Raw genomic sequence first — 115,343 nt, 5'->3', positions numbered from 1 at the left:
GGAGCAGTAACTTCTCCGAACGAAAGAAAATGACGCAAAAGCGAGAGGTCGTTATCGGCAAGCGGCAGCGGATTTTGATTATTCGGCAAAAAATGATAAAAATTCGGCGTCTTACGCAGCTGCCAGCAAAGCGGAAGCGATAAGTCATCGATTTCCAAAAAGATATAGCCGGGAAAAACCGGTGCATCAACTTTATGCCGTATACCTTTCTTTTTAATATACAGTACGCGGCGCGGAAAATAAGCTTCTATTTCATGGTTTTTTTCATTTAATTTCCGTATTTCCTTTAACAGCTCCGGTTCTTTGCCCGTTCTTACCTGCACTGCGTAATAATCCATAGAGCTTTTAATGTAACATAAAAAGAAAAAAAACGCCACCGGCCAAGTCAGGGTAAACACATCAGATTGTATGAGGTGCGCTCTATAGCTATAAAAAAGAAAATACGGTATACTTACTATACACTCATTTTTTTCTAGCTATGCGGGAGAGTATATGAAAATACGGACATCAGTTAATTTGTTTTTGGTAACGACGCTTATTATTGCTGTCTGCGGAGCACTCGCTTTTAGCGTTATGCAAGCAAGGGCATATATCGAAGGTAATTTTTACAAAACCGTACCGTTTATGTTGGATGCTTCGTCTTCCGAGCTACAGACAAATCTTGCGGTTGGCTTAGCGCTTTCACAAGATTTAGCGGAAGAGCCTTATTTGATAGATTGGTTTGAAGCGTATGAAAAAGATGAAAAAACCGGTGCTCATGTTATCGAAAAAATGTTGAAACTCAGTAAAGACGAGCAATTTTCTACCTGCTTTGCTGCCTCGAAATTAACGGGTGGTTACTATGTTGTTGATAATAATAAACAGATAAAAAAAGATGTGCTTACCGAAGCCGATGATTCATGGTTTTTTACCATGCTGAAAAATCCGCAAACGTTATTTTGTAGTGTCGATTACAATAGAACACTCAATGAAATAAATTTTTGGTTTGATATAAAAATATTTAATTCGGCAGGAGAAGCAATCGGATTCGCCGGTATGGCGGTTGATTTGCAAAAAGCCGTTGCTAAAATAAATAAATCACTGCCCAGTCCGCAATCTTGGATCGGCGTTATCGATAATACCGATACAATATCGCTTTGTTCAAATGTTGACTTTACAAATAAAAAAATCAATACGGTAACAGGTACTCTTTCAGACTTAACGGGCTATAGCAATCTTCAATACTATGATGACGATTTGCTCGGTAGAGTTATTATTGTAAAAAAACAGCTCTCCGATTTGCCATATTATACTATCATGGCAGTTCCTGTAAAAGATTTTATACCGCCTATTCTTTCGATTTTAGGATATTCTCTTTTATGGACAGCTGTTCTATTGATACTTATGATCATAATTAATCAGTTTATGCTCAGCTATTTATTCGGACGGTTTATTAAGCTCCATACTATTTTTGATAAAGTTGCGGAAGGAGATTTTACCGTTCAAGCTGCAGTGCATTCCGACGAGCTCGGTTCTATCGCATTATCGATGAATAATGCAATAGAAAAAATCCGCGCTTCTTTTTCGGTCATAACCGATACGGCAAAAAACATGCAGTCGGTCAGCCAAACATTGTCTACGCGGATGCTGGATTCTGCTGCAGCGCTTAATCAAATAACAGGAAATATTGAAAACGTGAAAGATAGAGTAATGGTACAGCATACGGAGGTTAATGAAACCGCTGCAAAGATAGATGCTATTACTGAAACCATTTCAAATCTTGATTCTCGTATCGACAGTCAAGCTGAAAGTATTTCCGGTTCATCCCTTTCAATCGAAGAGATCATAAAAAACATTCAGACTTTACAGGAACGGGCTGAAAAGAATCTTCAATCGATTAAAACCCTTGAAAAAACAACGCACACCGGTAAAGAGACCGTTGCTATGGTTGTTGAGGTTACAAAAGTAGTAACGGAGCAATCCGAGGGGCTTCTCGATGCTATTACGGTTATTCAGAATACGGCAAGTCAAACAAACCTTCTCGCGATGAATGCGGCAATTGAGGCAGCTCATGCCGGAGAAGCTGGAAAAGGGTTTGCAGTTGTCGCCGATGAAATACGGAAATTGGCAGAGGAATCGGGAGCTCAAGGAACAAGTATTACAAAGGTCTTGGAAGAACTCAAACATAAAATCGAAAGCCTTAACGGTGCAGGACCGTTGGTAGCGGAGCAGTTTGAAAAAATCAGCGCTATGATGGACTTTATCTATCGGCAGGAAGACGGCATGATCCGTACTATGAAGGAGCAAATGCAGGGTGGTGAAGAAGTTTTGAATGTGATTAATGGAATGAATGCAATAACGGCAAAGGTCAAAGCGGATTCGGATGAGATTCTAACCGGAGCTGCCGATATTTCTTCCGGTATCAAAAAACTTGCCAATCTGTCGGAGGTTATTACACAAAGTATGGCGGAAATGGCGACTGGAATAGCGGAAGTCAACAACGCGATGAAAGAAGTAAATACTATCGCGATAAATAATCAGAAAAATGCAGCGAGCGTTACCGGAGAAATCGGAAAGTTCAAGGTGTAAAAAGCTCGTGCCTTTAAGTGCCCGTTTACCTAAAACGGGTACTCGAATAATTTACAAACCGGTAGAGTAAGGAGCATACATGGAAAGTTTCTTTGTAGCATTTAATGCAGTTATGCCGGTCGTTCTCTTAGTTGTTTTCGGCTATTTTCTTAAACAACAAGGGTATTTTAGCAAAGAAACGATAGCCCAATTAAATAAGTTATGCTTTGACTTACTCTTACCGATCGTAACCTTTAATAATATCAGAAAAACAAATTTAAATGAAGTTTTCGATTTGAAGTTCGTTCTGTATGCCGCAGGAAGTATTTTAGCTGCTATCTTCTTGCTTGTTTTCATCGTACCGCTTTTTGAAAAAGATAAAAAAAAGCAAGGCGTTATGATACAGGGAACATTCAGAAGTAATTTTGTAATGCTCGGGATTCCGCTTTCTTCTTATATTGCAGGAGAAAACAGCGCGGTGTTGGCATCGATGCTTATTATGATTATTATCCCTATTTTTAATGCTGCAGCCGTTGTTCTGCTCTCAATTTATGGTGGCTGTGCTGTCAACAAAAAGAAGTTGATAATAGATGTATTAAAAAATCACATGGTGATTGCCTCTATTGTAGGGATTATGATGTCCTTGCTGCACCCTCCTATTCCGCATTTTTTAGATAAGTCGTTGATGGATATCGGTAAAGTAGGCAGTGTATTCCCTATTATCGTACTGGGTGCGATGCTCGATTTTTCAAAAGTTTCGGCAAATTTTAAAAATCTGTTGTTCACCGTTGCAGGCAAGCTCATCGGTATGCCGTTGATCTTTATTACGCTGGCTGTTTATCTTGGATTTCGAGCCAATGAGATTGTGGCGCTCATTGCTCTGTACGGTTCTCCTACAGCCGTTATTTCAGCAGTTATGGCTGAACAACTCGGTTGCGATTATGAACTTGCTGCTCAAGTCGTTATTTTCTCAACAGTAATGTCGTGTATAACTATTTTTGGGATTGTTTTTGTACTGAGCTTTTTGAAGGTAATATAAAACTATTATCATCAGCTGTCGCATGATCTGCAGGTACTGCACGGACTGCCGGTAAGCGGTGAGCGCGTACCGAATACCTGCCGTTCAAAGGCTTGTCCTGTCGGTGTTATTGCTAAACCTCCTTGGGCGGTTTCGCGAAGCGATGCCGGAAGTCCGTCACCGACTCGCTTGAGAGCTTCTATTGTTTCGTCAACGGGAATTGCGCTTTTAATACCTGCAAGTGCCAGTTCCGCAGCGGTAAAGGCAAGTGTAACGCCGGAGGCATTCCGTTTAATACAAGGAATTTCTACCAAACCGGCGACGGGATCACACACCAATCCCAAAATGCACTTGAGCGCTATTGCCACGGCATGTGCTGCCATCTCCGGTGTGCCGCCTAGGAGTTCCACAATGCACGCTGCCGCCATCGCGGAAGCGGTGCCGCACTCAGCTTGGCAGCCTCCTGACGCACCCGCAATCGACGCCTTGTTTGCTACCACCATACCGATAGCGCCGGCGGTAAACAACGACAGCACTACATCTTCCCGCGGAACGCCGCGTATCTTCAATAAGGCGCCTAATGCGCCGGGAAGAATCCCGCAAGAACCGGCAGTAGGGGCAGCTACAATCTTCCCCATGGCGGCGTTTATCTCGGAAACAGCCATCGCCATCTGAATAGCGTTTGACATAAGGTCTCCGCAAAGGTGCTTACCTTCCGTAATCGTCTGTTTTAGCCGGTATGCATCTCCGCCGGTTAATCCACTGGTCGATTTAACTCCCTGTTTACTGCCGTTCTCAATTGCTTCCAGCATAACAGTCAAGTTTTCTTCCATCCGCTTGATTAGTGCTGCTTCCGGCTGTTCAAGCTGCGCTGCTTGATCTTCTAATACAATCTCCCTGATAGGTTTATGCTGTGCTTCTGCTGTTTTATATAATTCGCTGATTGATTCATAACTAAGCATATATGTCTCCCTGCTCCGGGTAAACGCATCAGACTATTTTTGACGTCCCCTGCAGAATCAGTGAGGCTGTTCAACCAGAATTTCGCCGCTTCGCGTCTCAAATGGTTGCCCTGCCTCACTGATTCTGCGGCATTTTGTCTACACGTCTGATGTGTTTACCCTCCTTTTAAAATAAACTGCGAGAAATTTTTTCGAAATTTCTCGCAAAAGGAAAGCAACCGCGTCAGATAGTATTAGCGCGGTTGCCATGAATTCCTTTATAGGTTGCCGTTTTTTAGAACGGTCTGACAAAAATCACTTTAATAACGCCGGGTATTTTCTCGATAGCAGCCTGCAAGTTTTCTCCAAGGGAGCGCCCGTCAATCTGTAAAGTCATGATTGCGGTTCCGCCTTTTTTATCCCGTGCAAGGTTGAATTTGTAGACATTGAGTTTATATTGAGCCATCAATGCGGTTACGGCGGCGATCATTCCCGGTATGTCATTGTGCACGACGATAATCGTCGGGGATTGACCGGTGATTTTCACCTCTCTACCGTCTATTTTGGTGATGATAATGTTTCCGCCGCCGACGGATGCTCCCTGTACGCACACCGTTTTTCCGGCTGCATCGGTTAACGTAATTTCAGCCGTATTCGGATGAGCATCGGGAATTACCGTCGGCTCAAAGGTAATGGCAAGCCCTGTTTCTTTGGCAATTTGCAAGCTCCTTCTGATGCGTTCATCATCGGTTTGCATACCCATAATCCCGGCTGCAAGTGCACGGTCGGTTCCGTGTCCCTTGTATGTTTGTGCAAAGGAACCGTGCAGTCTGATATATGCCTTTACAGCAGGGGCGCCCAGCAGTAGTCTACTCATTAAACCGATTCGTACCGCCCCTGCTGTATGGGAACTGGACGGGCCGATCATGATGGGACCAATTATATCAAATACATTCATCGCATCATCCTTCTTTTGTTTATTAAACCTGTTCGGAAACTTCCGTTTCGGGACAGGTTACCTTGAAATGCGATGTTCTAAATCGTACCATTTGTGCGATTTAGAACTCGGCGACCTGTTCGACAACGCAGTTATCGAACAGGTCTATTATAACCGAGAATATGTAATAAAAAAAGTCCTGATTCCGTTTACGCTGTAGGATAGAACACGGCAGATAGAACGGACCCCTTTAAAAACCGGTAAAGGTACGGTATAATGAAACATCTGAAAACTTGTGTCGGATGTTGATTCGCAGTCTGCTTAAGCGGACAAGTTAATGAATTTCTTTACAGAACAGAGCCGAAGGCTCTGAAACATCCTACAAAAGTTTTTATAGGAGCTATGATAAAAAGCATCGCCTAAAATTGCGTCGATGCTTTTTATCGCAAGTTTGCGGTGCAAACTTGATTATTTATATGTGCGCGCAATGCGCGCACGGCTAAAAACTTTTTCGGAAATTGATATTTCCTACAAAAGTTTTTATAGGAGAAGGTATGCGTAGATATTTTATTGCAGGTAACTGGAAAATGCACAAAACAAAGGGAGAAGCCGTAGATTTGGCAAAAGGTGTGGTGGAGGCTGTCAAAGGCGGAAAGCACAAATACATGATTGCTCCTTCCTTTACTGCTCTTGATGCCGTTTCTCAGGTAGTAAAAGGGACGAATGTTTTACTTGGTGCGCAGAATATGAGCACCGATGAGCAAGGCGCTCATACCGGAGAAGTGTCAGTATTGCAGCTCAAGGATATCGGTGTACAGGTTGTTATTCTCGGCCATTCGGAACGGCGCCATATTTACGGGGAAACCGATGCAATGATCAACAAAAAGGTGCGGCTTGCATTGCGGCACGGGCTTGAAGTGATTCTTTGTGTCGGCGAATTGCTGGAGGAACGCGAAGCAGGTCGGGCGGAAGCTGTCTGCGCAGCACAGACCGAAAAAGGATTGGAAGGCGTAACCGCGCAAGAACTGGCACGGGTAACCATTGCGTATGAGCCGGTCTGGGCAATCGGTACCGGAAAAACGGCAACTCCTGAAGATGCCGATGCGATTCATGCGCATATCAGATCCGTTATCGCGAAGCTATACGGGAAAACTGCTGCCGATGCAATGGTCATTCAATACGGCGGTTCGATGAAGGCGGAAAATGCTAAGGCCTTGCTTGCCAAAGAGAATATCGACGGTGGTTTAATCGGTGGCGCTGCCCTTAAAGCCGAAACCTTTGCTCCAATCGCTCTATGTGAATAACGCGGAACAAGGCAACCGTACCGCTACTATTTTCAAACGATTGCTTTCTTTTTCATTCGAAATTTTGTTAAAAATTTCGAATGTTTTTTTAGAAGGGGGCAACCGCATCAGGTAGGATAGATAAAAATCGCGGAAAAATTGAGACTATGAGACCATTTGAACCATCTTCAACTGCCGTACATCCGTGTACAGCAGTTGAAGGCGAGTTTTGTGCGTGCACAAAACACCGCTGCTGTATGGAACCACTGCCATCCATAGCAGTTCCGGTTGAAATGCCTCATTTATTCTGCGGGATTGTTAAAAAAATGCCTGATGCGGTTGCCCTGACAGTCGATATTGCCAAGAACGGTTTTTCCGTATATACTGAATTCGATTATTACTTTATAGGAGGATCTATAATGAACAAGAAAATACTTGCGCTGTGCGCATTTATGCTGCTTGCTGTTGTCCTGTCTGCACAGACTGTACAGCCTAAAAAGCAAAAAATTAAGGTTGAAGGGCGTGCCAATGCCTCTCTTTATCTAACTGAAATTTATAAAACCGATAACTGGGCGGAATACTATTGCGTATACGAAGAAGATAAGAACACGTTTAACGAAGATGAAGCTGAAAAGGTTATGTATGAATTCTTTTCAAATTACAAACGAGATAAAGGTTTTTCTTCCGTCGAAGTTGAGGATTTGAAAGGCGCTACCACCGGTAAGACAATGACAACGATGGAAAAACGTGTTATTTTCCGTCATGTAAACAAACGGTAAAGATACGAAAACCTCTAAAAACTTGAGTTTTTAGGGGTTACTGTTAATTTTATGTGCATTTAAAGTGCTTTTATAGTGTGATTAATGAACTTTTAAAACGCTGATTGATCCTCAAACGGGTTAATCGGCGTTTTCTTTGAAGTGTTGAATATATGAAAGTTAAGTATTTGGAGGCAAGATAGAATGAAACCTACATTGTTGGTCTTAGCAGGAGGAATGGGAAGCCGTTACGGCGGCGTTAAGCAAATAGATGCGGTGGGGATGCATAATGAAACATTGCTGGATTATGCAATCTACGATGCGGTTCATAACGGTTTCGGAAAAGTAGTATTCGTTATTCGAAAAGATATTGAAGCCGATTTCCGCGAGCGTTTATTTGATAGAGTTGCCCGCAATTGCGATGCCGAATATCTGTTTCAATCTATTGATTCACTGCTTGACCCCAAAGAAATTCCGCAAACGGTAAACCGTAAAAAACCGTGGGGTACTATTCACGCCGTCCTTTGCGCGGAGAATTCCGTTAAAACACCCTTTGCCATTATCAATGCAGACGACTATTATGGACGCAAAGCCTATAAAACGATGGCAGGACACCTGTCAACTTTAGACAATTATTCTCCGAATCATGCGATGGTCGGCTATATTTTGGAAAATACGATGAGCGAATCCGGTTCCGTCTCACGGGGAGTATGCAACGTTGAAAATGGAATGCTCGTTTCTATGAAAGAGCATACCAAGATTTCTTACGGTGAAGAGAACGGTAAACGGGTAATTCTCTCTCAGCTTGAAAACGGAGTAACCCACTTAACCGGTAAAGAAACCGTGTCTATGAATCTCTTCGGCTTTAGCCTTAAAGCGTTTGAAGGTTTTCACGTATTCTTTGAAGAGTTTATTAAAAAGAACATCGCAAGCGAAAAAGCCGAATGTTTGCTACCGGAAGGCGCCAGTATGCTGGTTACCAAAGGGCTCGGCACAATCAAATGTTATACCACCGATGAACGCTGGTTCGGTATGACCTATCCCGAAGACCGCGAAATTGTAAAAAAAGAAATAGCGCAAAAAATTAAAGAAAACTATTATCCTGAATTTTTGTGGAAATAATCGGTGACTCAGAGAAACCGATTTGGGCGTCTTTAAAATCGATTGTTAGCGGAGAGTTTAATACCCCGTCACGATACTTTGCGTCGGGGTGTTGATTGTATTATTGAACATTCTGCTTCATAAGCATCATCTGTTCCCGCTCGATTTGCTCCATCTCCGCCGCATATACGCTATTCAGTTCGCGGTATTCATCGGCAAGAGAACCGCTGATCAACCGCAATAAAGTCATACGATGTGATACTTGCTCATTCAAAAAGCTGTTAAATTCCTCCAGCTTGCTTTCCGTATCAATGGTGGCAAGATTTTCGCAGCCGGTAAGAAAGGTATGCGTCATATACAGAATACGGGCAACGGGTTCGGCAAATTGATAGCATTTGCGACGGTTTTTCCCCGCGGCCTTTTTCAGTGCATCTTCGGCTTCCACCATTTCACGGAAGAGTTTTACCGCTTTAGTATTTCCTGCTCGTTTAATGATGTCACGCATTTCTTTCGTTTGTTCTTCGGGTTGGAGCGGTTTGATTCCGCCGGATTCCGTCTTTTCCGTCAGCAATGAGCTTGCGGGTTTTTGTGGCGCAATATAGTTTGAAAGTTTAACGAACGGAATAGCAAAGGCATCGGCAAACGTCCGAAGTTGTTTGATTTCTTTTTTTGATAATACAAAGGTAAAAATAGCACCGATTATCATAACGGCAAAAGCGAGATGTACCGGATTGAATTGCAGCATAACTCCTCCATATCTTTTGTACCGCAGTTCCGTTGACTCGTCAATAGAAACCTGCTAGGCTGACGGTGTAAACGCATCAGGTACTTTTTTGAATATCCCCGCAGAATAAGAGATGTTATTCGACCAGAGTTGAACCTCTGCGCGGTTCAAATGGTCTCATAACCTCTTTATTCTGCGCTTTTCATCTAATCTGCCTGATGTGTTTGCCGTCTGCTAGAAAAAAATGTGCGAAGTTTTAAATCAATAAAACTTCGCACAGAGATGGCAATTCACGAGGGGATATATATAAAATGAAACAAAATAAAACAAATACCCGTGCGCGGGGCGGGGTGACGGTTATCTGTTTTCTTGTCATTCTTATTGGCCAGTTCTATCTGTTACGCAATGTAATTCATACAGAGTCTTTTTCTTTTCTTATGCTGCCTTGGAGTGCCGAACTTTTTTTTGCATTGGTTTTGATTGTAGCGATTATCTATTTGTTTATTCAGCCGATGGGATGGTACACAAAAAGACGGCTTGCTGCGGCGTTTATACTCCTTATCGCATATAGTGCGCTTACTATTCTCTATTATGAGGTGTTTAAAACCGGTTATCTTACCGGCGCTTCTTTTGAATATGTAAGCAGTGCCGGTGGACTTGTCGGACTTAAATTGGTACTTGCGGTTATCGGAGTTACGGCAGGTATTCCTGTTGCACAACCTATCGACGGACGCGAATATGCAAAACGGCTCCGCGAAAAGGTGGAAAAAAACAATGCTCAACTGACAAAAGAAACAGCGAGCGGTGCGCAGCAAGATTTAATTCGTACAATCAATACATTAAAAGAGACAATGTCTCCGGAGGAATTAGCCGCTTTCTTACAGGAATTAAAGACTGCTGATATCGAAAACATCTGCAATACCGGTACTTCCGCTAAAATTTCTTCTGCCCCAGCGGATTCCGATGCAACTTCTTTGTATTCCACATCGGAAGCAACCCCGCTTGCAGAAAAATGGCGTGGATGGGGCGGGGGAGTGTAAGCGGATTGTTTTTCTACAGATTAGGTGGTACTCTGATAAGCTAAAACCACCCATGGATTCCGCATCATAATGGCCTAAATCATTGTATGATAATGACTTGCTATAAAATATAATAAAAAATGAGACGCATAAGTTATTATAATATATAGCTTTATAATTTAAATGCGGAAGCCCTGTAAAACCACCTTCAATCCTTTGACAAAAGCTTCTTTTTCCGCTATCGTTTTTGCCAACTATGAATACATTGACGATAAAAGAATGTACCGATATGACGGTGAAAACTCCTGCGCAGCATTTTTTGCAGAGCCGCTTTTGGGCGGAATTTAAAAAGGAGCAAGGCTGGACATATCGGCAATATGAGGTACATAGTCCGGGTACCCGTTCTTTTTTACTCACGGTTTTATTGCGGCAACTGAATCCCTTCGGCTTTCTTGCCTATATTCCGATGGGTCCGTCTATCCTCATTACGAATGATTCACACCTCCCCGAAACGGCGCAACAGCGGGGTATTTTTCTTGCGAACCTTGCAGAAAAGCTTGTTCCCTTGCTGCCTTCTTACGTTTTTTTGATTCGCTTTGATCCGCCGTGGGAATGTTCGATTAAAAACGGAAAAGCACAGGCATTCTCTTCCCAAGACTTCCCGCTTATTCCCTGTACCGGCGGAAAAACACCATGCCGCCTCATTAAGGCGGTTTCCGATATTCAGCCCCCCGATACGGTGCAGCTCGATTTAGGGCAGTCGCTCGATGCCTTGCTCGCCGATTGTAAACCTAAATGGCGCTATAATATCCGGCTTGCTGAAAAAAAAGGCGTGCAGGTTCGCTGTTTTTCCGGAAGTCAAGCCGAAAATGTAGTACCGGTCTTTTATGAGCTCTATCGTGAAACTGCTGCAAGGGACGGTATCGCCATTCATAGCGAAAACTATTACCGCTCGCTTTGTCGGCTTGCCATCGATCCTGTATTCGACGCCGAACATATTCTTATTTCGGTTTATATTGCTTATTTTGAAGAGAAGCCGCTTGCTGCGATTATCACGCTTTTTTCTCCGAGCGGAGCAGTCTATCTGTACGGCGCTTCTTCAAATGAACACCGCAATCTTATGCCTGCATACCTGCTGCAATGGCAGGCAATTCAGGATGCTCAAAAGTACGGTTGTCTCTCCTATGATTTTTACGGGATACCCCCCACCGATGATCCCAAACACCCCATGTATGGACTGTATCGATTTAAAACAGGATTCGGCGGAACGATTATCCATCGGGTGGGAACTCTTGATATTCCGGTACGAGGTTTCCGCTATCGCCTCTACTCATGTGCCGAGCGGCTACGGGCATTCTGGTTTAAAAACCTCAAAAAGAAGCTTCGCGTTCACAGCCGAAAATCGTAGTGCTCCGGTTTGCAAGTGAGACAAATGTTTGTCATTGCGAGACGAGCTATATAAAAACTAAATTTTATGATAAACTATCAGCTGAGGTAAAGAGATGATAAATGTTTTTATCGATACAATTACACCTTGTCTCAGTGATGCTAAAACAGGAGAGCTCGTTCAGACAGAAGTTATACAAATTACGCGAAAATCTTTTTTGAAAAAGTATAATAAGAAAAATGGATGGTATACAAACTGGGATCAACTTATCGATGATAACGAAGTTTATGCTCTCGTTGTAGAAGGCTCGGTTGATATACAAGGACTTGTTTCTGTTGTAAAAGATGATGATGCAAAAGCTTGTTATATTTCATGGATGTGTGCGAGCCCTGAAAATAATCATCAAATTACGGAATCGATTAGATATAAAGGTGTTGGCGGACATTTGTTTGCAATTGCTGCAAACAAATCAATCGACTTCGGTTTTGAGGGCATGATGTACGGATTTGCAGCGAACAAAATGTTACTTGATCATTATATCGAAAAATTTAATGCTGAATTTATCGGAATTCTTCATCCGTTTCAATTTGCAATCGATGAAGACAATGCAAAAAATATCATGGAGGTTTACACTTATGACTGGACTGATGAAAAATTATAAAGAAAGTTTAAAAGATACACCGCAACCAATATTGCTGTCTCAAATGAAAAATACTATAGATTTGAAAGCATTATTTTCTTATGCAAAAGCAAATAATATGAAGGTTTCTGAATTATCAGAAAGTGATAAGAAAAAATTTGTCAGGGCAAGGGGCTCATTATAGTTAAAATGTAATGTAAGTAAAATAAAATTTGAAGAGTAAATATAAAACCTGTTCGGAAACTTCCGTTTCTGAACAGGTTACCTTGAAATGCGATGTTCTAAATCGTGCCATTTGTACGATTTAGAACTCGTCGACCTATTCGAAAACGCAGTTACCGAATAGGTCTATACATAACACTCAGTCTAAACTTACATTGTCCAGCAGCATTGGAGGAAGTATGCCGGTACGTGTTATAACATCGGATGACTTTGGGGTCAATTTTGTCAATAAATCTTTTCTTACTTCAGGACGGGATGAATATACTGTTCGTTTTATGCAGAATCCCGCTGAAAAGCACCGATGGCGGCCGCTCACCTTTAACGAAGTGGAAACGCTCATCAAGAACGGAAACACCTGTACTAACTGGAATACCTTTTTGGTGGAAGATCCCTTTACGCCGTCGCTCATTAAAAACTCGCTTTTTGCCGGATTGGTGCGGATTTCCTCTTTAACCGAATGCTATCTGCGCTACCATGATTTTATTGTTCCCGCGGGGATTACCAACAGCAAAATTATCTCCTGCGATATCGGAGCGAACTGCGCCGTGCATGACTGCGCCTATCTTGCGCACTATATTGTCGGGAATACCGTCATTTTAAGCAGAATAGATGAGATGGCGGCAACCGATCATGCCAAGTTCGGCGAAGGGGTCATTAAAGACGGGGAAGATGAAGCAGTCCGCGTTACAATCGATGTGATGAACGAAGCGGGCGGACGAGAAATTCTTCCCTTTGCGGATATGATTTGCGCCGATGCGTTTATGTGGGCGCGGTACCGCGATGATGCAAAGCTGATGGCACAGCTGAAAAAGATGACGCAAGGCTCTTGCGATTCCGCCCGTGGTTATTACGGTACCGTCGGCGATAACGCAGTGATTAAAAGCTGTAAGATTATCAAGGATGTCCGGTTCGGCGAGGCGGTTTATATTAAGGGCGCCAATAAGTTAAAAAATCTGACCATCCGGTCTTCTGCAGCAGAAGCGACCCAGATCGGGGAAGGGGTTGAGCTGGTTAACGGGATTATCGGATACGGCTGCCGCGTGTTCTACGGCGTTAAGGCAGTGCGCTTTGTGCTCGGAAATAACTGTACGCTCAAATACGGCGCCCGCCTCATTCACTCCGTGATGGGAGATAATTCAACTATCTCCTGCTGCGAAGTATTAAATGCGCTGATCTTTCCCTACCATGAGCAGCATCACAACAACTCATTCCTTATCGCCGCGATGATTCAGGGGCAGTCCAATATGGCAGCCGCCGCTACGGTAGGTTCAAACCACAATACCCGCGGCAATGATGGAGAGATTATCGCCGGTCGGGGATTTTGGCCGGGACTTTCCGCGACGCTCAAGCATAACTGCCGGTTTGCGTCCTTTGTGCTGTTAAATAAGGGTAATTATCCCGCCGAACTGGATATTCCTTTTCCGTTCAGCTTGGTCAGCGATAATCTGCGGGAAAATTGCCTCGATATTATGCCCGCTTATTTTTGGATGTATAATATGTATGCGCTTGCCCGCAATAACGATAAATTCAAAAAACGGGATAAACGGAAAACAAAGACGCAAAAGATTGAAACCGAGGTACTTGCCTGCGATACCGCCGGGGAAATTATGCACGCGATGATGCTGCTGGAACACATTTTTGAAACGGCATGGACGGCGGCAGGAAATCAAGCCGAAAGCGCTCAATATCTTTTGACTCATAAACGGGACGAACTGAAAAAACTGCCCCTCACTGCCGAAAACATCGAACATTCCGCCCGCCCGGTGAAGATTCTGCACGGCGTGGATGCATGGTATGCGTACCGCAATATGCTCGTTTGGTACGGGGTAACCGTTTTAGCACACTATTTAGCACAATATATGGATGAAACCGGTACCGGCGGTGAGGTATTTAGCGGCAGTGGGGCATGCAGCCGATTCAATCTCCAAAACGGAACAATTCCGTGGGTCAATGCGGGCGGGCAGCTGATACGCGAGGATGAATATGACCGGCTTCGCAGCAGGGTTGGGGCAGGGGAACTCAATTCGTGGAAAGTAATCCACGCCGAATACGACCGGCTCTGGGGACGGTATCCCTTTGACCGCGCAGAACATGCCTATAGTGTGCTCTGCCGACTTGCCGGAGTTTCCGCTCTTACCGGATCGCACTGGCAAACCTACCTTGATGAAGCGCTCTGCCTGAACCGGTATATCGAGGAGCAAGTCCTTATCACCAAGAAAAAAGACTACACCAATCACTTCCGCGACATTACCTACCGGAATCGGGCGGAGCGGGATGCCGTACTCGGTCATGTGGAAGACAACGCCTTTGTGCAGCAGTCCAAGCAGGATGCACAGCACTATGCTGAGCTTTTTGCTCCGCGAAGAGGTTCAACTCTGGTCGAATAGTCTCAATTTTTTCGCGGGGATATTAAAAAAGCGGCCTGATGCGTTTATCCTGTCTCGTTTGCTCTTTATCCTTTTTTTATTTTGCCGATATTGATTACGGAGAATAACTATGAAAAAGCGGATACCGATAGTGCTCTTATGCTGCACTATGCTCTATGGTGCGGTATATGCGAAAACAATCGGTTTTGCTTGTATCTATAATGCCGATGCACCGGCCGAAGCAGCCGAACTGACTATGGCACTCGAAACCGAGCTTTTTGAATTTTGTTTTGACCGAGGGATAATAGCAACCAGTATCGAATATATAGTGGAAAACTATGAACGGTACAAGGATAATCCTTCTCTGCTTAAACGCTTCGATTCATCGATTGACTATTTAGTTGCGTTGTATTGTGAATATAAGCAAGCGTTTGAGGATACTGCAAATAGGCAGAGACCGGTCATTGAATGGAAGAACCTCGAATGGAAGTTCATCGATTTTTCCTCTCAAAATATCATTTTTGAAGAGAAAATCAATCCGAAAACAATACCGGAAATTGAACTGAGACGGAAAATAAAAAGCGCCGGTCAAGCTATCGGTACGAGCATATTAGACCTGTTCGATAACTTCGTTTTGGAAACTTTATAGGGTAAAAAGGGGATACAGATGATCAAAAGAACAATAACTGTCCTAAGTATGTTGATGCTAAGCGCTGCACTGACGTGGGCAATATGGGAAGGCAATGCGGCTGCGGGATCACAGGAAGATTTTCCTACAGGGCTCTTTGCCTCCAGCGATTTATTCCCTAAGTATACACTTATCGAAATCACTAATTTGGAACAAAATACAACATCCCGCGCCGTGGTTATTGGCGATATGGGATCTGACGGCTTACTGGTAAAAGTGTCTCCCGATTTAGCGCAGGCTTTATCAATCAAAGAGGGAAGCATCGCGCGTGTGCGAGTATCCGTGCCGCCGCTTGTAGCCGAGGAAGGCGCCGATCCGGTATTGTTAGGTAAAGTTGAAGAGAAGCAACCTACCCCAGCGGCGGCTCCTACAAAAGCGGCTGGCGAGGTGTCTCCGAAAGCGCTCGAACCGGTACAACCGGAAGTAGAAAAAGCCGAAGCGGAAAAACCGGTAGCGCCAATAGCTGAAGTTGAAGAACCTATCCAGCCCGAACCTGCGTCAGAGGAACCGATGGCTCCGATAGCCGAAGTTGAAGAACCCGTGGAGATTTCTACATCATCCGAATATTCTGCAGAGGCTGAAAAACCGGTACCGGATGCTCCCCCTATTCAAGAGCCGCCGATGCAAGAAGGAAGCGAATCTTCAAAACCGGTACTGCAGGTTGCGGAAATAACCGTTCCGGAAACAGCACCGGAGTTAAATGAGTTTCTGTCACCGGTTCCGGAAGTGCCAACTCCAATCGAACCGGAACCGGTAATTGCCGATGAAGCTAAACCGGTAAAAGATACGGAAGAGCCGGTAGCCGAACCGGAATCTCTTGCTGAAGAACAGACAGAAGAGACGGAGGAGCTGAAAGACGAACCGGAGCTTGTTATCGCTGAGGAAGCTGCTGCGGAAGATGATGTGATTATGGAAAATCATGTTGTGCTCGTGCCGTCGGAGCCGCGGGCGCCGATGAAAGAATATATTCCTGTTCCCAAAGAACACGAAAAACCGGCAGTGCCTGTTGAACCGATTGTTACACAGCCTGCCGAAGAACTCTATACTGCGAATGTCCTTACAAGGGGAGCCTTTTATGTACAGATCGGTTGGTTTAAGGATATGCTCAATGTAGACAGTTTTGTACAGCTGTACGGTAAACAGTATCCCATTGCCATAGAAAAATCTTCTACAGCGAAAGATGTCTTTTACAAGGTCTATATCGGACCGCTGAAAAAAGATGAACGAGGCGCAGCCTTGGAAACCTTTCAAAAATTAGGCTTTAAAGATGCTTTCTTAAAAAAGGCGCCATAAGATACAACAGGGCGCTGCGTTGCTAAAGATAACCGAGTGTTGAGCAGTGTCCTAACATAAAAGGGGTGGGAATGGATTTTCAGCGAAAAAAGGATTTTTTAGTCTGTATCGATAGCGACGGTTGTGCGATGGATACGATGAACCTCAAGCATTACCGTGCTTTCGGGCCGGAGCTGGTAAAAATATTTAATTTACAGGAACATGCGGAACCGGTTCTGCACTATTGGAATAAGGTAAACCTGTTCAGCAAAAAGCGGGCAATCAATCGCTTTAAGGGCTTTTTTGAGGTATGCCGGTATATCGATAAGCATTTTATTCCCGTCGATGGATTGGAAGCGTATGAACACTTTCTCAATTCGGGCGGGCGATTGTCGAACGAAGGTGTCAGACAGGCATATCAAACTATCGGTCATCCTATCTTCGCAGTTGCGGAGCAATGGTCTATCAATGTAAATAAGACTATTGCTTCAATACCGTTGGAAGACCGAATCCCTTTCCCCCATGTTTACGAAAGCATCGAAACCATTTATGCCGTTGCGGATATAGCTGTTGTCAGTTCTGCCAATAATGCTGCCGTGACTGCCGAATGGGAGCAAGCCGGTTTAACAAAATTTGTGAACGGTATTTTTACGCAAGAAAACGGCAGTAAAAAGCAAGTGCTTGCCTCATTGAAACAGACCGGCGGATATAAAGACGGATGTATATTAAAAATCGGTGATGCTCCCGGAGATTTACAGGCAGCGCAAAGTAATATCGTGTTCTTTTATCCGATTATTCCTGAAAAAGAAGCAGAGAGTTGGCTTCAGTTAAAAAACACCTACTTGCACCTCTTTATCAATGGACAATATGCCGACTGTGAACAACAGCTCATTGACCGATTTTATTCCGAACTTGAAGATTAACTTTTGAGGATTAACCGTGAATCAGTATAGAAAAAATATATCGAAATTATTAGTAATATTCTGTTTTTTCATTTCTGTAACAGCTCCGGCGTTTACAGAACAGCTTCAGTCTGTCAAAACCAAGTATTTTGAAATTATCTATAAGGAAGCATCGGCTCCTTCTGCAGCGCTGCTGACGGAATATGCCGATGGTTATGCCGATGAGATATGTGCTGCTCTACAGCAAAAAATCAAAGGGCGCATACCGGTGTATCTTGTATCCGATATGGAAGAACTCAACGGATATTTTACACGAAGACCGCATCGCCGTATTGTTATCTATGATGCCGGTAGTACGGATGGAACACTCGGTAATTTGCCCGACACACTCTTGCAAGTTTTTTACCATGAACTTACTCACGCCCTTACGCTTGACGTTCCTTTTTCTCTTTTAAATATTTTACCGATGTCTTTTGTAGAAGGAGCGGCTGTTTCGTTTGAAAGTTTACAGGGATATGGGCGTTTGAATGATCCGTTGATTAGGCAGTATTTAATTCAGAATAAAATCGATGGTACAACTCCAACGTGGACGGAAGCTGCAAGTGCACGGGATATGTATCCAACCGGATTATGGCCGTATATCTATGGCGGTTATTTTGCCGACTATTTGCAAAAACTGTATGGCATGGAGACATATTCAAAACTGTGGAAACTGGGATGGAGACTTTTTATACCGGGAAAATTTAAGTCTATTTATGATAAAGAAGTAAGCGCCGCATGGAATCAATTTATCAATACTATTCCGATGCCGGAAAAACTGAATGAACCGGTTCCCTTTGCCCCTCAGACAAAAAAATCGGGATATAGCGCTCTTGCAGCTTCCCATGACGGTTTTGCCTATTATGATTTTGACAATCAAGCAGTATATTTTACGCACGTAAACATCGATAATGCAGATAATACCATTGAAGTCTCCGCCCCTATTAAGCTTTTTACGGCGGATTTTTCGTTAAATCAACTGTCTTTTTCGGAGGACGGCTCCCTTCTTGCTGTCTCGGATTCTGTTGAAACAAGTAGTAAGACATGGCAAAAACGCTCACGTATTTTTGATATGAAAAAACGTCGGTTTATCGGTAAACCGATACTATCAAGTATGGCGGCGTGTTTTGTTGACAATCAGACACTCTGTTCAATAATGTTAAAAAATCAATCGTTTTCTGCAGTGTTGATTGACCGCACTACACAGGAAGTTAAAAAAGTTTTATATACGGCCGGTCCCGGCCAATCCTTTGCCTCATTATATAGCCCCTGTTATATCGGAGAAGGGCAGGTTGCCCTTATTGCAGCAAATGGGGTAAAACGTACTATTTTACGTATCGATACCGAAACAGGCATGCTATCATCATTGCCCGAACAAGACATCCCGTATGCAATCCGCTACTTACAATCGGTAAAAAGCGGTAATGAGTATGTCCTTGCTTTCTCTTGGGCTGAGATGAATATGCTCTATCGGCTCGGCCTTTATTACCCTAAAAGCGGCACTGTAAAAACACAGCAAACCGATATTTCAGGCGGTGTGTTCTTTCCCATTCTACTGCCGGAGAAACAACAGCCCTCGAATGAGGTCGACAATCATTCCATCATTTACGTAGGGCAGCACGGTACCTATCACCGTTTATATACTATCAAGGAAGCGGATCTTACGGTAAAAACTATCCAACCGGCAGCTATGACTATTCAGCCGGATATACCGGCATCAACCAAGCATCCTAACCTTGAGCTTCTCAATCCGAGCAGGTATCAGCCGCTCACATGGCTGTGGCGGGCAAAGGTACGGCCGACAGCCAATATTCCTGCCGATATACGGCGTTACGGGGGATACGGTATCGGGATAAAACTGGCTATGCTTGATCCTACGGAGACAATCGAAGTTAATTCTTCATTGCTATTTCTGCTAAAGCCCTTTTTTACACAAATAAAAGCCGATGCAGCCTATCACTTTAAGCCTATTTCGTTAAATATGAATGTCTTTGATCAACTTGATACAAAGACGTTTACCTACCGTAAAACCGGATTTGGCGTCGGTGCAAGCAGCGTTATTCCGCTTTCCTATTCATGGGAAATGTTTAAACTCTCTTATATGGCAACAGCAGCATGGATAGCGCCTTTATCCGATAGCGGTAAAACCTACTATCCGCTTCCATACAAGTATACGGTACTTGCACATGAAGGGCAGCTTTATTACCGAAATGTCCGCAGTTCCCGCATAATACGCTCTCCTTTTTTTGCAAAGGATTTACAGGGCGTCACCGTATCAAGCTCTCTTGCTCATGCATACTGCGTTGAACAAAAAGCCAATGCTGCCGTTTTTCAGGCATCGTTTGACGGCTATATCCCTGTAGTACCGCTTCGCTTTACTTTAAGCGGTTATCTTGGGTTCAACGCACGGTTTAATCCTTTAAACGGAACATATTCGCATATCGCTGCTCATTACCCTGTTACGGAAACCAATTATTTTCCCTCTTTTGCAGCATATAATACCGATGCAATGCGGCAGAAATTTGCTTCGCTTGGAACCGGTAAAGTGTCGGGAGGAATATCAGGCGTTTGTGATCTTACATTTTTTAGCTATGACGTGCAAAACGGCATCTCTTTCTTACCGCTGTTTATAAACCGTATATCCTTTCATACCGGCTATGCATGGATACTGACAGGGAATTTTGCTACAAAAGCGCATACCGGTAGCTTTCTCTATTTGGATACCCTCTATGTAAACTGCCTTGTGGCATTAAACAGATCGGTGGAGATTGGGGGAGAGTACATGCATCCGGTTCGAACATTTTTACGGCCGGGAGTTTTCCGATTTGTTGTCGGTGTAAACCTGTAAGAGCTTTGTTTTCAATGTTGTCTGCCGGTTTACTAGACCTGTTCGATAACTTCGTTGTCGAACAGGTAGACGAGTTCAAAATTGCACAGATAGCATGATGCGTGAACATCGCATTTCAAGGTACCCTGTTCCGAACCGACAGTCTCCGAACAGGGTTACTCCGCACCCGAACCGGCGGCATCGGTAGTATGTGCGGCAAATTCATCCAGTTTTCTATGCAGGGTTTTGCGCCCGATGCCGAGTATATCGGCGGTTTTCGATTTATTCCCGTTATAGGCGGCAAGAGTTTCCATAATGATATGCCGTTCCGCTTCGGCGAGGGGAGTTCCGATTTGGATGCGGATGGAAGACGTTTGCTCCGCTTCGCGTATCGGCTCGGGTAAATCGGATAGGCGAATGGTATTGTCAGAACTCATCACGACAGCGCTTTCCAGACAGTTCCGCAGCTGCCGGATATTGCCGGGCCAATCGTAAGCGTAGAGCGCCGCGCGGGCTTTCGGCTCGATGGCGGTAATCTGTTTTGCGTTTTCTTCCGTAAATTCCTTGATAAAGGCGGCAATCAGCAGCGGAATATCCTCTTTCCGTTCCCGAAGCGGAGGCACGTGGATATGCACCACATTCAGGCGGTAATACAGATCGCTGCGGAACGTACCGGCGGCCACTTCCTTTTCAAGATCGCGGTTAGTCGCAGTGATCAGGCGAGTATCAACGGTGATGGACTTTTCGCCGCCAACCCGCTCAAACTGCTTTTCTTGCAGCACGCGCAGTATTTTGATCTGCAAACTCTGATTGATTTCTCCGATTTCATCCAAAAAGATCGTGCCGCCGTCAGCGAGCTCAAAGCGTCCCCGTTTCTGACTGACCGCACCGGTATAGGCGCCCTTTTCATGCCCGAACAGCTCGCTTTCCAGTAAGCTTTCCGCAAGCGCGGCGCAGTGTACTTTGATATAACTGTTGTTTTTCCGCGGGGAAAGGTTGTGGATTGCGCTGGCAATCAGTTCCTTGCCGACGCCGCTTTCGCCGGTGATAAGCACGGATGCGCGGGAGGGCGCTACCTTCCTAATCATCTCAAACACGTGCTCCATCGCCGCGCTTTTCCCGATGATATGCTCGAATGTTTTATTCGACTGCACCTGTTCGACAAGTTCACGGTGCTGCAATACCAGTTCGCGGTTCTGGAGAGCGCGTTTTACCAGCAGGGAAAGCCGGTCAAGGTCGAGCGGCTTGGTTAAAAAGTCATACGCCCCCATACGCATCGCTTCGACGGCGGTTTCGACGGTGCCGTGCCCTGTAAGTACGATAACCGGCACGCCCGGCGTTTCCGAAGTTACCCTGCGGAGAATTTCCTGTCCGCCGACGCCCGGCATCCGCAAGTCGGTGATAACGAGGTCTACCACCTCAGAAAGCGCTTTTTGCAGGCCGTCAGTTCCGTCTTCCGCAGTCAGTACCTCGTACCCTTCGTCCTCAAGCGCCATCTGGAGTCCTTCGCGGATATTTTTTTCGTCATCGATAACTAAAATTTTAAACTTCATGCCTTATACTCCTGTGCTGCGTGTACTGTCGGTGCTTTGTACGGTGTGTGCCTCAAGCAAAAGCGGTTTTTCGCTGCGGGTAATGGGTAAAATAAATGTGAAGCGGGTGCCTTTGCCGATATCCGAATGTACCTGAATATCCCCGCCGTGCTCTTTAATCACCTTATACGTCATGGTGAGACCGAGTCCGCTGCCGTCAGGCTTTGTCGTAAAATACGGCTCAAAAATTTTATGCAGTATGTCGGGCGGAATGCCTTTTCCCGTATCGGTAATGGCGATATATACGTTTTCTTCGTCATACCGTGTGGTGATGCCAAGTTCTCCGCCTGCGGGCATCATCGCGGCTTTTGCATTCGTCAGGATATTCATCAGCGCTTGGCGTAAAAAACGTTCGTCCGCTTGAATAACCGGCAAGTCGCTATCGAGTTGGGAAACGAATACAATGCCTGCTGCGGAAAACTCATCCTGAAACGTTGCAAAAAGATTTTTGATAAGTTCATTGATGTTGACCGGTGCAAATTCGCATTCGAGCGGACGGACGGCAAACAGAAAATCCACCACAATCTTATTTAGCCGCTCGATTTCTTCTTCTACCACATCGAGGTGTTTTTGCGCTTTGGTATTAATTTCCAGATTGCATGCTTTAAAGTTTTTCCGCAGCAGTTGGACGTGGATACTGATTGCCGCAAGCGGATTTTTTATTTCGTGCGCAACCGCTGCCGCAAGGTTGGTAAGACTCGCAAGGTTTTCAAGCCGCCGATTATTGATTTCCTCGCGCTTTCGCTGCGTAATGTCCTCAACGGTAATAATCGTACCGCGCACCCGTTTTTCTTTTACGAGCGGCAGCACCGAAAGCTCAATATACTGATTTCCTTCGTCGGCAGCGATAACGAATTCTTCAGCGCTTCTAGCTTCTTCGTTTTGTATTACCATACAGATAAAATCCGCCAGCTTGGTATCGGAAATAGACGCCCACAGCGGCCGGTCGGGACTTTCCGAAAGCGGAATACCGAGAATACGTGAAGCTGCACGGTTGGTCTTTATAATCGTATGGTCGGAATCCAAAATGATAACGCCGTTTGTGAGCGAATCCATCATCGCGTCAAAGAGTGCGTAGTCATCGACGATTAATTGGATAAAAGAGCGGAGTTGCGAATCGTTCATGCGCGGTAGTTTCTGCAGTGCGCGGCTTATAAACTCTCTCATACGGCAAGTATAGCGTAAAATGATAAAAAGCGCAAATTTTAGCGCTTTCCTATCGAAATCAACAGCCCCGACGCAAGCATCGGGGTATTAAACCCTCGTATCATTCGGTGTTTTTTTAAAATTAACGCTTTTCTTTTGAGGATTTCAGTGTATAATATTCGATAATGAATAAGTTAAAAGCGGCATTAAACAAACAAAATCTCAGACGGTATTTGGGACTTATGGCAAGCTACACGGAAATTTTGCTTGCACTGGTAGTTATTGTTGGGATTTTGCTCCTCTGTATTCGGGTTCTTGTACAGCTGAAAGGCTTTATCATCAGTACGTTTGCCGGTACGGATGTTCCCTCATTTGCGGAATTCCTTTCGACGGTATTTGAGCTGGTTATCGGTATCGAGTTTGTAAAGATGCTTACAAAGCATACGCCGGGAAGCGCTATCGAGGTGCTTTTATATACGATTGCCCGCGCACTCATTATGGATCACAGCAGTATGCAGAGTTCTTTGCTCGGTGTTATCGCTATCGCAATTCTTTTTGCCGTCCGTAAATATTTCAATGATCCTGAAGTACACAATCATGAAACCGGCGGCGACTATATTGTAAACGGCGGTATTAGTATGAAAGAGGTTAATAAACGGCTTGATGCCGATTTTGACGAATCCTATGGGCACACCGTTGCAGGGTATCTGTTCAATTATTTACAGGCGATTGGAAAAAAGCCGACGGTCGGATGCGAAGCTCAAATCGGTGAATATATGTTCCAAGTATATGACATGGAAGGGGAACTCATCCGGCATATTAAAATAACTCCGTTAAAATCATAAAAATAGTTATAGGGAGAGCTGCATAATGTCTGAGTATAAATGTTCGCGAAAAGATTCTTGCCCCGTTCGTTTGGATGCGGAAAAACAGCTTGATTCCATCATTGAAGATATGTTTGACGGTATTTATATCACTGATGGTGAAGCTAATACATTGCGGGCAAATAAAGCTTATGAAGTAATTACCGGTATTTCTCGTGCCGATGTAATCGGCTGTAATATGAAAGAGCTTGAAGAGGGCGGGACTATCTCTCAGTCGGGGTCTTTAATTGCTATCAGAACAGGCAAGCCGGTAACGCTCCGGCAAAAGTTTAGCACGGGACGTCAAGCATTGATCACCAGTACGCCTGTATTCGGTCTCGACAATAAAATCGAAATGGTCATTACTAACGTTCGGGATATGACCGAAATTCATCATCTGAGGGAAGAAATCGAATCCCGAAATGAGGAACGGTTACGCCTGCATAAAGAATTGGAGCATATCAGAACTCAATTTCTCGATAAAACCGATTTTATTGCCGCCGATAAGGTAACGCTTTCGATTATCCGTATGGCGGATAAGGTTGCCCCGCTTGATACAACGGTGATGATTAGCGGCGAAACAGGCGTCGGTAAAGAGGTGTTTGCCCAATATGTCCACAGCCAAAGCCGCCGCAATAAAAAATCGTTTATCAGCGTAAACTGCGGCGCTATTCCGGCAAATTTGATAGAAAGTGAGCTGTTCGGTTATGAGCGGGGAGCTTTTACCGGCGCTGATAAGAACGGCAAAGCGGGGCTTTTCGAGGTTGCCGACCAAGGGACAATCTTCCTCGATGAAATCGGCGAGCTGCCGCTGAATATGCAGGTAAAGCTGTTGAGGGTTTTACAGGAGCATGAGGTAAAACGTATCGGCGGCACAAAACCGATTCCGGTAGACATACGTGTCATTGCGGCGACAAACCGTAATTTGGAAGAAATGGTTAAGAAAAAGAAATTCCGAAAAGACCTGTATTACCGGATGATGGTATTCCCGCTGCATATTCCGCCGCTTCGTGAACGCCGCAACGACATTATCCCGCTAGCGGAGCTTTTCCTTGAACAGCTCAACCGGAAATATGCGTTCCGTAAATACTTTTCAGATGCGGCGCTCCGGCTGATGGTCGGCTACGAGTGGCCCGGAAATATCCGCGAGCTGCGGAATATTGTAGAACGGGCGGTTATCGTTACCGATAGCGACGAAATTACGGCAATGAATACGTTTATTACTCCCTGTAAACAGCAGGCGGAACCCTTGTACATACCGGTAAAGCAGCCTGAAAGCGTTCACGACCTCAAGGCCGCACTCGCGGATATAGAAGCGGAATACATCGACTTTGCCTATAAAACCTACGGCAATGTGCGGCTTGCGGCGGAAAGTCTTGGGATGTCTCACGCAACCTTTGTCCGCAAGCGCCAACGGCATACCGCCTCCCGCGAAATAAACGAAAAGCCCTCAGCATAGTGCCAAATTAAAACCTTAATACTGCCGACTCCTTGATTTTATCAATCATTGCCTGTATGCTTCTATCAATATATGCAAGGAAATAATATAACAAACCTGTTCGGAAACTTCCGTTTCTGAACAGGTTACCTTGAGGAGTGCAGCATGATATGTCAGATATGTGGAAAGCATAGCGCCGCTATGCTCGTGCGGCAAATTATAGACGGAAAGGCAAAAGAACTGTATATTTGCAGAACTTGTGCTAAAAAGCATCATCTTTACTCTGATAACAAGGAAATGCATCTTTCACTTAAAGCTATTTTTGACGGGCTTGTATCCGCATTGGATGCTTCGGAAGGAGCAAGTGACAGTGTTCATCCTCTGGCGTGTCCCGATTGTGGAATGCCGCTGAGTCGTGTCAAAGAAAAGAAGATACTCGGCTGTCCCCGCTGTTTTTTTTATTTCCGTGATACCGTATTAGAACTTATGCAAGAAACGTCCGGAGAGGTCTTTTACGCAGGGAACCTGCCTTTAAAAACGGAAACGTTTTCGGATTCGGCGGCTTCATTACAGCATCTTGAAGAGGAACTGCAAAAGGCGGTAGAAAACGAAGAATATGAACTGGCGGCCTATCTCCGCGATAAGATAAGAGAGCAGGAGGTATCGTCCTAGTATGGTTGCCTCTTCGAATGCATGGTATACCTATTCCGGAAACGACAGCGATACGGTTCTTTCTTCGCGGGTACGTATTGTACGGAATTTAAAGAACTACCGCTTTCCTCCGACACTCGGAAAAGAAGATGCGGAAACGGTATACCGGACTGTAGTATCCGCATTCTACGACCTGCCGCCTTCCGACGGCTTTCATCCCATTAGGCTTGATACCTTGGACGCAATAGCAAAAAAGATTTTTGAAGAGCGGAATATCATTCCTGCCAATTTGGAGCAGAAGTTCGGTACGGGCGTCATTGTTCGTGACGACGGTATCCTTTCGGCAACGGTGAATGTCAAAGACCATATCAGACTTTCTGCCTTTTATGCGGGTTTTGAACTTCAAAAATGCTTTACGCTGGGAAAGAATATCATCGATACATTGGCTGAAACGCTGGAATTCAGTGCAGTGCAGGATTTCGGATATTTATCTTCCGATGTGATGAATATCGGCAGCGGGATTAAATGCTCGGTACTGTGTTCGCTCCCCGGACACTCACTGAATAATAAGATACAGGAAAGGATAGAGGCGCTGACCAAGCAAAATTTTGAAGTACACGCTTATTATGCGCAGAATACCAAACGACTACTGGGATATCTGTACCTCATTTCTACGAAAAGCGCTGCAGGCTATACCGATGAGGCACAAATCAGTATGATAACGTCCGCGATTAGAGAGCTCATCAATGAAGAGCGGGAGTTGCGGGATTCGTTGGTAAAAACGCAATTATGGCGTATCCAAGATGAGGTCATTAAGGCGTTCAGTATTGCGAAAAATGCCTATTTACTCGATGTAAAAGATACGATAGATCTTGTGTTCAAGATAAAACTCGGTATCAATCTCGGCTTTATCGAAGGTTTAAGTCAGGAAGCCTGCCTTGCGCTTCTGTATCAAACTCAGACCGCCCATATTGCCTTTTTGATGCTGAACGGTACGTTTCATCTTGAAGAACCCTTTCAGCTGGATGAACTCCGTATTGAGCGTATCCGCGCAATTTTAGTACAGGAGATCTTAAAACGGGCTGAACTGCGGATACAAAACTCCGCAAAAAGCAGACTGTAGAAACGGGAGACAACTATGCATACTCTTTCACAGAATCTTTATGAATTATTGACGGTTTTTAGCCAGCAAGAAGCTCGGCGGGTCAATGCCGACACGGTAGAACCGGAACATATACTGCTTGCGCTCATCACAAAAAAGCTGGGGCGCGGATATCGCTTATTGGAGAATCTCCATGTCAATTTTTTGACGCTGCAACTGCGATTGGAGCAAAGTACCCCGATACGGGAAGGCGAGCCGGTGAGGGGAGAAATTCCTTCGTCAAATAGGGTAAAACAGCTTGTCGATACCGCCGCCGCTCAAGCCCGGATTATGCAGCAGGAAGCAGCAGGGACGGAGCACCTTATTCTGGCCTTTGCTCAGATACAGGAGAGTATCCTTGCGCATTTCTTTTTACAGCAGGGAATTTTTCTGGATGACGTACAGCAAACCATGAAAAAGTTGAACGGTACGGATACGCGGCGCGATAAACAGCAGCAGGAAAAAAAGAAACATAGCGCATTATCCGAATTCAGTAGGGATCTTACACAGATAACTCGCCAAGGGCTTCTTGATCCCGTTATCGGCAGGGAGCGGGAGATGCGCCGCGTGATGCAGATTTTATCCCGCCGCAGCAAGAATAATCCCGTTTTAATAGGAGAACCCGGTGTCGGGAAAACTTCGATTGTCGAAGGACTCGCGGCGGCTATTGTGAATGAACAGGTGCCTCGGTCGCTGTTCGGGAAACGGGTTATATCGCTCGACCTTGCCTCCGTCATTGCCGGCACCAAGTACCGCGGACAGTTTGAGGAACGCATCAAGCGCATCATCAAAGAAGTCAGCGAGGCTAAAAATATCATTCTGTTTATCGACGAGCTGCATACCCTCATCGGTACCGGCGGCTCTCAGGGAGCGCTTGATGCGGCCAATATCTTAAAGCCGGCGCTTGCCCGCGGGGAAATACAGTGCATCGGTGCAACGACGCTTGACGAATACCGCAAGTATTTTGAAAAAGATTCCGCTCTTGAGCGGCGCTTTCAGTCCGTGCTGATTAAGGAGCCGACCAAAGAAGAAACCTGCGCGATTCTTGGGGGGCTTAAATCAAAATACGAGCAGCATCATCATGTTCATTATTCCGACGAAACCATTAAAAAGATTGTAGAGCTTTCTTCCCGCTACATCCCCGACCGTTTTTTCCCCGATAAGGCGATTGATGTGATGGATGAGGCCGGCGCTTTGAAGAAAATGGATACTACCGAGCTGCCGCAAAATATCACGACCATCGAACAGCGGATTGCGGAGCTTGCCGGCGAAAAGAAGGACTTGGTTGCAGTACAGGATTATGAACGGGCAGCTGTCGTGCGCGACGAAGTAAAGCTCTTAAAAGTTCAGCTGGAAAAAATTAAAATGCGGTGGTTGAACCAAGAAAACGAAACAATGCTTGAAGTAGACCCTGCCGACATTGCCGAAACCGTCTCTTTGATGACGGATATTCCGCTCAAGAGTGTCGGCTCCGACGAGGCAAAGCGCCTTGCCGAAACCGAAAAAGAGCTGCATAAAACTATTATCGGACAGGATGAGGCAATCGGTATTATCGCAAATGCGCTGCGCCGTTCCCGCGCAGGAATTGCCTCGGCTGACCGCCCTATCGGCTCGTTCCTCTTTTTAGGACCGACGGGGGTAGGGAAGACGCTGCTGGCAAAAGCGCTTGCCGAATTCCTCTTCGGCTCTGCGGAATCCCTTATTAGGGTCGATATGAGCGACTATATGGAAAAACATGCCGTTGCACGCTTGGTCGGAGCGCCTCCGGGCTATATCGGTTTTGAAAACGGCGGAATGCTGACGGAAAAAATCAGACGGAATCCGTATTCCGTTATCCTGTTTGATGAAATTGAAAAAGCGCACCCCGATGTCTTTAACCTGTTGCTGCAGGTGCTGGAAGAAGGTGAACTGCGGGACAGCCTCGGCCATACGGTGAGCTTTCGGAATACGGTGATCATCCTTACCGGCAATGTCGGCACGCGAAATTTGATGGACGAGCCGCTCGGCTTTGCACGGGTAGAAAACCGCACCATCGACTATCAAAGTATGAAGAAGTCCGCCGAACTGGAGGCAAAAAAAATCTTCAGTCCGGAGTTTTTAAACCGGCTCGATTCGCTGATTGTCTTTACTCCGCTTTCGGAAAAAGAAATAGAAGCTATTTTCGAGTTAGAGCTTTCTAAATTGACCGGCCGCCTCGCTGCAAAACAGCTGCAGCTTCAAATCACCGACGATGCCCGCTCCTATTGTATACGGCACGGCTATGATCCCTTGCTCGGCGCCCGTCCGATGCGCAGGCTGTTGCAAACCGAAATAGAAGATGTCCTCGCCGTCAAAATCATCACAGGGGACTTTACCCCCGGCACTATCGCGGTCGTCGATACTGACGGAAACGCACTTACGATAAGCATTCAAACCGACAGACCGGCGATTCCGGCAACAACCATCACCTTACTTCCTGCCGTCTCCACGGAACCGCAGGAAGGGTAGTTCAAACAGCGCTTCCGGCATTATCGGAAGCGCTGAAAATGCCGGAATTATGATACACCCGCGAAGAGGAGTATTCCGCGTATGATCATTGTAAGCGCCTGTCTTGCAGGATTCCCCTGTAGGTATGACGGAAAGAAAGCAATAACTCCTGCCGTGCAGCAGCTTGTAAAAGAAGGAAAAGCAATACCTGTCTGTCCGGAGCAGCTTGGAGGCTTACCGACACCGCGTTCGGCAGCAGAAATGAAAGCAGGAAAAGTCATCAACACTGACGGCGATGACGTAACCGAAGCATTTGAAAAAGGTGCTGCTGTAGTTTTAGAAATAGCACAGCAGTATGGTTGTAAAGATGCACTGCTTAAAGCCCGTTCCCCTTCATGCGGAAAAGGTTTGGTGTATGATGGGACTTTTTCCGGAATACTCACTGCAGGAAACGGGAAAACGGCAGATTTGCTCATGAGGAATGGGATAACCGTAATGACCGAAGAAGAATGGAGTGATATCGATTTTCCTTTGCGCTTTTTGAAGCACTAAGCGAGTCCTAAGCGAGCGCTAAACGTGCTTTCCGCGCTGCCCGACGGTGTGCCAGCATACCGTATTTAGGCGCAAACACCATCGCGCAGGCAAAAAAGAACGACTCCGTTAAAATGATACAGGCGCCGGTTGCTCCGTTCAGGTAATAACTCACATAAGTACCAATCAAGGAACTCATCACCGCGGAGCAAGCGGAAATAAGGAGCATCCGGTTCAGCCTGTCCGTCAACAGATATGCAATACAGCCGGGGATAATCAGCATCGCAACTGTCAGCAAAATCCCCGCCGCCTGCAGCGACGCAACAATGGTCAGCGCCGTCAGCGAAAGAAACAGGTAATGAATCAACTGGACATTCAAGCCCACCGCTTGCGCATGGTTTTTATCAAACAAGTACAGCAGAATATCCTTCCGTTTGGCAATCAGTACAACCAGCGTCACTACCGAACACACAACCGCCTGTATCATATCGCCCTTTTCAATCCCCAAAAGGCTCCCGAACAAAATATGCATAAAATGAATATTTGAACTCACCTTCGTCACCAAAATCAGTCCGACTGCCATCAGCCCCGTAAAAACCACCCCCATCACCGAATCTTCATGGATACGGCTCCGGTCTTTTATCCACCCCGTCGCAGCCGCATTCAATAGCCCCGCCGCAAACGCCCCAAACCCAAGCGGAATATGCAAAAGATACGCCCCCACAATTCCCGGCAACACCGCATGAGAAATCGCATCCCCCATCAGCGACCAGCCCTTTAAGATCAGATAACACGAAATAAGGGCGCAAACACCCCCAACCAACGCCGCTATTACGAGCGCCTTTATCATAAATCCATACGTAAACGGCTCTAGAACCGACATTAACCACATAAACCTCTCCTCAGTTTTGTTTTTTATATTCTTTTGGGCGGCTTTTTGCTTCGCAAAAATCAGGCTTTTCGGGGTTCCGCCTCTCGGCTCCATTCCTTCGGAACGGCTTCGCCGCCCCTACAATCCTTGCCGCTGTCCACAAACTAGGCAGCTCAAAAATACACTCTTCTTCTCAGGTCTGCCCCAAAAAGGCTTTCAGCGAACGTGCTGCCGTCCGCCGCGCGGAGATGATGCCGTGATGCGGCGCAAAGAACAAAATGGTCAAAAATAAAAAGAATTGCAGCGCAACAATACACCCGCCTGCCGAGCCGTTTAGATAATAGCTGATATAGGCTCCTGCAGAAGCGGTGACTGTTCCGATTACTGCTGCAAGCCCCATCATTATCGGAAATCTATCTGTGAGCAGATATGCGGCAGCTCCCGGTGTTACCAGCATTGCTACAACCAGCACACTGCCCACCGTTTGCAGCGCCGCAATCGCCGTAACGGCAAGCAGGGTGAGCAGCAACAGGTAAAGCGCATTGGTATTCAGCCCTATCGAGCGGGCGTGCGACGGATCAAACGAAAAAAGCCGCAAATCCTTCCATTTCAGCAAAATGATGATAAGGCTCACACCCGCAATAATGAGCGTTTGCACAATGTCCCGGTCGGCAATACCGAGGATATTTCCCATAATGATGGTCGTCAGGCTGATATTGCTTGGATACAACGAAATCAGCAGCACACCGAGCGCAAAAAACGTGGTATAGACAATGCCTATGACCGCATCCTCGCGTATCCGTGTGTTCTTTTTAACAAAGCCCATAATGAGCGCAGCGAGCATCCCGCTGATAAAGGCACCGACAGAAAACGGAATACCGATAATATAAGCAACCGCAACTCCCGGCACCACCGCATGGGACAGCGCATCTCCCAAAAGCGACCAGCCTTTCAGCACAACAAAACACGACAGCAAGGCACACACCCCGCCGACACCTCCGCTCACCAAAATCGCTTTCACCATGTACTCATACTGAAAAGGAATCAATAACATATCACTCCATCAAGGCAAACGCATCAGACTATTTTTTTAACACCCCGCAGAATAATGGGGCTGCCTTTCTCTTCAAAACCGCCACTACTCAACAACATTTCTTATGCCCTTGAGATACGGTCTACCCTCCTGCTTGGTAATCAAAGCCCCCTCGTCATCGGTAAATACTCTTATTTCATGAGCAGTATCTTCCGGATTATCGGTATGATCAATCTTAATAGTCCGCAGCGCTCCGCCGAATGCTTTGATCAGGTTTTCAGCGGTAAAGGTGGTTTCCGTCGCACCGGAGGCAATCACTGTCCGGTTGATGATTACAACGTGGTCACAAAACTCAGGAATAGAACCTAAGTCGTGGGTAGAAACAAAGATCAGATGACCTTCGTTTTTCAGCTCACGCAGCAGCTCGATAATCGCTGTTTCCGTTTTAACATCGACTCCGGTAAACGGCTCATCGAGCAAGATGATTTTTCCCTGCTGCGCAAGCGCCCGTGCAAGGAACACCCGCTTTTTTTGTCCGCCTGAAAGTTCGCCGATCTGCCTATCCTTAAAATCGAGCATCTGCACGCGTTCCAAACTACGCTCAGCTCTTTCCTTATCTTGCTTGCTTGGAATGCGGAGAAAATTCATGTAACCATACCGTCCCATCATCACCACATCCCACACACTCACCGGAAACGACCAGTCCACGTCTTCCGACTGCGGCACATACGCAAGCAGATGCTGCTTCTGCGCCGAACGGATCGATTTTCCGCAAATGGTTACGGAGCCGCTCATCGGTTTAATAAAGCCCATGATTGTCTTAAAAAGGGTTGATTTACCGCTGCCGTTTACACCGACCAATGCGGTAATTGTTCCTTTTTGCAAGGTGAACGACGCATCGTAGAGGGCAACATGTCCGTTATTGTACGCTACACTGACATCCTTTACTGCCAGTTCAACGGAATCCCCTTTGTCATTTATATTGTTACTTCCATTATTACTATAAGCCGCATGCCGCAGCGAATGTATCACCATACGTCTCCCCTTCTCAGCTCAGTTATTCAATTCGTGCACGGAATGTGCATTCAGTACCGCCATGGATGGCGGTGGTTCCATACAGGAGTGAGTTTTTGCTTTGCAAAAACTCATCGTTGAGCATGTACATGGATGTACATGCTCAACGGCGGCTATCCTCAAATCCCTTCACAATTGCATTCGCATTGTATTCAAGCATTTTCAGATAGGTCGGGGCATCGCCGTCTTCATACGTTAAAGAGTCGACATACAGAACACCGCCATAATAGGCTCCGGTTTCCTTACAGACTTGTAACTGTGGCTTATTGCTGATGGTACTTTCGGAAAAGGCAACGGGAATGTGATGCAGTCGGATCGTATCGACCACCTTTTGAATTTGCTGCGGGCTGCCTTCCTCGTCGGCGTTGACCGGCCACAGGTATAATTCTTTCATATTACAGTCGCGGATCAGATAAGAAAAAGCCCCCTCACAGGTTACCAGCCAGCGCTGCGATTCGGGAATTTCGGAAAGCTTTTCAGTCAAGAACGTATCGATCTTTTTGATGCTTTCGCTGTACGCAGCTGCATTGGCATTATAGGTCTCCGCATTTGCAGGGTCTAAACTCACAAAGGCTTTCCGGATATTTTCCACATAGATGAGTGCATTTTTCGGCGACATCCACGAATGCGGGTTCGGCATCCCGTTGTACGGTCCTTCCCCAATACCCATCGGCTCAATTCCATCGCTGAGCGTAGCGCTCGGCACATCTTTTACATTGCCCATGAATTTTTCAAACCAGCGTTCAAGCCCCAAACCATTGCGCAGAACCAAATCAGCAGACTGAGCCTTAACAATATCAAGCGGAGTCGGCTCATATTCGTGAATTTCCGCCCCCGGCTTGGTAATCGATTCTACCAAAAGCTTATCGCCCGCAATATTCTGCGCCATATCCTGCAAAATAGTGAAGGTCGTTACCACTCGTTTGGGGCGTTCTGTATTCGCTTTACTTGCATTCGTTTTATCTGCACCCGTATCCTTTTTTGTACAGCCAGTCATGCCGACAATACCAATAACACACATTAGCACCATGAGCATAATTGTTACCCATTGTGTACACTTTTTCATACTAGCTCCCTTTGGAATATTATTCCAAAACAAAATTTTATTTTTTAGTAGTCAATACTACATTAAATGTCTGTTTTTATGTAGTATTACCTACTTATTTTTCACCATAAATGTAGTACATACTACGATATTTTGTCAAGACTCTCACAAGAATTTATCAACAACCATTTGACTGATTTTGATAAGGCCTCTATTTTAGAGGTTTCCTATAAATCCCTTCATACATTCCAAAGTTTCGGAACTGATATGGTGCTCCAATCCTTCGGAATCGAGGAGGGCATTTTTTTCGCTTACGCCGAGTTTTAACAAAAATTGAAGCACAACATCGTGCCGAGCCGCACATTCGCGTGCCAATGCGCGGCCTTCTTCGGTAAGACATATCGGTTTATGGGTACCGCTTTCAATCAAATGATTAGCTTTTAACCGTTGCAGCACCTGAATGACCGACACATGGCTTACGCCGAAATATCGTGCAAGATCCATAACGCGGCATTTCCCGTTTTCGTTACTGATTTTGGCGATAGCTTCCGTATAATCTTCCAGTATTTCTATTGCGTGATCCGCTCGCGTCCGCGAAAACGCCGCCGATGCTTCCGTTTTTTCTTCCATCATTATTCAATCCGATTTTTTAGAGATTTCTTATAATATATGGTTCGGCGTCTGTCTTTCAAGTGGAAATACTTTTATATCATTCGTTTTGCTTTATCGGGATCGTTCTTTTTAATTGTATCTGCACTATCTATGTTGAACTCAAATTGACAATTGCAGTACGGAACAGTTCCTCTTCTTTTGCAGCAGGATCGGCACCTTTTGCGCGCATGGATTGCGCAACCGACTCTACCGTTTCTGCGGTACGCTTCCGATCATATCCCATATTGATAAGGGCTGTGATAATATCTTCAAATTCCGATTTTTTTGCCATTTCCGCCCGCCCCGTATCGTGCAATCCGGTAAGCTGACCTTTTAGAGCAAGCACCATCTTTTGCGCTGTTTTCTTTCCGATACCGGGGATACTTTGCAGCCGCGCGACGTCTCCTGCCTCAAGAGCCGCTTCCAGCGCTGCGCCGTCCAGACCGGAAAGAATTTTCAGCGCTTGTTTCGGGCCAATTCCGTCAACCTTTGTTAAATCCAAAAAAAGGCTCCGCTCAGCCGGTGTTAAAAAGCCGAAAAGCCTCATCTGATCTTCCCGATGATAGAGCCATGTATAGACCCGTACCGTGTTCCCTGCAGCTCCGAATCGGTCTGCACTCAGGGCGGATACAAAAACTTCCCATTCAATGCCGTATGTTTCTATGTAGATGGATTCTGCCGTTTTACCGGTCAACGTCCCGCTGATGCTGTTAAACATGATTTTCTCCTTTTGAAATATATCCGTTCTTAGAGATGACCTTCCGTTTTTAGAGGTTTTCTATTCTGAAAATTGCACCGAAGAAGCGCCCTTGCTGATTTCCGTAACGAGCTGAGCAAACTCGGTACAATATTCAAGCGGAATTGAGCCGCTCAGCCGAACGGTTTGTGCAAATTCCGTTTGTGCAAAGCTGATCGGCAGCTGTGCGGCGGCACGGAGCAGCGGATTGTGATCCTCATAGCTGCATTCACAAGTAAACTCCGCTTTTTGAATAAGCGGCTCTGTGTGTACTTTAGCGAGTGCCTCTTTTGCCGCAGTAGAATACGCTTTTACCAAGCCGCCGGTTCCCAATAGGGTACCGCCGAACCAGCGGGTAACGGTTATCAATATATTGGTAATTCCGCTTCCCTTTAGGACGGCAAGAACCGGCTGTCCCGCCGTACCCGCCGGCTCTCCATCGTCGCTGCAGCCGAGTATCGAGCCGGTTTCACCGATAACAAAGGCGTGAACTACGTGCCGAGCATCGCGGTATTGCTCTTTTTGCCGCTTTACGGTCTCCTTTGCTCCCTGCGCGTTGTCCATATAAAACACCTCGGCGCGGAACACCGATTTTTTTACGGTTATTTCTGCTGCGGCGGCGGGTGTGGGCGCAGCAGCTTCGGGGATAGATACCAATATGTCGGGCAATACTGCCGCGCTATCCGTTACTTCCGCATCCGGCGCTGCAGTGGGTTTGTGCCGAGCGGTTTGCTCCCGGCTGCGGCTGAGCGCTAGCATTCGGCAGCGCCTGTGTTAGCTTTATCTGTATGAGTTCCTGCTCCGGTTTTCGATTCAGATAAGCAGCCGTGCCGGAGCTGTGCGGCACGCAGGGTGTTCCGCAGTACCATCGCCACGGTTAAAGGACCGACACCGCCGGGAACCGGAGTAATCCAGCAGGCTTGCTCAGCGGCGCTTTCAAAGTCAACATCGCCGGTCAGCCTGGTGCCTTTGGGGGCAGTAGGATCGGGGACGCGGTTAATTCCCACGTCGATAACTGCGGCGCCTTTTTTTATCATGCTGCCGGTAATGAGCGCCGGATGTCCCGCAGCCGCAATCAAAATATCAGCCTGCCGTGTCAGTGCGGCAAGCTCTTTCGTTTTACTGTGGCAGAGTGTAACGGTTGCATCCGCCGCAGTGAGCAGGGCTGCGAGGGGCTTCCCGACAATCGCAGAGCGCCCGACAATAACCGCATGAGCGCCGCTTAGCGGTATGCCGTATTGCTGCAGCGCATACATAATTCCCTGCGGTGTACAGGGGATAAAGCCCTGACTGCCGATAAGTAAGCGACCCAAGTTTTCCGGTGTAAATCCGTCGACGTCTTTAGCCGGATCGAGCGGCGCCAGTATCCGTCTACTGTCCAGCGGGTAGGGAAGTGGGAGTTGAATCAAAATGCCGTCAACCGTATCGTCGGCATTCAACGTTTGTACGCACGCTGTTAGTTCCTGCTCGCTTATTGTTTGGGAATATGGAATAATCCTGCTCTGCATACCCGCTTTTTCCAGCGCCCGTACCTTCGTTTTAATATACACCTGTGAGGCAGGATCGCTTCCCGATGATACAATCGCGAGGCAGGGCTGCGGATGCTCTTTGCAATATACGGCGTTTTCTTGTGTTACCGCTTGGGTTAATTCCTCGGCTAATTTCTTGCCATCTATAATCTGTGCCATAATCTAGTTCTCTATTGTAGTATATTAAAATCGCTTTGGGAAGAATATGGCGGATTTCAGCGGATTTTGATACAGCGGATTCTGGCGCATTGTATGCCGGCCTTTTTTCTGATATACTTGCGGGGTTATGAGTTGTGTTATATTTACCGGCGGCGGTACCGGAGGTCATATATTTCCCGGTATTGCCGTTGCCGAAGTATTAAAAAAAGAAACCGGCATACCGATTGTCTGGATAGGTTCCAACAACGGTACCGACCGATCCTATGTGTGTAGTGCGAATATCCCTTTTTACGGAATACCGGCAGGAAAGCTGCGCCGATATTTCAGCCTTGAAAACCTCATCGATGTGTTTAAGATTATCGGGGGTTTTTTCGCCTCGTTGATTATCCTTTTAAAATTAAAGCCCAGTTTCGTGTTTTCTAAAGGGGGCTTTGTATCGGTGCCGCCGTGCGCTGCCGCGTGGTGCCTCAAGATTCCGGTTATTACGCATGAATGTGATTTTTCTCCCGGACTTGCCACAAAAATAAACACCCGATTTGCCGCTCAAATTTTTGTTTCATACACAAAAACAACAAGTTTTTTTCCAAATGCAGTGCAGCAGAAAATTACCGTTACGGGAAACCCCGTGAGAATGCGTTTTTACGAAGCAAATGCAGACGCAGGAAAAGCATTTATTCAATATACAGGGGATAAGCCGATCCTGTTTATACAGGGGGGAAGCCTCGGTGCACTTCAGATCAATGTACTGGTAGAGCAAACAATCCTCTTTCTCGCCGAGTCTTTTTTTGTTGTGCACCAAACCGGCGCTCAGCACCGTGCACAAGGGGAGCGGATTAAAAAACGGTTACAGGAAGAACGTCCTGATTTGAGCAGTCAATATAAACCGTTTCCGTTTATCGTTGAGCAAATGCCGGATGTTCTCGCTGCAGCCGATCTTGTGATGTCGCGCGCGGGCGCCAATACCATCTGGGAAGCTGCTGCAGCAGGAAAACCGATGCTTTTATTGCCGCTCGAAAAAGGCAGCAGCCGCGGCGATCAAATTGAAAATGCGGATTTTTTTACCGAACAAGGAGCTGCAATCACTCTTTCCGGTAAAGATACAACGCCGGATATGCTTTGCAGTATTCTAACGCGGCTCTTAGAAAATCCTCATGAGTTACAAGCGATGGCTCAAGCATCGGCGGCTCTTGCCGATGAAAAACCTGCACTTAAAATTGCGCATCTTTTACAACAATGGATAACAGAATGAGCATAAATATACTTGATATGGTGTTATTGATTATCAGCATTATTGTCATCATTAAAGTTACCGTTCGGGGTTTTGTCGACGAGTTTTTTTCAATGGCGGCTTTTTTATTGGCAATCGCGGTAGCCTTTTGGTTTTATCGTCCGCTTTCTTTGCATACAAGGGTGAGCGGACTTTCTCCGACAGCAATGAAGCTTATCGCTTTTTTTATGATTTTTATCGTCGTTTTTATCGCCGTTAAACTGCTTCAAATGCTGATATCCGCAGTTTTCGATAATGAAATTTTAAACAGCCTTGATCATGCGCTTGGGTTCTTTTTGGGTTTATTTGAAGCGTATATTGTCCTTATTATTCTCGTAGCGCTTCTACAGCTGCAGCCGTTTTTTAATATCGATGCCCTTATCGCCCGCAGCATGATTGTACGGATACTGATTCCTCTTCCGATAGACAGCGGTAATGTCTTACAGATAATCCAAAACGGCATCTAAGGTGAGAGGCATATATGTTTGAAAATGTACTCGGACAACCGGTTATTCAGTTAGTCAGTGATGAGCTGGAGCAGGGGAAAGTTCCTCCGGCATTACTCTTTGCAGGGCCGGAATCAAGCGGTAAACTCACTGCTGCATTGGAAACGGCGCGGATTCTTTCGTGTACCGAATCGGGCAGCTGGACATGTGCATGCGAATCCTGCAAACGGCATAAAGACTTATCGTCAAGCGATCTTTTAATCCTCGGAACGCGAGATACCGTGCTTGAAACAAAAGCTGCCGCCCATGCGCTCTGTACGGCAAAGACTACGGCAGCGCGCTACCTTTTTGTCCGAGCCGTACGCAAGCTTACTTCCCGATTTGATTCCCGATTGTGGGATACGGATGAATCCCGTTTTGTTAAAGCGGCGCCGATTCTCGCTGACATAGAAGAGTCGTTGACCGATCTTATCGACCGATATGGTACAATAGAAACCACCATATCGGAAGAAGAAGCAAAAAAACTGGAAAAGCTGACTGAAAAAATCACCGATCTCTGCCAAAAATTGCAAGAAGATTGTATGTATGATACGCTCCCTGTTAATCAAGTACGGAAAGCCTCCGCATGGGTGAGATTAATGCCTGTCGGTAAAAAAAAGGTATTGATTATCGAAAATGCCGATAAAATGCAAGAGTCTGCCCGAAACGCATTTTTAAAAATATTGGAAGAGCCTCCCGAATATACCGTTTTTATTTTAACTACGGCGCGCCGCGCTGCCGTTATCCCGACTATTTTGTCCCGTGTGCGGACTTATCTGTTCATCGAACGGGATACTGAACATCAACAGGCAGTCATCGAGCGGGTATTCCGCGATCACCATTTTTGTACGGCCGTATCTCCATCGCAGCCGATCCGCATTGTTTCGTACTTGCAGAGTTTTTTGCCGGTTGCCCCCGAATATATTCGGGAAGCTGCTGCGCTCTTTTGGGAATATTGCTTACATAGGGGAGAGCCGCAAAAAAGCCGATTTACAGTGCTTATTCAAAAGCTTACGGCTTATCGAGCAGAACATCCGTCAAGTCATGAACCATCGATTACGGCTGTACTGAAACTGTTGAATAATTGCAAACCGCGCCGGATATATGCGCTGTTTTTAGAAGCGGTTATTGCTTTTTTACAGGAAAGTATTCACACCGGCGTATGCACACCGCACGAATTGGAAAGCTCTGTTGCTGTTTCTCAGTTTATTCACAAAGCCATGCAATCGGTAGATATTTTTAACGGCACCCCTCAAGCAGCGCTGGAAACACTGAGTGAACAAATCGCTTTTACATAGAAAATTGTCAGCAAACGGTGCGAAATTTTAACTGAAATTTCGCACAAAGGGGGAACCCCTCTTACAATATTTCCAGCGTGCAGTTGCCTTAATAGGAATTATAACCCAAATGTATTTGCCGGATTTACGCCTGCATAAAAATATAACGGATACTTATCTTCAGCAAAAACACCTTTCAACCGTTTGGCCTCCTCCAGCAGTGCCGGAGCATCTTTAGTTACCGTTGTTAAGGCATTAAGGTCTGCAAGTTTTTTATTGATAATTAACTCCGATTTTTGCGCAAGCCCTTGCAACCGACAGGCAAGATTTATACCGTAACCGACATAGTCACGGTATTTTAAAGCGGATGCTTCTGCAGAAATTTCATACTTATATACCTGCTCCATTACTAAGGCGCCGCCCAGCCCTAATTCTGGATACGGCCTAAACAGTTCTTCGCCGAGAAACTCGGTATAGGTTTGAAATACCATAATGGCTTCACCTAACGTCGTCGGAGTCGTTTCATCCCAGATAACTAAAGCGCCGTCTCCTAGAAGCTTATAGTAGGAACATCCGTATCCGAATTGGTTTACACAGGATAAAAAGTTTGAGGTAAATGAGGTAATAAGCGAAAACACGGCTTTTTCATCATGTGAACAGAGAAAACTACTGAACCCACGTACATCGACACAGAGGATAAGTGCATGAGGCTTTACATCACCGACATATACGTTATCGAATATATCGACCGGCATCTTTTTTAATCCGGCAAGAGTTGTAGCATCCAGCTCAACGGATCCGTTTTCAGTATTAGAAAATACCAGGTTATTAAGCGATACTGTATCCATTTGCCTACAATTTATCATATTTTATCTAAAAAGGCAAGGATAAAAATAACTTGAATATTTTTAATATTCCTCACATACTAACGGGGTTAGGAGTGATTTGTATATGTATATGCGCCGACAAGCCGTATTTTTGTTTATGTTACCGATCTTTTTTTCATGTTGTGTGAGCGCCGCTTCTCTGCAAACCGGTGATAGCCCAGCCAGTCAAGATGATGGCGTTCCTTCGACGAATGATAACCGATCTTCGAGCAAAAGCGCTTCCGCTTCCCATACGTTGCCGCTTGCACTCACCTTTGCAGGCGATCTGATGGCTCATACGGTGAATTTCAATATGAATGAGTATGATTTAATATACAAGGATGTTGAAAAAATATTACATAATGATGATTTAAGTTTTGTAAATATCGAAACACCGGTATGCGATGCGTTGCCGCTTTCGACCTATCCTAGCTTTAATGTACACACGCCGTATTTACGCGCTGCCGTTCAAGCAGGTTTTGATGTGTTGAGCTTTGCAAATAACCATACGAACGATCACGGTACAACCGGTATTGACGGAACGCTTGCTGCGGTACGGACAGTACAAAAAGAACGGCTCGCTGCCGAAGCTTCACTTCCTCCATTTCTCGCTTTTTCCGGCTTAAAAGACTCTGTAAACGACCACATACAAGCAACCCCTTTTGTCTATAAAGGGTGGAATATCCTTTTTTGCTCCGTTACCGAGATTTTAAATTCTTATGATGCATCAAAGGATCGGCTTTATTACAGTGCACCTACAAAGCAGGGCAGGGCAGCGCTCCTTTCGCTCATTAAAGAGGCTCGCAACCGATATCCTTGCGATTTATTTGTATTGGGTCTTCATCTCAATGAACCAGAATATGGGCGAACTGTTTCCGAGTCGAAAAAAAAGTGGTTTAAACAGCTCGGAGAAGCGGGCGTCGACATTATTTGGGCACATCACCCGCATGTTATGCAGACATGGGAGATAATCACTGTCGAACGGTCTTTACTTTTACCGAATACTACTGTTAACGATACTGCCGTTACTATTTCGGAGCAGTGTAAGGTCTTTTGTATGTATTCTATGGGGAATTTTATTTCAGGGCAGCGTTGGCACACTCGGTATGATGATCCTGAGTTTTATCGGGAATATACCGGCGATGCCGTGATGCTGCAATTAATGTGTACACGGAACGAAGCAGGTAGGGCGGATTTTTCGGTTACTCCTCTGCTGATAACCCAATACAATGAACCGGAATATCCGGTTGTCAAGCGTTTTACGCAAGAGTGGATTGATACGCTTAACGAAAAAGACAAAAAATATTTTACAAAGCGGTTTGAGCTTATGAAGGAATATCTCCCGATAAATTCGCCAGCCGAATAAGGCTTTTTTGGGGAAGAGGTTTGCTGTAGATTAGCTATCTCCAGCAGCGCTATCCGTTCCGCGCCTTAGAAACAAAACGGGTACATTCACTGATGAACTCAAGGTTGATGGTCGCAACAGGACCGTTACGCTGTTTTGCAACAATCAGTTCGGTGTCGAGACTTTCCCGTTTTTCTCGGTGTAAAAACATAACGACATCGGCATCTTGTTCAATCGCGCCGGACTCCCGTAAGTTTGCAAGCGTCGGCGCAGTTCCTTCGGCATCGCGGCCTACCTGTGACAGCGCTATGACGGGAATGTTGAGCTCACGGGCAAGGCTTTTCAGTGATTGAGAAATCTCTGCAAAACGCTCATGACGTGGAATCGCATTATTTTCCGAAGAAATTAAGCCGAGATAGTCGATAAAGATAATTTTTACCCCTTCCTGCAAGCAGAGCTGCCGCGCCATCGCCCGTAAATCAAGCAGCTTCATATTGGGCATATCGACGATATAGAGCGGGGCATCGTAGAGCCTACCCGCTGCATCTTGTAGTTTTGCAAAATCAGCGCTCTGCAAATTGCCGGAACGGATTTTGGAAGACGATACCCGTGATTCCAGAGAGAATAAACGGTGTATCAGCTGCATATTGGACATTTCAAGCGAAAAGAAAGCCGAAGGTATTTTTTTTGTTACCGAAATATAATCGGCAATGGTAAGCGCCAACGCTGTTTTTCCGATTGAGGGGCGCGCCCCGATGATAATAAGCTCCGAGTTTTGGAAGCCGCTGGTAAGGCTATCTAAAAATTCAAAACCGGAAGGGATACCGGAAAACTCATCGCGGTGTTTCGCACGCGCTTCGATGATCTCAATAGCTTCAAGGATAAGATCTTTCGGAGTATGGAAGGTCGCCGATTGCCCCGCATCGGTTAAATCGAAGATATTTTTCTGTGCCTGTTCCAGTACGGAAGAGTAGGCAACGGTTTGATCAAAGACATCGGCATAAATCTGATGCGAAACTCTTAGAAGTGATCTACGAATCGCTGCATCGAGGACAATTTTTGCATAATAGGTAACATTCGCGGTACTGGGAACAGCATCTGTAAGCGAAGCAATATAAGCGGTGCCGCCTACGGAATCAAGAAGACCCTCCTGTCTCAGATGCTCACTAATCACAAGGATATCGACATTCTGCCCTTTATTATAAAGATCGACAGCAGCCTGAAAGATTTTTTGGTGAGCAATCGTATAAAAACTTTCGGCGCGGATATACTGTAAAACCGTTCCGATAGCATCCGAGTCAAGTAAAATAGCTCCGAGTACGGCTATTTCCGCCTCAGTATTATTCGGCGGTATTTTATCTTTTAATGAAGAAGAAAGCTGCTTTATCATATCCGACATTTTGTTTTCCTCGATCGTTTTTATATTAATTGTATTTATATGCTCTAAAAAAAATAAAAGAGAAGTCCTTGAATAGAACTTCTCTTTTGTGATTGGGATGCTACACCGTTTTCTCTCTAATAATAAATACAAGAGAAGTAGGTTATTCTTGCGTTTCGGCAGGTTCTTCTGCTTTTACTTCTTCTTGGCCGACTTCGGCTTGAGCCTCTGCCGATGCTTCCGGCTCTGCTTCAGCTTCTTCCTTACGGCGGTGCGAACGCTTCTCAGGTTTTGCTTCGACCGTTTTTTCAGCCTCAGGTTGAGCTTCTACCACAACGGGGAGTACCGCAACGGCCGCTTCATATAGTTTAAGGGTCGCATTATAATGCCCAACACTTTTGAAGGTAAGACCGGGCAGCTCAATACGCTTGCGTTCGATTTCGAATCCGAGTTTTTGCAACTCGTCGGAAATCGTTTGGTTGGTAACGGCACCGTACAACTTCCCGTTGGGACCTGCAGGCATTACAATGGTGAGCGTTAATGCTTCAAGCTGCTCTTTTAGACCTGCTGCATTTTGCCGTTTAACAGCCTTCCGCTGCTCTATTTCTTCCTTGCGGCTTTCAAAATGGGCAAGGGTGAAAGAGTTGCAGGGAACCGCTAAATTCCGCGGAAATAGATAGTTACGGGCATAGCCCTTGGCAACGTCCTTAATATCGCCCTCTTCTCCGAGGTATTTGACATCCTCATTTAAAATTACTTTCATTTCAAGCTCCTTAAGCGTACCGTTATAATGGTACATAATAATAAAAACGACAACCGCCCTGCATCCCAGGAGTTGGAATCCGGCGACGGATAATTTAATTACTTGGGGATGTCTCAAAAGTCGGTTAGTTTTTGGACAGCCCCGTGTAGGACCTTAGTCTACAACGTAAGGAAGCAACGCAAGCGCACGTGCACGCTTAATTTCGAGCGCGAGCTTACGCTGATGCTTTGCACAGGTGCCGGTAATGCGGCGCGGCAAAATCTTTCCGCGTTCGGTAATAAAGCGCCGTAAAGAATCGGGGTCTTTATAATCGATTTTTGCTTTCTGAGCGCAGAAGCGGCAAACCTTTTTACGGAAAAACATCTTTCCTTTTTTATTACTCTGCCGTTCTTCTCCTCCGCCTTCGCGGGGATTTTCCTGTGTATTTGTATCTACTTCAGTGGTATTCAGTGTTTCATCTGCCATGTTTGATTCTCCTTAGAATGGAATATTGTCATAATTGGCGTTATCAAAATCGGCTTCATAACCGTCATTAGACGGCGGTGTATTTTGCCGAGCCTGATATGCCGAAGGTGCATTTGATCGCTGATATGTCTCCCGATTGCCGGTATTCACCTGCTGGCCGCTTCCGGAACCGCCCCCTAAAAGCTGGAGATTATTCGCGATAACTTCTACTTTACTGCGGGACTGCCCGTCCTGTTCCCATCGGTTTTGACGAAGTTCGCCTTCAACAGCGACCTGCTTTCCTTTTACAAGGTATTGATTAAGCGCTTCGCCCTGTCTGCCCCAAAGCACGATGTCGAAGTAGTTTGCTTCTTCAACCCATTCTTCACCGTTTTTCCGGCGCCGGTTAATTGCAACCGAAAACCTGCATACGGCAGCCCCTCCTTGGGTGTATTTTAATTCTGCATCACGGGTAAGCCTACCGACAAGTACGACGTGGTTTATATCTGCCATCAATGCCCTCCTGAATTATTCATCAATTTTGATAAATAAAAAAGTCAAAAGGTTTTGATTGAGCTTAAACTTGCGGTCTATTTCGATAATCTTATCCGGTTCGGCATGGATATTGAACAATACATAGCGACCTTTTGTTCTTTTTTTGATTTCATACGTTAATTCGCGGTCTCCGAACGAATCTTCGGAATCAATTTGAACACTGAAGTCCCCCAGAACGGATCGAACATCTTCAATGCCTGGCTTGAACTGTGCTTCCTCAATGGGAAAGACAGTCATCAATTCATACTTTCTCATGTGCCCTCCTGATGGCCATTAGCCCCGCATTTGCTGCGGGATGGAGTATTTATCGGGTTTTATCCCGAAATAGCATTTATAGCCTTTTATATATAAAAGACTATAAACGGAGATTAAGCATACTATAAAAAGTTTTACTTAGTCAATGCCGTTGAAGTTCAGTCTTGCTTGCGTATTTGTTTAATCCGCTCCCAATAAAAATCGAACTCGTCTGCTTTAAGGAGCGGTTCGGGCGGCGGCCGTTTAAGGCTGTTATGCCGTGTTATCTCTTCTTGCAGGTCTGAAATTGATGATCGGGTTAAAAAAGGCTCGCCCAATGCAAAAGCGCCATCCGATTCATCATAATATAAAGGAAGCCCTTGTACCTTCGGGTATTTCTGATTCGGATACACATCGCCTACCGCATGAGTTCCCTGCCCGCCTCCTTGAGGGGTAAGTGTCAGCTGTCGTATACCATTACTGCTATCAGTGATTGATACACCCCCTTTCTCATAGTTTTTGAGTTTTGAACCATTATCGGTTATGCAGCTGTATATGGTATCATATTGTCGGATAAACTTAGGTACGGTTACTTGTAATCCGTCATCGAATGCAAATCCTGCATATTTTTTTTTGTATTCAAAATCGCCCGTCCAATAGCGGAATTTGATATACTGTGTTCCATTAAAGAAAAAAGCATCAAAAAATGCCGGAGCTTCCTGCTGATATATCAAGATGCCGTCTCGAAAGCCTCGTTCAACCCAAAAACCGTCCAAAACGGTTGCGGCTGAAGCCGACGATTGCGGATTTACAGGTGTCTCCTCAGTTTCCGATTGAGCAGCGTTTTGCTGTGTACCGGTAACAAGATTATACGGAACTTTTTTATAAAATGATGAAAATAATCCGTTGCCATGTACCCATACATCGGCAGGTACCGGAGCTTTATATCCGGGATACCGAATACGCAGCGAATAAATATTTCCCGTGCCTTCTTGGTTTACCTTGGCAGGGTAAGTACCCATATCCTCATACACAAAGCGGTAATAGGTCTTTAAGACTATTCGCAGCGTATCTTCTACGGTTTCGTCTGTTTTATCGGTATATTCAATAAAACGTTCGGAGTTTTCCCAAATACCGGCAAGCGGCTGAGCAGGGCAGGGGCGCGACAAAATAAAGCATAAAGATAAAATAATATAAAAATGATTAATCTTAATACGTTTCACAGCAGAAACAGTATATCATATAACTCTCAGTGTGTTTAGCCTGCCGGTATTCTTAATTATGAATTAAAAAAACAGGCTGATGCGTTTGCCATGCATTTTTGAAATCATCCTAGACACAACCTCATTTATATAGTAAATTAAGAAAATTTAGCAAAGTAGCTGTACCGTAATACAACAGTCAAGGATTAATTGTGAAAATTAAAAACAGAGTATTCATTCTTATGCTGTTTACCGTGACTCTTTATACGATTTCTTGTACAAAGGAAGATAGACTCTATGCCTCAAATGGAGTTTATGATATATCAGATATCGATAAAGGTACGGTCTATTCGCTAAAAGGTTCATGGGCTTATGCGGAAAAAGAGTTTGTTTCTGCGGTTATGCCTCTTGAGATGTATACGGATTTTCAGCCGATTGAATTTGGGTGGACAACGTATACGCATCCCCAGCCGGTACAAGGCTATGCTTCGTATGCAATTAGAATCCGCGGATTTGAGTCCGAGAAAGTATATGCGATTCATTTTACACGTACCTCATCGGCTTTTACCGTATATCTAAACGGCAGCTTATTCTATACATCGGGAGTTCCCGGGAAGAGTTTTAAAGAAGAAATATTTGATTGGCATTCGGAAACGGTTATATTGCCGCTCAATAATGAAACTGAAGCGACTATTGTTATTCATTTGTCGAATTTTCATGATAGAAATCCGGGTTTAGAAACGCCCTTCCTTTTCGGTCTTTATTCAACATTACAAACAAAAACAGTATCGGATAAGCTTGTTTCCTCCGGTATATTTTCTATCCTATTTAGTATGGCTACTTTCTTTGTTTCTCTATTTCTCTTTTATCGGAAAGAAACCACTGCCGGTATCTTCGGATTTCTGTGTTATAGCTTTGCTGTTAGAACACTTTGTTACAATGATTTTTTATTAAGAGATTTTTTTCCGAATGTATCGACGGATATTATGTACAGGGTAGGGTATTTGACGTTTCCCCTGTGTGCTGTCTTTACATTCCTTTTTATTCTTAATCTGTTTATCAAAAAACCGTCAAAAATTTTTTATTTTTTGACTATTCCGTTGCTCCTGTACGGTTTAATGACTCTCATTACGCCAATACCGGTATTCGTCGGAGCATTACTGATTGTACAGATCTATATTTTATTCCTTTCATCAATCGTATGTACAGTGGTTGCTCATGCGTTAATTAAACGAAAACCGTTCGCACTGACATTTTTAATTTCATTTTTATTGTTTATCAGTGCGGCAATATTTGACGGTTTAATTTCAAACGGTATTATTAATGCTCCCTTTATTTCTCATTTTGGAGTATTACTGTTGATGATTCCGATGGCGTTTATTGTTATTAAGCATTTTTCCGCAGCTTTTAAAACACAGGAACAGATGATCGAATCAATCCAAAAGACAAATATATCTTTTCAACGATTCTTTCCGGATGAGTTCTTGCAATTTTTAAATAAGAAAAACGTTACGGATGTTTCACTTGGTGATAATATTGATAAAAATATGTTTATCGCTTTTATCCATCTCGGTATTAAATCCAAACTTTCATCAAGCAGAGCACGTGAAGAACTGTTAATTTTATATAACACCATCATTCAGGCTGCTAATCCTATTATTAAAAAATATAACGGATTTATTGATAAGTATTTAACAGATGGATTAATGGTTCTTTTTTATGGCACTGCAGAAGAAACAGTAGATTGTATTATTGAGATTACACAGCTTATTAGAAAAATTAATATGCATAGGCAGAAACAATCCTTATCGCTGCTTCAGATATCATCAGGGATTCATTATGGAAAATTAATGATGGGTACTATCGGTGAGCCGGAGCGAATGGACACAACGGTTATTTCCGATGTGGTAAATATTTCTTCTCGAATGTACAACTATGCAACTGAACAAAAAGTTAATATCATTATTAGTGAAACTGTTAGGGAGCAGCTTCTCGAAAGTTATTGGCGCACCCATACATGCTTTTATTACGGAAAAATAAAGTTCCATGGTAAGAGAAATTTAATAAATGTTTATGAGGTTAATCTACTATGAAAAAGATACTTCTCGGCGCGTCTCCCTTTCTTTTTATGTTCCTCATACTAACGTTTATTACTAGAGAAAAGCCGATACAGAACCTTAGGGAACATACGGTAACGGCTCAGTATGGGTTATTAACACTGCCGGCGCATAACGATCGGGATATATTCAACATTAAAGGTCAATGGCATTTTACCCCTCATCAGTTCTATTATTTTAGGGATAACACACGACCGTTATATGCACCGTTACCGGGTAAACTCAGTGAAACTGCACTGAAAAGCGACTTTGGATATGCCTCATACGGGCTGCGTGTGGTAGGGCTCAATCCTAATAAAGTATATGCTCTCCAAGTAAATCATATTCTTTCAAGTTGTACTATTGTTATTAACGGTGCTGATAGGGCAGGGCAGGGACAACCCGGCATTTCGACAAAAACGGAAATACCCGGAAAAACAATCAGTATTGCAACTTTTAAGCCGTCAAAAAACGGTACGGCTGATATTATTGTGAATATATCCAATTTTCATAACCGGTATGGAGGAACAGACAAATCGATTATCCTCGGTTCTGCGGATATTGTAAACGACTCTTTTGTATTCAATCTTTTATCTTATAATATTGCATCAACGGTACTGCTATTGTTCAGTATGTTCTTTATCATGCTGCATTTAAATTATAAAAAAATGCCTTATATACTATGGTTTGCATTTACTGCTATAACGATTAGTATCCGAGTTAGCGTATTTTATCCGCATATTCTCGCTTATATTTGGCCTGCAATTCCATGGAAGTTGTATTTTATTGTACGCTATTCTTCCATGCCATTAGCAGCATTATTTTTTACGATATTTATTAATAAGATTTTTAATATTCAGTATAAATTTGTTTATCGGGGGATTATCGCACTTTGCCTATTATCAATTGCTTTTATTGTTATTGCACCGACACTTCTTGTATCCCAGTATTTATATATACAACAAGCGCTTATATTCATTGCTATCATTTATGATGTGGTGATTGTTATCCGTGCATTAGTTAAAAGAAAGAAATCTGCTATATGGATTGCTGCGGTATTAGGTATTCTTGCCGGTTTTGCATTATATGATACACTGGTTAGCTTATGGGTGGTCTCGGGTAAATTACGCTTACAAGAAGGTGCAATGGTTGCAATTATTATCACCGTTATTATGAGTATTGACGGATATGCGAATGCAATACATCAAATTGAACAGCTGATAGAGGAACTGAAAAAAATTCAAACTGCGTTGCGCCGATTTTTCCCCAATCAATTACTGATGTTTCTTCAAAAAAACAGTATTACTGAAATAAATACCGGTGATTCCTCTGAATTGTCCATGACTGTACTTTCAATTGATATTCGGTCTTTTACCAGCATATCTGAACAGCTTGAACCTGATGAAGTATTTATATTGCTTAATAAATATTTTGCGTTAGTTGCTCCTATTATTCGAAAATACGGCGGTGTGATTATGAAATTTCTCGGTGACGGTTTTACCGCATTATTTTCCGAGAAGCCTGATGCGGCAGTATCATGCGGTGTTGAAATTCAGAAAAAGTTACAAGAAGAAAATATACGATTGGGAAATCTTCCTGCAATTAGGGCAGGAATAGGAATTGATACCGGAAAGATCCTTTTAGGCATTATCGGAAGTGACAGCCGGTTAGACAGCGTTGTTATTTCGAATACCTGCTATACGGCAGAAGAATTACAGGCTGCAACAAAAGTTTATTCCAACACCATTATTATTTCCGAATCGATTTTTAAATCACTTCAGCATCCTGAAGATTTTCACATACGCTGTATTCAAAACTCGCCGGTTATTGGTGAAACGGAACAAACTGTTATTTATGAAGTATATGATTGTGATACGCCTGATATTCAGAGTAAAAAACAAAAGACCGCCTCATATATTGAAAAAGCGTTAAAAAGAATCAAAGAAAAAAACTATGCCAACGCCCAAACATATATTGCAAAATCATTGGAACTATTTCCCGATGATCCGTTAGCGCTGTATTATCAAAAAGTGATACAGGAGACAATCTATAACCTTTAAGTGGCTTAGATGAACCCACATATTGCCGATTCGACTGATTTTGGAGGCTTTATGGAAAGAATAGGAAGAGTGATACGTATGCCGATAACGAAACGGAACGGCATGCAGATTGCAACCGTTGAATACGATACGCCCGAAGCAGATCTTTGTTCCATTAAATCTACCGATAGCCGCAGCGGATGCGCGTCATGCGGCGGCGGTTGTCATGCTTGTGGCGGAGGCAGTAAAGACGGTTTGTTGGTTGTACAGGGCAACATCGTCGATGCGCTGAACGTTTCGGGAAAAGATTTATGGATTGGGAACAAGGTTGGCGTCTTTATTTCCGAGAAGGCCGCCCGCTTTCAGGGACTGTGCGCAGTCGGTATTCCGCTCGTGCTTTCGATGCTTTTCTTTACGGTAATCTTTTTGCAAACGCATAACGAATCGCTGGCTTTAGCCGGTATCGCTGCCGGTCTTGCCGTAGGGGCAGCTATCGCTTTTGGTATAAGCCGTATCTTAAAAGAGCGGGCGCTTCCGCAGATTGTTACCGTCTATGAGTAAAAAACTATGAATAAAAAAAACATTGCCGATAGTGCAGAAGTGCTAATCACCGAAGTACGTTTAGCTGATGTACGGTTACCGGTACGAAAAAAAATCGGTTTTGGCATTGCCGACATCGGTGGAAATCTGTTTTTTACGGCGATGGGGTTTTGGACGCTGACCTATCTTACCGATACGGTGTATCTGGCGCCCGCCCTTGCCGGTATCGCCATTATGGTGGCGAAAATATGGGATGCGGTTACCGACCCTATTGTCGGCTTTCTTTCCGATAACACTCGTTCCCGATTCGGCAGGCGCCGTCCGTATCTCTTGTTCGGAGCGCTTCCGTTCGGTCTTTCGCTTTGGCTGTTTTTTACCAAGCCTTCGTTTACCGGTCAAACGGCGCTGTTTTGGTGGGCATTGTTGATGCTTTGTTTGGTAAATACGACGATGACCCTCGTGAATATTCCGTATTCTGCTTTAACCCCCGAATTAACCTCGGATTATAACGAACAAACCTCGTTAAATGCCTACCGTTTTTTGTGCGCCGGAATCGGTACGATAATGGGTGCTGTTATTGTGGTGCCGATTGTCAATATGTTTCCGTCTAAAGCCTTAGGCTTCTCGGTTGCAGGGGCAGCTATCGGCGGTATTATCATAATAACAACGCTTATCACCTTTTTTTCAGTGCGGGAGTCTGCCGCTCCGCCTAAAAACGGTAAGAAAAAAACAGAAGCGTTCTTTTCTGCTTACCGCTCGGTATTTACAAATTCCGCGTACACAGTGCTGTTGGTAGTTTTTGTGCTGCATATTACAGCGCTCAATTTTTTGCAGGGAATGGTTGTGTATTATCTAAAGTACATTTACCAAGCGGAATCATTTTCAAGTACGATTATGGGGCTATTGCTGATAACCGCTATTATTTCGATTCCTGTTGCGGCAAAATGCTCAAATGTGCTGGGGAAAAATGTTTCCTACCGCATAGGACTTGCCGTATTGTGTATTTCTACGATGGTAATCTTTTTTATAGGACACCGTATCGGATTAATCGGTCTTGCTTTGTTGTTCGTATGTGCAGGAGTTGGGGTTGGTTTTGCTTTTGCGACACCTTGGGCAATGTTGCCTGATGCGATTGCGTGGCAACCTGATACGGTACACAACGAGGGCTGTTATTACGGAGTGTGGACATTTGCCAGTAAGCTCGGGCAGGCTGTTTCGACCGGTGTTTCAGGTTTAATCCTCAGCGCTGCGGGATATCGCGCCGATATACTCCAGTCCTCCGATACGATATTTGCTATCAGACTTATTGCAGGGCCGATCGCCGCTGCCGTGTGTCTATTAGGCTTTATACTCATTCATTTTTACCCAATCGATAAAAAATAACGCCGCAACGCCGTATATGCCCCGTAATTCCAGCGCTTTTGAAAATAGTAGTACCGGATACAAGGCGCAGAGTGAATAACACCCGCAGGCGTGCTTTTTGCACGTCGAGGATTTTCAGTAGCGGCACGGATGCCGCTGGTTATATCAGAATCGATGTTTCAGCGATGCTGAAACTCGCTGCCAAAAGTGTACAAGGATGTACACTTTTGGTAATGCAACGCCGTAGACGGTATGCATATTTTCAAAAGTAGGGTGCTAGCATAATTCGGCTTTTTAGTCTATACTAAATAATATTCAAAATAGCCGGTCTATATTGCTGGGGGTATCATCCTCTTGTGATAACGGCATACACGTATGGAGAGTTACAGCATGAAAGAATTATTTTCTCGTCCCGGTGCAAAACATACCGAAGTGATTTGTCCCGCTTCTGCTATGGTATACCGCCTCGGTTCACTGTTTAAAAAAGCTTTCTATAATAAAAAGTATTTTTTGTCGGTCGTATTGACGACCTTTATTTTTTTGGGCTTGGGCACCGCTGTCTATGCAGAAAGTGTCCCTACGGTACAACGTGGTGTTATCGATTTACGCAACTGGAACTTTGACACTCAGGGTAAAGTGATGCTTAACGGTACTTATGGCTTTTTCTGGAACGAATTTCTGGAAGATTGGAAAGAACCCTCTGTCTATATGTCGGTGCCGTCTTCTTGGGCAGCTGAAAAAGCGGGACAAGGTAAGGCCTATCCTTCAAACGGATATGCGACATATACCATAAGACTACTGTTGCCCAAAGGAGCACCTTCTCTTTCGGTGTATCTGAAAAACCGATTCCCTTCGCTGACAGTTTTTGCAAACGGCGTAAAACTTGACGCATATAATCCTTCCGGAAGAAAACTTACAGATGCGCGATCTTCTTGTTTTGTATTACCCTCGGGCGAAACGCAGATCGATCTTTTGATTCAAATAAAGAGTATTGATCACAAAAAACAGGGTATATACAATCCTGTTATCCTTAATAAAACATCCGTCCTCGAATCGTCCATATATCAACGTAAGCTTATCGAAGCAATGATTTTCAGCTTTGCGTTAGCGCTCGGTCTTTACCATTTGATATTGTTTATTTTCAGATCAAAAGAAATCAGTATTTTGTATTTTACCATGCTCGTATTTATCGTTATGATACGAATACTCTCGACAGGGACGATGATTGGATGCGATTTATTCGACTTGTCTTGGATGGCAACGCTCCGTATGGATTACTTTACTTTTGCAACTGTTTCAGTTCCCGTCATCTTATACTTTTATGAACTATATAAGAAATATATTCATAAGGCGATTGTCATTGTCTGGGTTTCCGAAGGTCTTCTATATGGAATTCTAACGCTTGTTACAAAAGGTTCTTTTTTTACATCCTTCCTTTTTGTACACCAAATTATTTGCCTTTTTGAAGTTTTTTATATTCTGTATCTTATCGTGCGGCTTATTTATAAAAAAGAACAAGAGGCATCGTTTATTGCAATTGGATTTGCCGCGTTGATAATTACCTCCGTGATCGATCTCCTTGAAGGGATGGATATTATTCAGATATCGGCAACGCTCCCCTTCGGGCTCCTCTTTTTCCTACTGATTCAGGCAGTGTCGTTTGCCAGAATATTTTATTTTGAAAAGCGAGAGAGTGAGTTGATGCGTGATAAAGTCATTGCTTCTTCCGATCAATTGGGTACATTTATCACCGAAATTAAAAAGGTTATCGAAGATTTGGCAAACGAAGATAGCGTGTTGACTTCGAATATGCACAACGCTCAGTCTTATGTTGATAAAATTTCAAGCTATATTAAGTTAGTACTCGAAGAGGTATCCTCACAGAAAACAAGTTTGATTGATACGGAAACCAATACTAACTATTTAAATACGTTCCTTGAAGGTTTAGATACGAAGATTACGCATCAAAGTGAAAAATCGAAGGATGCGATGGATAAGCTTACGGACTTAATCCAAAACACAAAACTGTTAACGGAAAAATTCAAGGTTATTCAAGATAACTTCATAAATATCTTCCAAGCAAATGAAGTCGGAAAAACGAACTTTTCAAAGATGACAAAGACGATATCCGACATTACTACCCGTTCCGCCGTTTTGCTTGAGACCAATCAGTTGATAACACAGGTCGCGGAGCAGACGGATATGCTTGCAATGAACGCTGCTATCGAAGCGGCTCATGCGGGTGATGCAGGTAAAGGGTTCGCTGTCGTTGCTGAAGAAATCCGAAATTTGGCTGAGAGGGCGTCTGCCGAATCGGATTCAACAGGGAAAATTATTAAGCAGATTACTGCCTCCATTGATGAAACTGCTTCTGCGACAGATGTTTTAGCTCAGAGTTTCACTGATATTAGTGATAAGGTGACGGACTTTGAACACATGCTCGTGGAAATCGCAACCTTTATCGGACATACGGATGCCCATACAACCCGGATGGAAGAAACGCTGAAAGAAGTATTGGAAGAAATGACGGCTTTGAAGAACGAAAATAGCCGAATAATTGAAACACGGGAAAATACGGTTTCCAGCTTTGGACGTTTAACGAAAGCAACGGAAAAAGTTAATGCAGAAATTGATTCAATGCTTGACAATATTACCAACTTAATACGTATTTTTTCAAAAACTGCAGAATCGCAAGAGCAAACACGGGAAATTATCGGTCGCTTAAATCGTTTATCTTCTCAGAATCAGGAAGTGGTGGCGGATAACAATGAAATTCCCGAAATCTAATCATATTTTCGATGTTTCTTAAAAATAAGGGGAATCTCTAAAACTCTGTTTTGGGAGATTCCCTTAGATATTTATGGGTTAAGGAAAAACGATGGCTCAAAACAGTAAAATTACTCCTGAAGTATTTGACAATTTACTCTATCTTTCGCGTCTTTCTTCTAACGACAGCGACATGGAGTCTATTGCCGGACAGGTTGGTCAAATTGTTGAATATTTCGATATTCTCAAAAAGTATGATGTGCCTACCGAGGCAGACGACACTTCAATGATTTCGGAAGGGTTACTCCGCCGCGATACTATTGTAGCAGGCATAACACAGTCGGATTTGAAGAAGATGTCGAGTGAATATATGGACGGCTATTTCCGTGTACCTAAAGTCCTCGGGAGCGGGGTGTGATTATGAAAGATCTTTGTACAGCAAGTTTAACCGAATTAAGAACGTACTTGGAAGAAGGGGCGGTCTCTTCCGTTGACATCGTTCGTGCATTAAAGGCAGCATATCAGGCGGATGAAAAGCAAACGACGCCGTTGCATGGATTTATTGAGTTTTTTGACGATGCAGAAGCGCAAGCGGAAAAAGCTGATGCACTGCGGAAAGAAGGCAAAGGGACTGATAAGCCGCTATTAGGCTTGCCCTTTGCAGTAAAAGATAATATTTCAATACGCGGGAAACTCTGTACCTGCTGCAGTAAAATATTGGACGGCTACAGAGCCCCGTACAATGCGACGGTTATTACCCGTTTAACGGAGGCTGGCGCAATACCGATTGGTAGAGCAAATATGGATGAGTTTGCGATGGGTTCTTCCACTGAATATTCAGTATATGGGCCGTCGCATAATCCTGTAGATCGCGCGCTGACACCCGGTGGCAGTTCGGGCGGTTCCGCAGCGGTGGTTGCAGGTTTTCAAGTTCCGTTTGCGCTCGGTACGGAAACGGGTGGTTCCGTGCGGCTTCCCGCTTCGTATTGCGGAATATACGGATTAAAACCGACTTATGGCGCTATCAGCCGCTACGGTGTGGTTGCATTCGGTTCTTCACTCGACCAAGTAGGACTTTTCGCCCGCTGTGTGGATGATATTGGCTTAGGCCTTTCCGTTGCAGGAGGCACCGACCCGCATGATGAAACGAGTGTTCAATATGATTTTTCTTCCTGCGCACATTTGGAACCATACACTGACAGCGATTTAAAGAAACTTCGCATTGCATTACCGGTTGAATTTACGCAAGCAAAAGGTTTGGATACGGATGTTGCGGCGCTGTTTGAAAAGTTCCGCAGTTGGTTTGCCTCAAAGGGTATTCAAGTCGATCCCGTTTCCATACCGGTGTTGGAATCTGCCATTGCAATGTACTATGTTATTGCGCTTTCCGAAGCATCGAGCAATCTAGCCCGCTTTGACGGAATCCGCTACGGCTTACGCGAGGATCCGGGAAAGGGATACGACGAATTATACTGCGCAACCCGTTCTGCCGGTTTCGGCCGCGAGGTAAAACGGCGCATTATCACCGGAAACTATGTATTATCGCATCACCTGTCGGGTGACTGCTATGAAAGTGCGCTCCGTGTCCGCGCCCGTATGGAAAAAGAGGTCGGGGCGGTCTTACAGCAGTATGACTTTATTTTCTGTCCGACTGCGCCGACACCGGCATTTAAGCTCGGGGAGCGTGTAAACGATCCGCTTGCGATGTACCTTTCGGATTTATTTACAACATTTGTTAATTTATCCCATATTCCGGCGCTGTCGATACCCGCGGGCAAAGCACAGGACGGCCGCCCGATCGGTATGCAAATTGCGGGCGCGAAGCTTTCTGAAGAAAAAATCTTACGATTGGCAAAAACGTTGGAGGCGGCACGGGTATGAGTTCGGAATTATCTTACGAAGTAATTATCGGCTGTGAAATTCACTGCCAACTGTTAACAAAGACAAAGGCCTTTTGCTCTTGCGAAAACCGTTACGGCGGAATGCCGAATACCCGTGTTTGTCCGGCTTGTTTGGGACTTCCCGGCGCCTTGCCCGTTATCGGCGATGAATATGTGAAACTCGGTATTAAAGCAGGGTTTGCGCTCGGCTGTACCGTTAACGAATTCAGTAAGTTTGACCGCAAACATTATTTTTATCCCGACTTGGTTAAAGGCTACCAGATTACCCAATTCGATAAACCGATTTGCGAAAACGGCAAGGTTGAAATCAATATGGCAGCTCCCAATGAACCGCCGCAGATGAGGACAATCAGAATTGAGCGCATTCACCTTGAAGAAGATGCCGGTAAAAGCCTTCACATCGAAGGAGCGCATAGCTATGTAGACTATAACCGCTGTGGAGTTCCGCTGATCGAAATCGTATCCAAGCCGGATATGAAAAGCCCCGAAGAAGCAGCGCAGTATATGCAGACAATTCGGGAAATTTTAAAGTTTATCGGCGTTACCGACGGTAATTTGGAAGAAGGTGCGATGCGCTGCGACGCGAACATCAACCTAAAGGTATTTGAAAACGGTAAAGAGTATCGCACGCCGATTTCCGAAATCAAGAATATGAACTCATTTAGAACGGTACGCGACGCCTGTGCGTATGAGGTTCAGCGGCAGCTCGAAGAGTTTAAAACCGATCGGCAAGAGTATTCGGCTGATTTTAAACGTACGATGGGATGGGATGAGCCGAGCGGAAAGACCGTTATCCAGCGTACAAAAAATTCCGCGCTTGACTACCGTTTTATGCGCGAACCCGATATCCCTTCGCTGATGCTGAGTCGTGAATACATCGATTCGGTATGCAAAACCGTTGGAGAGCTTCCGGCTGCAAAACGGGAACGTTTTAAGAAAGAATACGGTCTTTCTCAATTCGATGTGGAAACACTGACAACCGAGCGGAGTTTGGCAGAGTGGTTTGAAGCTGCCGCCGCTCAAACAAAAGACCCCAAAAAAGTTGCCAACTGGGTACTTGCGGAAGTTCTTGCGGTATTAAATGAAAGGCATATCGGACTTGAGCAGCTGCCCTTCGGCCCCGGCCATATCGCCGAATTGGTAAATGAGCTTGATGCACAGACTATTACCAGCAAGCAGGCAAAGGATGTTTTTGTAGAGATGTTGGAAAGCGGTGAACATCCCCAGCAGATCATCAAAAACAGGGGATTGACACAAGTAAGTGATGCTGGCGCTATCGAAAAACTGGTGGATGAAGTCTTTGCAGCAAATCCTCAAGCTATTGCCGATTGGAAAAAAGGTAAAACCAATGTCGCCGGTTGGTTGATGGGGCAAGTGATGAAAAAGTCGCAAGGCAAGGCAAACCCCAACCAGACGACGGAACTGGTACGAAAAAAACTGGCAGCATTATAAAATGAGACAAAAACACCCTCTAAGAATTGTTTTTTAGAGGGTGTATAGTACCATACCGGCGGCGTTACATATATTAAAGAACAATAACCATGGTTCTTTTTTTTAAACTTTTATATTTCTTGGGTATATCTATCCTTGTAGTAAATAGAAAGTTGTAGTAGAATTATTCAGTAATAGTCATAGAATATAATGTGTTAAATGTATAAAACGGCTCATTGTATGTATTTTCTTAGGAAAACTATGATCATTCCGAGTACGGAGAAATAAATGACAGGGCAAAAAGAAAAGGTTAAACAGGACAAAGTGCGATTTCCGATAGGCGCAAAATTGGTTACCATGATTTCCATTTTGCTTATTATTGCACTTGGTACTATTACTCTGCTGGTAACATTATTCGGCAGCGAAGATGTTCAAATTACTGCCGAAGAAAACAATCGAACGGTAAACGCACAAGCGGCAAATTCCGTCGAAAACGAGCTTGCATCCATCAGAGCAAATGCTTTTTTACTTTTGGATTTAATCAATACGGCCGAAAGCTCAAGCAGTTTCGCAAAGCAAGCCGCTACATTTTATTTTGAACGAAATCCTTCGGTTGCAGCTGTTCTGGTTACCGACTCACGGCGTCCCGACGGTATCGATCGTACGCTGCTGAATACGATGTTTTTTTTATCTCATGAGCTGGAGCCTTCACTCGTAGAAACGTTTTTAAAGCAGGAACGGGAAGCAGCGGCTCAGGTTGAACATGGGATTATGAAGATCCTCAATGCGGCGCCGCTATTTAATCAACCGATGCTGGTCTTATTTTATCCGTATAGAGAAAAAGGACTTGCGCAAGGGCTTGCGGTATTCTTTTCTGCCGAAAAGCTTTCCGACGGGTTCGGACAAGGAACATTGCAGACAACGTATCTCGTAAACGATACGGGTGATGTGCTTATTCATCCTGATTTTGATCTTATCCGCCGCGGTGCGAGCGTTGCATCGTTCCCACTTTTTACTCAAATGCGTGAAAACGGCGATACAAACCGGCAAATGCTGTTTCAAGATGAGACCGGTAAAAAATATTTTGGTTCCTATACACGGCTTTCGCTTGGAGATGCTGCGGTCCTTACGACTGCAGAAGCTGCACAGGTACTTGAACCTGTCAATGATACGGCAAAACGGAATCTCTATTTAAGTATCGCAGTACTCGCACTTTCGGCAATGTTTGTGTGGTTCTTATCAAAATCCATCAGCACACCGATTAAACTTTTGACCGCTGCCGCTCATCAAATTGAGGCGGGTGAATATGAGCTTGACTTAAAGCCGAAGACACAAGATGAAGTTGGGCTTTTAACTTCAAGTTTCGTACAGATGGGAAAAGGTCTTGCAGAACGGGAGCGTTTAAAGGATTCTTTCGGAAGGTTTATTAATAAAGAAATCGCAGAGCTTGCTGCTCAGGGACGGTTGGCGCTCGGCGGCGAAACGAAAGAAACGACGATCTTCTTTTCCGATATTCGTTCGTTTACCGCTATTTCCGAAAAACTTGAACCGTTTGAAGTTGTCGGCTTTTTGAATGAATACATGACTCAGATGGTTGAATGTGTCAATGATACGCATGGTGTCGTTGATAAGTTTATCGGCGATGCGATTATGGCGGTATGGGGTGCGCCGACGAGTTCCGGATCTCCGCGTGAAGATGCGCTGAATTGTATCCGTGCAGCGCTCCGCATGAGGGCGGCTCTTATGCAGTTTAACCGCGGACGGGGAGGGGATAAAAAACCGATTATCCGCATCGGATGCGGTATTAATTCAGGACCCGTTGTTGCAGGACAAATCGGTTCTCAGAAGCGTATGGAATATACGGTTATCGGTGATGCGGTAAACCTTGCATCACGAACGGAAGCTTTGAATAAGCCGATGGGAACCGATATTCTTATCACTGAATACACTTACAAGCTGGTACATGATCAGGTTCTGGTAGAAGAGATGCCGTCGGTTACCGTAAAAGGAAAAGAGAAGCCGCTCCGTATGTTTGCGGTCATCAATATGCCCAACGAAAAAGGTATCCCGGGTGCAGGTGAAAAAGGCCCGACGAGTCTTAATCAGATTAGAAACGTATTGGGAATTCCTATTCCCGATTTTGCAAAGGTAAATCTTAATGAAGACGAGAAAAAATACAAAATCCAATCCTAATTTTAAAAATACGGGTGCGGATATTTCCGTTGTAGCCCTTTGTCTATTGATAATTTTTATTTGCTCATTTTTATTTGTGAGGAATTTAAATAGAACGTTTTCACGTAACGATAAGACACCGGTTGCAACGGTTACGTTTAAATATAAGTCGGTTCAGCGCAAGTTCCTTGACCGCGCCGTTTGGGATCGCCCGCAGCAGAATTCTCCCGTATATAACGGTGATACCATACGTACGTCCCCTGAAGCGGAAGCAACCTTGTATTTTGTTGATCGTAACGTTGTCGAGCTCGGTTCGAGTACGATGATTCAGGTATTTGTCAACAACGAAGAATCCCGTATTGATCTGACGAATGGGCTCGTATCGGTTGAAACTTCGGATTCTTCTAACATGTTGGTTAGTTCTGAAAACACGACTGCAAAGATTTCAAAAGGTTCTTCGTTCCGTGCGGATAAAAGCGGCGAGGGAAATCTGCAGCTCGTTGTAGAAAAAGGTGAAGCCGCCGTTACCGGACAGAAGGAAGGAGCACAATCGGAGCTGCTGACACAAGGTTCGGTTATACAGACGGGAATACAAGCGCCTCTGGTAGTAGTCAGTCCCGGTAAAAATGTAAGATTACTCAATCAAAGTGGAAACGGCGTTGATGTACCCTTCCAATGGCAAAGCTCTTTGCCTGTCGGTGAAGAATTAATACTTGAAACTTCTCCACTCAGTAATTTTTCCGATGAAGTTCAAAAATATACGGTTACCGGTCTGACGGAATATACGCTTACGCAACAGAGTATATCTTTCTATTGGCGGCTCTATTCTGCTACAACCGGATCGTCTGATGCGAATGTGCAATCCGGTAAGGTGAATATTATTGCGGCTCCTGCTCCGGTACTGTTGGAACCGGCTTTCGAAGCGGAGTATACCTATACGGAGACAGCTCCAATCGTACGATTCTTGTGGGAGGGAAATTCCCTTGTCGCTTCTTATTTGTTGGAAGTTGCCGACAATCCTGAACTGAAAGCCCCCCAATTCAGCCGCTTTATCAATACTCAATCGCTGACGTTATCCGAGTTCGGTGAAGGAACATGGTATTGGCGCGTTACCCCTCGGTATCTTATCGGAGTTGAAAATGCGCCTGAAGCGTCGAAAGTATCGTTTTTTCATATAGAGAAACAAGCTGCCGCAGCCGAAATCCCACAGGTGTTATTTCCTCAGGCAACGGCGGAAACTGCGCGTGGGAAAGAAATGGCTTTTGCATGGAAAAACATCTCCGAAACAAAGTCGTATCGGCTTAAAGTTGCAAAAGACGCCCAAATGAAGACGATTGTCGTCGATACCATCGTTGAATCCAATTCTTTTAAGCTTGATAATGCCGCAACGGTTTTGCCTAACGGTGAATACTATTGGACGGTATCGGGAATCGATTCAAAAGGTACCGAGATGGTCGCTTCCGCACCGGCTAAATTTGAAACGGTTAATACCGATTATACACTGCGTGGTATTTTCCCGCCTAACGGATATGTACTTGCAGATACTCTGTGTCCCGATACCCGGTTTACATGGAAAACAAACATCGAAACGGAAAAACACTTTCAAGTATCCGCTTCCCAAGATTTCTCGACACTTGCTGTCGATATAAAGACATCCGGTAACGGCATTGAAGGAATTTCTTTACCGCAAGGTCAGTGGTATTGGAGAATAGTCTCCGAAGGCGGTCAAGCGGGGACGATAAAAACCGAACCTAAGTATTTTACTGTTGCGCCTCCCCTCGAAAAACCGAATCTATTCGATATTGGAAATATGATTGTTGTTTTCCCCGAAGGAAAAACAAAATTTGCATGGTCGCCGGTTAAAGGCGCAGATTATTATCAGGTGCGTATTATAAAGGTTGGTAATGAGGATTCCCCCTTATACGAGAACTTATTTATTACCGATACGAAAATCGAAATCGCTTTACAGACTGTTAACGATGGAAATTATCGCGTTAGTATTCAGGGCTTTGCCGCTGCATCCGTAACTTCTACGAGACGGTACGGACTTGCAGTTGACCATAATTTTGTTCTTAAACATTTAAAACCCGTTGAGCTCGTGTATCCGGCAAACGGTGCAAAAATCGACGGACTTGAAGCGGCATTGAATCCTTTCAGCTTTGAATGGGTGTCGGTTGTTCCACCATCTTCATCGACTCTTGTACTAAGAAAATCCGGTGTCGGTAAGCCGGTGTTTGAAGCATCCAATCCCGCAGTAAAAGTGCAAGCTCCTCCGCTTGAGGCTGGAAAATATACATGGGAAATAAAGGCCGCCGTACCTGAGGGCTTCGATATTTCATCACGTAAGCGATTTGCCTTTACGGTTCTACCGGTACCGCCGCTCCCACCTGTTGAGTTCGGCTTCCCTAAAGCGAATACGGTGCTGGATGCCGCTTTCTTTAAGTCGAATCGAACTATCGAGTTTAGATGGAACTCAGTGAATGATGCTACTCATTATCGTTTTAAGCTTTCCGATTCTTCCGGGCGCTCAATATTTACAGCCGATATCCGTTCAGATGGTAAAGGGCAGCAGGCTGTCAGCTTTAAAGATATCGCAAGATTATCCCGTGGAACTTTCTCTGCAGAAGTGAGAGCGCAGCGGCGGCTAAGTAATGGAAAAGTATTCCAAGATGGTACTGTCGCCCGTATACGTTTTCAAATAGATATTCCTAAGGGAAGAACGGTATCGACAGATGAAACGGGAGTTTTATATGGAAAATAAGTATGGTTTACTTGTTGGTATCCTCTTGCTTTGTTTTATTCCCTTGTATGCTCAGCAGACTGCTGATTCTGCACAGGATGTAAAAACAGCAGCAAATGAAAAGAAAAATTATTTTCTCAAGGAAACTGATAAGGGTGTCATGCTTGTGCAACGGCTTTCTTGGGAAGCGTTGGATGATATTTTCGGTTTTGAATTTGAGCTGGAACAGCGGGATAAAAAAACAAAGGTCTGGCGTGCAATAGATAAACGTACCGTAAAAACGAATTATGCGGACGTTTCTTTGCCTCCGGGGGATTATCGTTTTCGCGTGCGGGTTATCAATCTTTTAGGGCAAAAAGAAGAGGCGAGTGAATACCGTAATTTTGCTATTCGAATCGCTTATCAGCCGGAAGTTACTTCGGTTTCTCCGCAAGTTATCAACTTCGATGAGCTGGAAGAACAAACACTCACCATAACCGGTAAAAATTTCCATGAAGAAACGGACTTTATTCTTACAAATAATTTTAGCGGATCGGTTTTACACGGAACTATTGTTGAGATAAAAGACAACGGTACCCATGCAGTTGTCGCCTTTGATTTTATGAAGACCAATCCGGGTACCTATACCTTTGCAGCAGTCGATCCGAGCGATCTTTTAGCGGAAAAAGATGATATCATATTTCGATTTCAAAAACCAATTGATATATTTATTTCCGGCAACTATGTTTTTAATGGCTTTATCGGAAATCAAGTATTGTCAAAAAAAGACTATTTCAATACGAATATTGCACCTTTGGCGGGTGGTATACGGCTAACTGTTGCTCCGATAAAGCGGTTTTACGGGAATTTCGGTTTTAATTTTACCGGTTCCGGAGCCTATTTAAGAAATAAGACCGACGGGTATACGTTGAGTGGGGGATTGCTATTTGCAAGTTTAAACGCCGCATATTTTGTACCGATTATTAAACATCGATTGGTGTTCGATGCACATGCCGGATTTGGTACGATGTTTCTCGTAAATACGCAGTTTACCTATAATACTGCTAATACAACGGAAAAACTGACAAGCCCAAAGGGATGGTCTGCGGAATTGACGTTCAACGCCGGTACGGCTTTATATGTGTACGTATACAAAAAACTATATGTTGAATTCAATATCGATCATGTTATTCCAATTCCAATCAATATAGGAAAAATTAAACAAGGAAAAGGCTTCCCAGCATATATTATCCAACCTCAGTTAGGTATCGGATGGGAATTCTAAAAGCTCAGGTATCTCTAAGAACTCAATGAGCATTTAGAGACGCCCGGTGCTTAATCTTGATATTCAATCGTTTCTACCATCCGATCTTTTGATAAGACCGTATTGGGGAATATTTCTTGTGCATCTTTTAAAAGCTGTTTTAAGTCATAATCCGTATAACGTGGGCTGTAGTGAATAAGCGCCATTTTTTTTACTGCAGCATCTCGTGCGATGCGGGCAGCCTGCGTACAAGTCATGTGTTTTTTTTCGGCAGCATCTTGTTCCATACCTTTTGCAAACATGGATTCGCAGACTAAGAAGTCGGATCCTGCAACCTCCGGTGCAATAGTCGGTAGATATTTTGTATCGGTTACAAAGCTGAATTTTCTGCCGCTTCGAGGCGGGCCGAGCACTTGGCTGCTTTCTACGACAGTACCGTTTGCCGCTTCTACTGCTAATCCTGCCTGCAGCTTTGACCAGAGTGGGCCGCACGGAACATTAAGCCTACGTGCCGATTCGGGGTCGAAGGCTCCCGGACGGGGAAATTCCTCAAATACGTAGCCGAGACATGGCTTGGTATGCTCGAGCCAAAACGCCCGCACTTGAAATTCATCGGTTTTATACACAATGCCGGGTTCGGTAACTTCTTGAATGATAATTTCGTAATTGATATACATATCGAGCACTTGTCGGCTTGTTTCAACATATTCTTTAATTTTCGGCGGACCGATAATGTAGAGCGGCTCATCGCGGTCAACCTGCGCCGATAGCATCAGAATTCCTGGTAATCCCGTTACATGATCCGCATGGGTATGACTGATAAAGATGGCATTGATTTTTTTCCATCGGAGATTTAGGCGGCGGAGGGAAACTTGCGTACCTTCACCTGCATCAAAAAGGAATAAATCGCCCTCACGGCGAAGCAGCACCGAAGTAAGATGGCGGTACGGTAAAGGCATCATGCCTCCGCAACCCAAGATAAACGCTTCAAGATTCATAGCTGGAAAACAGTATACCTTTTTTGGGGCTTGACGTAAATAGTAAAATAAGATAGACTCTTTTTGTTATTTATCGAATGCGGGCAATTAGCTCAGTTGGTTAGAGTACAAGCATGACACGCTTGGGGTCGCTGGTTCGATTCCAGCATTGCCCAATCCCGCCAGAATAAGCTGATGAATAGGATAGGTTTGCGGCTTTTAGTAAGTAAGCTTTGCTCACAGGTTCCTCTTAGATTTAATTTATTATTTATAATGGCAATCACTAGTAGACAGAACGCTCATTATTGATAGATTTAATTGAATATTATACCATACTTCATAGTGGTTTGTCTAGTAGTCGTTCTTCGATTGCGTTAATACTGCTGTCGGGGGTTGAAGCGCCGGCAGCGAGGCCTATTGTACTATATCGGTAAACTTCCTGCGGAATATCATCGGCGGATTCGGCAAGCCAAGCCGGCTTACCGCTGTCGAGGGCGGTTTGCAACAGACGGCGCGTATTAGCGGAATTACCGCCGCCGATAACGAGGATTGCATCAACCTCTTTAATGAGCTCTAGGAGCGCCTCCTGACGCTCGTCAGTTGCCGGACAGATAGTTTCCAAAACAGTAAGGTTAGAAATTGTGCTATTGAGGATTTCGGCGATTGCACGGTATTCTTTCCGCTTAATGGTAGTTTGGGCAATAAGAACGGTAGGCGCTCCGTCATACGGTAGTTTTTCCGCTTCCGCCGCCGTCTGCACGGTAATACACTTACCATCCGGCACTGACAAGGCGTATCCTTTAATCCCGATCAATTCTCCGTGATTTTTATCTCCGGCAAGGATAACCGTATACCCGTTTTGGGAATACTGCGCAGCCCTCAGTTGACTTGCGATAACGCGGGGGCAGGTTGCATCGATAATAATTGCCCCGCAGTCTATTAGTTCTTGTCGTTTCTGCGGGGCAATGCCGTGTGCTCTGATAATAATTGGCGAGTCGGGTATAATCTGAGATTTAAGCTCCTCGTCGGGGTTTACAATACGCACACCCTTTGCTTCTAAAAGGCGCATCGTTACCGGATTGTGGATAAGCGGACCATAAGTATAAACGGTTTTGTCAGGATACTTGGCAAGGGCGCGATATACCGCCTCTACCGCCCTTCGCACTCCCATACAGTAGCCGAGCACTTTTGCCCGCTTCACCTGCCGATGCTGTTCTTGCGGATACGGTCTATCGGATTGCATCATTTTATACTTTTTTCCCTTTGAGTCTTAATTAAAATCTTTGACGATTTCTTTCACAGCAGCAACAAACTGTTCCAGCTCGCCTCTTTCCGTGTTATGTCCGATGGAAATCCGTACGGCATTTTGCGCAATTTCGGGACTAACGGAAAGAGCAGCCAGTATCGGTCGAACTTTTTTCTTTGAGGAACACGCTGAGCCGGCCGATATGAAGATTCCGCGATCGGAGAGACATCGCATCATAATCTCTGCCGGAATATTTTTAAAACTTACTTGTATGATCCACGGTGAAAATGTAGGGGCGCATTTAGTACTATTCGGTACTGTGTCATTCGATATTTCGACCGACGCTCTTGCAGCAGGGATAATCGAACATTCGGGGATTCGGCACAATGCTTCGATGAGAAATTGCGACAACTCCCCTGCCCGCTCAAATTTTTGCTGAAAATCCGTATATGTTGTTTCAAGACAGCGGGCAAGCGCACAGGCTCCGGCAAGATTTTCCGTTCCTGGCCGAATATTGCGCTCCTGTGAGCCGCCGCGGATTCCGGAATTTAAGGGCTGTTTTAAGTATAATAGTCCGATACCGCGCGGACCGCCGATCTTATGGGCGCTCATCGAAGCGGAATGCACATCGGCAAGACCAAGCTCCGCTACGGGCAATTTCCCGATCGATTGCACCATGTCAACATGGAAATGAACGGGCCTTTTTCCGGCTGTATGTGCTTTGAGAGCCTGTGCAATGTCGCGAACCGGCTGCACAGAACCAATCTCGTTGTTAACGCCCATAATTGCAACCAGCATGGTATCTTCCCGCAGCGTATGGAGCACTGCATCGGGGGTAACGCAGCCGCTCTTATCGGAAGGTGCGGTTAAAACTGTCCAGCCGCAGTGCTCCAAGACAGCGGCTTGTTCCCGCACCGACGGGTGCTCGATAGTGCTGATAACAAGACTACCGGTTGCCGGACGGGTTAATAATGAAAGGAGTACGAGGCTGTTTGATTCGGATGCGCCGGAGGTGAAATAGAGCGTTTCGGCAGGGACTCCGAGCACTGCGGCGCAGCGGCTGCGAGCTTTTTCCAGCATATCCCGTGCCTCTTTTCCGAAACGGTGTTGAGCCGAAGGATTTGCGAACACAGCCGTTGCTTCACGGTAAGCGGCTTCGATCTCGTCGGTGTACGGCATTGCCGATGCTGCCCAATCCAGATAAATCATATCAGTACCTCCCGTATTATAGAAGTATCAACTTCGCGTACCTGTGTTTTAAGGATATTCTCCTGAAGAACAAGCCGGATCACCCCTCCGCGGTTCTTTTTATCTTTTTTCATGCGTGCGATAATCGCATCAGCAAAAGAACCATCCTTAAACCGTCTACTAAAGTAGACAGAATCTGTGCACCAATCGTAACGGTTAAGAATTGTTGTAAAGTCATCAGCATAGTCTTTATCGGTGAGTTGCAAACGGAGACCTATGGCTAAGGCGCGGGATATCCCCCATGCGACGGCGTCTCCGTGCGGTATGGAAAAATGGGCTAAACTTTCGAGTGCGTGACCAAAGGTATGTCCGAAATTTAAGAAAGCGCGTTCTCCTTGTTCGGTAAAATCCCGCTCGACAACCCGAGCTTTTGCCTCCGCCGCGCGGCGAATTAGCTTCGAAATGCAGGCGCTATCTCTGCGGATAATCTCATCATGCTGGGTTACAAACATTTGATACAGTTCGGTATCGTAGAGGACTCCCGTTTTCAGTATTTCCGCAAGTCCCGAACGGTATTCGGCTTCGGGTAAGGAACGGAGTACCGGAAAACAGAGGATAATCGATGAGGCGGCGTAAAACGTACCGATAAGGTTTTTATAACCGGAAAGGTTAATTGCCGTTTTGCCGCCGATGCTTGCGTCAGCCATTGCGAGCACGGTTGTCGGCACCAGAATACATCGGACACCGCGCATATAGAGCGAAGCGGCAAGGGCGGTTATGTCGCACACTGCGCCGCCGCCGAACGCAATAAAACAAGCGTGCCGGTCAAGTTCATATTCGGCAGCTTTCTCGGCAATAAGCGCAAGATTTTTTAAGTTTTTTGCAGCATCTCCTGCCGACAGCACTACCAGCGGCACTTGAGCGGAAAAATTTTCAGCTTGCCGTAAAAGAGGGAGCGTATGCTCGTCGCATACGTACAATGCGTCTACTCTCCCCTTCTCTTCCGAAAGTTCAGGGAGCCGGATGGTATCCGAGTACCACCAAACCTGCGTAGTTCCGTGCGGCGTAGAAAACGAAAACGATTGTGGTAATTGTTTCATCGGTTTTTTGCTAAAGTTTTAAACGTTAGTCGGTGTGTGAGGCTGCCGGAGCCGCCGTTCGCGATGTTTTTCTATTTTTTATTTTTAACCAGAGCAGTTTTTCCGTTTCATAATTAGGATTTAAGTCCGTCCGCCAATAAAAAAACATTCGCACACCGCGTATCAGCTGTCTAACCGGCTTAGCTGCTCTTTTGCAGATACCGTAAACAGGAATAACGATAAGACCGGGTACTTCATTTGCTTCCATTGTAAACTGGATCTTTCCTTCGGGGTCTTCAAGCTGTATCCATGACACTTTATTGAATGCCTCCGTCGTAATACAGCGTTCTTTCTTTTGATTATCATCACAGTCATACAACGATAAAGAAGGCACAATAGAATCGGTTTCCTCCAAGGCAATATCAATTTCAGCAACAAAATAAGCGGAAAGATTAAAAGGACTATCGTTTTTTAAGATGTACTGAACCTGTGTTCCTTCGGGAAAAAAGGTGTATTGTTTACGCAGAGAAACCGGCTGCTTGATACCGGAATCAAATAAACCGGAAGTTGACAGTTTCAGCTCAGAGCGGATTGTATTAATTTCGGTTTCTTGATAGGTATTATCGGAAAATACGGTTGTAAGCGCTTCCGGCAGCCCATCTTGGAGGCGCTGCAAGGCTGCTTCCGATAAGAGATAGTCGATAAACATCCCCGAATGCTCGAGCGGCATATCGGAATAATTTTTATAAGCAGAGAATACATCACATTCAAAAATCTTCCCACCGTGATGATGCACATACATATTTAATGATGAACGTTGCGATAAGACTTCTTTAAAACCGTCCATATCGATATCATATCGAGTAAGGCCTTCGGTAAATATACCCGGAAGCCGCGTTTGTTTTTCGGCAACAAGCAGTTTTCGATAGGCAATACAGCGTAATTCGTTATGGTATTCGGGGATACAAGGTTCCAGCGCGAAAAGCTCTGCGTTTTGCGCTTTCCATAGCTCTTGCAAGGCATATTTTTTACGCGCTTTATCGCCTTTCATACCGTTTGCTAACATATTCACATACATCATTTTTGAATAAATTTTAAAGGTATCACGCTGCAGCGTAATGGTATGTTTTACCGCATGTCCTGTCGGAGTATCGCAAAGAATGGTATTTGAATCGACGTATACCGGCAGATGCGGGCGCCGCCGCTTCATCAATTCAGCCGTATGGGTAAGCCGTATGACCGAATCCGGTTGATTACATATATCAATAAAAGAAGAAAACCAGTTCTGCCCATCTTTATTCTTTTCGAGGCATTTTATATAAGTTTTAACCGGTAAGAAAAGAAGATACATCGATTCTCCGGTAGATGAGGCTGCATTTGCTAATTTATCATAAAATTCTTGCGGTGTACGGTTTAGAAAATCAAGATCATCGGGAATATACGGAAATACGGTTATCGTTTTTCCTTTATCTTCAACAATTGCAGGAGAAAAATCAGCATTTTGATTATTTTGTTCTCTATATTGAGGAAATAGGCGATAATCGAGGAGACAATATTCCATACCGCACCGAGTAAACGGTGTAATCAATGACGGTGTCCATGCAGAAGCAGTTAAAAAAAGACCGCGTGGCCGCTTTCCGAAATGGGTACGGATAGCAGAAGTCATCATCTCAATTTGACCGATAACATCGGGAGCCGGCAAGAGCGAGAGATAGGGCTGGTAATATCCTCCGCCCAGAAGCTCAATTTGCTTACGGGAAAGCATATTGTTAAGCAACATCGTATATGCTTGACGCTTCCCTTTCTGCCACTCTAAAAAGCTGCCTGTTGCAAAAATAGTCAGAGGCAGTTTTTCTTCCGCTTGAATACCGGAAAAAAAAGATTTATACAGCGATGCAATGTCATTTTTATCAATCTGCTGCAAATAGGAGATGGAAAGCTGTACGCAAAAGCATAAATGTACATTTTTCTTCGAGGTATTCACAGGATCATCCTTACTAAAACAATGCTTATTGTATACTATTTTTAGTAAATATGGAAGCATAAATTTTCGTATTCATAGCAACTGTATCAGAAAATTTTAAGTGAAAGCCTCCTTGGGTAGCTCTAAAAACTTCAGCTAGTTGTTAGAGATACCCGATGAGTATTTTTTATGTTGATTATTGATGAGAAGTGGATGAATCCGAGTCATCGGCAGCGGGCTTGTCCGTTTCGGCGACTGCATCGGATGAATCAGACAGTGTAGTTTCCGGCGCTGCGAGGACAGGTTGGTGCGGTAACTGAGATTCCGCCTTGATAATATCCTCAAACTCTTGTTTATCAATCGTTTCTTTCTCAAGCAGGCGCTTTGCAATATAGTCCAACAGGGACTTTTTTGCTTGTAACCGGTTTACAACGATGGCGTATTGCTCTTCCATGATGCGGGCAATCTCTTCATCGATATACTGCTGCGTTGTTTCAGAGTATTCGCGTACCAGCTGAGGATCCCCCGCTCCGTATCCGCTGCCCCGCTTTGAAAGCGCAACGTTTTTAAAGCGGTCGCTCATACCGTAATCGGTTATCATACCACGGATAATATCGGTAGCGCGTGAAAGATCGTTTGCAGCGCCGGTGGAAACAACGCCGAACTGCACAAATTCGGCAGCCCGCCCGCCAAGCAGACAGTCAACCTCTGCAAGCAATTCCTTTTCAGTGCGCAGGAAGCGGTCTTCTTCGGGGATGTTTAGGGTATAGCCAAGCGCTGCAATACCGCGCGGTATAATGGAAACCTTATGTACCTTATCCGCCCCTTCGGTAAAGGCGGCGGTTATAGCGTGGCCTGTTTCATGGTAGGCAACAATCTGGCGTTCTTTTTCCTTGATTACCCTACTCTTCTTCTGTAAACCGGCGATGGCCTTTTCCACCGCTTCGTTGAGGTCTTCCGTGATAACTTCCTTACGGCCGCCGCGCACTGCAAGCAAAGCCGCCTCGTTGATTACATTCGCAAGATCGGCGCCCGAAAAGCCGCTCGTAATCCGAGCCGTATCGCTGAGGTCAATGCCGTTTGCCAGTTTAACATCCTTAGCGTGTATCTTGAGAATCTGCTCTCGCCCTTTCATATCGGGGCGGTCAACTGCAACCTGCCGGTCAAACCGTCCCGGCCGGAGCAGCGCGGGATCAAGGACATCGGGTCTGTTGGTTGCCGCAAGCAAAATAAGCCCCGTACTGTTATCGAATCCGTCCATTTCTACGAGGAGCTGATTGAGCGTCTGCTCCCGCTCGTCGTTTGAATGAAAGGAATTTAAACGGGACTTACCGATAGCGTCCAACTCATCGATAAATATGATACAAGGAGCTTTTTCCCGGGCCTGTTTAAAAAGATCGCGTACGCGGGAGGCGCCGACGCCTACGAACATCTCTACAAAGTCCGAACCGCTGATTCTAAAGAAAGGCACGCCGGATTCTCCTGCAACGGCGCGCGCGAGCAAGGTTTTGCCGGTACCGGGCGGCCCAACCAATAAAACACCGCGCGGAATCTTACCGCCTATTTCAGTGTATTTTTGAGGGTATTTTAAAAAGTCTACAACCTCAACCAGCTCTTCTTTTGCTTCATCGACACCGGCGACATCGCTGAAGCGGGTGGTAACTTTCCCTTCTTCGACGGCTGCCGACCGAGCTTGCCCGCCGGAAAAAATACTGCCGCCGAGTCCGCCGAGGTTTGACGTAAACCGCTTCATCACAAAATGCCAAAGAAGGAAAATAAAGCCGAACGGCAATATCCATTGAACCAAAAAGTCGACAAGAAAGTTATTTTCTTTAGGGCGTACTAAATAGATGACATTATGCTCGTCAAGCAGCTGTAAAAACGATTCGGAATAAATACCGACTGTTTGATAAGCATCGCCCGTATCTGCCGATAAAAAGGGCAGCCTGCTGCGGGTCTGCTCACTGCTCGCCTGCGTCTTTGTTTGTCCGATAAAGTACGTCGGCCCCATAATAACTTTAACGATTTCACCTGACGCAACACGGTCTTTAAATTCCGAAAAAGGAATAACGTTCGCATCTTGCTTCATTAAGAATTGGTTCGCAATGAGCAGCGCAACGAATACGCCGATAATAATAGCGATAAAAGGTAATCGAGGTTTTTTTTGATCCTTGTTATTATTGTTATTAGACGGTTCGGGACTTAACTTAAAAAAATTAAAAGGATCTCGTTCGTTCGGATCCTGTTTATTCTTATCATCATTTTGATTCATAACTGCCGTTGCCTCATCTTTCTTTTGCTTTAGGATTCCGCTCAAAACTCCGGTGAAGGTAGTGGAGGTTCCTTATCTATACGAAAAACCTCTAAAAACCTCAGTTTTTAGAGGTTTTCCTTAGATGTAATTTGCGATGTTTTAATTTAAGCTGTTATGATATAAAGACTTAAACTAAAACTCGTTATCAGCTTTGCTGATGAGGCATCTTCTAAAAATCTAACCGAGTTTTTAGAGATGCCCTACGGCATAACATACTCAAAAAAAACAATATAGACAAGTCGCTCCGGAGTGAAAAGTTGCGAAACAGGGCAACCGCATTAAAAATATTTTTAGCGGTTGCCTTCCTTCTGTGCGAAATTTCATAGGTATAAGGTGAGCGTCTACAATGACGCCTTCATCAACTGATGAACATCCCTGTCCATCAGTTGATGACGAATTTTGGCAAAGCCAAAATATCGCTTTTGCTCTAACCACCGCCGTCCGTGGCGGATGTATTAACCGTCAAGTTTTCTTTCGAAAACTTGCGTATTGATGCGTGCGCTTGACGCGCACCAATGCAACAGTTTCAAAAATTCATATTTTGTTCAACTGTTGCATTTTAAGGAAATAAAATTTCGCACATTTTTCCGGCAAACGGGTAAACACATCAGGTAGAGTAGATAAAAACCGCGGAAAAATTGAGACTGTGAGACCATTTGAACCGCAGACAGGACTACCAAGGATGGCAGGGGGTAAACAGAAACCGGTTTTTGAAAAAAACCGGCAGCCAAGGAATTGACATGGATGGCAATTCCTTGGCGTTACTCTAGTCGAATACTATCAATTTTTCTGCGGGGTCGCTAAAAAACGAACTGATGTGTTTACCCTAAGTTGACCGAGTTTTATAATTGACGATACCGGTAATAGATGATAGAATTACGTTTATGAAAATAGTATCCGCCGCAACGGTGTTTCTTACGGTAAGTACGGTATGTTGCTTATTTTTCGTAATACGCACCATAAGAAATAGAAAAAGTACACGATCGGTTCGGCTCTATAATATTGCATTGGTTGCGGTTATGCTCTTGTCTATAGCAGCAGCAGGTCTTTTCAGGTATGTTTCTATCCCACTCACTTCGCTAGCGCTTGGAGGCGTTTGTTTTATCCTACTGGTGGCAATTGCTTCAAACGATGCGGTCTACCGGCGGGAATATACAGCGCTCAAAACGCAGATGGAGTTGATACAAGAAGAACTGGTTAAAGCGCAACGCCCTGATGAAACCGCAATGAGAGCAAAAGAATTGTTACCGGTCGGCAATACATTCCTGATAAAAGCTGCCGAAGCGATACGACAGCAAACTGATACGTCCGGTATTCTCGGTTTTATCAATAAAATCATGATCGAACAACTTTTTGCGGATGGAGGTGTCATTCTTACCATCGGTGAATTTGAAGACGTGCTCAGTGTTAAAGCATATAGCGGAAATTATCCGCCGCCGTATAAGCTGCCTGATGATGTGCCGCACCAGCCGGATCGAGTTGCCACTAATTTCAGATATGCGGAATTTCCACTTAATAATTCGTTTTTCGGTGAGGCGGCACATTCGGCAAAACCTATTTTGATTGCAAATGCGCAGGAAGATGACAGGATCGTTGTCAACGGAGAAGAGCCGTTTCTCGTACCGGGTTCGTTACTAACGCTCCCGATGATCTATCACGATACGGTAGCGGGGCTGATTTCTTTATCGCGCAGTACCGAGCATGCACCCTTTACCGAATCCGATGTACAAATCGGAGAAATACTGGCAAGTTATGCAACGGCAGCGCTCAAGCTGATATACGATTTACAGGAAGAAACGGAATTAAATACTATCGAAAATGAAACTGATATTGCGAGTCGCATTCAAAGAATCTTGCTTCCTAAGAAGCTCGTTGACACGGCGAACTTGAATTTTTCAGTGCTTTTTAATCAGGCTCGGGGTGTTTGCAGCGATTACTATGATATTATTCAGAATCAGAAAGACCGTCTTTTCTGTATTACCGCTGACGTCGCCGGTAAAAGTATCCATGCCTGTATCGTTATGGTGATGATCCGGTCGCTGCTTTATCTTATCACCAATACGGCACAGAATACTCAGAGTATCCTCGATATTTTAAATAAGGGTATTACCGGAAAAATATCGATTGACCACTATGCAAGCATATCGTTATTGGCGTATATTCCTGTAGAGAAAAGTATTGAATATGTAAACGCCGGAACGCAGTCTCTCCTCTTATGGAAAGCTTCGACAAAGAAATTAGTTCGGCTTGAACAAAAATCGGATCCTATCGGTGTGGATAGTAAATCGGTTTATACCTGCAAAAAGATTCCTGTTGAAAAAGGAGACATCGCTGTTTTGTTTACCGACGGTGTTGTTGAAACGCTCAATGAACGAGGGGAACCGTTTGGATTAAAAGCTCTTGCGGAACTTTTGGCTGCAAATGCCTCATTGCCTGCAAAGGCAATTACCGATAAGATTAATAAGCAAATAAAGCTATTTATGGGAAAGATATCACCGCATGATGATCAGACGGTGATGATTATTAAAGTGAAATAGAGGTAAGGAGGACAGAATATGGAACTGAAAATCCGAAAAAACAAGGATATATACATTGTCGATATAAGCGGAGAAATGGATTTATACAATTCGTATAAACTAAAGGAGTTGATTGCAAAGATGCTTGAACGTCAGATTCAATGTATTGTACTCAATCTTGAAGAAGTTGAATATATCGACTCTTCCGGTATCGGCGCATTGATTTATATATGTTCAACCTTAAAAAAGAAAAACTTAAAATTATATATTACCAATATTCATGGTTCGGTAAAAAAAGTTATCGAATTAACAAAGTTGATGGGCTTTTTTCCAATTACCAATAGTTTGGAAGAAGCACTGCAAAAATTAGCCGATAGCCAATAGGAGAATGTTATAATATGATCAAAGAATTACGTGTTGATGGAAATGATCCATTGTTTGATAAGACCGGTATGCTCTATAAGGAATTCCCTTCAGATTTTCGACAGATTCGCTATTTTACTCTATTGATTGTCCAGTCAGCTCCATTAGAGATTAAAGGAATTAACCTGCTTGAACAGCAAATCAGCGAGATTATCAAAAATGCTGTAAAGCATGGAAATAAATGCGACCCTAAAAAGAAAGTGAAGGTGTGGTACGAATTCAGTCCCGAACACGCACACCTCATCGTAGAAGATGAAGGTTCCGGCTTCAAAGATATAGAAAAATGGAATGAATTTAACCGGAAACGGCTCGAATGTCTCCATAAGCAGGATTTTACTAATCTTGGCGACTATGTTTCCTTTAGAACGGCTCAAAGCGATGATAATGACGGTGGAAATGCATTATTTGCTGCCCTTGAGTACTGGAACGGTGGTTTTGTATTCGGCGATAAACGTAATTCAATTGCGATGCTGAAACAATATCCTAAAAAACGCCACGGTATTGCAATAGAATAAAATAATACGGTGCTAATACGCCTTTTCCATCCCGCCGTTTGTAGCAATGGGGATATCTCAAAAGTTGCTTACTTTTTCAACAAGCTGACGGAGCAATTAATCCTAAGGCTCCGCCTTTCCACGGAACTGAAGTTTTTAAAAAGGCTACTCAAAAAATCAACAACCCCGACGCAAGTATCGGGGTTGTTGATTTTAGAAGAAAGCGATCTTTTACCGCTCTGTCTCGAAAAACCGGTGTCGGAGAACCTATTTACGCCTGATTTTTTTTGTATTCCGCGAGACCATTCAAATAGTAGAGCGCAGCCCAACAGGCATCGTGGGACGCAGTCTGATAACTTAGAACATCCGGATAGATTTCTACAAAATCAAACCCTTTTGCTCCGTAAAGCCCGGCTTCATGGACCATCATGCACAACTCATAGGAGCTAAGCCCGCACATATCCTGCGGGCCTTGAGGCATACAAGATGCATCCAGTGCGTCCGCACAGATAGTTATATAGACTTGCTCCGTATCTTTAAATGCCACCGCAATAGCCTCATCGATAGAAGCCTTCCACCCGTTTTCCTTGATCTCACGAGCAAGAATAATGTGTGCGCCGAATTTTTTTGCATTGTTAAATTCATCGCGATGATTCCGCGGGCCGCGAATTCCTATATGGACGATTTTTTCAGGATCAATGTTTGGGTCATTGTACATACGGTAAAACGGAGAACAGCGGGATAATTCATCGTCCCCAAAACGTGCATAGTTGTCCAAATGTGCATCAAAGTGCAGAACACCGATCTTGTGGGGATGCCGTTTTGCGATTTCACTGATAATAGGATATGCTATGCCGTGATCTCCGCCGAATGTAATAGGAAATAGCCCTTCATCAATAATTTCCCCAATCCGCTCCCGCACTTTTTCAAAGGTAAAACCGTAGTCGCCGTTACGGCAGGCAACATCGCCATAATCGCCGATTTTCAGGTAATCTGTACAGTCAATACCAAAATCCGGCAAAAAACCGGTATAACGGATTGAAACGGAGCGGATGGATTTAGGCCCCTCAGTACAGGAAGAGTATCCGCCTATAGTACAGCCGCCCTCCCATGGAATACCGATGACTGCGGCATCCAGTCCTTTAAGATCCGACCGGCATTCCAGCACCGGAAGATTGAGCCACGAAGGAACTCCGCTGTAAATAGTATTTGGCAGAAAGTTAGGGTCATAAATTGTAGGTTTGCTGTAGCGCATAATTTTACGTCCTCCTTGTATAAAATCGTATTAAATACCCTTGTATTAGAATACACCGATAAAACTGCTGATACCGAGTACCAGAGAAACAACAAAGATGGCTATTCCGAGAATGTTTTGTATAATAGTGTTAGTGTATTGCCCCATGACCTTTTTACGTCCGGTAAGATAAACGGTAATACCCACAACAACCGGCAACACAATTCCGTTGACAGCCTGTGCTGTCATAATCAATGCAAGAGGGTTGCTGCCGGTAGCGGCAATGATAATGCCGACAATCAAAACGGCGGCGTTGGTAATGGTATATCGTTTGTCGGAGCGCGTGGTTTCCCAACCAAGCAGACCTGCCAGCACATAGGAAACACCGATAGGTGTACAGACTGCAGATGAAACACCGGCAGCTATCAAACCGATTGCCATAAACGGCAGAGCAGCATCGCCGAGCAGCGGTTTTAACTGAACAGCCATATCCATAGCATTGTTGACGGCCATACCGCGCATTACAGTAGCAGATGTAACCATAATAGCACCGGTTACGACACCGCCGACAAGCATAGGCACAGTGGTACCGAAAGAACAAAGCGGAAGCTCATCCGCCGTTTTCCATGTCCGTTTTGCACTGGCAGCATGTAAAAACATATTGTAAGGGACTACTGTGGTACCGATAAGAGCCAAACAAGTCATAATATTTCCTTGCGGAACTATTGGAATACAGCCGCGAAGCAATTCAGCTATGTTCGGCTTTACAATAATCATAGTGATTAAAAATACAGCGGCCATAATAATCACACACACACCTAAAAGCTTTTCCAAGTATTTTACAGCATCATTGGCAAAAAAGAGAAGCAGCAGGATTCCCAAACCCCAAATCGGAGCAATAATTTTTGTAGAAATACCTGTCAAAGCGCTAATACCAAGAGCCGTTCCCGTTAAATCTCCGCCCATATAAGCAAAACCGCCCACAGCGATAGCAACAGCTACCAAACCGCAAAGAATGTATTTAAGCACCGGACGTTCCGCAAAGTCATCTGTAAGATTCTGTGCCAAATCTTTTTGAGTTACAATACCAAGCCGAGCCGCCATTCCTTGCACCACAACTACGGCAATGACGGAAAAGATAATGCACCAAAACAGTGCGAAACCGTGGGCTGCTCCTGCCCGAGTAGAACTTGTTACCGTTCCCGGCCCGATAAAAGAACCTACGATGAGAAAGCCGGGTCCCATAGCAATCAGTTTATCCTTAAAACCGTACCTTTTCTTTTGTCCTTGCATTTTGTCACCCCCTTTTTTATTTTTGACAATAGCAAATACGATTTGCCTATATAATATACTAAGGGGTGTATTATCTTTTGTCAATATAATATTTTGATATTTTCATATTTTGCCGCATTATCAAATGATTGTTCGTTTATTTTGATTTTTACTAAAGATATTTGACAATTTCAAATTGTATAGCTATACTAACTTTTGTTTCAGCACCACGAATCAAAAGGAAAATGTATGAATCCGAAATCTCCGAAAAATATTCAATCCGTTCAGCGTGCTATTGATATCATCGCCTGTTTTAAGAACGGCAGTACTGAAATGAGTCTTGCAGAAATCAGCAGTCTTCTCCATCTTAACAAAAGCACTGTTCACGGACTTCTTAACACGCTGCGTCAAAATGAATACGTTGAACAGGATATATCGGGAAAGTATAAACTTGGGCATTTTTTCCGAGACAAGATTATCGTGATGAATGATTCCAAACAGCGCATTCTCAAAGAAAAAGCAAAGAAAGCAATGCAGGAGCTTTCCAACCGATATAACTGCAGCACGGCAATATTTACGTTGGAGTCGGGAGAATTAATACTCCTTGAGCGCATACATCCTAACTCTTCAATCTATTCTATTGCTGCGATGGAAACGATTATTAATCCGCTGCACACGTCCGCATCGGGCAAACTGCTTCTTGCAACTTTTGATGAAGAACAGCTCGATAGATATTTAAGACGGCATCCCCTTCTAAGCACAACATCGCACAGCATCACAACAAAGAAAGCATTACGGGAAAACATCGAATTAATCCGCAGAAATCGGTATTCTATAGAAGATGAGGAGCTTGAGTTGGGCGTCTATGCGGTTTCGGCGCCGATTGTAGATGATAAGAAATGCTTATATGCTACTATCAGCGCAACCGGTCTTTCAGCGCTGATTAAAAATAACATAGATTTAGTAAGAGAGCTAAAAGCGCTTGCGGATAACTTCAGTGATATGCTTTTTAATCATAAGTAGGCATAGACGTTGCTTCTGAGAAAGCGGCATCTTCTTTACTTTTTTAATATCCGATTTATACTTTTCAAAGGTTCTTATAATGTCATTTTTCCTGCCCCAAGCATATGATAGCATAGGGGGCTGTCCAAAAACTGGAAGCCTATCGGCTTTTTCTGTAAGGAAATGATTTATCATATCCGCTAAAGCGGATTGCATAACAGCTTTTTGACAGTTTCCTTAGATTTAGATGCGATGTTACGATAACAACGGTACGTCCTTGTACCGTTGTTATCTTCAAGTTTTCTCATCGAAAACTTGTTACTGTTAAAACCACTACCATCCATGGCAGATTTAAAAGTTATTACTGTATAAAGACTTAATTTTAAACTCGTTATCAGCTATGCTGATGAGGGATGGCGAAAAAGCAACCAACTTTTGATACATCCCCGCGATACTGTATGGAACCACTGACATCCTGTCAGAGAAGCGATGTTTTTCGTTCACGCAAAACTCGCAGCCAAAACTATACACAGATGTATAGTTTTGGCGCAGATGCACCGTATATTTGCAAAAGGAGATTGCCTTCCTTTTGCACGAAATTTTTAAAAATTTCATGCTTTTTATTGTAGAAGAAAGGCAACCGCATCAGGCGTGTCAATGAAATACCGTAGAAAAATGAGGCTGAGGAAATGCCCTTCCGTCAGCCTTTTGAAATAGACGGTGCAGATGCTAGGAGCGTACAAAAAACACCCGCAGGCGTACTTGTTGTACGTCGAAGACTGTTTTTTGTGAAGCGACAACGCAGATGCGCCGTATATTTCAAAAGGAGCTTGCTTTTCGATAAAAATCAACTATCGACCGCCCATAAGCGCGTTGGTCGATGCGGGTTAATGACAGGATTTGTTCCGGAAGCTCTTTCTCTTTGGGACGATGTATCAGCGTAAGCCCTCCGGCAGCAAGAATCGGTTTTTCGGCAATTGTATGTAATAGATCATAATGGAACTGATAGGGAAACGGGGGATCAAGATAGATAATATCAAAGATATGTTTTGAACGCTGGAGATAAAGCTCCACCGGCATACATTTACAGTCAAGTTTTTTGTCTGCAAGCGCGGCATTTTTTAACAAAATAGGAAATTTATCCTTGTCTTTTTCCACCAATACGACCGGATATGCTCCCCGTGAATAGGCTTCTAGTCCGCACATACCCGATCCGGTAAACAAATCTAAAAAAGATTTTCCTTCCAAATCACCTAAAATCGCAAAAAGAGATTCCCTCATTCTATCCATTGCCGGTCGGATAATACCTTTAGGACATTGAACTTTCCGGTTTTTTAGCGTCCCGCCTGTTATACGCATATCGATTTACTTAAATACAAAGAAGTTGACTGAGTTCGTTTTGCGAAACAATCTGATACGCATCAAGATTCTTATCGCTTTCTTGAATCCGCTTTTCTATTCGATCTTTTATATCAGTATGTAATTTATAATAAGCCCCCAGATCGGTACCCGAAACAGACAAAGTAATCTGTTTTTCAATCGTTTTAGCGGCAAATGCTTTTAAGAGCAATAAATAATCAGTTTCGCAGGAATAGAGACTCTGCATAATCGGAAGATATTCAGGCAAATGTGAAAGATTCTGCACTTCGGTAAATAGCGACTGCAATGTATCGGATATAAAAGATATATCAGCAATGGTCTTTTCTAAAAACATATTTTCCGACAGTTCAAGCGAAAGTCCTTCGGTGGTAATATTGATTATTTTTGCAAGCTGATAGAGATTATCATGGAATGCGGTATTTTTAAGCATAGAACGCCTCCCTTTCTACTTTTTCAGTATCGGTATTTTCTCAATAAATATGAGTTTTGCCGAACTTGCCATTTTTTATGCAATGTGGCAGTATGATACGCATGGTTTTCAATGATAAACTTCACATGGGAATTGATGTCGGCTCGACAACCGTAAAAACGGTGATTCTTGCTGCTGATAATTCCATAATATATAGCAGATACGAGCGGCACCGCGCAGATATCCGCAAGACAATTATTTTGGTGGTAACGGAAGCCTTGGATGAGGTGGCAAAGGTTTACGGCAGCCGCGCTCAATTACAAGTACAGGTAACCGGATCCGGCGGCTTGGCTGTTTCAAAGTGGCTCTCCGTGCCTTTTGTGCAGGAGGTTGTCGCCGCAGCTGTCGCCGTGCAGGCAAAGATCCCGCAAACCGATGTTGCTATCGAGTTGGGCGGCGAAGATGCCAAGATAACGTACTTCGGCCGTTCGGTTGAGCAGCGTATGAACGGCACCTGCGCAGGCGGTACGGGCGCCTTTATCGACCAAATGGCGGCGCTCCTCGAAACCGATGCGACAGGCTTAAATGAGCTTGCAAAAAACGCAACAACGATTTACCCCATCGCCGCTCGCTGCGGGGTCTTTGCAAAAACCGACGTACAGCCGCTGATCAACGAAGGAGCGCGGCGGGAAGATATTGCCGCGAGTATCTTTCAGGCGGTTGTCAGCCAGACAATATCCGGTCTTGCATGCGGGAAACCAATCCGCGGCCGCTGCGCCTTTTTAGGCGGCCCCCTACACTTCCTTGATCAGCTGAGGCAGCGATTTATCGAAACGCTGCACCTGACGGACGATGAAATCATCGTGCCGGAAAAATCGGAACTCTTTGTCGCACTCGGCGCAGCGCTGAGCGCCGGTTCCAATCAATCGCTGCGGGCATCGCCCCATAGGGCTGTCAACAACGGCGCCGAATCGGCGGCGATTTCCTGCACGGCGCCAACGAAAACACAGCTCTTACGCACGGGCTTCCGTGCTCAGCCGAGTGCACCGCCGGAAATAACAAACACAACAGTATTTATCGCCCCCGCCGCCTTGACCGTGGAAATACTGCGGAATAAGCTCGGCTCCCTCGCCGATGCGGAAATGCAGGAAGTCCAGCGGCTTACGCCCCTCTTTGAAAATGATGCGGCGCTTGCAGAGTTCCGCGAACGACACGGGCGAGAACGGGCGGAAACCGCCCCGCTTGAAGCAGCAACGGGACCCGTGTTCCTCGGTATGGATGCCGGTTCCACCACAACGAAGGCCGTGCTTATCGACCAAGAAGGGAGAATCCTCTGGCAGTTCTACGAATCGAATGCAGGGAACCCTGTCAATCTTGCAGTAACCATGCTGAAATCCCTCTATGAGCAAATTCCGAGCGGAGCGCATATTGCTCGCTCTTTGTCTACCGGCTACGGCGAAGGGCTTTTCCAAGCGGCCTTCGGTGTCGACGCAGGAGAAGTTGAAACCATCGCGCACCACCGCGCCGCCGATTTCTTTCTCCCCGGTGTTGAATTTTTGCTCGACATCGGCGGGCAGGATATGAAGTGTATCCGCATGAAGAATAACTGTATCAGCTCCATTCAACTGAACGAGGCATGTTCTTCGGGCTGCGGCAGCTTTTTGGATAACTTTGCCCGCTCGCTCGGTATGCCGGTTACGGACTTTTCCACTCAAGCGCTCCTTGCACCGAAACCTATCGATCTCGGAAGCCGCTGTACGGTCTTTATGAACAGCCGTGTTAAGCAGGCGCAAAAGGAAGGTGCGTCCGTCGGCGATATTTCTGCGGGGCTTTCCTATTCGGTGATTAAAAACGCCCTCTTTAAGGTAATCAAACTTAGGAATACCGCCGCTATCGGCGAAAAGGTGATTGTGCAGGGCGGTACGTTTCACAACGATGCGGTGTTGCGCGCCTTTGAGCTGATTACCGGCAGAGAAGCGGTACGCCCCGATATCAGCGGCTTGATGGGAGCCTTCGGCGCCGCACTCCTCGCCCACGACCAATGGAAAGAACAAGGAGCAGATGCACACGTCCGGTCAAATATCTTGCCGGCGGAAGGACTTGATGCGCTCACCGTCAAACTGGAACTTTCCCGCTGCGGTAAATGCGCAAACAACTGCCTTTTAACCGTCAACCGGTTTAATACGCCCGCAGCAGGTACCCGCATCTTCATTACGGGGAACCGCTGTGAGCGCGGCGCCGAAATAGCGGAAACGGCGAATGCACAGCAAAAAGACTCGCCGGTAGAGGCCGGTAGCCCTGAACAAACCGATAAAAAGAAACAGGCAGATACAAAAAAACAGGACAGTAAGCTACCGAACATCTTCGATTGGAAGTATAAACGTATGTTCTCGTATAAGCCGCTGCCGGAAGCGGAAACCGCACGAGGCGTTATCGGCATTCCGCGTGTGCTCAACCTCTACGAAAACTATCCGTTCTGGTTCACGCTTTTAACCGAGCTGAAATTTTCGGTAAAATTATCGCCGCGTTCCTCTCGTAAACTCTATGAGCTGGGCTTGGAATCCATCCCCTCGGAATCGGTATGTTATCCCGGCAAAATTTCTCACGGGCACATCGAAGCGCTTTTGAGAGCGGGCGTTACGACGATTTTCTATCCTTGTATTCCTTACGAATTGAAAGAGGACCCCAAGGCAAACAACCATTTCAATTGCCCCGTCGTAACGAGTTATCCAGAAGTGCTCAAAAACAACATCGATGCGCTGCGGCAGGACGAACATATCCGGTTCCTTAACCCCTTTTTGCCGCTCTATAACGAAAAGCGGCTCGGCGAGCGGCTCCACGAAGAGCTCAATAAATACTGGGATATTCCGCTTGCCGAAATCCGCACCGCTGTACGAAAAGCGAAAGAAGAGGCGGAAGCGGTAAAAAAGGAGACCCAGTTCCAAGGAGAAGCGGCGCTTCGGAAAATAAAAGAACAGGGGCTTATCGGTGTTGTGCTTGCAGGGCGACCGTATCATCTTGATCCCGAAATCAATCACGGAATCCCCGAATTGCTGACGGGCTTGGGACTCGCCGTATTAACCGAGGATTCCGTTGCTCATTTAGGCAAACTACCCCACCCGCTTCGGGTTGTAGACCAGTGGGTGTATCACAACCGGCTGTACCGCGCCGCCGAATTTGCCGCACGGCAGGATAACCTCGCGCTCATTCAGCTCACCAGCTTCGGCTGCGGTTTGGATGCGGTTACCGCCGATCAAGTACAGGAAATTATCGAAGCGCGGGGGAAAATGTATACCCTACTCAAAATCGACGAAGGTTCCAACCTCGGCGCCGTGCGTATCCGTATCCGCAGCTTACTCGCCGCAATCCGCGAACGCGGCAAAAGAGTTCCCGTCAAGGCGCCGGGATACCGCGGCTTTAAGCGGGTTGAATTTACCGAAGAGATGAGCAAACGATACACGGTTCTTGCGCCGCAGATGGCTCCCATTCACTTTGATTTACTGGAAGCAGCCTTTCGGCACTCCGGCTTTAATCTCGTCATATTGCCCGATACCGATCCTCAGGCAATCGACTGCGGATTACGGTATGTAAACAACGATGCCTGCTATCCGGCGATTATCGTTGCGGGGCAGATGATTTCGGCGCTGCAGTCGGGTAAATACGACCTCAATGCGACGGCGCTCATCATCACGCAGACGGGCGGCGGGTGCCGTGCGACAAACTATATCGGGTTTATCAGGCGGGCGTTGGAGGATGCAGGCTTGGGCTATATCCCCGTAATCGGGTTAAGTGCGCAGCAAATTGAAAAGAATTCCGGCTTTAAGCCGACGTTCGGTTTAGCAGACCGCGCGCTAAAGGCGCTCTGCCTCGGCGACTTACTGATGCGTGTACTGTACCGCACCCGCCCATACGAGCAGGAAAAAGGCGCTGCAAATGCGCTCCATCGGCACTACGCGGAGAGAATAAAGAATGAATTGAAACACATGACAGGACGGGATTATCGCAGGATTGTACGCGATATTGTCCATGACTTTGATACGCTTCCGCTGATTCAAGGGGAAAAACCCCGTATCGGCGTAGTCGGTGAAATTTTGGTAAAATTTCATCCGACAGCCAACAACGATATTGTCGGTACCATTGAACGGGAAGGCGCCGAATGCGTCATGCCCGACCTTATGGACTTTTTCTTCTATTCATTGTTCGACGGCATCTATTATGAAACCTCACTGGAATCGAGCGCTTTTAACCGGTTGAAATATCACATCGCGATCCGATACATCGAACGGTACCGCAGCGCGATGAAAAAAGCGTTGAACAAAAGCTGCCGGTTTACCGCCCCCGAATCGATCTACAATTTAGCGAAGGGTGTCCACGGGGTTCTGGATTTAGGCAACGACGCCGGCGAGGGTTGGTTCCTTACCGCCGAAATGGTTGAACTTATTAAATCGGGAGTTGTCAGCATCGCTTGTTTACAGCCGTTTGCGTGCCTTCCCAATCACGTTACCGGCAAGGGGATGATTAAGGAACTGCGCCGCCGGTACCCCGATGCGCAGATATCCGCCATCGACTTTGACCCGGGAGCAAGCGAGGTCAATCAGCTCAATCGGCTCAAGCTCTTATTGGCAAATGCACCATACGGCGAACATCCCGATCAGATGAAGCAGAAGGGGGCATCATGCAGAGTCCCTTGTTTTTAATAGTTCATTTTATTAACATACGGATATGATATACGCACCTATTGACGATACGGCGCTGCAACAGCACCTTGATAAACTTGAAAAAGATGAACTCCATATTTTTACTGCCGACGACGGACTGTTCCGTGGAGGGCTTTTCCATGGTACGCGGTTCGTAAACCAAATACGCGCACAGCACCGGCTGGGTATTCTGGAAACCCTTGTACTCGGTCAGGCAGGTCTCTGTGCCGCATTGATGATTCAAACAATGAAAGGGCGCGAAACACTCCAGCTGCGCTACGAAACGGATGGCCCTGCAACCGGTTTTTCCGTAGAAGCAGACTCGCGGGGTTCTGTACGCGGCTACCTTTTGCAAAATCCCATTCCGATTACTGCTCCACTTGAAAGCTGGGATCTTGCCCCCTTCTTCGGAAACGGTACTCTCAGCGTTACACGGTTCCCCGAAGCATATCAAACGGAGGGGCGGGACCCGCAGCGCGGTATTGTCGAAATTAAATACCGGAATATCGCAAAAGACCTTGCATGGTATTTTCAGCAATCGGAACAGCTCTACACCGCTTTTAATACAAGTATCCGATTTGACAGCATCGGCAGAGTAGTCGGCGCCGGCGGCTTTTTTATTCAACGGATGCCAATAGAGGGAGGAACACGCCGCGGCGGGCAATTAAAGACGGAAGAAGAAATTGAAGATGCCATTACCGGTATGGAACGGGCATTTACCGCCTGTCCTCCACTCGGCGATTGGTTCGGTGAAGGCGGCAACTGCGAAGACATTATATTCGGTCTGTTACGAGAGTTTAACCCTCAAGCGGTTGCAACACGGAACATCACTTTTGATTGTCCATGCTCAAAGGAGTATTATCTGGAAGCGCTGAGGAAATTACCGCAAAACGAACTGAAAAACTTAAAAGAAACGGCAGACGATCCGCTTGAGATTGTCTGTAGGAATTGCTCCAGTGTATACCATATTCCGCTTGCCGAATTATAAAATCAGCAAATCTGCGGTGATAATGCTTTCAATGCGGCCTCTGCAGCTGCCTGTTCCGCTTCTTTTTTGCTTTTTCCTAGAGCAGGTTCATATTCCTTCTCTTTGATGACAACTTTTACTTGAAAAACTCTGTCATGATCCGGCCCCGATGTCTCTACCAGCACATATTTCGGGATAATACGGTATTTTTTTTGCACATATTCTTGCAGCAAGGATTTATAATCTCGATATCGATGTTTATTTTGTTCGACCAACTGCATCTGCGGTTCAATAATTTTTAATACGAACTGTTGAGCGGCCTTAAACCCTGAATCTAAATAGAAGGCACCGATCAGTGCTTCCACCGCATCGGCAAGCAGAGCCTTTTTCTTTCTCCCTCCCGACACTTCTTCACCATGTCCCAGCATCAAATATTTATCAATATTGAGATTCAGTGCAATGGGAAAAAGAGAGTCTTCGGAAACGACAGCTGCTTTAATTTTTGCAAGATCACCTTCAGGTTTATCGGGATGAGCAAGATACAGCTCCGCCGCAACAATCATACCAAGTACCGAATCGCCCAAAAATTCAAGCCGCTCATTATTGATCGGAGAATCGCTGTGTTCATTAGAAAACGAACGATGACGAAAGGCTATATCCAATAAGCCAATATTTTTAAATTTACATCCTGCTTTTTTTTGAAAAGTAAGCAGTTCTTGCTTCCGGTGTTTTTCTAAAACATGCGTAAAAGGAAACAAGAACGACATCTTTTGCAATATTACTTTGACTGAGATTTAATGAAATCGTAAGCATCTCTAACAGTTTCGAATTCACTTACTTTTCCATCGGGAATTTTTATCCCCATCTCTTCTTCGATTGCATACACCAGTTCATACGTATCAAGGCTATCAGCACCGAGATCTTGGCGGAATGAAGAATCGAGCGTAATTTTATCCGCATCAATTTCCAATTTGTCTGCAATCAGCTTTTGAATTTGAACAAATAATTCGTCCATAAAGAAAATCCTCTCTTAATTTAATGTATCCGGATCAACGACCTGATGTCCGCGGTAAAACCCGCATTTTGAACATACATGATGAGATAAAATTAAATTGCCGCAATTTGCACACTCCACAAGATGAGGCGCGTTTAACCGCATATTGATTCCTCGACGGCGGCGTGTGCGTGCTTTTGACGTTTTAGCTCTTGGCACTGCCATAAGGTAACCTCCCTATTCATAATTAAATCACAAAAAGATATTCCATATTATACGTGAACCTGAAAATAGTCAATACATCGTGAACAATCAGGGGCAAACGCATCAGACGTTTTATGAATGTTCCCCGCAAAATAAGAGAGTCTACTCGACCAGAGTTGAATCGCTTTGCGATTCAAATGGTCTCATAGCCTCTCTTATTTTGCTGAATTTAATTTATCTGTCTGATGCGTTTGCCCGTTTTTTGGAAAAAATGTGCGAAATTTTATTTCCTTAAAATACAACAGTTGAACAAAATATAAATTTTGAAAACTGTTGTATTCGTGCGCGAAAAGCACACACATCAATACGCAAGTTTTCGAAAGAAAACTTGACGGTTAATACATCCGCCACGGACGGCGGTGGTTAGAGCAGAAGCGATATTTTGGCTTTGCCAAAATTCGTCATCAACTGATGGACAGGGATGTTCATCAGTTGATGAAGGCGTCATTGTAGACGCTCACTTTATACCTATGAAATTTCGCACAGAAGGTAGGCAACCGCTCAAAATATTTTTAATGCGGTTGCCCTGTAACCCCATCTAAAGAAAAATGACGACCAAAGGGAGCACCCTTTGGAAACCCCATCCGGCTTTTGCAAAAAGACTTTGATGCATCAAGAATCCTTGCAAATAATTCTCGCAGATCTATGTTTTTTCTACGGGATGGGATATACTAGATTTGAGAAAAATGGTAAAGTGTGAATACTGAAAAAGATAACGAATAAGCTGGAAGTTTTGTTCTATATAATAAATGCGAATCGGCTATTTTTTGTGGGAGGAGGAAGACTATGAAAAAATTGTATGTAAACTCTGTAAGCATTCTTTTTGCAGCGCTGTGCCTTGCATTTACGGCCTGTAACCAAGGTTTGACAGCCGGAAAAGGTACCGGCACGGTAAGGATTGTCATCGGCGGCGGCGCTTCCCGTGCCGTTAATGCCGAGGGAATGCCTATTTTTAACAAAACAAATACAAAAATTACCGTTACCGATGAAAATGGTGCTCAACTGGCACAAGGAACAACATCGGTTACGCTTCAAGTTGCTGTTGGAAAGAAAATTACGGTACAAGTTGTCGTAAAAACTGATGCAGGCGTATGGCGCGGTTCAAAAGAACATACCGTTACGGCTGGGAACAATGATGTTGTCGTAAAGCTTTCCAAAACGCCTAAGAGCGTTGGGAATATCCTTTCCTATGTTGTAAAAAATGATCTGTATGATTCTAAAATTACGCTCAAGCTGGTAGGCAAGCTGCCAGACGAGAAATTACTTGTTGAAAATAGTGGAATCGGCGGCAACTATTTAGACCGGCCGGTTATTGCCCGTGACAGCAGCGGGCGAATATATATGCTCTATGACAAGGGCGGTAGACACCTTACCCGCTTCGATGCCGAAGGGAATCCTCATTGCGAGATCCCTCTGAACACTCTGCCGTCCTCTGCTCGCATCAGCACTATGACGGTTGATGCTAAAACCAATACTATTTTTGTATTTGATGCTAACAGCGACAATGTATACGCGCTCACAGAGAGCGGATCAAAAACCTTTACCCTTTCTGCTCCGTTTGGTATGAGTTCGTTAGCCAGTGCAGCTTCTTCCAGCACTATTACCGCGGCAGCGGCATATAATAATGTGCTTTTCTTGGTAACAAAGGAAAATAAACTGATTGCTTGTAAAGTAACGCTATCCGACACATCATTGAGTCTGGAGGAAAAAGCCGTAGAAACGTTGGAAAGCCTTCGTCCCAGTGCAGTAGCCGGGATGACCGAGTGTACAGGGGCATTTGCCGATGAAAATAACGTATACTGCCTGCTGCGGGAACAGAAGTCGGATGCCAGTCAGCTGTATATGATAGGAGAGCTCGTTCGTTATACATATAGCGAAGAAGTGCTTGCAGACAAAAAAGTGATAGGGCTGCATTCCAAGGCTGATCAGGTACGCTATCCATCCCTTGCCTTTGAGGAGAATACTTTTGTTAATCCTGTAGGCTTTATCGGCTATGATGAGGATTACCTCTATATTGCGGATGACGGTGCTGAAATAAGCGAACATCCCTATATAGGCTTTTGTATTGCCGGCAACAAAAACCGTATTGCAAAGGTCAATCGCGATACGTTTGAATTGTCCTTTGAGGATTCCGGCACACGCGCAACATGGTTTGCAGAATATACCGGTTATCAGTATACATCAAAAATACCGAATGTGCTGTGGTCAACAGACAAAGATACTCATAAGGTTACGCTCGAACTGAAAACAGCGAACGGAACCAAAGCGCTTGCATCAGACGTCGACTGGTTCAAGACCGCGCGGGACAGTGCCGGCAGCGTTTATGTACTGTATCATAAGGATAGCAAGCTGCTTCTTGAACGCTTTAATGCAGACGGCAAGAAGGATGCAAACTTCGGAACTGTAAAAACACCTACTTTGCTTAACTTTGACTCTGCTATTACCGATATCGCAGTCGATTTTAAAACGGGGGATGTTTTCTTGCTGAAACGCAAGAACAACGTTTTGGATCCTAAGCTTACCGTATATATGGCAAAGAAGACGGATGAGGAATATACAGAGTTCAGTAATGCCGTAATGGTTACTGTTCCCAAGTATCCCGGTTCTCCTGCCCGTATTGATTCCGTTGCTGCGTTTGACGGTACGCTCTTTGTTGCGATGGATGTGCAAGATGGTATTAATGTTAAAAAGCAGCTCTATGCCTATACAATGAACACAAGTTCAATATACAACTTCTCATTAACCGCACCTCCTGCCGAAAAAGTACCGGAACTTCCCAAACTCCGCAGCGGAACTCAAACGGAAACAAGATGTACCGGACTTTTTGCAGACCGGCAAGGTGTATACGCCCTGCTTACCCAGCAAACTCCTCAGTCCAGTATCGCCCCCTATGCCCTTGGGAAGGTGGTACGGTTCGGATATGACGGTACAACGCTGACGGAAGATGCATCACTGCCGAACGACGGAGGTCTGAATCCCGCCGCATCAGGCACCGGTTCCGTCCCATATAATAAAGCTTATTTGTCTAATCCGGCAGGCTTTATCGGCTATGACGGGGACAACCTCTACTTTGCCGATGACGGTGCAAATATCGAAGACATAAACGAAAACCATCGATTCAATGGTAACAAAGACCGCATTATGGCGTTTAACCGCAAAGATAAAACCGTTTCTTTCATAAGTGCGGACGAAGCGTCATGGTTCGAAGATTATCCTAAGTCTCAGTACAAAAAGACCGATACGAAAGTGCTGCTGTGGCAAAAAGATTTCATCAACAGTCCTCCTGCCTATCAAGGTGCGCGTTACTGGGTAAGCGATAATGTTTCAACCGCATACCCCGGTGTCGGCGATGCCCTTTGGGAATCAACGAATTCGGCAGAAACCCCTACCGATGTGTTCTGCTATGACCAAGACGGTAACCTGTATATCGTGTATACCGATACTGTAGCAAACAAGAGCTATGTTCGGTGCTTTACTTTGCGAGATGGTGCGTATGATAAGGCTGCCGCAGCAACTCCCGATCAAAATTTGACTTTACCGACAGGAATTAATGCCATTGCCATTGCCGTAGATATTTCCGACGGAAATCATTATTTGTATTACGCTACCGAACACAAGGTAGCAAGATATGGGTGGACAGGTACCTTTGGCGGTACAGTACCTACGACACCAAGCTATAGCATTGACGTATCGAGCGAAGACATTACCGCGCTGGCAGCGAACAGAGATGGGGTATTTGTTGCGACAAAAAAACAAGGCTTGTCTACAAATCCTTATACGCTTAGAATACGAAAGTATAAGAAGGATCTACCAGTCGCTGAAGATGGGCATATCGTTATTGTCAATGAAGCTGATTCCTTCGATGCCCATAATGCTCATACCCCTTACAATACTTATGAGGAGACTATTCATGATTTGCAGGTAGTTAATGGTGTACTATATGCTGTTACGTCGCGTATAACAAAAACAATGAAAGAAAATAGCGGTGTGTATACAACCGATAAATTTAGAAGCAATGGTCTCTTGTACAAAGCCGGGAATACCAAGGATTCTTTCTCCGGTACTGGGAAGGAACTGCATAAACAAGAGGCTGATGAGGCAGCTAAAACAGGTTACGGCTTCTGCCGCTTTATCGCCGTTAAGCCGAAAAAATTGGTGATTGCTTCCGACGGTGCTTATGGAACGAACGGTGCTGATTCTTCTTCTCATACTGAGGAAAACACCAACAGTGTTTTTGAATTCGACTTAGACGGAAATTTGCAAAACGGAGAAAATGGAAAGAAAGCCGAAGCTACTTTTTCCAAGCAAATAGGATGGAGCTCAGGTTGCGGTTTTGCTTGGGAATAACCGCAGACCGATGAGTTTTCTCGGGCACTGCACAGCACCCTTTCGGCGCGCTGTGCAGCAAAAACCGCTTGTCAGCCTCTGTGTTCCGGTGTACGGGACGGAGTGGCTGATTGGGCGGTTTTTAGACACCGTGCTACGGCAGGCGGATGCTCCGCTTTTTGAAACTATCATTGTAAACGACGGCAGCCCCGGCACGAAGGAACTTGGGCGTATCATAAAAACGTACGCCAAGCAGTTTAAAATGCAGGGGCTGCCGTTTGTGTTTTTGGAACACCGTAAAAACCTCGGTCTAGTGGAAGCACGCCGGACGGCAGTGAACGCAGCATCGGGGGAATACCTCGCTTTTGCCGACTCCGACGATGAGCTGCCGCCTGCGGCTCTCCGTATACTGTACGATGCCGCCTGTGCGTCCGGCGCGGACATTGTGCACGGGAAAGCTGCGGTATTCGGTACGGAAGGGGAACCCGAAGCGCGCATCGCTTCCTTTACGCGGAAAGCGCAAAACGTATACACGGGAACGCTTACCGGCGATGCAATTATGCGCGGGTTTTTGCTGGAACAGCGCTATGCGGACTTTTTGTGGGGCAAGCTCTTTAAAACAGCGCTTATCCAAAAAGCCTACGCAGAAATCCCCTTTACCTACTGCACGATGGCGGAGGACGTCCTTACATACTTTTTTATCGCCTTACACGCCGGAACCTACCTCGGAATTAACGACACCGTCTACAACTACCGCATCAACACCGGTATAACGTCCCGCAAAGAAATCACCGATCTTGCCGAATGGCAAAAAGTGTGTTCCACCTCCTCGGTGTTTACTATTATCCTTTCTTATCTAGATGAACACCCTATTCCGGACAGCCGTATACGCGAAGCGGTACAGGCATTAGGGCGCATATACCGTGCCGATAACCTCAAACAGCTGGAAGCCTGCGTGGTTCCCTCATTACAGGCAGAAGCACGGGCTCTGCTGGATGAATGGTGGGGAATTATTGATTAAGAATTGAGAATTACCCTTTCCTGCATACCTGATGCTGTGTTACATCGTCTGTTTTTCCATTGCATAAATACCAAAGGGATTATATACTAGACCTGTTCCGAAACGGAAGTTTCCGAACAGGTTTACTTTAGGGTATCAGGAGCATACGGTACATTTTTATGGAACTTATTCAAGAAAACATCCTGCATATTATGGAAAGGATTAAAGTGGCGTGCAAAAAGGCAGGGCGCGATCCAAAAGAAGTTCAGCTGCTGCTTGCAACTAAAACCGTCGAGCCGGAGCGGATTCTACAGGCTTTTTCTTGCGGCTGTACTTTAATCGGCGAAAACAAGGTACAAGAGTTGCGCGATAAATATGAAGCACTTTCCGTAGTGCCGCATACGACGCATTTTATCGGACATCTGCAATCGAATAAGATTAAAGAGGTGATTCAGTACGCGCAATGTATCCAATCAATCGATAATATTGATACGGCGCAAAAACTGGAACAGCGGCTTGCGCAGGAAGACCGTAAGCTCGACATCTTAGTGCAGGTAAACACCTCAGCGGAAGAAAGTAAATTCGGCTGTGCGCCGGAAGAAGCGGAATATCTGGTAAAAGCCATCGCTGCCCTACCTCATGTCACTATCCGCGGGTTTATGACCATCGGGTTGTTTTCCGGAGAAGAAGACAAGGTACGCTCGTGCTTCCGCTGCCTTAAACAGGTACAAAAGCGCGTCGCCGCAATGGCACTACCCAATGTTTCTACGGATATTCTTTCGATGGGGATGTCGGGCGACCTCGAAATTGCCATTGAAGAAGGTTCGACTATGTTGCGTATCGGTACGGCGGTATTCGGCGAACGTCATTACCCCGACACCTACTACTGGAATGAACAAAACCCTTCATAATAATGCTAAAGAGATGATGAAAAAAAAGATTTTGCTTGTAATTATATTCTTACTATCTGCCTTAACCGCTTTCGGCGAAGAGCTTACCTACGCACGGTCGAAGACCAACGGTCTTGATATTGAGCTTTCTCAGGTACATTTGATTGCAGAAACGTTCGATGAAGAGCGCATCGCCTATCGGTTTGAACTTGCGGAAGGCAAAAAACTGTCCTGCATAGAGACACAAAAAACCCTGCGGATACGCCAGATGACTCCTTCTCAGGGCACACTGTATGTCTTTATACCGAAAACGATGTTGCTGGAAAATTGCAGCATACGGGTAAGCCGTGCGGATATCCGCCTCGAAGGAGTACAGGCAGTACATATCCTTGCGATGTTGAATATGGGATCGGTAACAACTACCGAATGTGTCTTTAAAAATGCCGTAATCAATATTGTGCGAGGTGCGCTGTCCTTTGATAAAACACAAATTGTAAAATCCTGTGCATTCACCGTAACCGATGCAACCGCTGCCATAGTCTTCCCTTCGGAAGAGACCGAATATCATATCGATTACGTCCAAAACGGAGGGACGCTCACCATTGCCGGTAATGAACTTACCAAAAGCCCGGGAGAATACGGCAATGCAAAAGCGAAGCGCCGCATCATCTTTTCGGGAGGAGCTGCAAAGGCTTCGATCAACTTTACAGAAAAAGACACAAAAAAGGCAGCTGCGAAGCAACATTCAGGAAACTAACCGCACCCACAAATAAAAAGGCTTCTTTTGAAAATCAACAACCCCGACGCAAGCGTCGGGGTTGTTGATTGAACCAACAGAAAATTTATGATAACATAAGATAAAGAGAAAGGCATACAGGAATTTTAGCAGTGGCTGAAACGATAAATCGGAAACATCAGGAAGATTTACAGCGGCTCAGAGGTTTTCGTTTGCTCGACGATGATTTCTTTACAAAATGTTTTGAAGGTAATACGGAATGCATTGAACTGATATTGAGCATTGTGTTGGACAAGACAGATTTGAAAGTAATCGATGCCCGTACGCAAGTATTTTTAGCAAATCTCTTAAACCGTTCCGTCAGACTAGATGTACTTGCAACCGATAGTGCCGGAAGAAAATATAATATCGAAATCCAACGCGCAGATAAAGGAGCCGGAAGAAAACGTGCTCGTTATAATAGCAGTATGATGGATGCAAATCTTCTAAAAAAAAGCGAGGATTTTGAAACTCTTCCTGAAACGTTTATCATTTTCATAACCGAAAATGACGTTATAGGAAGAGAAAAACCTATATACAGGATTGAACGTTGCTTTCTTGAAACCGGTGAAAAATTTGGGGACGGATCGCATATCGTATATGTCAACGGGGCATATCGCGATGAAACACCTATTGGAAAGTTAATGCACGACTTTTCTTGCATTAATCCATCTGATATGTACTACGATGTATTAGCAAATCGAGTAAGATTTTTTAAAGAAACCAAGGAGGGGATTGCGGTCATGTGTAAGGTCATGGAAGATATGAGAAATCAAACCCTTAAAGAGGGTATGATAAATGTTGCTAAGCGTATGTTAGCAGACGGTACATTGACACTTGAAAAAATTGCGGAATATGTTGGCCTTTCTCTTGATGAAGTAAAGCGCTTGGAAACAAATCAACCCGCATAGCATAAAACAAAAGCACTCCATTAAACAAATGAGGAAATCTGTAAAAAGATTTCCGGTTTTATTTTTTACCAAATCGGAAACCGATGCCCTGCATAAAAAAAGGCTTCTTTTGATTTTCAAAAGAAGCCTTCATGCGGCGAACTGGACTTGAACCAGCACACCTCGCGGCATCAGCACCTCAAGCTGACGTGTCTACCAATTCCACCACCGCCGCATTTGTAACAGGGGTGTACTATATCTAAGATTACAAATAAAGTCAAGACCTTACTTTTGAAAATATGCGGTGCATCTGCGTTGTCGCTTAACAAAAAACAGTCCTCGACGTACAAAAAGTACGCCTGCGGGTGTTTTTTGTATGCTCCTAGCATCTGCATCGCCTATTTTCAAAAGCCCTGGAGGTAGGGGCATCCATCATTAAAAGTGTACATCCGTGTACACTTCTGGACAGGCTATTTTCAAAAGGCTTACGGAAAGGGTATATACTGCGCGCTGCTGCTGAAAATACTCAACGTATCTCAGAAGCGGCACGGATGCCGCTGGTTCTAAACAGTAAACCAGTTTGCTTGCAAACTGGCAGCCCAAAAATGAACAAGGATGTTCATTTTTGGGCGAGGATGTCCGTGGTTCCATGCAGAAGCGAGTTTGCGTTGCAAACTCGTCGTTGAGCAGTGTACAGGGAGGTTCACTGCTCAACAGCGACAGGGATGTCGGTGGTTCTCATCAGTAGTGTGTTTGCCCGTGTGCTAGAAAAAAATGTGCGGAATTTCCTCATTGCAAAATCGCGCAGTTTTTGCTAAAGTTATCTGCGATGAAGCTCATACTGGCGCCGCTTGCGAATATCAGCCATTCGGGATTGAGGATGCTTATCCATACCTTCGGCGATCCTGACGAATATTTTACCGAGATGATTCATGCGCCGTCGCTGCTTGCGGGAGGGCCGTTTGAGCAGTGGTATCTGCGGGCAAATCCTGTGCCGGAAAAGCTGGTGTGGCAGCTCACTTCGCCGAAGGCGGAGGCCTTTGTGCAGGCAGTACCGATCGTACTGCGGCACGGCGGTATCGGAGTTGATTTAAACATGGGATGTTCAGCTCCGCCGATTGTACGGACGGGGGCGGGCGTTGCTTGGATGCTGAAGCCGCTTAACACGACAGCCGAAGCAGTGCGCTCGGTTAAACAAGCGATTGAGGCATATTCTACGGAACAAGGCAGGTCATTTAGACTGAGCGTAAAGCTGAGACTCGGCTCTACTATCGATTATGCGTATCTTTTACGCTTTTGTACGATGCTGATTGATGAAGGCGTACAGCTTATCACAATCCATCCGCGCCTGCAGCGGCAAAGCTATGCGCGGCCTGCCCTCCACGAATACACGGCAGCGCTCGCAAAGGATTTGCCTATCCCGGTATACGGCAACGGAGACATCAATTCGGCAGAGAAACTGCAAACCGCCGCGCAGCGATATCCTTGCGCAGGGTGGATGATCGGGCGCACGGCGGTACAAATGCCGTGGATTTTTGAAGCAATACGCCGCAAGCACGCCGTCGAATCGGGATCGGGCATAGACCATGCGGCCGACACGGACGAAGCCCGCACCGCCGATACAGTAAGTGACGGTGCGCCGGATTTTGCACCGTACCGTATCGACCTTGAACAAACGGCGGTATCGTTTTTGCAATACCTCGAAACAGAACAGCCGTCGGCCTTCTTCCTTACGCGGGCACAGCGGTTCTTTCAGTTTTATTGCGACAACTTCTCGTTTGCACACTATTGCAGAACACAGGTGCTGCGCGCTCGAAGCAGGGAAGAAATGGAGCGCGTACTGCACACCTACTTTGAGCAGTTGCCGGACGACAAACTGATTGAAATATAAAGTTTTCGGATTATTTTCCGATGCTTATTAAATGGAAGTATGTTATTATTATTAAAAGATAACAGCCGGTTAACTCCAGTAATCGTAATCGGCATTTCCATATATATACGGTTAAAATATTCGGGAGGATATCATGTGCAATGCAATGCGGCAAAAGGCCGCGGCAGTCTTTTTTTTCTTGTGCATACTGATCGCGGCTCAAGCGACGGAGCAAACTGCCATCGACACATACACCTACGGAGATCTTGTTGAGACAATTGCACGGACGGATGCCCCGCTCATCACCGGTAAATATATCATTTTTACGGCATCAGGAGTAGCGCGCCATGTCGGAATCGCCTTTGAACATGAAAACTTCCAATCGATTCATTCTTTCCAGCGCTTATACCGAAGCGATGATAGTACCGAAACTAAAAAATCAATCCTTTTCTATATTATGCAGATACCTGAAGAAATGAGGGAGCTGCACTACCGGCTGGTTATTAACGGTCTCTGGTCTACCGATCCGCTCAATCCCGATGAAATATTCGACTATTCCGCAGGAATGTCCCTTTCGGTTTTAAAGATTCCGTATCAAAAAGAATATAAAACCGCCGTCGAAAACAACGGCAGAACTCGTTTTGTCTATCAAGGAGAATCGGGCAAACGGATATACCTTGCGGGCACGTTCAATAACTGGGATCCCTTTATGTACAACTTAGAAGAAGTGATGCCCGGTCGATATGAATTATACCTTCCGCTACCGAATGGCGTTTGGTATTACGCTTACTTTACAGATGGCAAGCAAATTCCCGATACGACAAACCGCGAGCACGTTTACATGACCGATGGCCGGACTGCTTCGGTTATTTCCGTGGAATAGCGGCATATAGGCTTTCTGCCGTATGAAGACATTCCTGAAGCAATCAACGGAAGCGCGGCGCGAACTCATCCTTACCGCAAATCCTGTCACGACATTGCTTATTCTCTCTCTCCCCTCGTTACTGATGAATACCGTGCAGGCGATGATGCCGTTTACCGACGGGCTTTTTATCAATAACTTGACCGGTTACGCCGTAACTGGGGCAGTAACTTTTTCTCAGCCGATTATTTCGATGGTGTTGGGACTGTCGCAGGGGTTAAGCGTAGCCGCAATGGCGATCATCGGTCAGCTGAACGGAAAAGGCGCAATCGCAGAAGGAAAAAGGGTTGCTGCGCAAATATTTTTGTTTGCGGTCATGCTCGGAATCATCAGTGCGCCGCTGCTTCTGATCATCAGCGTGGCGGTTTCACGGAGCTTGCAGAGCGATATAGCGCCGTATGTCCGCCAATATATTTCGTGGTACAGCATCGTCTTACCGTTCAGCTTTTTAGAGGCCGTGTATAACGGTATCAAAAACGCAAACGGGAAACCCGAAGCGGCTTTTACCCGAATGACCATCCTCTTTATCTTGAAGGTTATCGGCAATTTTATCTTTCTCTATGTTTTGCGGCTCGAAATTATCGGCTGCGTGCTCGCATCTCTTTTGGCAAACGTATGCATTACAATCTGGATGGTATACGAATTATTCATCCACAACAGCCCGGACAAACTCGATGTTAAAAACTTCAAGTTCGATTCAAAAATCATCAAAGAGGTTCTGAAAGTCGGTTTTCCGGCAATGTTCAACTATTCCTTTTTGTACTTAGGTTTTTTCCTTATCAATAAAGAGATTGAAAAATACGGAGCTATTGTGGTCGCGGCACAGGGAATCGCGAGCAATATCAATGCGCTGTGCTTCAATCTGCCTGCGGCTTTTAGCGCGGCAATTACGACGATGGTCAGTATGCACATCGGCGCAGGATACCCGCAAAAGGCAAAACGGGATTGTCTCCTCGGCTGCATCACCAGCATCATTATCGCCGTTATAATGATTTCGATTATGATTCCGCTTTCGCCTTATCTGACCGTCTTATTCAGACGGGAGCCGGAAATTATCGGTATTGCAAACAATGCGCTCAACATCTATACCTATTCGATTATCGGCTTCGGTATTTGTATGACCATTCAGGGTGCGTTTATCGGACTCGGCAAAACGAAGATGCCGCTTGTGCTCGGTGTGCTCCGTATATGGCTGCTGCGTTACATCTTTGTACTGGCAACGGAACACGTCCTACAATATTATGCAATCTTTTGGGGAAACCTCTTTTCAAATATGGCGACTGCACTGATTGCAATCATCCTGATTCTACGGACAAAATGGGTGTCGGCGCTCACCATCACAAACGAAAAAAAGGAGTAACCGCTATGCACGGTTCACTGGCACAGATACCGCAAGTCGAAAAACTGCTTTCACATCATGAGCTTTCCAGCTGCATCGAAAAACTCGGCAGACCGATTGTATCCATTATCGTATCGGAGTATATCAAGCAGATACGGGCTGCGGCTTTAAAAGGAGCCGCCGTTCCGTCTTTTGATACGTGTATAGCGGACATCCGGCAGCGGTGCACACAGCATATACGGAAGCGGATTTCGAAGATTATCAACGCGACGGGCATTATCTTGCACACCAACCTCGGACGAAGCCCGCTTCCGCACGGTATTTGGGATGCGGCAAAGGAAGCCGCCCAATCATACTCGGCTATCGAGATGGATTTGGAGGACGGCAAACGGGGACAGCGGTTCCCCTTTGCCGTCGAAGCGATGAGTACGCTTGTCCGTGCGGAAGCGGCGCTGATGCTGAACAACAATGCCGCTGCCGTGTTTCTGTTACTTAAAGCGCTTGCAAGCGGGAAAGAGGTTATCGTTGCGCGCGGCCAGCAGGTGCAAATAGGCGGCGGCTTCCGCATTCCCGACATTCTGCGGGAGGCAGGCTGCACGCTCGTAGAAGTCGGCACCACCAACATCACCACCCTTGAAGACATTACCGCCGCCGTTACCGAACAGACGGCAATGGTGCTATGGGTGCATACCTCAAACTATAAAATCCGCGGCTTTACGGAGCAGCCCTCCCTGAGCGCCATCCGCCAGGCCCTACCGCCTGAGGTAATCCTTGCGGTGGATCAAGGGTCAGGCGCTATTTCGCTTAGCCTACAAGACGAGCCGACCGTACCGGCCTTATTAAAAGAAGGCGCCGACCTCGTTTGTTTTTCGGGGGATAAAGTATTCGGCGGCCCGCAGTGCGGATGGATTACCGGCAAAAAAGATTTAATCGCGCTCATTGCCCGCCATCCGCTGATGCGCACCTATCGGGTAGGCCGCGCCGTCGCCGCTTTAATGGAAGAGACCCTCGTGCACTACCTGAATAACGGAAAGAGCGCCGCGGCCGAAGCGTTGCTGCTTGACCCTGCCGTGATAAAAAAACGGAGCGAAAAACTTGTGAGAAAATTGCCGTCCGGAACCGCACGTGTTGTTCCCTACCCTTTCTCGCTCGGCGGCGGCAGCACCCCCGACGAGACCTTCCCGTCATGGGCAATTATGCTGCACACCCATAAACCGGAAGCGGTAAAGACGGCGCTGCGGTTTTGCAGCATTCCGATTATCGCTATTATTTCGGAGGATAGGCTGCTGCTACACCTTGCCGCCGTGAATCCTGCCGATGATGCATATCTTATCCAAGAATTACAGGATATCTCTAAAAACTCGCCCGGCTTTTAGAGGTTCGCTAAAAAAATCACAGAGGTGCGTTGACTATGGCATATATTTTAGGAACCGCCGGACACGTCGATCACGGCAAAACCGCATTGGTAAAATGCTTAACCGGAGTGGAAACCAGCCACATCCCCGAAGAAAAGAAGCGGGGTATGACCATCGAGCTGGGTTTTGCCGCCTTGGAAGATCCCGTACACGGAACGGTCGGCATCGTTGATGTTCCCGGACACGAACGGTTTATCCGTAACATGGTGGCAGGCACGTGGGGACTTGACGCGGCAATGCTGATTGTCGCTGCAGACGACGGATGGATGCAAATGTCGTCCGATCACCTGCGGGTACTTAAAGCGATGCATATCAACTCCATCCTGTTGGTCATAACCAAATCCGACTTGGCCGAGCCTGATATGATCGAGCTGATACGGGAAGATGCAAATCGTCATTGCCGCGAAATCCTCGGAAGGGAATTACCCTCGGTGGCTGTTTCCGCACATACCGGCGCCGGTATCGACGAACTCAAGAAAAAAATTACGGAATTATTGAGCGCCGTCCACACAGCTCCGTTAGATAAACCGTTCCTGTATATCGACCGCGCTTTTACGCTGAAAGGAATCGGCATCACGGTAACCGGTACGCTCCGCGGTAAAAGCATTGCCGTCGGCGATCAGCTTGCACTCTATCCCGGCGGAACCGAGTGCAAGATTAAAAACATCCAAAATCACCACGCCGACGTATCTTCTTCCGAATCGGGAATGCGGACGGCGCTCAACCTGAAAATATCCGAAAAGGAAAAGGTAGAGCGCGGGATGCTGCTTGCAGGCATGGGCGAAAGCCCCGTACTGCAAGGATCCGAGCTGCTCGTCCGTGTCGATGAATATTTTAACAAACAGGAAACCGGCGCCGGTATGAAAAATCATATCGAACTGGAACTTGCAACCGGCAGTACCAATACCATCGGTGCGATTCACTTTAACAAAACCGATCCCACGCTGGCGCGGGTGTCCTTGCAGGAACCTATTGCCGGACGCTGGAACCAACCGGCCGTCCTTATCAGGCATGGGGGAAGTTCCATTCTCGCCTCGTGCAGAATACTTGCGGCCTTTGACTCCTACCGCGCATCCGTCTTTAAACAGTTTTTTTCGGTGTATGCCGGACGGGAATTATCGTCGTGGAAAAGCTGCGGCTTTTTCATCACCGGCTTTATAGAAAAAGACCGCGCGGAACCCAAGGAGCTTTCGGTTGACGCAAAAGACGTTACGGCCTGCGGCAAACAGCTCATCTTTACCAAAAAGCTTGTCGAATGGGAAGCAAAGATTTTAGAGACCGCAAAGAAAAGTCAGGCAGGTTTTACGGCAGAGGAAATCGATACGGCTGTGCCGGTAAAGGTGCGGCAGGAAATCTTGAAAAAACTGTGCGCGGAAAACAAACTTGCCAATGAAGGCAGTGTGTATAAGCTGGCAGGCAGCGGGGATACCTTGTCGAAAACGGCACAGCAGCTGTTACAGTTGGCGCTTAAAGCAGGGTTTGACGGTATCGAAATAGATAAAATCCAGCTGCCGCAAGTACGGAAAGACGCCCGCGATTTAGTAAAGCTCGGTAAGCTCGTCGTGTTGGAAAATTTTTTGCACTACCACCGCGAGATATACGACAAAGCGATTGCCGCTATCTTAAAAGGGAAAAAAGCAGGCGACATCATCACCATTGCAGACGCCCGTACCGCGACCAATCTTTCGCGCAAATATGTCATCCCGCTGCTCAATGTTCTGGAAAAAAACGGCAAGGTAAGGCGGCAGGAGAACGATAGAATCGTCTTGTAGGGTTAAGACAGGGGAATCATCAATGTGAAAGCGGCCGGTTTAATTCATAATTCATAATTCATAATTTTTAATTACACATTACCCATTATTTCAGTGCTTCTACTTCTGCTTGAGAGAGACCGGTTGCTTGCGCAATATTTTCAACGGATAATCCGAAGTGTAAGAGATTCTTTGCGGTTTCAAGCGCTTTTTGGCGGGAACCTTTGGCAAGACCTCGTGCCTCGCCTTCATCCATCGCGTCCATAAGGGCTGCCGGTAAAATATGGTATTCTCTCCGTGCTAATTCGTTCTGTTTTACCGTCTGTATCATCTGCTCTATCCTCCCTGTATATTCAGTTGTTACCTTACCGGTTTTTACATATTGTAAAAAGCCCTGTAAATCTTTATTATCTGCTGTGCTAAATGCATTTGCATTCAGTATAATCTTTTTTGTTCCGTCCTGTAAGGGTATGGTTTTATCTTCCACACAAATATTTTCAAACGTGTAGATAGCCCTATTCTTTCCTACAGGATCAAACAAACAAATAAAGATAATAAAACTATCGTTTAACGTCTTATAAGAATATCCCTGATCAAGGAACGAAATATCAAGAGCCGCCTGATAGTATCTCATCCGTTTCGGAAGGTTGTATTGGTTAGCAACTTGCATTTCAATATTGTAAGACGTACCGGCTTCGTCTTTTACCAGTACATCCAACCGGACGGTTTTTGCTCCTGAATTGGTGGTAATTATGTTCTGGGACGAAAGATAGGTGATTTTTTCTATCTTAGCGCTAAAGAGCAGTTCAAGAAATTCTTTACAAATATGTTCATGCTCCATGACTTTGCAGAACATAAAATCATCGGAAATAGTTAGTTCTTCAAAAGGTTTTCTCGTCATTCACACCTCCTACCATCCTTATATGACTTTCAGAATAAAATGGCTAAAGAAATGAAGAGTTTTTGAGTTTTTAATTACAAAATCCTATTGCAAAACTTCCTGCAGCGGCCGATTGCAACATGCGCCAACACGGGCGTAGCATACTCCTCTTCATTCCACACACCACGTTCAAGCTTGTAGCGGTATTGCTTAATACGCTTTTTGAGACGTTTTTTCTTCTTTTGCGCAAGATATATTCCTTTCGACTTGAGTAAAAAAAACAGAAACGGTACGCCACTCACAGTTTTGCCTATGGTTTCTTCTTTTAAAGTTAACAGCAACTCCCCTTCCAAAAAGCGCTTGGCTGTATGCAGCATGTCTTTTATTTTCTGCAAGGTATCGACAAAGAGTAACACGTCATCCATATACCGGACATATAATAGACAATATGTTGTGCCAACTAGTTTGTAAAAACGAGGATTGAGCGACAAGAAGGATAATGCTAGCATTACCCGTATGAGGCATTACCTCATACAAAAAGAAAAAGTTTTGTATATAGGGTTAAGACAGGGTAATCATCAATGTGAAAGCGGCCGGTTTAATTCATAATTCATAATTCATAATTCATAATTCATAATTACACATTACCCATTATTTCAGTGCTTCTATTTCTGCTTGAGAAAGTCCCGAAATTTTACAAATATCATTGAGTGGATACCCCATAGTTAGCATTGTCTTTGCGGTTTCAAGCGCTTTTTGGCGGGAACCGCGAGCTTCTCCTTGTTGTATCCCAAGCATTAAACTTTCCTGTCTCTGTACTGCAATATCGGTATCGTAATCATATTCGGCTATTAACATATTAACTACCTCCCGTGACTTTCTTTGTAAATATTCTCTTAATATATTGTTTTTGATGCATTCTTTAATGGCATTTTCAAACCCATGCTCTTTATCAACTGCGATATGCCGACGTACTGCATCCACAAACCGGCTGTATTGTCCCAACGGTTCACAACTCTTTAATATTTGACTATCTTTATCATAATTGATATTTATCAATTTTACAACAAGTTCAAGACTTTGCGTTTCCGATTGCATAATAAAGGAATCTGAAAGCTTCAATACTTGTTTTGCAGGCAGTTTTTCTACTCCATTATAAAAGACATAGAATGTGGGAAGTGGGATTTTTTTAAGAGTTCGTGAGTAGCGGTCTCGGGGATTTTGGATATGTTCATACAGTCGTGTAACATATTCAAGACATCTTAATGGCATATTCGGATTTACGGTTGACTGATGTTCTGCAAGTACGATGATTTTATTATCAACGAGATACGATACATCATTGGCGAATGACATATACATTGTTTGTTTCAGCCGTATATTTTTCAATATATCTGTAGACTGATAATTCGTATTATACAGGGCATTATACAGCGCTAAAAAATTATCTTTTGCAGTTCTATCGCTACTGAAAAGATCAACAAAGACCGAATCCTTTCAGAAGCGGCACGGATGCCGCTGGTTCCATGCAGAAGCGATGTTTTTGCTGGGCAAAAACTCGTAGCTCAAGCCGGTACACGGATGTATCGGCTTGAGCAGTTGTGTTTTCTCATAGTAATTCACCTCCGTGCACCGCCACCGACGACGGTAGTTTCTACAGGATATATACAGCACGGATGCAAAAACGGCTAAAGAAATGAAGAAAAAAATCACCTTTTTTATTAAGTTAGGGGAAGACTTTTCTTTTTTTTCGATAACAGGGCATCTGCAAAAAACTCGGTCAGTTTTTTCAGATGCCCGTCGAGTTTTTAATAAGTCTATAAATATGAATGACTTATTAAAAACATCGCAAAAAAAAATTTCAAGGAAACCCTCTAAAAAACTGAAGTTTTTAGAGGCTACCTAAAAAGTCTTCCCCTACGCCCCCATCTATTCAGAACAGCCACGGATGGCGGTGATTTTATGCAGAAACGAGATTTGCGTTTGACGCAAATCTCGTACTAAGGGGAGTACATGGAAGTACTCCCCTTAGTGAGCGACTTAGGGCTCTGCCCTAAGAACCCGCATTGATTCCAAAGCATAGTTCTGAAAATAAAAGCTAAACAGTAGTAACTTTCACACTAACTCGTTTCAGTACCGCCACGGATGACATCGCTCACAAATGTACATCCTTGTACATTTGTGCGCTTCGAGTTTTTCTAATGAAAAACTCGATACTGTGAAGAACCGCTGACATTCTGTCAGCAGCAGCGAGTTTGCCTTGCGGCAAACTCGTCGCCCAAGAATTGACTTCCTTGTCAATTCTTGGACAGTACACGGACATGCAGTTTTCACGGGCGACAAGCCACACGCAAGCCAAGATGGTCGTAGCTGCAGTCAGAGTTGTAGTCTTCTCGATAGGCACGAGCGGCTTGGAACGCACTGTTGTGCCAGCTGCCACCGCGAAAGACGCGCTGATAACCGTCGTAGTACCCCTCATAGTCCGCCGGCAGCGGATCGGGCAACTCACCGGCCCTGTCCCAGCACCATTCCTGCACATTCCCGCTCATGTCGTATAAGCCGTACCCGTTCGGTAATTTCAGTTTTACTTGGTGGGTTTTTTGGTTGCTGTTTTTATGGCACCACGCATAGTTTCCAAGCGTATCTTCATCGTTCGTTCCTGCCCATTTGTCCTCTGTACCGCCTTTCGCTGCCCACTCCCATTCCGCCTCGGTTGGCAAGCGGAATCCTTTCCTAGATAGCCTTTGTATCGGCTGTTTTTTTGCCTGTGCATGAGCTTTTGTGTATATATCCACAGTTCCTTGAACATGGTACACACAGTCAGCTGCTTTAAACCCCGCTTTCTTTGTCAGCTCATTACAAAAGGCTATGCACTCATACCAGCTTACTCCCTCCACCGGACGCTTTTCTTGTACTTCGCCGTTTTCAGGCGGATAACTTGTTCCTTGAAAATAACTCGGATTATTACCCATCACTGCCTGCCACAGCTCCTGTGTTACTTCCGTCTCTCCTATCCGGTATGCGGAAATGCTTACCGTGTGCGGTTGGTTATTGCTTTCATCGCTATGCCCCAGTCTTTCGTACGTTACGGCATCAATGCCTTTCATCGTAAAGCTGACATCGCCTATCGTGTAAGTTTTATCAAAAGAAGGATTGAATGTTACTTTTACCTCTGTAGCTGCGCTCACCTTTACCGTTATACTTTTGCCGCCACCACCGCCTGTTTGCAGCGCCTCGGCGGGCGTAACCGTCCATTTGTTTACCTTGTAATCCCCAGCAGGCTCTGCGGTAAAGGTTACCGTTTTGCCGTGTTCGACGGTTATGGGGCTATCCGCCGTTGCAGCTATGCCGTCCGACTGTGCCGTAAGCGTGCCGTGTTCGCCTTCAACGCTAAAGGTTACCATGTATTCGTTTATCTTCCACTTTGCCCAAAAGGTTTTATTACCCGTACTGCCTTTTTCGATGCACGTTACAGGAGAACCGGTGAATTCTGCATTATCATACCAGCCCTTAAAGATATACTCTTTTTTTACTGCGGGTTTTAATGTTATTGTTTCCGTTTCTATCGTGTAGTTTGCGGGATTATCGGTATGGTTTTTTCCCCCGTCGAGGTCGTAAGTGATGGTATAAGAAATCACTTCCCACTTTGCCCACAGCTCTTTATTTCCCGTACTGCCTTTTACGATGCGCGTTACAGGAGAACCGGTGAATTCTGCATTATCATACCAGCCCTTAAAGGTGTAGTTTGCTTTGCTTGCATCCTCTAAGGTAATCGTTCCCATTTCTGCATTGTAAGAGGCAGGGTTACCGCTGTGACTTCCCCCGTTGAGGTGGTAAGTGATGCTATAAGTAACGGCTTCCCACTTTGCCCAAAACTCTTTATATCCCGTACTGCCTCTTACGATGTCCGTTACGGGAGAACCGCTGCAAGCTGCATTATTATACCAGCCCTTAAAGATATAGCCTGTTCTTTCTGCCTCCTTTAGCGTGATTGTTTCCGTTTCTATCGTGTAGTTTACAGGGTTGTAGGCATGGTTTTTCCCCCCGTCGAGGTGGTAAGTGATACCATAAGTAACGATTTTCCAGTTTGCTCGAAATGTTTTATTGCCCGTACTGCCTTTTTCGATTTGGTTCCAGAGTATATAGCCGCCAGGAAAAGGCTCACACCATTCCTCAAAGGTATACCCTTTTTTTACTGCGGGCTTTAGCCATATTGTTTCCGTTTCTACCGTGTAGTTTGCAGGATTATCGGTATGGTTTTTTCCCCCGTCGAGGTTGTAGGTGATGGTATAAATAGCTATTTCCCATTTTGCCCAAAACGCTTTATTATCCGTACTGCCTTTTTCAATGCACGTTACGGGAGAGCCGCTGCAAGCTGCATTATTATACCAGCCCTTAAAGGTATAACCTTTTTTTTCTGCGTCCTTTAGCCATATTGTCTCCGTTTCTACCGTGTAGTTTGCAGGATTATCGGCATGGTTTTTTCCCCCGTTGAGGTGGTAAGTGATGGTATAAGGAATCGCTTCCCACTTTGCCCAAAATTCTTTATTATCCGTACTGCCTTTTGCGATGTGCATTACGGGAGAGCCGATGTAAGAAGCATTATCATACCAGCCTGCAAAATCATACCCTGTTTTTACTGCGGGCTTTAGCGTTATTGTTTCTATTTCCATGTAGTTTGCAGGGTTGCCGGTATCGTTTTCTCCCCCGTTGAGGTGGTAGGTGATGCTGTAAGTAACGGCTTCCCACTTTGCCCAAAACTCTCTATCACCCGTACTGCCTTTTTCGATGCACGTTACGGGAGAGCCGCTGCAAGCTGCATTATCATACCATCCTGCAAAATCATACCCTCTTTTTATTGCGGGATTGAGCGTTATTGTTGCCGTTTCTACATTGTAAGAGGCGGGGTTAGTGTTGTAGCTGTCTCCATCGAGGTGATAGATGATGGTATAATCGCCCTCCTTTGCCCACTGTGCGGTGTACGTACCGTTCTCGGCAGGGAACTTTTTAGGAAGTTCAGGGTTCCACACGCTAAAGACGTAGCCTTCTTTTATCGGGTTTGCTACTGCCGGTACATCGCTTCCAAAGCGGCCTTTTAGCTTGTTTTCCGGAAGAGGAGGGGTTAGGCCTCCTCCGTCCAAATTAAGGGTAAGGGTGATAAGGTTTCGGTCATATTTAATCTGTACTACCGTTGAACCGTCGGCAGCTATCGGTTTTTGAATAATGCCCAAAGACCTAAAACCCGTATATGTTTTTGCTTGCGCCTCCGTTATTGCCCCTGTAACGCCTGTTTTGTCTTCGGTATCAACCTTGATGTAGTCATTGCCGGTAACATTTTGCTGCCAGTGCTCTACATTGTATTGAACGGTCCCGGCAGGTTTAGCCTTAAAGCTCACTCTTACCGCTACGTCAGCCGTTACTTTTACCTTTGCAGTACTGTTGCCATCCTCTCCGGTACCGGCTTCAAAGCTGCCGCCTTGAATTGTCCACTTGTCTACAACAAAACCGTCATCCGGCGTTGCCGTAAAGATTAAAACGGTGTCTTTTGCGGCCTTATTTCCTTCAAGAAGGCTTGGGTTTACCAGAGCCTTTCCGTGTTCTTCCGCTTGTACGGTTACGCTAAAGGTTTGGGAAGGTATCTTCTTAAACGTTACTTTTACCGTTATGTCAGCCGTTACCGTATGCCGAACTTCGGCGGCATTGGGGCTTGCAGGCGTTATCCCCGTCCAGCTTTCTACCATGAAGCCTTGAGCGGGAGCTGCCTTAAAGAGTACGGTTTTCCCCTGCTCGACGGCAGCGCCCGAGCCGATTTCGGTACTTCCGACCATCGCTTTGAGCGTTCCGTTTGCCGGTGTACCTTCTACGCTAAAGGTTACCTTGCGCTTAGCCGTAGGCGACGGGGGCGGACTTGTTTTTTCAAAGCTCACCGTTACGCTTACCGCTTTGCTAATTTTAAGAGAATAGGTATTCTCCGTGCCGTTTACGATCTTGCCGTCTACCTTCCATTCCTTTACTTTGCAGCCATCGTTAGGTCTTGCCGTAAAGACAACGGTTGCGCCAAGCGGTGCGCTTTCTTTATTTTTCAATTCTTTTTCGCCGATTTTTGCTGTCAATACGCCGTTAGCCGGTTCGCCTTCTATGCCGAAACTTACCGCGTAGCCGGTTTGCCCCTGCGAGCTTACGGCGGTTTTCGGACAGCCTGCCATTGTTAGTGCGCTTATCAACAGTACAAGCACGCCAAGTAGTGAACCGAATCTTCGTTCCATAATACCGCTCCTTTTAAATAATTCGTAATTTGTAATGTTTAATTATGAATTAACAACTGTTTTACAAATCATCCATTGTTCATCTGTTCATCAGTCCTGCCACTCAAAATCAGCAGGATTGCCGTTTTTCCATATCAAATGATCGGATATCCGTTTATATACACGCTTTACTCCGTCTTGCGAATCTTGCGCACTGTATTTAAATACGCCCACAAACTTGTAATACTGCGCGCCGCCCGCCTCTCTTCCTTGATAACCTGCAAAGACAAGATACGGTATTGTCTCTCTATCATTGGTTTTACTTGCCGTATCCATTTCTGTTATTGTCATACCGTCTTCTGAAAGGCGATTATCCCTGTCAGCTCTTCCTTCCATTTTAGGAAACCAAAACATCACAGATTTTTCAGGATATGGAACAAGGGCTCTGCGCAGAGGGATTTCTCCGGTATATCCTAAAAACCGTATCCAGATTTCCATTGTGCGGGCAATAATATCATCCCACACTGATAAACTGTTTTTCTGCTTTACAAAATCGCTTATTTCTGCTGTAGAAAGTTGACCTGTAAGGTTTAACATAATAATACTCCTCCTCTTTCCGGCTGTATGCTAAAAAAGAGTTAAAAAATGTGTTCCACAACCAATACCGGTTGTGCGGTCTATCCCAAGGGTAGATCCATAAACTATTCCATTTCCGGACATACCCCGAAACATCGCTAATGAGAAAAAAGAAAGATGGTTGTGAAAAAAAGACGCCCGTTTATCAGGGCGCAGACAGACTTTACGCCTGAGTTGCTGAGTTGCTGAGTTGCTGAGTTGCTGAGTTGCTGAGTTGCTGAGTTGCTGAGTTGCTGAGTGATTGTACTGCCGACTATTTTTATGTCAAGTATCTTTTGAAAATATGCGGGTATCTGCGCTTTTGGGGGAAATAATCGATACTGTGGTAATAGTATACGTTGGCTCAGCATAACCATAAGTATAGGAGTAAAAAGGGAAAAGCGCAAGGGAAAAATAATTCATAATTCATAATTATGAATTTTCCTTCCCTTATTCATTGGTTTCCGCGAAAGTGTGCGGATTTTCCTCGACTTTTTGCATTTTATTACGTATACTTAATAGAGAGGGCTTCTAAAAACGTGATCAACCTTTTTAGAATGACCTGAAAGAAGGAGCGCTTCAAAAGGTATTTAATTTTGCGGCGCCTTCACTCACCTGATACCGTATAGGAGGTCTACTATGAACATCAATTTACAGGCGGTAAAATTTACGCTGGACGAAGATCAAAAAGCCTTCGTACACAAGAAATTTGAACGGATTAAGTATGCGGAAGAGTTAATTGTTGACGTTCTCTGCACAATAAAATTCGACAAAAAATTCACCTACGAATGTACCGTCAATTTTAAAGGCGGAACGGCACACGTCTCCACCGAGGATTATGACTTTAACGCAGGAGTCAATAAATTGATGGATATTTTGGATCAGAAAGTACGAAAAGAAAAAGATAAGATACAAGCTAAAAAATAAAAACACTCGGGTATCTCTATCCCCAAGGAGCCGAAGTACATTAGACCTGTTCGATAACTGCGTTGTCGAACAGGTCGTTGAGTTCACGCATCAGACAAATAGCACGACGCGTGAATATCGCGTTTTAAGGTAACCTATTCCGAAGTAGAACATATAATCAGCGGCTATCGTAAGTTCGTCAAAACTTTTTTTTATCGTATCAACAAAACTTTTTTTCATCGACACTCCCTGTTTTATCTTCCGGCATGTGATGTTTGCCGCGATAAGAAGCCTATAATGCTTCCACTTCCAGCTTGCTGAAGCCTGTCGCTTGCATTATCTTTTTTACGGGATCACCGAGTTGTTTTAGTATCTTTGCCGTTTCAAGCGCTTTTTGATGGGAACCGCGTACTGCGTCTTCGGCGAGACCGCATTCGAGACCTGTACTGAATTGAGCTTCAGAATATGTACTATTTTTGTAGAAATGACAAGAATACGTTTAAAGTCTTGAGTCGTGCCAATACCAATAGAAAGCTTCTTTATAGGGAGACGTAAAAATCATTTCCCTTATTATCCGTAATCAAGAACACCGGCAAGTCTTTGACGGAAATCAGCTGAACGGCTTCCATCCCCAAATCGGGATAGTCGAGGACTTTACGTGCAGTGATATGCTTTTCCGCAATGAGCGCCGCAGCGCCGCCGATGGTGCCGAGATAAAAAGCGCCGTATTTTTTACACGCGGTGCGCCACTGTTCAGACCGGTTCCCTTTGGCAATGGTGATCAGCGCAGCGCCTCTACTCATCAAATCATCGGCATAGGGATCCATACGGTTTGCCGTTGTCGGTCCGAAACTGCCGATAACGGCGCCTTTCGGTGTTTCCGCAGGCCCTGCATAGAGAATCGGATAGTGCAGCGTGTAATCGGGCAGCGGCTTATCGCTTTCCAGCAACGCCTTCCAGCGGGCATGAGCCGCATCGCGTGCAACTAAAATCTCGCCCGAAAAAAGGAACGCCTGCCCTACCTGATACTTCGATAACACGGCGCGGGCGGCGTCTATGGAGCTGAGGTCAACCTTAACAGGCTCCCCATGGTGTGTACCCGCGCCGGCTGTATACGCCGCCGCTTTTTCCAAGTATGGCTGAGGATCGGAAACGTTTTTTTGCAAAAAGGCGCCTTCGCGGCTGATATAACCGACAAGGTTCCGGTGCGCATTGCACGACACGCCGATAGAGGCAAAGCAGCTTGCCCCGTGCCGCGGCAATCGGAACACACGGGCGTGCGCCGCAAGATGGGAACCGCCGAACTGGGCACCTAAACCCGTTTCCGCAGCAATGCGCAATGCCCGCTCTTCCCAGTCCTTACACCGCAACGGACATACGCCGCCAACCGTATCCGT

General features: G+C 45.2%; 92 protein-coding genes and 2 tRNA genes (2 of these 94 cut by a window edge). 53 read left to right on the top strand and 41 right to left on the bottom strand.

Annotated features, from left to right (window positions below; genetic code table 11):
* Positions 1-338 carry the 5' portion of an antiterminator LoaP gene (loaP, locus tag ABK01_RS07385; protein WP_253675168.1) on the bottom strand. It extends 223 nt beyond the left edge of the window, so the window shows 338 of its 561 coding nt (coding positions 1-338); its start codon is at positions 336-338; its stop codon lies off the left edge, out of view.
* A 154-nt stretch (positions 339-492) separates the two neighbouring features.
* On the opposite strand from loaP, the gene ABK01_RS07380 reads away from it, so the two are divergent.
* Entirely contained in the window at positions 493-2,568 is a 2,076-nt protein-coding gene (locus tag ABK01_RS07380; RefSeq protein ID WP_253675167.1) for a methyl-accepting chemotaxis protein, read from the top strand.
* A gap of 79 nt (positions 2,569-2,647) precedes the next feature.
* The gene (locus ABK01_RS07375; protein ID WP_253675166.1) at positions 2,648-3,586 is read left to right on the top strand and encodes an AEC family transporter; all 939 of its coding nucleotides are present in this window, start codon (positions 2,648-2,650) and stop codon (positions 3,584-3,586) included.
* A gap of 11 nt (positions 3,587-3,597) precedes the next feature.
* On the opposite strand, the gene sdaAA is transcribed toward ABK01_RS07375, so the two are convergent.
* Positions 3,598-4,527, bottom strand: coding sequence for an L-serine ammonia-lyase, iron-sulfur-dependent, subunit alpha (gene sdaAA / locus ABK01_RS07370; protein WP_253675165.1), 930 nt, complete (start codon positions 4,525-4,527; stop codon positions 3,598-3,600).
* 274 nt (positions 4,528-4,801) lie between these two features.
* A complete protein-coding gene (gene sdaAB, locus ABK01_RS07365; RefSeq protein WP_212564758.1) occupies positions 4,802-5,464 on the bottom strand; it encodes an L-serine ammonia-lyase, iron-sulfur-dependent subunit beta in 663 nt (220 codons plus the stop codon).
* Between the two features lie 533 nt (positions 5,465-5,997).
* On the opposite strand from sdaAB, the gene tpiA reads away from it, so the two are divergent.
* The 3 genes from tpiA to ABK01_RS07350 all read left to right on the top strand — a co-directional run bounded on the left by tpiA (position 5,998) and on the right by ABK01_RS07350 (position 8,606).
* Positions 5,998-6,747, top strand: a complete 750-nt coding sequence (tpiA, locus tag ABK01_RS07360; protein WP_253675164.1) for a triose-phosphate isomerase — start codon at positions 5,998-6,000, stop codon at positions 6,745-6,747.
* A 398-nt stretch (positions 6,748-7,145) separates the two neighbouring features.
* The gene (locus tag ABK01_RS07355; RefSeq protein ID WP_212564760.1) at positions 7,146-7,505 is read left to right on the top strand and encodes a hypothetical protein; all 360 of its coding nucleotides are present in this window, start codon (positions 7,146-7,148) and stop codon (positions 7,503-7,505) included.
* Positions 7,506-7,688: 183 nt separating this feature from the next.
* The gene (locus ABK01_RS07350; RefSeq protein WP_212564761.1) at positions 7,689-8,606 is read left to right on the top strand and encodes a nucleotidyltransferase family protein; all 918 of its coding nucleotides are present in this window, start codon (positions 7,689-7,691) and stop codon (positions 8,604-8,606) included.
* Between the two features lie 100 nt (positions 8,607-8,706).
* Here the strand turns inward: ABK01_RS07350 and ABK01_RS07345 are convergent, their stop codons facing one another.
* Complete coding sequence (locus ABK01_RS07345) at positions 8,707-9,330, bottom strand: hypothetical protein (RefSeq protein WP_253675163.1); 624 nt, start codon at positions 9,328-9,330, stop codon at positions 8,707-8,709.
* Between the two features lie 290 nt (positions 9,331-9,620).
* On the opposite strand from ABK01_RS07345, the gene ABK01_RS07340 reads away from it, so the two are divergent.
* The 9 genes from ABK01_RS07340 (at position 9,621) to ABK01_RS07300 (ending at position 20,692) form a co-directional block, all read left to right on the top strand.
* Positions 9,621-10,349, top strand: a complete 729-nt coding sequence (locus ABK01_RS07340) for a hypothetical protein (RefSeq protein ID WP_253675162.1) — start codon at positions 9,621-9,623, stop codon at positions 10,347-10,349.
* Between the two features lie 235 nt (positions 10,350-10,584).
* The gene (locus ABK01_RS07335) at positions 10,585-11,736 is read left to right on the top strand and encodes a lipid II:glycine glycyltransferase FemX (RefSeq protein ID WP_253675161.1); all 1,152 of its coding nucleotides are present in this window, start codon (positions 10,585-10,587) and stop codon (positions 11,734-11,736) included.
* Between the two features lie 94 nt (positions 11,737-11,830).
* Complete coding sequence (locus ABK01_RS07330) at positions 11,831-12,376, top strand: hypothetical protein (protein WP_253675160.1); 546 nt, start codon at positions 11,831-11,833, stop codon at positions 12,374-12,376.
* On the top strand, positions 12,351-12,539 hold the full coding sequence (locus tag ABK01_RS07325; RefSeq protein ID WP_253675159.1) for a hypothetical protein: 189 nt from the start codon (positions 12,351-12,353) through the stop codon (positions 12,537-12,539). The genes ABK01_RS07330 and ABK01_RS07325 overlap by 26 nt, the downstream gene beginning before the upstream one ends.
* A 217-nt stretch (positions 12,540-12,756) precedes the next feature.
* Positions 12,757-14,964 carry a DUF4954 family protein gene (locus ABK01_RS07320; protein ID WP_253675158.1) on the top strand — a complete coding sequence of 736 codons (2,208 nt, stop codon included), beginning with the start codon at positions 12,757-12,759 and terminating at the stop codon, positions 14,962-14,964.
* Between the two features lie 109 nt (positions 14,965-15,073).
* Positions 15,074-15,592, top strand: a complete 519-nt coding sequence (locus tag ABK01_RS07315; protein ID WP_253675157.1) for a hypothetical protein — start codon at positions 15,074-15,076, stop codon at positions 15,590-15,592.
* A gap of 18 nt (positions 15,593-15,610) precedes the next feature.
* Positions 15,611-16,924, top strand: a complete 1,314-nt coding sequence (locus ABK01_RS07310; RefSeq protein ID WP_253675156.1) for an SPOR domain-containing protein — start codon at positions 15,611-15,613, stop codon at positions 16,922-16,924.
* A 71-nt stretch (positions 16,925-16,995) separates the two neighbouring features.
* Positions 16,996-17,826 (top strand): HAD family hydrolase, encoded by an 831-nt coding sequence (locus tag ABK01_RS07305; protein ID WP_253675155.1) that lies wholly within the window; start codon positions 16,996-16,998, stop codon positions 17,824-17,826.
* Between the two features lie 16 nt (positions 17,827-17,842).
* Positions 17,843-20,692, top strand: coding sequence for a hypothetical protein (locus ABK01_RS07300; protein ID WP_253675154.1), 2,850 nt, complete (start codon positions 17,843-17,845; stop codon positions 20,690-20,692).
* Between the two features lie 155 nt (positions 20,693-20,847).
* Here the strand turns inward: ABK01_RS07300 and ABK01_RS07295 are convergent, their stop codons facing one another.
* Entirely contained in the window at positions 20,848-22,224 is a 1,377-nt protein-coding gene (locus ABK01_RS07295; RefSeq protein ID WP_253675153.1) for a sigma-54-dependent transcriptional regulator, read from the bottom strand.
* A gap of 3 nt (positions 22,225-22,227) precedes the next feature.
* The gene (locus ABK01_RS07290) at positions 22,228-23,430 is read right to left on the bottom strand and encodes a two-component system sensor histidine kinase NtrB (RefSeq protein WP_253675152.1); all 1,203 of its coding nucleotides are present in this window, start codon (positions 23,428-23,430) and stop codon (positions 22,228-22,230) included.
* Between the two features lie 164 nt (positions 23,431-23,594).
* On the opposite strand from ABK01_RS07290, the gene ABK01_RS07285 reads away from it, so the two are divergent.
* The 6 genes from ABK01_RS07285 (at position 23,595) to ABK01_RS07260 (ending at position 30,520) form a co-directional block, all read left to right on the top strand.
* Positions 23,595-24,254, top strand: a complete 660-nt coding sequence (locus tag ABK01_RS07285) for a transporter associated domain-containing protein (RefSeq protein ID WP_212564769.1) — start codon at positions 23,595-23,597, stop codon at positions 24,252-24,254.
* Between the two features lie 25 nt (positions 24,255-24,279).
* Positions 24,280-25,731, top strand: a complete 1,452-nt coding sequence (locus tag ABK01_RS07280; RefSeq protein WP_212564770.1) for a sigma-54 interaction domain-containing protein — start codon at positions 24,280-24,282, stop codon at positions 25,729-25,731.
* A gap of 144 nt (positions 25,732-25,875) precedes the next feature.
* On the top strand, positions 25,876-26,382 hold the full coding sequence (locus ABK01_RS07275) for a UvrB/UvrC motif-containing protein (protein WP_212564771.1): 507 nt from the start codon (positions 25,876-25,878) through the stop codon (positions 26,380-26,382).
* 1 nt (position 26,383) lies between these two features.
* On the top strand, positions 26,384-27,484 hold the full coding sequence (locus ABK01_RS07270; RefSeq protein ID WP_253675151.1) for an ATP--guanido phosphotransferase: 1,101 nt from the start codon (positions 26,384-26,386) through the stop codon (positions 27,482-27,484).
* Positions 27,485-27,499: 15 nt separating this feature from the next.
* The gene (locus ABK01_RS07265) at positions 27,500-29,989 is read left to right on the top strand and encodes an ATP-dependent Clp protease ATP-binding subunit (protein ID WP_253675150.1); all 2,490 of its coding nucleotides are present in this window, start codon (positions 27,500-27,502) and stop codon (positions 29,987-29,989) included.
* 81 nt (positions 29,990-30,070) lie between these two features.
* Positions 30,071-30,520: a 2-thiouracil desulfurase family protein gene (locus ABK01_RS07260; protein WP_212564774.1), complete on the top strand. Its 450-nt coding sequence runs from the start codon at positions 30,071-30,073 to the stop codon at positions 30,518-30,520.
* 7 nt (positions 30,521-30,527) lie between these two features.
* Here ABK01_RS07260 and ABK01_RS07255 read toward each other — a convergent pair whose 3' ends face one another.
* The 8 genes from ABK01_RS07255 to folD all read right to left on the bottom strand — a co-directional run bounded on the left by ABK01_RS07255 (position 30,528) and on the right by folD (position 37,597).
* Entirely contained in the window at positions 30,528-31,391 is an 864-nt protein-coding gene (locus tag ABK01_RS07255) for a metal ABC transporter permease (protein ID WP_253675149.1), read from the bottom strand.
* A 172-nt stretch (positions 31,392-31,563) separates the two neighbouring features.
* Entirely contained in the window at positions 31,564-32,424 is an 861-nt protein-coding gene (locus tag ABK01_RS07250; RefSeq protein WP_253675148.1) for a metal ABC transporter permease, read from the bottom strand.
* Positions 32,425-32,508: 84 nt separating this feature from the next.
* Complete coding sequence (locus ABK01_RS07245) at positions 32,509-33,438, bottom strand: metal ABC transporter ATP-binding protein (RefSeq protein ID WP_212564777.1); 930 nt, start codon at positions 33,436-33,438, stop codon at positions 32,509-32,511.
* Positions 33,439-33,580: 142 nt separating this feature from the next.
* Positions 33,581-34,543, bottom strand: a complete 963-nt coding sequence (locus ABK01_RS07240) for a metal ABC transporter substrate-binding protein (RefSeq protein WP_305880056.1) — start codon at positions 34,541-34,543, stop codon at positions 33,581-33,583.
* 195 nt (positions 34,544-34,738) lie between these two features.
* On the bottom strand, positions 34,739-35,155 hold the full coding sequence (locus tag ABK01_RS07235) for an iron dependent repressor, metal binding and dimerization domain protein (protein WP_253675147.1): 417 nt from the start codon (positions 35,153-35,155) through the stop codon (positions 34,739-34,741).
* Between the two features lie 127 nt (positions 35,156-35,282).
* Entirely contained in the window at positions 35,283-35,891 is a 609-nt protein-coding gene (ruvA, locus tag ABK01_RS07230; RefSeq protein WP_253675146.1) for a Holliday junction branch migration protein RuvA, read from the bottom strand.
* A 60-nt stretch (positions 35,892-35,951) separates the two neighbouring features.
* Positions 35,952-36,668: an IMPACT family protein gene (locus ABK01_RS07225; RefSeq protein WP_253675145.1), complete on the bottom strand. Its 717-nt coding sequence runs from the start codon at positions 36,666-36,668 to the stop codon at positions 35,952-35,954.
* Positions 36,662-37,597 (bottom strand): bifunctional methylenetetrahydrofolate dehydrogenase/methenyltetrahydrofolate cyclohydrolase FolD, encoded by a 936-nt coding sequence (gene folD, locus ABK01_RS07220; protein ID WP_253675144.1) that lies wholly within the window; start codon positions 37,595-37,597, stop codon positions 36,662-36,664. Before folD ends, ABK01_RS07225 begins: the two co-directional genes overlap by 7 nt.
* 127 nt (positions 37,598-37,724) lie before the next feature.
* Here folD and murG point away from each other — a divergent pair, with 127 nt between their 5' ends.
* From murG to ABK01_RS07205, 3 genes are read left to right on the top strand one after another with little or no spacing between them, the layout of a single operon-like run.
* Complete coding sequence (gene murG / locus ABK01_RS07215; protein WP_253675143.1) at positions 37,725-38,846, top strand: undecaprenyldiphospho-muramoylpentapeptide beta-N-acetylglucosaminyltransferase; 1,122 nt, start codon at positions 37,725-37,727, stop codon at positions 38,844-38,846.
* A complete protein-coding gene (locus ABK01_RS07210; protein WP_253675142.1) occupies positions 38,843-39,331 on the top strand; it encodes a CvpA family protein in 489 nt (162 codons plus the stop codon). Before murG ends, ABK01_RS07210 begins: the two co-directional genes overlap by 4 nt.
* 14 nt (positions 39,332-39,345) lie before the next feature.
* Positions 39,346-40,647: a hypothetical protein gene (locus tag ABK01_RS07205; RefSeq protein WP_253675141.1), complete on the top strand. Its 1,302-nt coding sequence runs from the start codon at positions 39,346-39,348 to the stop codon at positions 40,645-40,647.
* A 98-nt stretch (positions 40,648-40,745) separates the two neighbouring features.
* On the opposite strand, the gene ABK01_RS07200 is transcribed toward ABK01_RS07205, so the two are convergent.
* Positions 40,746-41,474: a hypothetical protein gene (locus ABK01_RS07200; protein ID WP_253675140.1), complete on the bottom strand. Its 729-nt coding sequence runs from the start codon at positions 41,472-41,474 to the stop codon at positions 40,746-40,748.
* Positions 41,475-41,577: 103 nt separating this feature from the next.
* On the opposite strand from ABK01_RS07200, the gene ABK01_RS07195 reads away from it, so the two are divergent.
* Entirely contained in the window at positions 41,578-42,858 is a 1,281-nt protein-coding gene (locus tag ABK01_RS07195; protein ID WP_253675139.1) for a CapA family protein, read from the top strand.
* A 49-nt stretch (positions 42,859-42,907) separates the two neighbouring features.
* Here ABK01_RS07195 and dnaB read toward each other — a convergent pair whose 3' ends face one another.
* From dnaB to ABK01_RS07165, 6 genes are all read right to left on the bottom strand, one after another.
* A complete protein-coding gene (dnaB, locus tag ABK01_RS07190; RefSeq protein ID WP_253675138.1) occupies positions 42,908-44,236 on the bottom strand; it encodes a replicative DNA helicase in 1,329 nt (442 codons plus the stop codon).
* 142 nt (positions 44,237-44,378) lie between these two features.
* A complete protein-coding gene (rplI, locus tag ABK01_RS07185) occupies positions 44,379-44,978 on the bottom strand; it encodes a 50S ribosomal protein L9 (RefSeq protein ID WP_212564785.1) in 600 nt (199 codons plus the stop codon).
* 153 nt (positions 44,979-45,131) lie between these two features.
* A complete protein-coding gene (rpsR, locus tag ABK01_RS07180; protein WP_212564786.1) occupies positions 45,132-45,443 on the bottom strand; it encodes a 30S ribosomal protein S18 in 312 nt (103 codons plus the stop codon).
* A 12-nt stretch (positions 45,444-45,455) separates the two neighbouring features.
* A complete protein-coding gene (gene ssb, locus ABK01_RS07175; protein WP_212564787.1) occupies positions 45,456-45,935 on the bottom strand; it encodes a single-stranded DNA-binding protein in 480 nt (159 codons plus the stop codon).
* 15 nt (positions 45,936-45,950) lie between these two features.
* On the bottom strand, positions 45,951-46,232 hold the full coding sequence (rpsF, locus tag ABK01_RS07170) for a 30S ribosomal protein S6 (RefSeq protein ID WP_212564788.1): 282 nt from the start codon (positions 46,230-46,232) through the stop codon (positions 45,951-45,953).
* A gap of 158 nt (positions 46,233-46,390) precedes the next feature.
* Complete coding sequence (locus ABK01_RS07165) at positions 46,391-47,434, bottom strand: hypothetical protein (RefSeq protein ID WP_253675137.1); 1,044 nt, start codon at positions 47,432-47,434, stop codon at positions 46,391-46,393.
* A gap of 191 nt (positions 47,435-47,625) precedes the next feature.
* Here ABK01_RS07165 and ABK01_RS07160 point away from each other — a divergent pair, with 191 nt between their 5' ends.
* From ABK01_RS07160 to ABK01_RS07110, 11 genes are all read left to right on the top strand, one after another.
* Entirely contained in the window at positions 47,626-49,506 is a 1,881-nt protein-coding gene (locus ABK01_RS07160) for an adenylate/guanylate cyclase domain-containing protein (protein ID WP_253675136.1), read from the top strand.
* Positions 49,503-51,569 carry an adenylate/guanylate cyclase domain-containing protein gene (locus ABK01_RS07155; RefSeq protein WP_253675135.1) on the top strand — a complete coding sequence of 689 codons (2,067 nt, stop codon included), beginning with the start codon at positions 49,503-49,505 and terminating at the stop codon, positions 51,567-51,569. Before ABK01_RS07160 ends, ABK01_RS07155 begins: the two co-directional genes overlap by 4 nt.
* Before the next feature lie 51 nt (positions 51,570-51,620).
* Complete coding sequence (locus ABK01_RS07150; protein ID WP_253675134.1) at positions 51,621-52,109, top strand: SoxR reducing system RseC family protein; 489 nt, start codon at positions 51,621-51,623, stop codon at positions 52,107-52,109.
* A gap of 6 nt (positions 52,110-52,115) precedes the next feature.
* Entirely contained in the window at positions 52,116-53,471 is a 1,356-nt protein-coding gene (locus ABK01_RS07145; protein WP_253675133.1) for an MFS transporter, read from the top strand.
* A 369-nt stretch (positions 53,472-53,840) separates the two neighbouring features.
* Positions 53,841-56,237 carry a methyl-accepting chemotaxis protein gene (locus tag ABK01_RS07140; RefSeq protein ID WP_253675132.1) on the top strand — a complete coding sequence of 799 codons (2,397 nt, stop codon included), beginning with the start codon at positions 53,841-53,843 and terminating at the stop codon, positions 56,235-56,237.
* A gap of 91 nt (positions 56,238-56,328) precedes the next feature.
* Positions 56,329-56,634: an Asp-tRNA(Asn)/Glu-tRNA(Gln) amidotransferase subunit GatC gene (locus ABK01_RS07135; protein ID WP_206181787.1), complete on the top strand. Its 306-nt coding sequence runs from the start codon at positions 56,329-56,331 to the stop codon at positions 56,632-56,634.
* 2 nt (positions 56,635-56,636) lie between these two features.
* Positions 56,637-58,097, top strand: a complete 1,461-nt coding sequence (gene gatA, locus ABK01_RS07130; RefSeq protein ID WP_253675131.1) for an Asp-tRNA(Asn)/Glu-tRNA(Gln) amidotransferase subunit GatA — start codon at positions 56,637-56,639, stop codon at positions 58,095-58,097.
* The gene (gene gatB / locus ABK01_RS07125) at positions 58,094-59,569 is read left to right on the top strand and encodes an Asp-tRNA(Asn)/Glu-tRNA(Gln) amidotransferase subunit GatB (protein WP_253675130.1); all 1,476 of its coding nucleotides are present in this window, start codon (positions 58,094-58,096) and stop codon (positions 59,567-59,569) included. The genes gatA and gatB overlap by 4 nt, the downstream gene beginning before the upstream one ends.
* Before the next feature lie 267 nt (positions 59,570-59,836).
* Positions 59,837-61,741 (top strand): adenylate/guanylate cyclase domain-containing protein, encoded by a 1,905-nt coding sequence (locus tag ABK01_RS07120; protein ID WP_253675129.1) that lies wholly within the window; start codon positions 59,837-59,839, stop codon positions 61,739-61,741.
* Positions 61,707-64,481 carry a FecR domain-containing protein gene (locus ABK01_RS07115; protein WP_253675128.1) on the top strand — a complete coding sequence of 925 codons (2,775 nt, stop codon included), beginning with the start codon at positions 61,707-61,709 and terminating at the stop codon, positions 64,479-64,481. The genes ABK01_RS07120 and ABK01_RS07115 overlap by 35 nt, the downstream gene beginning before the upstream one ends.
* The gene (locus ABK01_RS07110) at positions 64,471-65,724 is read left to right on the top strand and encodes a fibronectin type III domain-containing protein (RefSeq protein WP_253675127.1); all 1,254 of its coding nucleotides are present in this window, start codon (positions 64,471-64,473) and stop codon (positions 65,722-65,724) included. Before ABK01_RS07115 ends, ABK01_RS07110 begins: the two co-directional genes overlap by 11 nt.
* A gap of 50 nt (positions 65,725-65,774) precedes the next feature.
* On the opposite strand, the gene ABK01_RS07105 is transcribed toward ABK01_RS07110, so the two are convergent.
* The gene (locus tag ABK01_RS07105; RefSeq protein ID WP_212564799.1) at positions 65,775-66,701 is read right to left on the bottom strand and encodes a ribonuclease Z; all 927 of its coding nucleotides are present in this window, start codon (positions 66,699-66,701) and stop codon (positions 65,775-65,777) included.
* An 81-nt stretch (positions 66,702-66,782) separates the two neighbouring features.
* On the opposite strand from ABK01_RS07105, the gene ABK01_RS07100 reads away from it, so the two are divergent.
* Positions 66,783-66,856: transfer RNA gene (locus ABK01_RS07100), tRNA-Val, on the top strand.
* Between the two features lie 161 nt (positions 66,857-67,017).
* Here the strand turns inward: ABK01_RS07100 and ispH are convergent.
* The 5 genes from ispH to ftsH all read right to left on the bottom strand — a co-directional run bounded on the left by ispH (position 67,018) and on the right by ftsH (position 74,428).
* Complete coding sequence (gene ispH / locus ABK01_RS07095) at positions 67,018-67,926, bottom strand: 4-hydroxy-3-methylbut-2-enyl diphosphate reductase (protein ID WP_253675126.1); 909 nt, start codon at positions 67,924-67,926, stop codon at positions 67,018-67,020.
* A 24-nt stretch (positions 67,927-67,950) separates the two neighbouring features.
* Complete coding sequence (locus ABK01_RS07090; RefSeq protein WP_253675125.1) at positions 67,951-69,135, bottom strand: cysteine desulfurase family protein; 1,185 nt, start codon at positions 69,133-69,135, stop codon at positions 67,951-67,953.
* Positions 69,132-70,214, bottom strand: coding sequence for a 3-dehydroquinate synthase (locus ABK01_RS07085; RefSeq protein WP_253675124.1), 1,083 nt, complete (start codon positions 70,212-70,214; stop codon positions 69,132-69,134). Before ABK01_RS07085 ends, ABK01_RS07090 begins: the two co-directional genes overlap by 4 nt.
* Positions 70,215-70,239: 25 nt before the next feature.
* Positions 70,240-72,177, bottom strand: a complete 1,938-nt coding sequence (locus ABK01_RS07080; RefSeq protein ID WP_253675123.1) for an alpha-amylase/4-alpha-glucanotransferase domain-containing protein — start codon at positions 72,175-72,177, stop codon at positions 70,240-70,242.
* A gap of 175 nt (positions 72,178-72,352) precedes the next feature.
* A complete protein-coding gene (gene ftsH / locus ABK01_RS07075; RefSeq protein WP_253675122.1) occupies positions 72,353-74,428 on the bottom strand; it encodes an ATP-dependent zinc metalloprotease FtsH in 2,076 nt (691 codons plus the stop codon).
* 926 nt (positions 74,429-75,354) lie between these two features.
* On the opposite strand from ftsH, the gene ABK01_RS07070 reads away from it, so the two are divergent.
* Genes ABK01_RS07070 through ABK01_RS07060 form a run of 3 tightly spaced genes read left to right on the top strand, consistent with a single transcriptional unit; the run spans position 75,355 to position 77,924 of the window.
* Positions 75,355-77,007 (top strand): PP2C family protein-serine/threonine phosphatase, encoded by a 1,653-nt coding sequence (locus ABK01_RS07070; RefSeq protein WP_253675121.1) that lies wholly within the window; start codon positions 75,355-75,357, stop codon positions 77,005-77,007.
* Positions 77,008-77,025: 18 nt separating this feature from the next.
* Positions 77,026-77,370: an STAS domain-containing protein gene (locus ABK01_RS07065; protein WP_253675120.1), complete on the top strand. Its 345-nt coding sequence runs from the start codon at positions 77,026-77,028 to the stop codon at positions 77,368-77,370.
* 14 nt (positions 77,371-77,384) lie between these two features.
* Positions 77,385-77,924: an ATP-binding protein gene (locus ABK01_RS07060; RefSeq protein ID WP_253675119.1), complete on the top strand. Its 540-nt coding sequence runs from the start codon at positions 77,385-77,387 to the stop codon at positions 77,922-77,924.
* A gap of 250 nt (positions 77,925-78,174) precedes the next feature.
* Here ABK01_RS07060 and ABK01_RS07055 read toward each other — a convergent pair whose 3' ends face one another.
* Positions 78,175-79,158, bottom strand: coding sequence for an agmatinase family protein (locus ABK01_RS07055; RefSeq protein WP_212564806.1), 984 nt, complete (start codon positions 79,156-79,158; stop codon positions 78,175-78,177).
* A 45-nt stretch (positions 79,159-79,203) separates the two neighbouring features.
* Complete coding sequence (locus ABK01_RS07050; RefSeq protein ID WP_253675118.1) at positions 79,204-80,430, bottom strand: Nramp family divalent metal transporter; 1,227 nt, start codon at positions 80,428-80,430, stop codon at positions 79,204-79,206.
* A 228-nt stretch (positions 80,431-80,658) separates the two neighbouring features.
* Here ABK01_RS07050 and ABK01_RS07045 point away from each other — a divergent pair, with 228 nt between their 5' ends.
* Positions 80,659-81,432 carry an IclR family transcriptional regulator gene (locus tag ABK01_RS07045; protein WP_253675117.1) on the top strand — a complete coding sequence of 258 codons (774 nt, stop codon included), beginning with the start codon at positions 80,659-80,661 and terminating at the stop codon, positions 81,430-81,432.
* Positions 81,433-82,230: 798 nt separating this feature from the next.
* Here ABK01_RS07045 and rsmD read toward each other — a convergent pair.
* Both rsmD and ABK01_RS07035 read right to left on the bottom strand, forming a co-directional pair.
* Positions 82,231-82,770 (bottom strand): 16S rRNA (guanine(966)-N(2))-methyltransferase RsmD, encoded by a 540-nt coding sequence (rsmD, locus tag ABK01_RS07040; RefSeq protein ID WP_212564809.1) that lies wholly within the window; start codon positions 82,768-82,770, stop codon positions 82,231-82,233.
* Between the two features lie 10 nt (positions 82,771-82,780).
* On the bottom strand, positions 82,781-83,221 hold the full coding sequence (locus tag ABK01_RS07035) for a hypothetical protein (RefSeq protein WP_212564810.1): 441 nt from the start codon (positions 83,219-83,221) through the stop codon (positions 82,781-82,783).
* Between the two features lie 92 nt (positions 83,222-83,313).
* Here ABK01_RS07035 and ABK01_RS07030 point away from each other — a divergent pair, with 92 nt between their 5' ends.
* Positions 83,314-87,897: a 2-hydroxyacyl-CoA dehydratase gene (locus ABK01_RS07030; protein ID WP_253675116.1), complete on the top strand. Its 4,584-nt coding sequence runs from the start codon at positions 83,314-83,316 to the stop codon at positions 87,895-87,897.
* A 25-nt stretch (positions 87,898-87,922) separates the two neighbouring features.
* Complete coding sequence (locus tag ABK01_RS07025; protein ID WP_253675115.1) at positions 87,923-88,885, top strand: Hsp33 family molecular chaperone HslO; 963 nt, start codon at positions 87,923-87,925, stop codon at positions 88,883-88,885.
* Positions 88,886-88,887: 2 nt separating this feature from the next.
* Here ABK01_RS07025 and rnc read toward each other — a convergent pair whose 3' ends face one another.
* Genes rnc through rpmF form a run of 3 tightly spaced genes read right to left on the bottom strand, consistent with a single transcriptional unit; the run spans position 88,888 to position 90,083 of the window.
* Complete coding sequence (gene rnc, locus ABK01_RS07020; RefSeq protein WP_371922003.1) at positions 88,888-89,622, bottom strand: ribonuclease III; 735 nt, start codon at positions 89,620-89,622, stop codon at positions 88,888-88,890.
* Positions 89,623-89,642: 20 nt separating this feature from the next.
* Positions 89,643-89,879 (bottom strand): acyl carrier protein, encoded by a 237-nt coding sequence (gene acpP / locus ABK01_RS07015; protein WP_016522148.1) that lies wholly within the window; start codon positions 89,877-89,879, stop codon positions 89,643-89,645.
* Positions 89,880-89,894: 15 nt separating this feature from the next.
* A complete protein-coding gene (gene rpmF / locus ABK01_RS07010; RefSeq protein ID WP_016522149.1) occupies positions 89,895-90,083 on the bottom strand; it encodes a 50S ribosomal protein L32 in 189 nt (62 codons plus the stop codon).
* A gap of 825 nt (positions 90,084-90,908) precedes the next feature.
* On the opposite strand from rpmF, the gene ABK01_RS07005 reads away from it, so the two are divergent.
* From ABK01_RS07005 to ABK01_RS06985, 5 genes are all read left to right on the top strand, one after another.
* Entirely contained in the window at positions 90,909-94,469 is a 3,561-nt protein-coding gene (locus tag ABK01_RS07005) for a hypothetical protein (protein WP_253675113.1), read from the top strand.
* Positions 94,470-94,479: 10 nt separating this feature from the next.
* The gene (locus tag ABK01_RS07000) at positions 94,480-95,469 is read left to right on the top strand and encodes a glycosyltransferase family 2 protein (RefSeq protein ID WP_253675112.1); all 990 of its coding nucleotides are present in this window, start codon (positions 94,480-94,482) and stop codon (positions 95,467-95,469) included.
* A 158-nt stretch (positions 95,470-95,627) separates the two neighbouring features.
* Complete coding sequence (locus ABK01_RS06995) at positions 95,628-96,359, top strand: YggS family pyridoxal phosphate-dependent enzyme (RefSeq protein ID WP_253675111.1); 732 nt, start codon at positions 95,628-95,630, stop codon at positions 96,357-96,359.
* Positions 96,360-96,372: 13 nt separating this feature from the next.
* Positions 96,373-97,095: a hypothetical protein gene (locus tag ABK01_RS06990; RefSeq protein ID WP_253675110.1), complete on the top strand. Its 723-nt coding sequence runs from the start codon at positions 96,373-96,375 to the stop codon at positions 97,093-97,095.
* Positions 97,096-97,226: 131 nt separating this feature from the next.
* Complete coding sequence (locus ABK01_RS06985) at positions 97,227-98,024, top strand: Rpn family recombination-promoting nuclease/putative transposase (RefSeq protein ID WP_253675109.1); 798 nt, start codon at positions 97,227-97,229, stop codon at positions 98,022-98,024.
* 132 nt (positions 98,025-98,156) lie between these two features.
* On the opposite strand, the gene ABK01_RS06980 is transcribed toward ABK01_RS06985, so the two are convergent.
* Positions 98,157-98,238: transfer RNA gene (locus tag ABK01_RS06980), tRNA-Leu, on the bottom strand.
* A gap of 594 nt (positions 98,239-98,832) precedes the next feature.
* Here ABK01_RS06980 and ABK01_RS06975 point away from each other — a divergent pair.
* The 5 genes from ABK01_RS06975 to selB all read left to right on the top strand — a co-directional run bounded on the left by ABK01_RS06975 (position 98,833) and on the right by selB (position 105,321).
* On the top strand, positions 98,833-99,894 hold the full coding sequence (locus ABK01_RS06975) for a tRNA-dihydrouridine synthase family protein (RefSeq protein ID WP_253675108.1): 1,062 nt from the start codon (positions 98,833-98,835) through the stop codon (positions 99,892-99,894).
* Positions 99,895-100,027: 133 nt separating this feature from the next.
* Complete coding sequence (locus ABK01_RS06970; RefSeq protein WP_253675107.1) at positions 100,028-100,756, top strand: glycogen-binding domain-containing protein; 729 nt, start codon at positions 100,028-100,030, stop codon at positions 100,754-100,756.
* 22 nt (positions 100,757-100,778) lie between these two features.
* Positions 100,779-102,155, top strand: coding sequence for an MATE family efflux transporter (locus tag ABK01_RS06965; RefSeq protein ID WP_253675106.1), 1,377 nt, complete (start codon positions 100,779-100,781; stop codon positions 102,153-102,155).
* Positions 102,156-102,160: 5 nt separating this feature from the next.
* Positions 102,161-103,510 carry an L-seryl-tRNA(Sec) selenium transferase gene (selA, locus tag ABK01_RS06960; protein ID WP_253675105.1) on the top strand — a complete coding sequence of 450 codons (1,350 nt, stop codon included), beginning with the start codon at positions 102,161-102,163 and terminating at the stop codon, positions 103,508-103,510.
* A 35-nt stretch (positions 103,511-103,545) separates the two neighbouring features.
* Positions 103,546-105,321 carry a selenocysteine-specific translation elongation factor gene (gene selB / locus ABK01_RS06955; RefSeq protein ID WP_253675104.1) on the top strand — a complete coding sequence of 592 codons (1,776 nt, stop codon included), beginning with the start codon at positions 103,546-103,548 and terminating at the stop codon, positions 105,319-105,321.
* A gap of 85 nt (positions 105,322-105,406) precedes the next feature.
* Here the strand turns inward: selB and ABK01_RS06950 are convergent, their stop codons facing one another.
* The 5 genes from ABK01_RS06950 to ABK01_RS06930 all read right to left on the bottom strand — a co-directional run bounded on the left by ABK01_RS06950 (position 105,407) and on the right by ABK01_RS06930 (position 113,022).
* Positions 105,407-106,201: an Rpn family recombination-promoting nuclease/putative transposase gene (locus tag ABK01_RS06950; RefSeq protein ID WP_253675103.1), complete on the bottom strand. Its 795-nt coding sequence runs from the start codon at positions 106,199-106,201 to the stop codon at positions 105,407-105,409.
* A 74-nt stretch (positions 106,202-106,275) separates the two neighbouring features.
* Positions 106,276-106,605 carry a hypothetical protein gene (locus ABK01_RS06945; protein WP_253675102.1) on the bottom strand — a complete coding sequence of 110 codons (330 nt, stop codon included), beginning with the start codon at positions 106,603-106,605 and terminating at the stop codon, positions 106,276-106,278.
* 226 nt (positions 106,606-106,831) lie between these two features.
* Positions 106,832-107,542, bottom strand: coding sequence for an Rpn family recombination-promoting nuclease/putative transposase (locus ABK01_RS06940; protein WP_371922002.1), 711 nt, complete (start codon positions 107,540-107,542; stop codon positions 106,832-106,834).
* A gap of 968 nt (positions 107,543-108,510) precedes the next feature.
* Positions 108,511-112,446, bottom strand: a complete 3,936-nt coding sequence (locus ABK01_RS06935; RefSeq protein WP_253675101.1) for an InlB B-repeat-containing protein — start codon at positions 112,444-112,446, stop codon at positions 108,511-108,513.
* Positions 112,447-112,536: 90 nt separating this feature from the next.
* The gene (locus tag ABK01_RS06930; protein WP_253675100.1) at positions 112,537-113,022 is read right to left on the bottom strand and encodes a hypothetical protein; all 486 of its coding nucleotides are present in this window, start codon (positions 113,020-113,022) and stop codon (positions 112,537-112,539) included.
* Between the two features lie 657 nt (positions 113,023-113,679).
* Between ABK01_RS06930 and ABK01_RS06925 the strand changes: the two genes are divergently transcribed.
* Positions 113,680-113,967 (top strand): HPF/RaiA family ribosome-associated protein, encoded by a 288-nt coding sequence (locus ABK01_RS06925; protein ID WP_212564820.1) that lies wholly within the window; start codon positions 113,680-113,682, stop codon positions 113,965-113,967.
* A 518-nt stretch (positions 113,968-114,485) separates the two neighbouring features.
* Here ABK01_RS06925 and ABK01_RS06920 read toward each other — a convergent pair.
* Positions 114,486-115,343 carry the 3' portion of a FumA C-terminus/TtdB family hydratase beta subunit gene (locus tag ABK01_RS06920; RefSeq protein WP_253675099.1) on the bottom strand. Its footprint extends 786 nt past the window's final position, so the window shows 858 of its 1,644 coding nt (coding positions 787-1,644); its start codon lies off the right edge, out of view — the gene reads right to left on this strand; the stop codon is at positions 114,486-114,488.

This window comes from Treponema sp. OMZ 305, assembly GCF_024181325.1.
GTDB lineage: Bacteria > Spirochaetota > Spirochaetia > Treponematales > Treponemataceae > Treponema.
Note: the sequence above shows the minus strand (reverse complement) of the source record. Positions and strands in the feature narration are given on the sequence as shown.

Excerpts from the sequence above, each read along its gene's own strand:
- ABK01_RS07380 (WP_253675167.1), top strand. The coding sequence starts at position 493 with ATGAAAATACGGACATCAGTTAATTTGTTTTTGGTAACGACGCTTATT.
- ABK01_RS07375 (WP_253675166.1), top strand. The coding sequence starts at position 2,648 with ATGGAAAGTTTCTTTGTAGCATTTAATGCAGTTATGCCGGTCGTTCTC.
- sdaAA (WP_253675165.1), bottom strand. The coding sequence starts at position 4,527 with ATGCTTAGTTATGAATCAATCAGCGAATTATATAAAACAGCAGAAGCA.
- sdaAB (WP_212564758.1), bottom strand. The coding sequence starts at position 5,464 with ATGAATGTATTTGATATAATTGGTCCCATCATGATCGGCCCGTCCAGT.
- tpiA (WP_253675164.1), top strand. The coding sequence starts at position 5,998 with ATGCGTAGATATTTTATTGCAGGTAACTGGAAAATGCACAAAACAAAG.
- ABK01_RS07355 (WP_212564760.1), top strand. The coding sequence starts at position 7,146 with ATGAACAAGAAAATACTTGCGCTGTGCGCATTTATGCTGCTTGCTGTT.
- ABK01_RS07350 (WP_212564761.1), top strand. The coding sequence starts at position 7,689 with ATGAAACCTACATTGTTGGTCTTAGCAGGAGGAATGGGAAGCCGTTAC.
- ABK01_RS07345 (WP_253675163.1), bottom strand. The coding sequence starts at position 9,330 with ATGCTGCAATTCAATCCGGTACATCTCGCTTTTGCCGTTATGATAATC.
- ABK01_RS07340 (WP_253675162.1), top strand. The coding sequence starts at position 9,621 with ATGAAACAAAATAAAACAAATACCCGTGCGCGGGGCGGGGTGACGGTT.
- ABK01_RS07335 (WP_253675161.1), top strand. The coding sequence starts at position 10,585 with ATGAATACATTGACGATAAAAGAATGTACCGATATGACGGTGAAAACT.
- ABK01_RS07330 (WP_253675160.1), top strand. The coding sequence starts at position 11,831 with ATGATAAATGTTTTTATCGATACAATTACACCTTGTCTCAGTGATGCT.
- ABK01_RS07325 (WP_253675159.1), top strand. The coding sequence starts at position 12,351 with ATGACTGGACTGATGAAAAATTATAAAGAAAGTTTAAAAGATACACCG.
- ABK01_RS07320 (WP_253675158.1), top strand. The coding sequence starts at position 12,757 with ATGCCGGTACGTGTTATAACATCGGATGACTTTGGGGTCAATTTTGTC.
- ABK01_RS07315 (WP_253675157.1), top strand. The coding sequence starts at position 15,074 with ATGAAAAAGCGGATACCGATAGTGCTCTTATGCTGCACTATGCTCTAT.
- ABK01_RS07310 (WP_253675156.1), top strand. The coding sequence starts at position 15,611 with ATGATCAAAAGAACAATAACTGTCCTAAGTATGTTGATGCTAAGCGCT.
- ABK01_RS07305 (WP_253675155.1), top strand. The coding sequence starts at position 16,996 with ATGGATTTTCAGCGAAAAAAGGATTTTTTAGTCTGTATCGATAGCGAC.
- ABK01_RS07295 (WP_253675153.1), bottom strand. The coding sequence starts at position 22,224 with ATGAAGTTTAAAATTTTAGTTATCGATGACGAAAAAAATATCCGCGAA.
- ABK01_RS07290 (WP_253675152.1), bottom strand. The coding sequence starts at position 23,430 with ATGAGAGAGTTTATAAGCCGCGCACTGCAGAAACTACCGCGCATGAAC.
- ABK01_RS07285 (WP_212564769.1), top strand. The coding sequence starts at position 23,595 with ATGAATAAGTTAAAAGCGGCATTAAACAAACAAAATCTCAGACGGTAT.
- ABK01_RS07280 (WP_212564770.1), top strand. The coding sequence starts at position 24,280 with ATGTCTGAGTATAAATGTTCGCGAAAAGATTCTTGCCCCGTTCGTTTG.
- ABK01_RS07275 (WP_212564771.1), top strand. The coding sequence starts at position 25,876 with ATGATATGTCAGATATGTGGAAAGCATAGCGCCGCTATGCTCGTGCGG.
- ABK01_RS07270 (WP_253675151.1), top strand. The coding sequence starts at position 26,384 with ATGGTTGCCTCTTCGAATGCATGGTATACCTATTCCGGAAACGACAGC.
- ABK01_RS07265 (WP_253675150.1), top strand. The coding sequence starts at position 27,500 with ATGCATACTCTTTCACAGAATCTTTATGAATTATTGACGGTTTTTAGC.
- ABK01_RS07260 (WP_212564774.1), top strand. The coding sequence starts at position 30,071 with ATGATCATTGTAAGCGCCTGTCTTGCAGGATTCCCCTGTAGGTATGAC.
- ABK01_RS07255 (WP_253675149.1), bottom strand. The coding sequence starts at position 31,391 with ATGTGGTTAATGTCGGTTCTAGAGCCGTTTACGTATGGATTTATGATA.
- ABK01_RS07250 (WP_253675148.1), bottom strand. The coding sequence starts at position 32,424 with ATGTTATTGATTCCTTTTCAGTATGAGTACATGGTGAAAGCGATTTTG.
- ABK01_RS07245 (WP_212564777.1), bottom strand. The coding sequence starts at position 33,438 with ATGGTGATACATTCGCTGCGGCATGCGGCTTATAGTAATAATGGAAGT.
- ABK01_RS07240 (WP_305880056.1), bottom strand. The coding sequence starts at position 34,543 with ATGAAAAAGTGTACACAATGGGTAACAATTATGCTCATGGTGCTAATG.
- ABK01_RS07235 (WP_253675147.1), bottom strand. The coding sequence starts at position 35,155 with ATGATGGAAGAAAAAACGGAAGCATCGGCGGCGTTTTCGCGGACGCGA.
- ruvA (WP_253675146.1), bottom strand. The coding sequence starts at position 35,891 with ATGTTTAACAGCATCAGCGGGACGTTGACCGGTAAAACGGCAGAATCC.
- ABK01_RS07225 (WP_253675145.1), bottom strand. The coding sequence starts at position 36,668 with ATGCTAGCGCTCAGCCGCAGCCGGGAGCAAACCGCTCGGCACAAACCC.
- folD (WP_253675144.1), bottom strand. The coding sequence starts at position 37,597 with ATGGCACAGATTATAGATGGCAAGAAATTAGCCGAGGAATTAACCCAA.
- murG (WP_253675143.1), top strand. The coding sequence starts at position 37,725 with ATGAGTTGTGTTATATTTACCGGCGGCGGTACCGGAGGTCATATATTT.
- ABK01_RS07210 (WP_253675142.1), top strand. The coding sequence starts at position 38,843 with ATGAGCATAAATATACTTGATATGGTGTTATTGATTATCAGCATTATT.
- ABK01_RS07205 (WP_253675141.1), top strand. The coding sequence starts at position 39,346 with ATGTTTGAAAATGTACTCGGACAACCGGTTATTCAGTTAGTCAGTGAT.
- ABK01_RS07200 (WP_253675140.1), bottom strand. The coding sequence starts at position 41,474 with ATGGATACAGTATCGCTTAATAACCTGGTATTTTCTAATACTGAAAAC.
- ABK01_RS07195 (WP_253675139.1), top strand. The coding sequence starts at position 41,578 with ATGTATATGCGCCGACAAGCCGTATTTTTGTTTATGTTACCGATCTTT.
- dnaB (WP_253675138.1), bottom strand. The coding sequence starts at position 44,236 with ATGTCGGATATGATAAAGCAGCTTTCTTCTTCATTAAAAGATAAAATA.
- rplI (WP_212564785.1), bottom strand. The coding sequence starts at position 44,978 with ATGAAAGTAATTTTAAATGAGGATGTCAAATACCTCGGAGAAGAGGGC.
- rpsR (WP_212564786.1), bottom strand. The coding sequence starts at position 45,443 with ATGGCAGATGAAACACTGAATACCACTGAAGTAGATACAAATACACAG.
- ssb (WP_212564787.1), bottom strand. The coding sequence starts at position 45,935 with ATGGCAGATATAAACCACGTCGTACTTGTCGGTAGGCTTACCCGTGAT.
- rpsF (WP_212564788.1), bottom strand. The coding sequence starts at position 46,232 with ATGAGAAAGTATGAATTGATGACTGTCTTTCCCATTGAGGAAGCACAG.
- ABK01_RS07155 (WP_253675135.1), top strand. The coding sequence starts at position 49,503 with ATGAAAAAGATACTTCTCGGCGCGTCTCCCTTTCTTTTTATGTTCCTC.
- ABK01_RS07150 (WP_253675134.1), top strand. The coding sequence starts at position 51,621 with ATGGAAAGAATAGGAAGAGTGATACGTATGCCGATAACGAAACGGAAC.
- ABK01_RS07145 (WP_253675133.1), top strand. The coding sequence starts at position 52,116 with ATGAATAAAAAAAACATTGCCGATAGTGCAGAAGTGCTAATCACCGAA.
- ABK01_RS07140 (WP_253675132.1), top strand. The coding sequence starts at position 53,841 with ATGAAAGAATTATTTTCTCGTCCCGGTGCAAAACATACCGAAGTGATT.
- ABK01_RS07135 (WP_206181787.1), top strand. The coding sequence starts at position 56,329 with ATGGCTCAAAACAGTAAAATTACTCCTGAAGTATTTGACAATTTACTC.
- gatA (WP_253675131.1), top strand. The coding sequence starts at position 56,637 with ATGAAAGATCTTTGTACAGCAAGTTTAACCGAATTAAGAACGTACTTG.
- gatB (WP_253675130.1), top strand. The coding sequence starts at position 58,094 with ATGAGTTCGGAATTATCTTACGAAGTAATTATCGGCTGTGAAATTCAC.
- ABK01_RS07120 (WP_253675129.1), top strand. The coding sequence starts at position 59,837 with ATGACAGGGCAAAAAGAAAAGGTTAAACAGGACAAAGTGCGATTTCCG.
- ABK01_RS07115 (WP_253675128.1), top strand. The coding sequence starts at position 61,707 with ATGAAGACGAGAAAAAATACAAAATCCAATCCTAATTTTAAAAATACG.
- ABK01_RS07110 (WP_253675127.1), top strand. The coding sequence starts at position 64,471 with ATGGAAAATAAGTATGGTTTACTTGTTGGTATCCTCTTGCTTTGTTTT.
- ABK01_RS07105 (WP_212564799.1), bottom strand. The coding sequence starts at position 66,701 with ATGAATCTTGAAGCGTTTATCTTGGGTTGCGGAGGCATGATGCCTTTA.
- ispH (WP_253675126.1), bottom strand. The coding sequence starts at position 67,926 with ATGATGCAATCCGATAGACCGTATCCGCAAGAACAGCATCGGCAGGTG.
- ABK01_RS07090 (WP_253675125.1), bottom strand. The coding sequence starts at position 69,135 with ATGATTTATCTGGATTGGGCAGCATCGGCAATGCCGTACACCGACGAG.
- ABK01_RS07085 (WP_253675124.1), bottom strand. The coding sequence starts at position 70,214 with ATGAAACAATTACCACAATCGTTTTCGTTTTCTACGCCGCACGGAACT.
- ftsH (WP_253675122.1), bottom strand. The coding sequence starts at position 74,428 with ATGAATCAAAATGATGATAAGAATAAACAGGATCCGAACGAACGAGAT.
- ABK01_RS07070 (WP_253675121.1), top strand. The coding sequence starts at position 75,355 with ATGAAAATAGTATCCGCCGCAACGGTGTTTCTTACGGTAAGTACGGTA.
- ABK01_RS07065 (WP_253675120.1), top strand. The coding sequence starts at position 77,026 with ATGGAACTGAAAATCCGAAAAAACAAGGATATATACATTGTCGATATA.
- ABK01_RS07060 (WP_253675119.1), top strand. The coding sequence starts at position 77,385 with ATGATCAAAGAATTACGTGTTGATGGAAATGATCCATTGTTTGATAAG.
- ABK01_RS07055 (WP_212564806.1), bottom strand. The coding sequence starts at position 79,158 with ATGCGCTACAGCAAACCTACAATTTATGACCCTAACTTTCTGCCAAAT.
- ABK01_RS07050 (WP_253675118.1), bottom strand. The coding sequence starts at position 80,430 with ATGCAAGGACAAAAGAAAAGGTACGGTTTTAAGGATAAACTGATTGCT.
- ABK01_RS07045 (WP_253675117.1), top strand. The coding sequence starts at position 80,659 with ATGAATCCGAAATCTCCGAAAAATATTCAATCCGTTCAGCGTGCTATT.
- rsmD (WP_212564809.1), bottom strand. The coding sequence starts at position 82,770 with ATGCGTATAACAGGCGGGACGCTAAAAAACCGGAAAGTTCAATGTCCT.
- ABK01_RS07035 (WP_212564810.1), bottom strand. The coding sequence starts at position 83,221 with ATGCTTAAAAATACCGCATTCCATGATAATCTCTATCAGCTTGCAAAA.
- ABK01_RS07030 (WP_253675116.1), top strand. The coding sequence starts at position 83,314 with ATGATACGCATGGTTTTCAATGATAAACTTCACATGGGAATTGATGTC.
- ABK01_RS07025 (WP_253675115.1), top strand. The coding sequence starts at position 87,923 with ATGATATACGCACCTATTGACGATACGGCGCTGCAACAGCACCTTGAT.
- acpP (WP_016522148.1), bottom strand. The coding sequence starts at position 89,879 with ATGGACGAATTATTTGTTCAAATTCAAAAGCTGATTGCAGACAAATTG.
- rpmF (WP_016522149.1), bottom strand. The coding sequence starts at position 90,083 with ATGGCAGTGCCAAGAGCTAAAACGTCAAAAGCACGCACACGCCGCCGT.
- ABK01_RS07005 (WP_253675113.1), top strand. The coding sequence starts at position 90,909 with ATGAAAAAATTGTATGTAAACTCTGTAAGCATTCTTTTTGCAGCGCTG.
- ABK01_RS07000 (WP_253675112.1), top strand. The coding sequence starts at position 94,480 with ATGAGTTTTCTCGGGCACTGCACAGCACCCTTTCGGCGCGCTGTGCAG.
- ABK01_RS06995 (WP_253675111.1), top strand. The coding sequence starts at position 95,628 with ATGGAACTTATTCAAGAAAACATCCTGCATATTATGGAAAGGATTAAA.
- ABK01_RS06990 (WP_253675110.1), top strand. The coding sequence starts at position 96,373 with ATGATGAAAAAAAAGATTTTGCTTGTAATTATATTCTTACTATCTGCC.
- ABK01_RS06975 (WP_253675108.1), top strand. The coding sequence starts at position 98,833 with ATGAAGCTCATACTGGCGCCGCTTGCGAATATCAGCCATTCGGGATTG.
- ABK01_RS06970 (WP_253675107.1), top strand. The coding sequence starts at position 100,028 with ATGTGCAATGCAATGCGGCAAAAGGCCGCGGCAGTCTTTTTTTTCTTG.
- ABK01_RS06965 (WP_253675106.1), top strand. The coding sequence starts at position 100,779 with ATGAAGACATTCCTGAAGCAATCAACGGAAGCGCGGCGCGAACTCATC.
- selA (WP_253675105.1), top strand. The coding sequence starts at position 102,161 with ATGCACGGTTCACTGGCACAGATACCGCAAGTCGAAAAACTGCTTTCA.
- selB (WP_253675104.1), top strand. The coding sequence starts at position 103,546 with ATGGCATATATTTTAGGAACCGCCGGACACGTCGATCACGGCAAAACC.
- ABK01_RS06950 (WP_253675103.1), bottom strand. The coding sequence starts at position 106,201 with ATGACGAGAAAACCTTTTGAAGAACTAACTATTTCCGATGATTTTATG.
- ABK01_RS06945 (WP_253675102.1), bottom strand. The coding sequence starts at position 106,605 with ATGGATGACGTGTTACTCTTTGTCGATACCTTGCAGAAAATAAAAGAC.
- ABK01_RS06940 (WP_371922002.1), bottom strand. The coding sequence starts at position 107,542 with ATGTATATGTCATTCGCCAATGATGTATCGTATCTCGTTGATAATAAA.
- ABK01_RS06935 (WP_253675101.1), bottom strand. The coding sequence starts at position 112,446 with ATGGAACGAAGATTCGGTTCACTACTTGGCGTGCTTGTACTGTTGATA.
- ABK01_RS06930 (WP_253675100.1), bottom strand. The coding sequence starts at position 113,022 with ATGTTAAACCTTACAGGTCAACTTTCTACAGCAGAAATAAGCGATTTT.
- ABK01_RS06925 (WP_212564820.1), top strand. The coding sequence starts at position 113,680 with ATGAACATCAATTTACAGGCGGTAAAATTTACGCTGGACGAAGATCAA.